The organism is Rhodovarius crocodyli (assembly GCF_004005855.1).
Taxonomy (GTDB): domain Bacteria; phylum Pseudomonadota; class Alphaproteobacteria; order Acetobacterales; family Acetobacteraceae; genus Rhodovarius; species Rhodovarius crocodyli.
On record NZ_SACL01000006.1, the window covers coordinates 107932 to 218792 of the forward strand.

Sequence of the window (110861 nt, forward strand, 5' to 3'; positions counted from 1 at the left end):
CAGGGCGCGAAGATCGCGATCAGCACCAGCAGCGTGGCGCCCGTGGCGGCCAGTGCCGTGACGGGGTTGCCGCGCAGCACCCAGGCCGCGTGTTTCAGCGTCGCACTCATTCCACATTCACCCGGGGGTCGGCGATGCCGTACAGCACGTCGATCAGCAGATTAACCACGACGAAGGCCAGCGCCATCATGAGCACGAAGCCCTGCACGGGCGCGTAGTCGGACCCCAGCAGCGCATCGAGGGCGTAGGAGCCGACGCCGGGCCAGGAGAACACCTTCTCCACCAGCACATTGGCGCCCAGCATGGTCGAGAACACGATGCCGGTGATGGTGATGACCGGCAGCAGCGCGTTGCGCAGCCCATGCACCACGATCACCTTCCACCGCGACAGGCCGATGCTGCGCGCGGTGCGGATGAAGTCGCTGCCGAGGACTGCCAGCATCGAGGCGCGCGTCATGCGCGCCAGCGGGGCGAGAACGAACAGCGCCATGGTGCAGGCAGGCAGGATGATCTGCCCGGCGGCGGCGCGCCAGCCTTCCCAATCGCCGGTGATGGCGAAGTCGAGCAGCAGGAAGCCCGTGATGTCCGGGGGGCTGGCGGCGAAGATGTCGATGCGCCCGGTGGGATCCGGCGCGATGCCCAGCACCACATAGAACACATAGATCAGCAGCAGCCCCGACACGAAGGTCGGCACGCACACGCCCATGCTGCACACGAAGCGCACGACGTGATCCAGCGGCGAATTGGGCCGCAGCGCCGCCAATATGCCCAAAGGTATCGCCGCCCCCAGCGCCAGGATCAGCGCCACCAGCGTCAGTTCCAGCGAGGCCGGCAGCCGCTCCCGCAGATCGGCCACCACCGCCTGGCCGGTCGTCATCGACCGCCCCAGCTGCCCGCGCCCGATCTCGGAGAAATAGCGGATCAGCTGCTCATGCACCGGCCGATCGAGGCCCATCTGCTCGCGGATCATCTGGATCTCCGCCTGGCCGGCATTGGGGCCGGAGGCGAAGAACACCGCGGGGTCACCGGGCAGCACGCGCATCAGCACGAAGGTGAACACCACCACACCCAGCAGAGCGGGCACCGAGGCGACGAGACGCCGCCCCACCCGCACGCCGACAGACTTCAGCGCCCGCATCAGCTGCGCTTCAGGTCACGCCAGTCGACCATGCGATGGAACCAGTAGGTGTAGCCCTCGATGTTCTTGGCCATCACCGCCTCATGGTTGCCGGACCACAGCATGACGTGCGGCATCTGCTCCAGGCTGATGTCGATCATGCGGCGGCAGATGTCGTCATAGCGCGCCTGGTCGATGGTGAAGCGGGCCTCCTGCGCCATCGCCGTCACCTCGGCATTCTGCCAGCCGGAGTAGTTCCAGCGTGTCTCGCCCGAATAATACAGGCGGAAGAAGTAGTCGGGGGACGGCAGCCAGGCGGAACCGAGGTCGGTGAAGAAGGGCAGCCGGCGCTCGACGATCAGCGTGCCGATCTGCGCGTCCGGCAGCTTCTGGATCGCGACGCGCACGCCGATGCGGCCCAGTGCCTCCTGCAACAGGGCGGCCATCGGGTCCACGAAGGCGCTCATGGACACGGCGTAGGTGAAGGTGGTCTCGAGGCCGTTCGGGAAGCCGGCCTCGGCCAGCAGCGCCTTCGCGCGGTCCAGGTCCTGGTTCACGCCCAGCGGCTGCGGGAACAGGCCGTTCGGGGCCTGGGTCCAGCTCGCGCCGTAATACTTGGAACCGCGGCTGAACAGCGCCGCCTGGAACATCGCGTCATAGGGCAGCGCGAGCGCGAAGGCGCGGCGCACCTTGGGGTTGTCGAAGGGTGCCACGCGCGTGTTGAACACGATGCACTGGAAGGTGTTGCCCTGCGGGATGGCCACCACCTTGGCGCGGTTACGCTGCTCGATGGCCGGCACGTCGCTGGCGGCCAGGTCGATGCACAGGTCGGCGTCGCCGCGCTCGACCAGGGACGCGCGGGTCGCGGCCTCGGGCACGGTCTGCATGATGATGCGGCGGAAATACGGAAGCTCGCCGTTCAGGCCGTTCTTCCAATTGTCGTTGCGGCGCAGCTGCAGCTGCTGCCCGGGGCGGTGGCTTTCGACGATGTAGGCACCGCCGCCCGCCTGGTTTTCCTTCAGGTAGTTGATCGCCCAGGGATCATCCGACGTCGCGTGCTGCTTCGCGAGCTTGGAGTTGATCATCATGGCGTAAGGCGTGGACAGGTTACCGAGTGCGAGGCGGTCCGAGCGCGGCAGCTTCACCTCGACCGTCTTCTCACCGACGATCTTGTACTGGTCGGGCGAGGTGTAGGAGGACATGGACATCTGCGGCGGCGCCAGCGAGCGCGCGGAGACGGAGCGGTCGAGCGACCACTTCACGTCCTCGGCCGTCACGGGCGTGCCGTCATGCCAGGTGGCGTTCTGGCGGATGTGGAAGGTGTAGGTCAGGCCGTCGGCGGAGCGGTCGATGCGCTCGGCCAGTTCACCCCGGATGTTGTCGAGGTCGAAGGTGAAGCCGCCCGTGGAGACCGGCTTGCGGCCCATGGAGCACAGCCGGTCATAGGTGTTCATGACCAGGCCGAAGCCCTCACGCGTGCCGCCCAGCATGGTGGCGTCCAGCGAGTTGATCACGCCGCCCATCACCTGGCGCAGCGTCTCCGCACGGGTCTGGGACATCGCCTCACGCGGGGCGGCGGTGGCGGCCACGCCGGCGGCTGCGGCGGCCTGAAAGCCCTGCCTGCGGTTGAACTTCATCGGATGCCCCCTTGGGATGCCTCGGTCGGGTGGGATGTCAGCGCAGGTGAGGCCCGGAGGGAAACCATAAATCGCCGGGAAAGAATGACGCGCCGCAGCGTGTGCACGCGGGTTGGGCAGAGAGCGGGGGCTTTGCCCCCGGAACCCCCAAGTCAGGGGCTTTGCCCCCGACACCCCCACCAGGAGATAATATCTCCTGGACCTGATAAGAGTTTGGCGCCCCATCTTGATAGGAGCGGCACCAATTTCATTATAATTTTCAATGAGAAAAACCTTGGCCGGATCATGCGCCAAGTCCCTGGGGTCCAGGGCCGCTACGGTCCTGGCGGGGATGCAAGGGGCAGCGCCCCTTGCTGGGGGTCCGGGGGCAAAGCCCCCCGGTCCTTCACACCACCGGGCTTTTACCGCCATCCACATTGATGGCCGTCCCGGTGATGTATCCGCCCATCTCGCTCGCCAGCAGCAGCGCCTGGGCGGCGAATTCCTCGGATTTGCCGATGCGGCCGAGCGGCACGGACTTGCCCTGCTCGGCCTTCCATTCCTCCCAGGACAGGCCCCGGTTGTCGGCGGCGTGGCGGCGCACCCACTGGTCGCTTTCGATGATGCCGACCAGCATGGCGTTCACCAGGATGTTGTCGGGGGCGAACTCGTTCGCGAGCGCCTTGGTCAGCGCCATGCCGGCGGCGCGGCTGACGCTGGTGGGGGTGGAGGTCGCGAGCGGCGCCTTCGCCCCGATGTTCAGCACATTGATGATGCGCCCCCACTTGCGCGCCTTCATGCCCGGGATGGCGGCGCGGCACAGCCGCACGGCGGCCATCAGCTTCAGGTTGAGGTCGTCTTCCCACAGCGCCTCGTCGATCGTCATGAACGGGCCGCGCTGGCTGGTGCCGGCGTTGTTCACCAGGATGTCGATCTGGCCCAGCGCCTTTTCGGCGGCGGCGAAGGCGGCGTTGCAGCCGTCCAGGCTGCGGATGTCGGCGGGCACCGCGGCGACCTTGGCGGCGGGGGCCACCGCGCGGATGGAGGCCGCGGCCTTCTCCAGATCCTCGGCGCCGCGTGCGACGAGCGCCACATGCCCGCCCGCCTGGGCGAAGGCCGTGGCCATGGCGAGGCCGAGCCCCTTGGAGCCGCCGGTGATGAGCGCCGCGCGGCCGTTCAACGTCAGATGCATGGATATGTCTCCTCGGGCGGCAGCCTAGGACGGCTTATCCCCATTGCCCAAGAGGGCATGGCCCTCGATTACGCGCCGTGGCACGCTATATGTCAGACAGACGACCGCACTATGTCAGGATACCAAGGAGATGATCAGTTTTTCCCTCCGCTGCGATAGCGGCCACCAGTTCGACAGCTGGTTCCGCAGCAGCGATGCCTTCGAGAGCCAGGCCAGGGCCGGGCTGGTGGAATGCCCGCATTGCGGCTCGGCCAAGGTCGAGAAGGCGCTGATGGCCCCTGCCGTGGCCAGGGTGCCCGGCGCCAAGGGCCGCCCGGATGCCGTGCCGGCACCCGCCCCGGCCGAGGCAGCCCCGGCCCCCACCAAGGCGGTGGCGCCCAAGGCCATGCCGGCCGAGCTCGTCTCACTGCTGCAGCGCATGCGCGCCGAGGTCGAGAAGAACTGCGACTACGTCGGCAACCAGTTCGCCGAGGAAGCCCGCCGCATCCACAATGGCGACGCCGATGAGCGCGGCATCTATGGCGAGGCCACCGAGGCGGAGGCCGAGGCGCTGCGCGACGAGGGCATCGAGATCGGCAACATCCCCTGGCTGCCCCGCGCGGATAGCTGATGGCTGATAGCCGATGATCAGCCATGTCTGCCTGGGCACCGCCGACCTGGACCGCGCTGTCGCGTTCCATGACGCGGTGCTGGGCCGGATCGGGCTGGTGCGGAAGTTCCGAGAGGCCGATTGGGCCGCCTGGAAGCACCCCGACCACGACCGCCCCCTGCTGTGCGTGACGCTGCCGTTCAACGGCGCGCTGGCGGCGCCGGGCAACGGCACCATGGTGGCGTTCAACGCCCCCAGCCGGGCGGCGGTGGATGCGGCCCATGCCACCGGGTTGGCCATGGGCGGCACCTGCGAGGGCCCGCCCGGCCTGCGCCCGCACTACACCCCTGATTATTATGGCGCCTATCTCCGCGACCCGGACGGCAACAAGCTGTGCTTCGTCTGCCGGGACGGCTCTTCCGCCTGAAGCCTCCCCGGGCCTATGCTGGCCGACCGATTATTGGGGAGACGCGACAATGAACGCGACTGACATCAAGGCCGCACGGGCCGCCAAGGTTTCCGCCACCGTCGAGCGCATCCGCGCCATCGAGGCCGCCGAGGGCGTGACCCCCGCCAGCCTGTCCAAGTTCCGCGAGGAGCTGATGGCGCTCGCCGCCCAGGAGCACCTGTTCCCCGCCGGCGAGTTCCCGCCCCCCGCGAACGGCGAGAAGGGCAGCAACCGCTATCTGATGCAGATGGATGAGGGCGGCACCTTCGCGCTGTACCTGAACGCCCTGAACCCCGGCAACGAGACCAAGCCGCACGACCACACCACCTGGGCCGTCGTCGTGGCCGTGGACGGGCAGGAGCTGAACAAGGTCTATCGCCGCACCGATGACGGCACCGACCCTGAGCGCTGCGCCCTGGTGGTGGACCATGAGGTGATGGTGGAGCCCGGCCGCGGCATCGCCTTCATGCCGGATGCCATCCACTCCATCCACACCACGGGCGCCGTGCCGACCCGCCACCTGCACATGTACGGCCTGTCGCTGGAGCAGCTGGACGGCCGCAAGGCCTATATGGCCGATACGGGCGAGATCGTGCCCTACAACAAGAACTTCATGAAGGCGACGCAGCAGGCCAAGGCGTGATGCAGGTCTCCCCGGCCACGCTCAAGGCGTGGATCGGGGACGGTGACGAACTCGCCATCCTCGACGCGCGCGAGGAAGGTGAGTTCGGCCGTTCCCACCTGTTCTGGGCCATCCCCTGCCCGTTGTCGCAGAAGGAGCTGCGCGCGCCCAACCTGGTGCCGCGCAAGGCCACCCGCATCGTCTGCACCGATGGCGGCGAAGGCTATGCCGCCACCCTGGCGCATTGGCTGACAGGCCAGGGCTACAGCGATGTGCATGTGCTGGAAGGCGGCGCACCGGGCTGGAAGGCCGCGGGCCATGTCCTGTTCTCCGGCGTGAACGTGCCCTCCAAGGCCTTCGGCGAATGGGCCGAGCACCATTACGGCACCGAGAGCCTGGACCCGCCCGAGCTGAAGGCGCTGATGGATTCCGGCAAGCCCATGGTGATCCTGGACAGCCGGCCGCTCGACGAATACCGCCGCATGTCGATCCCCGGCGCCATCAGCGTGCCGGGCGGCGAGCTGGTCTACCGCATCGGCGAATTCGCGCCCGATGCCGACACCACCATCGTGATCAACTGCGCCGGCCGCACCCGCAGCATCATGGGGGCCGAAAGCCTGCGCCGCGCGGGCGTGCCCAACCGCATCGTGGCGCTGCGCAACGGCACCATGGGGTGGGAGCTGGCGGGCTTCACCTGCGATCGCGGCAAGACCCGCAGCTACACGCCCGGCACGCCGCCCGGGGCGGCGCTCGCCCTGGAACGCGCCGGCAATTTCGCGCGTGAGACGGGGGTGAAGACCATCGACGCCGCCGGGCTGGCCGCCCTGCGGGCCGATGCGTCCCGCACCACCTATTGCCTGGATGTGCGCGCGCCGGCCGAATACCAGGCGGGCCATCTGCCGGGCTTCCGCCATGCGCCGGGCGGCCAGCTGGTCCAGGCGACCGACCAGTGGGTGGCGGTGCGCCGCGCCCGCATCGTGCTGACGGATCTGGGCGACGGCGCCCGCGCCCGCATGTCGGCCGCCTGGCTTCGGCTGCTGGGCGGGTGGGAGGTGTTCGTGCTGGAAGGCGCGGCCGCCCCCCTGGAAACCGGCCCCGAGCCCGCCCCCGCCGTGCCGCCCGCCCCCACCATCTCGGTGGCGGAGCTGGCGGCGCGCCCCGGCGCCCATGTGATCGACCTCGCCCGCAGCATCGACTTCCGGGACGGCCATATCCCGGGTGCCGAATGGGGTGTGCGCACGCGGCTCTCGGCCCCGCCGGCCGGCGTGCCGCTGGTCGTCGTGACCGCCCCGCGTGAGGCGCTGGCCCACCTCGCCGCCGCCGACCTGGCGGCGTTGACCTCGGCGCCGGTGCGGGTGCTGGAGGGCGGGACCGCGGCCTGGGCCGCCGCCGGCCACCGGCTGGAGGCCGATCGCCAGGTGCCGGCGGATGCCGCCTGCATCGACTTCTACCTGCGCCCCTATGACCGGAACACCGGCATCGAGGAAGCGATGCGCGAATACCTCTCCTGGGAGATCGACCTGGTGCATGAGGTGGAGCGCGACGGCGATGCAGGCTTCGGCCGGCTTTAGGCGACTGCTGGGGGGGCTGCTGAATGCGGCGCTGCCCCCCCATTGCCTCACCTGTGAGGCGCCCGTGCTCGACCAGGGCACGCAATGCGCCGATTGCTTCAGGAAACTGACCTTCGCGGCGGCGCCGCTCTGCGCGCGCTGCGGCATTCCGCTGCCTCATGCCGGGATCGGGACCTGCGAGGCCTGCGACCGGCGCCCGCCGCTGTTCGACCGCGCGCGCGCGGCGCTCGTCTATGATGACGGCGCGCGGGCGTTGCTGCTGCCGATGAAACACGGCGACCGGACCGAGCTGGCCCTGCCCCTGGCCCGCCACATGGCCCGTGCCGGGACGGATCTGCTGCGCGAGGCCGATCTGCTGCTGCCCGTGCCGCTGCATTGGCGGCGGCTGCTGGCGCGGCGCTACAACCAGTCCGCGCTGCTGGCGCGGCATCTCGCCCGCCTCTCGGGCAAGCCCTGCATCCCGGACGCCCTGCGCCGCGCGCGGCACACCCGCCCGCTCGGGGAATTGGGCGCCGTGGCGCGGCGCGCTGAGCTGGAGGGCGCGATCCGCCTGGCGCCGCGCCATGCCGCGCAGGTGGCCGGGCGGCGGGTGCTGCTGGTGGATGACGTGCTGACCTCGGGCGCGACGGCCGAGGCCTGCGCGCTGGCGCTGCGGGGCGCGGGCGCGGCGCAGGTGAATGTGCTGGCCGCGGCGCGGGTTCCCCTGCTCTAGCTTTTCGCCTTCTGCACCAGCGCCGTGGTCGAGCGCCCGGGCAGCAGTTCCAGCAGCACCGTCTCACCGCCCCAGCCTGCGACCTCGGGCGCGCCCACCACCTGGTCGATGGTGTAGTCCTGCCCCTTGAACAGGCGATCGGGCCGGAGGGCCAGGATGGCCTCCAGCGGGGTGTCCTCCGCGAAGCCGATCACGGCATCCACGGCGGACAGGGCGCCGATGACCACGGCCCGATCCTCCAGCGTGTTCAGCGGCCGGGTCGGTCCCTTGAGGCGGCTGACCGAGGCATCGTCGTTCAGCGCCACCACCAGCCGGTCGCAATGGGTGCGGGCGGCCTGCAGCATGCGGACATGGCCGGCGTGCAGCAGGTCGAAGCATCCGTTCGCGAAGCCCACCCGCAGGCCCCGCCGCTGCCATTCCTGCGTCAGCGCGCGCGCCTGGGCCCAGTTGATCAGCCCGCCGGCTGAGCCCTCCTGCCGCCGCAGCGCCAGTTCCAGCTCGGCCGCGGAGCAGGTGGCGGTGCCGAGCTTGCTGACCACGACACCGGCCGCGGCGTTCGACAGCCGCATGGCGGCCCCGAGCGGCCTGCCGGACGCCACGGCCAGCGCCAGCGTGGCGATGGCGGTATCCCCGGCGCCCGAGACGTCGAACACCTCCTGCGCCTGGGCGGGGACCGATTGCGCCGGGGCGTCGCGCGGGACCAGCATCATCCCGCGCTCACTGCGGGTGACCAGGATGGCGCCGACCCGCACCTGCGCCAGCAGGCGGCGGGCCGCGGCCTCGCACTCGGCATCCGAGGCGACCGGCATGCCCGTGGCCTCGGCCAGTTCGCGGGCATTGGGGGTCAGGGCGTCGGCCCCGGCATAATGGCTGTAGTCGCGGCCCTTGGGGTCCACCAGGCAGGGCACGCCCGCCTGGCGCGCCATGGCGATGGCATCGGCGGCGACGCCCGGCGTCAGCACGCCCTTGCCGTAATCCGACAGAACCAGCGCGCCTGCCCCGGGCAGGACCATGCCCAGCGTCCGCAGCAGGGCCGCCCGCTCCTCCTCCGTCGCGGGCGCGGTGTTCTCGTCATCCACCCGCACCACCTGCTGCTGCGCCGCGATCACACGCAGCTTGCTGCTGGTGCGGCGGGCGGACCCGACCAGATGGGCGCAACGGCCGACAAGCGCGGTGAGTTCCTGCCCCTCGGCATCCTCGCCGATCAGGCCGATGACGGCGGCCTGGCCATCCAGCGCCAGCAGGTTGCGCCCGACATTGGCGGCGCCCCCGGGCATGCTGTCGGTGCGGCGGCGGCGCACCACGGGCACCGGCGCCTCCGGCGAGAGGCGGCCCGCATCCCCGTAGAGGAAGCGGTCCAGCATCACGTCGCCCAGCACCACGACGCGCAAAGGGGAGAAATCGAGCATGGCGACGCTCTAGCAGACGGGCGAAGGCCTCAAAAGCCGCCGGTCTGACAGCATGGATGCTGCCGTGCGACTGGTCTGCCGAAGGAGAGGGAAGCGAGTGGTGCCCGGAGCCGGAATCGAACCAGCGACACTGCGATTTTCAGTCGCATGCTCTACCAACTGAGCTATCCGGGCGACGGCCCGGGAAATACGGAACCCGGGCGCGGCTGTCCAGCCCCCCTCCCCCTCTTTTCACTTCCGTGAAGGCGGCGGTCGACGCGGGCGCCGGTATAATCGGCGCCCGACATGCTCTGCGTGCTTGATGCGGGGCCGCGCAGGGGCGATGTAAGCGCGGTGCAGCAACGGGCTCCGAGACATGGGCAAGCGACGCCGCAGGGAGAGGAACCGATGGGCAGCGGCCGCCACGCCGATGCTGCCCGATGTTCCGCGTCCGCTGCGCTATTCCTTGGGTTTCGGCCTGCTGACGCTCTGCCTCTGGCTGCCCGCCTTCATTGCCATGTTCCGCCGGTGAGGCTTCGGCCATGAGCCCCTTTCTGCGCGGCTGGCGGGTCTGGACGGTGGTCGGCTTCGGCTGGCCGCTGGCGATCGACCTGCTGATCAGCCTGTTCGCGGGCCGGCCCAGCAGCCTGATCGGCAGCGCGCTCGGACTGGGCCTGCTGATGATGGCGGCGCTGACCTTCGGCCGGGGCCGCGCGGGCGATTCGCGGCGCGGCTCCATCCTGGTGGGCGCCGCCGCCGGCATCGCGGCCGGGATGGCCGCGCATCTGCACCCCATCGCCGCCGTGATGCTCGGATTCGGCGCCTTCACCGGCGCCCGCCTGCTGACCGACGACCTTCCGGAGCAGGCTGCCCCTCCGCCCCCGCCCGCACCGGCGCCAGAGCCCGTGCGCCCCATGCCCTCTGCCCTGCAGCAGACCGAGCAGCGCCTGGCCGATCTGCATCGCCGCGCCGTCGCCCTGCCGCAGGGAGAGGGGCTGGACGACGCGGTGCTGGGCCTGTCGGAGCTGCTGATGGTCATTGCACGCAGGCCCGATTCGGCCGATGAAGCCCGTCGATTCCTGAATATGCATATGGATGGGCTGGAACGCATGGCAGAGCGGCTGGAGGCCGGCGCCGAACCCCCGGAACGCATGGCCCCGCTGCTGGCCGATATCGCGGCCACCGCGCGCGACTGGCGCATCCGCCTGCGTGCGCGGGAGACGGAGGCGCTGGACATCCAGGTGAAGGTCATGAGCGACCGCCTGAAGGAAGACCGGTCATGAGCGAGATCCAGCCCGACCCCACGCGTGAGGCCGCCATCGCCGAACTCGCCGACCAGATCGACCTGGCCGAGCCCGCCACCATCCTGCGCTTCGGCGCGGCCACCCAGGCGCGCGCGCAGGACGCCGCCAATGCCATGCTGGAGGGCGCGAAGAACGCCGAGACGGGCGAGGCCGGGCAGAGCCTGAATGCCATGCTCGGCGCCCTGCGCGGCTTCGACGTGACGAAGCTGAACGACCGGCCCGGCATCTTCGCGCGGCTGTTCGGCCGCGCGCAGAATGAGGTCGCCTCCATCGTCATGCGCTATGAGACCGTGCGCGGGCAGATCGAGAGCATCGGGGACCGGCTGGACCGCCACCGCACCCGCCTGCTGGAGGATGTGGAGCGGCTGGACCGCCTCTATGGCGCGACGCTCGAATGGTTCCACGGCCTCGCGGACCACATCGCTGCCGGGGAACTGGCCCTCAAGCGCGCCGATTCGCAGACCATCCCCGCGTTGGAGGCAGCGGCCGCGGGCGCTGACCCGATGGCCCCCCAGAAGCTGCGCGATGCCCGCGCCGCGCGCGACGAGCTGGAACGCCGGGTGCATGACCTGCGCCTAACCCGGCAGGTGGCGATGCAGTCCCTGCCCTCGATCCGGCTGATCCAGGAGAACGACAAGGCGCTGTCGGCCCGGATCCAGTCGGTGCTGGCCAATACCGTGCCGCTGTGGCGCCAGCAGCTGGCCCAGGCCCTGGCCATCCATCGCATGAAGGAGGCAGGCGCCGCGGTGAAGGCCGCGACCGACCTGACCAACCAGCTGCTGACCGCCAATGCCGAGACCCTGCGCCAGGGCAATGCCGAGGCACGGGCCGAACTTGAACGCGGGGTGTTCGACATGGAAGCCGTGAAGCGCGCGAACGCCGCGCTGGTCGGCACCATCGAGGACAGCCTGCGCATCGCCGAGGAGGGCCGCACCACGCGCGGCCGGGCGGTGGAGGAACTTGCGATGTGCGAAGCCGAGATCCGCCGTGCCCTGACGGCGGCCAAGGCCCGCACGGAGCCGGGACATCAGTAACCAGCAAGGAACGTACCATGCAGCTATCGCGTCGCGCCGTCTTCGGCGCTTCCCTCGGTCTTGCCACCCCCGCCCTGGCGCAGTCCGGGCCCATCCGCCTGGTGGTCGGCTTCCCGCCGGGCGGCAGCACGGACCTTGTGGCGCGACTGCTGCAGCCATCCATCGCCCAGGCCTTCGGCGTGCCCTGCGTGGTGGAGAACCGGCCCGGCGCCTCTGCCGCGCTGGGCGCCCAGGCGGTGGCCCGCGCCCCCGGTGACGGCAACACCTGGGCGGTGGTGTTCGACACCCATGTGGTGAATCCGGTGCTGATCCCGAACATCGGCTTCGACACCAAGAAGGATTTGGCGCCGGTCATCCTGGTCGGCACCACGCCGAACCTGCTGATGGCCCACAAGTCCCGCCCCTGGCAGAACTGGCAGCAGCTGCTGGAAGCCGCCCGCGCGCGCCCGGATACGCTGACCTACGGCACCATCGGCAATGGCAGCCTGGCGCATCTGGGCATGTCCATCGCGCAGAAGGCCGGCAACTTCGTTGTCCAGCACGTGCCGTATCGCGGCGGCGGGCCGCTGGTGACGGCGGCGGCCACCGGCGAGGCCGACCTGTATGTGACCACCCCCACCGCCTTCGCGGTGCCCCTGCGTGAGGGCCAGGTGCGCCCGCTCGTCTCGCTGGGTGCCGAGCGCTTCGCCGGCGCGCCCAACGTGCCGACCTTCGCCGAGGTGGGCGTGCCGGGCGTGGATGCCCGCGCCTTCTGGGGCGTGCTGGCGCCGTCCGCGACGCCGGAGCCCATCCGCAAGCGCATGGAGGAGGTGATCCGCGCCGCCCTGCAGCAGCCGGAGCTGCGCAACCGCCTGACGGAGCAGTTCGGCGTGAAGGTCTCGGGCGCGGGCGCCGAGGAATTCGGGCGCTTCCTGGACGAGCAGATGGATACCTGGGCGCGGGTGGTGCGCGAGTACAATATCCGGCCGGACTGACGTTCTTTTTTGTAAAAAAGAACCATCGGCTTGTGTGGCGCTTGAATTCAACGGCGCCACACAAGCTCGAAAAGTCTTTTTGCTTCTTTTTCTTCAAAAAAGAAAATCACAAAAAAACCCCGGCGCCTCGCGGCACCGGGGTTTCCTTTTGCCCTGAGGCAGAGGCCGTTAGGCGCTCTGCTTCATGATTTCCTCGGCGACGTTGCGCGGCACCGGGTCGTAGTGGTGGAACTGCATGGAGAAGGACGCACGGCCCTTCGTCATGCCGCGCAGGTTGGAGATGTAGCCGAACATCTCCTTCAGCGGCACGTGGGCGCGCACGATGACCGAGGTGCCGGCCATGTCCTGGCTCTGGATCATGCCGCGGCGACGGTTCAGGTCGCCCACCACGTCACCGACGTGATCCTGCGGGGTGGTCACTTCCACGTCCATGATCGGCTCGAGGATGACCGGGCCGGCCTTCTTCATGCCTTCGCGGAAGCAGGCCTTGCCGGCGATTTCGAACGCGAGCGCGGACGAGTCGACGTCGTGGTACTTGCCGTCCACCAGGGTGTACTTGAAGTCCACCGTCGGGAAGCCGGCCAGCACGCCGGTGTCGGCCTGCACCTTGATGCCCTTTTCGACCGCGGGGATGTATTCCTTCGGCACCGCGCCGCCAACGATGGCGTTCACGAACTCGACGCCCTCGTTACGCTCCTTCGGCTCGAAGGTGATCTTCACCTCGGCGTACTGGCCCGAACCACCCGACTGCTTCTTGTGGGTGTAGACCTCGGTGTGCGGCTTGGAGATCGTCTCGCGATAGGCCACCTGCGGGGCGCCGACATTGGCGTCCACGCCGTATTCGCGCTTCAGGCGGTCGATGATGATCTCGAGGTGCAGCTCGCCCATGCCGGACAGGATGGTCTGGCCGGTTTCCTGGTCGGTCTTCAGGCGCAGCGAGGGATCCTCACCGGCGAGCTTCTGCAGGCCAAGGGTCATCTTCTCGATGCCTTCCTTGGTCTTGGGCTCGACGGAGATGTCGATCACGGGCACCGGGAAGGCCATGCGCTCGAGCACCACCGGGTCCTCGGAGGAGGCCAGCGTGTCACCCGTGCCGGTGTCCTTCAGGCCCACGAAGGCCGCGATGTCGCCCGCGAACACTTCCTTGATCTCTTCGCGCTTGTCGGCGTGCATCTGGAACATGCGGCCCACACGCTCCTTGCCCTCCTTCGTCGTGTTCATGACGGTGTCGCCGGAGCGCAGCACGCCGCGATACACGCGAACGAAGGTCAGGTTGCCGTACTTGTCGTTGATGATCTTGAAGGCGAGGCCCGCGAACGGCGCGTTCTCGTCAGCCGGGATCACGCGGCGCTCGGCCGTCTCGTCCTGGCCCTCTTCCGGGGCGACCTTGATGCCTTCGATGTCCACGGGGGAAGGCAGGTAGTCGATCACCGCGTCGAGCAGGGGCTGCACGCCCTTGTTCTTGAAGGACGAACCGCAGACCACCGGGCGGAACTCGCCGCTGATGGTGCCCTTCTTGATGGCGCGCTTCAGGATGTCCGTGGGAACGTCGCCGTCCTCCAGGTACTTCTCCATCGCCTCGTCATCGGCGGCCACCACGGCGTCGAGCATCTTCTCGCGCCATTCCTGGGCCTTTTCCTTCATGTCGGCCGGGATTTCGACGATGTCGAACTTCGCGCCGAGCTCATCGCCCTGCCACACCACGGCGTTCATCTCGACCAGGTCGACGATGCCCTTCAGGTTGTCCTCGATGCCGATCGGCAGCTGCAGGGCAACCCAGTTGATGCCGAGCTTTTCCGTCAGCGTGTCGGCGGCGCGATAGAAATCGGCGCCGGTGCGGTCCAGCTTGTTGATGTAGATCAGGCGCGGCACGTTGTAGCGGTCGGCCAGGCGCCAGTTGGTCTCGGACTGCGGCTGCACGCCGGCCACGCCCTCGATGATGAACACCGCGCCGTCGAGCACGCGCAGCGAGCGGTTCACTTCGATGTTGAAGTCGATGTGGCCCGGGGTGTCGATGACGTTGATGCGGTAGTCCTTCCACTCGGCCGTCACGGCCGCGGAAGTGATCGTGATGCCGCGCTCACGCTCCTGCGCCATGTAGTCGGTGGTGGTGTTACCGTCATGGACTTCGCCGATCTTATGCGACTTGCCCGTGTAGTAGAGGATGCGCTCCGTCGTGGTCGTCTTGCCGGCGTCGATATGCGCGGTGATGCCGATATTGCGGATACGCTCGAGAGGGGTGCGTGCCACGAGGGGCCTCCATGACCAAGAACGGGCATGCGCGTCATTCCGCACGGCCCGTGGGCTGCTACCTGTGAATCTGTAATTCGGGGCGGGGTTTGCACGTTGCGGGCTGATTTGTCCAGCCATCTTGCGGCATGCCGTCCCTTGCGCGACACATGGGGTGTATGCGCCTGTAGCTCAATGGTTAGAGCGGACCGCTCATAACGGTTTGGTTGCAGGTTCGAGTCCTGCCGGGCGCATTATGCCGGCCGCCGAAGGCCGGCCGGCATAATGCCTATATATTTGCCCTCAGGCGCCGGGCGGCGGCATCCGCCGCCTTGGCTTACGGCGCGCCGCTGGGTCGCCCGGCAACACTGCCTTATGGGCGCCGCCGGCCGCCGTGCGGCCGGAGACCCAGAACGGGGAGAAGATCGTCCCAGCCGCCCTCAGTCCGGCGGGCCTTGGGGCGGCGCTCCAGGATTTCGACCAGTAGAGCGCCCACGGCGTAGGCCAGCACCGCCCACCAGGAGAACGTGCGCCCCAGCAGGAAGCCCGCCACCGGATTCGCCCGCAGCGCGACCAGCCACGAATCCTGCACCAGCTTGAGCATTTCTCCCGCCAGCAACACCCACAGGGCGGGCCACGGAGCCCAGCGGGGGGCCACCATCCGACCGAGCAGCCCGAACATGGCGCCCCAGGCCAGGGAACCGCCGTACTTCGTCAGCTCCCAAGGCAAACCCACTGGGATCAGGCGCAGCCCGATCCCCACCGACGCCACGGCCAGCACCGCCAGCCAGCGTTTCACCGGCCCCACTCAACCCGCCGGGTCAGCGCCATCACCACCGACAGCACCGCGAACAGCGCCATGGTGCCCACCAGCAGGGACAGCGCCTCCAGGCTCAGCACCACGTACAGGAAGCCGAACAGCCCCGAGAGCACCCCGCCCATGGCGAGCCCCAGGCCGCGTCGTCGCGTCACCGACCCCACAAAGGCGCCTGACTGCAGCACCACCGCCGCGGCCGTCAGCACATAGGCCGCCGCGAAGCCCACCGCCTCACCCAGCGCCAGCAGCAGCAGGGGGAACATCACCACCGAGGCGCCGAGCAGCGCGTATTGCACGACATGCACCCGCACCCGGGCCAGCATCTCGAAGCATCCGCAGGTCATGAAGGCCAGGGCGAGAAAGAACAGGGCGTATTTCGAAGCCCGGTTCACCATCCGATAGGTCGGCACCGCCTGCAGCAATTCCACGCCCACCGCCTGGGCGGTGTCCAACTGGCAGTTGACGCTGCCCTGCACCGGCAGCACCTGCCCCGCGCCGCCACGCCATTCCGCGCTGAAGCCGTCGGGCGTGACCTCGCTGCGTTCCGGCAGGTCACCGCCGACGAAGCTGGGGGTGGGCCAGGCGGCCTGCATCGTCACATGGCTGCGCCCTGCCAGCGGCAGCACATGAAGGGCCTCGCTGCCCCGCAGCGCCATGCGCAGGTCGAAGGCGATCCGGCGCCCGGGCTCGGGCGGGCCGTCGAGGCCGGCATTCCAGCGCAGCGCGGTGCGCCGGCCGCAGGCGCCGCCCATCACGAAGGTTTCCTCCGCATCCGGCGCCGCCTCGCCCCAGCGCAGCCTCGGCGCCACGCCGCCCATCCGCATGCCGTTGCTGCCGACCATCAGGTGCGCGTCCTGCCAGCGCAGCTCGGCCTCCGGCACCTGCGCCACCCGAAGACGCTGCAGCTGGAATTGACCGGCGAATTGCAGCCGCGCGGTATAGACGGTGGCGCTGAACAGCCCGCGCCGGCGCTCCTCCGGTGCCAGCACCGCATCGGCGCGCAGCTCCTCCGGCGGCAGCACCAGCTCTCCCTCGCGCACGGGGGCGCCGGGCTGGACGGGCGGCGCCTGCCAGGGCACGACCAGCACGGGTGCGGTCACCATCTGGTCAGGGCCCCAGCTCTGCGCGATGGCGTCACTGACGGATCTCTGCCGGCCCTCGCGTTCCCGGACCAGCCCGTTGATGAGCAGCGTCGGCACCATCAGCGCCGCCAGCACGCCGCCCACGGCCATCAGCTTGCGGGCCGGGGCGGGAATGGGTTCGCGCGGCGGCTGGGTTTCGGTCTCGGCCATGGCGGCCCTCCTTCCTCGATGAAGGGCCAGACTGCCGGCGCGCCGTGCAGCCCTGACGGAGCGCGCGTGCAGCCGGGGTGGAAAGTCGGTGCAGATTCGGTGCAGAACATCGGCGATGGCCAAGATCCTGGTGGTGGACGACGACCCGCATATCCGCAGCGTGCTGTGCTTCGCGCTGGCACGGGACGGCTTCGCCACCGCCGAGGCCGCGGATGGTGCCGCGGCGCTGGCCGCCGTCACCCGCGAATCGCCGGACCTGGTGCTGCTTGACGTGACGATGCCGGAGATGAACGGCACGGATGTCTGCCGCGAGATCCGCCGCGCGGGCGATCTGCCGGTGATCTTCCTCTCCTCACGCGATGAGGAGGTGGACCGCATCCTGGGGCTGGAACTGGGCGGCGACGACTATGTGACCAAGCCGTTCAGCCCGCGTGAGGTGGTGGCCCGGGTGCGCGCCGTGCTGCGCCGCCGCCAGAGCCCGACAGCCCCTGAGGCCCCACCGCCGGCCACCTCCCCCCTGCGCCTGCTGCCGGACCGGCATGAGGCCTTCTGGCAGGACCAGCCGGTCGCCCTGACCGTCACGGAATTCGCCATTCTGCGCGCCATGGCCGCTGCCCCCGGCCGGGTCTTCACGCGGGACATGCTGATGGACATCGCCTACCCCGACCGCCGCGTGGTCAGCGACCGCACCATCGACAGCCATATCCGCCATATCCGGCAGAAATTCGCCGCCCTCGGCGGCGAGCCCATCGGAACCGTGCATGGCCTCGGCTACCGCTTCTCGGCGTAAGCCGCGCATCCGCACCGTGCTGCTGGCGGCCAACCTGGCGCTGCTGGTGGCGCCGCTGGGCGGGCTGTGGCTGCTGAAGGTCTATGAGAGCGCACTGGTGCGCCAGACCGAGACCGAGCTGATCGGCCAGGCGGCGGTGATCGCGGCGGTGTTCCGTGCGCAATGGGCCGGCCCCGACGCGCCCCTGCCGCCCGCCACCATGCTGCCGCGCCCCGTCCAGCTGGACCTGGCGCGCGACCCGGTGCTGCCGCCGCCCTTCGACGGCATTCCCGGCACGCCGCCCGACCCCCGTGCCGCCGCCATCGGCCGCGAATTGCAGCCCGTGCTGGCGGAGGCCCAGCGCGTGACGCTGGCCGCCATGCGCGTGCTGGACCGCCAGGGGGTGGTCGTGGCCAGCAGCCGCGAGGAGCTGGGCCTCTCCCTCGCCGCCCAGCCCGAGGTCGCGGCCGCCCTGCAAGGCCAGCCGATCTCCGTGCTGCGGGCCCGCGTCGTGGCGGGGGACCAGCCCAGGGGCGCTACCAGTCTCAGCCGCAGCGGCAGCATCCGGGTGTTCGTGGCCCATCCGGTGCTGGAGCAGGGAGAGGTGATCGGCGCGGTCCTGCTCTCCCGCACGCCGCCCGGCGTTGACCAGGCGCTCTATGGCAAGCGGTGGCACATCGCGGGGCTGGTGCTGGTGCTGCTGCTGGTGGCGGGCGCCCTGGCCTTCGTCATCTCCTATACCGTCAGCCGCCCGATCAGGGATGTGGCGGACCGCGCGCGGCTGGTCGCGGCCGGCGGCCGCCTGCCGCCCGGCCGCGTGCGCCGCAGCGCCGTGCGTGAGGCCGATGAGCTGTCCGCCGCCATCCAGGCCATGGCGGGCACATTGCAGCACCGCGCCGACTACATCGGCGGTTTCGCCGCCGAGGTCAGCCACGAGTTCAAGACGCCGCTCGCCGCCCTGCGCGGCGCGCTGGAACTGTTGCAGGACGAGATGCCCGAGGCCGACCGCGCCCGCTTCCTGGCCCAGGCCCAGGGCGATGTGGAGCGGCTGGACCGGCTGGTGCGCCGCCTGCTGGAACTGGCGCGCGCCGAGGCCCCGCCCCCGCGCGACGGCGGCCGGTGCAACCTGCGCGACGTGCAGGCGGACCTGCCGGATGCCGAGGTCGCGATTCCCGCCGAGACACTGCGCGCCGTGCTGGGCAATCTGCGGGACAACACCCGCCAGCATGCGGGGCCGGGTGCGGTCAGCAGCGTCACCGGCCGCATCGAGGGCGACCGTGTGATCCTGCGCGTCGCCGACAACGGCCGGGGCATTTCCGCGGCGAATGCCGCGCGTGTCTTTGAACGTTTCTTCACCACGGCCCGCGACACCGGCGGCACCGGCCTCGGCCTGCCCATCGTGCGCAGCATGCTGGAAGCCGCGGGCGGCAGCATCGCCCTGGTGCCGGCCGAAACCGGCACCTGCTTCGAGATCAGCCTGCCAGTTCCAGCACCGCATCCCCGATAGCCAGGGAGGAGGTGAGGCCCGGGCTCTCGATGCCGAACAGGTTGATCAGGCAGTTGTGCCCATGCACCTTCGGCCCCTGGATCACATAGTCCTGCTTCGCGATCTCGGGCGGCACGATCTTGGGGCGGATGCCCGAATAGCCGGGTGAGAGCGAGCCATCAGGCAGTTCCGGCCACCAGCGGCGGATCGAGGCATAGAAGCTCTCGCCGCGTGCGGGATCGACCTCGTAATCCAGCCCGTCCACCCATTCCACATCCGGGCCGAACTTGGCCTGCCCGCCGAGATCGAGCGTGAGGTGCGTGCCCAGGCCGCCGGGCACCGGCACCGGATAGATCAGCCGGGTGAAGGGGTTCTTGCCCGAGAGGGTGAAGTAGTTGCCCTTGGCGTAATAGGCGCGCGGCACCAGCGCGGGATCCAGCCCCTGCAGCGCCGAGGCCAGCTTCGGCGCATGCAGCCCGGCGCTGTTGATGAACAGCTTCGCCCGCAGCCGCATCGGCTCCGGCCCGCCGATCTCCAGCTCCGCGCCCTGTTCCGTCAGCCGCCCGCCGATGACGGGCGAGAAGAACACGCTGACGGCACCCGCATTCTCGGCATCGCCCTGCAGGCTCAACATGTAGGAATGGCTGTCGATGATGCCGGTCGAGGGGCTCAGCAGCGCGGCGGTACAGACCAGCGACGGCTCCATCGCCGCGGCCTCCCGCGCCGACAGGAAGGTCAGGTCATCGACCCCGTTCTCCGCCGCCTTGGCCTGGATCGAGGCGAGTTGCCCCGCCTCCGCCTCGCTGGTCGCCACGATCAGCTTGGTGCAGTTGGAATGCGGAATGCCGCGTTCCTTGCAGTAGGCGTAGAGTTTCTTCTTCCCCTCCACGCAGTAGCGCGCCATCAGGCTGCCCTTGGGGTAGTAGATCCCCGCGTGGATCACCTCGCTGTTGCGGGAACTCGTTTCCGTCCCGATGCCCTCATTCGCATCGAGAAGGATCACTTCGCGGCCTGCCGTTGCAAAGGCTCGCGCGATGGCGAGACCGACCACGCCGGCCCCCGCCACCACCACATCGACGTCTTCCATGGACGCACCATAGACGCGACAATGGGCGCCGCAACTGCCTGGGGCGCGCTTCAATGGGTTATATCGGCCAGTCACTCCGCCGGGTGGAGGATGCGCGTTTCCTGACGGGCCAGGGCCGCTATGTGGCCGACCTGGCGGCGCCGGGGGCGCTGCATATGGCGGTGCTGCGCAGCCCGCATGCCCATGCGCGCATCCTGTCCGTCGATATTTCGGGCGCCCAGGCCGCGCTGGTGCTGACGGCGGCCGAGTTGGCGGGCATCGGCCCCCTGCCCTGCCCGGCCAATATCGGCGTGCCGCTGGCGCTGGCCGAGCGCCCCATCCTGGCCGAGGGCATCGTGCATCATGTGGGCCAGGCCGTGGCCTTCGTCTTCGCCGAGACCCCCGAGGCCGCGCGCGACGCCGCCGAGGCGATCATCGTGGATTACGACACCCTGCCCGCCGTGACCGGGCCGCATGCCGCCCTGGCCGATGGCGCGCCGCAGCTGCACGCCGCCATTCCGGGCAATCTGGCCTTCACCTGGCAGAAGGGCGACGCGGCCGCGACCCAGGCCGCCATCGCGGGCGCCGCGCATGTGGTGCGGCTGGCCCTGGCCAACCAGCGCGTGACCTGCGCGCCGATCGAGCCGCGCGCGGCCCTCGCCACGCCGAACGGCACGCTGCACGTCAATGGCCAGGCCGTGCACGGCATGCGCCGGCAGCTGGCCCAATCCCTGGGCGTGCCCGAGGCGGAGCTGCGGCTGGTGGTGCCCGATGTCGGCGGCGGCTTCGGCGTGAAGAACGTGCCCTTCGCGGAGCATGTGGGCCTGCTGCTGGGCGCGAAGCGCCTGGGCCGGCCGGTGCGCTGGGTGGCGGAACAGGCCGAGGACTTCGCGGCCTCCGCCCATGGCCGCGCCTATCACAGCGATTCGGTGCTGGCACTGGACGCCGCGGGCCGCTTCCTGGCGCTGCAGGTGGAGGCGGTGGCCGAGCTGGGCGCTTTCGCCTCGCCCAACGGCCCCGCCTGCCCGACCAATTCGGCCGGCACCGCCTTCGGCGGCGGCTATGCGATTCCCGCCATCCATGCCCGGGTGGTCGGCGCCTATGCCAACACCGCGCCCATCGAGGCCTATCGCGGCGCCGGCAAGCCCGAGGCCAACCACATCACGGAAATGCTGATCGAGGCGGCGGGCCGCCAGACCGGCATACCGGCCGCCGAGCTGCGGGCGCGCAACCTGATCGGCAGCTATCCGCACACCACGGCGATGAGCATGACCATCGCCGACGGCCAGTTCCCCGCCAACCTCGCCGCCGCCGAATTGGCCGCCGACCGCCCGGGCTTCGCCGCCCGGCGCGCCGAGGCCGCAGCCCGCGGCAAGCTGCGGGGCCTGGGTGTGGCCTGCTTCATGGAGACCGCGCGCGGCGCCTTCGGCGAATGGGCGCGGCTGTCGGTGGCCGATGGGCGGGTGGAGCTCGCGCTCGGCACCCATTCCAACGGCCAGGGGCATGAGACGAGCATGCCGCAGATCGCGGCCGACCAGCTGGGCCTGCCGCCCGATGTGTTCGACTATGTCCAGGGCGACACCGACCGCATCGCCAAGGGTGGCGGCCACGGCGGCGCGCGCAGCCTGCACCAGGGCGGCCGCGCGCTGGTCGAGGCCGCCGCCGCGCTGATCGAGGCCGCCCGCCCCGAGGCCGCGCGCCTGCTGCAATCCCCGCCCGAGAGCCTGCAATTCGCCGAGGGCCGCTTCACCGCACCCGCCGGCGCCAGCGTGGCGCTGCTGGACATGACCGTCTCGGCTGAGGCCGAGCATGACAGCGGCCTCTGCACCTTTCCCCATGGCGGCCAGGTGGCCGAGGTGGAGATCGACCCCGACACCGGCGAGGTGACGCTGTGCCGCTACATCGCCTGCGACGACTACGGCACGCTGGTGAATCCGCTGCTGACCGAGGGGCAGCTGCAGGGCGGCCTGGCGCAGGGCATCGGGCAGGCGCTGCTGGAACGCATCGCCTATGACGCGGACGGCCAGCTGCTGTCGGCCACCTTCATGGATTACTGCCTGCCGCGCGCGATGGACCTGCCGATGATCGAGGTGCGGTTCCAGCCCGGCAGCCCGGCCAGCGTGAACCCGCTGGGGGTGAAAGGCGTGGGCCAGGCGGGGTGCATCTCGGCGCCGCAGGCGGTGATGGCGGCGGTGCTGGATGCGCTGGCGGAACGCGGGGTGAGGGAGCTGGACATGCCCGCGACGCCGGAGGCGGTGTGGAAGGCGCTGCAGACGAAGTAATGTTCTTTTTTGTAAAAAAGAACCAAAAAACTTTTGGAACTTTCTGGGCGCCCATTTTTACCAGAGCACCCAAAACTGACAAAAGTCTTTTTGCTTCTTTTTCTACAGAAAAAGAAGATTAACCTACTCTTAAACCTAGCTCTTGTACAATGACCACCGCCTGATCCAGCGAAATCCGCGCATTGCGGAACCGCCCGATGCTGCCCGCCGACAGGCCGGAAATATCCGAGCTTCGCAGGTCGGCATCATCGAAGCGGGCCTTGTCCAGGATGGCGTTGCCCAGATTGCACCGTTCCAGCGTGGCGCCCCGGAAGTCGCAATCCGTCAGGTCCGCGTCCGCCAGGTTCACCCCCACCAGCCGTGCCTTGCGAAAGGAAAAGCCGGGCAGCAGGGCAAAGGCCAGGTTGGATTCGGAGAACCGCACGTCGAAGGCGCGGCACTGGTTGAAGTCGGCCCCGGTCAGCCGGCAGGCCTCAAAGGCGCAGCCGCGCAGTTTGGCGCCCTGGAAGCCGGTGTTGGTGATGGTGCAGCCCTCGAACACCGCATCGGCCAGGTCGGCGCGGGCGAAATCCACGCCCGACAGCTTGCAGGACAGCCAGCGGCTGCCGGTCAGCCCCGCCGTGCGGAACCGCCCCTCTCGCAGGTCACACCGGTCGAACACCCAGCCCGGCAGGTCGAGCCCGCCGAAATCCGCGCCCTGCGCACTGCATTCACGCAGCGTGACAGGCTCGCCCAGGGCAGCGAGCCGGTCGATGGTGGGCTGGTCCAGGGCGGTACTCTCGATGACATCCATCGAGAGGGTCAGAACACCACGCGGCCCTCGATGCAAGTGACGGTGTTGCCGCCGACCCAGATCTGCGGCCCGTCCTTGCGAAGGGAAACGCGGCCTGCCCGGCCCAACGCCGTGCCCTGCGCCGCCACATAGGATTCGGGCGCGCGGCCGGACCCAATCAGCCATTGCGCCACGCTGGCATTCAGGCTCCCGGTCACCGGGTCCTCGTAGCCCTCGGGGCAGATGAAGGCGCGCAGTTCGAAGGCGGCGTCGGCACCCTCCCAGGGTCCGACCAGCCCGGCGCGCAGGTTCATCGGGCCCAGCACGGCATAGTCAGGCTTCGCGGCCAGCACCTCGTCGCCGGAGCGCAGCAGCAGCGCGAGCCAGCCCGGGCCATTGTCGACCCATTCGGCGGCGGTCACGGCGCCGGGCTCCAGGCCGAAGCCCTGGCGGATGCGCTCGACCATCTCGGGTTCCACCGGGCCGCTGCGGCGCAGGGGCGGGGCGGCGAAGGCCAGTTCCCCCTGGCAGCGGCGCACCGTGACCAGGCCGACGCCGCATTGCTGCACCACGTCTCGCCCGCGCGGCTGCCCGCCCGCCGCCAGCCAGGCATGGGCGCTGCCCAGCGTCGGGTGGCCGGCGAAGGGCAATTCCCGCGCCGGGGTGAAGATGCGCACACGGTAATCGGCGCCCGAGCGGCTCGGCTTCATGATGAAGGCGGTTTCGCTCAGGTTGGTCCAGTTGGCGAAACGCGCCATCTCGGCGTCGCTCAGCCCGTCGGCGCCGAGGACCACCGCCAGCGGATTGCCGCGGAAATTGCCGGAGCCGAAGACGTCGACCTGCTGGAATGCGAGTTCTGGCATGGGGATATCCTCAGGGAATGCCGTTGCGGGCGTGGGACAGGAAGCCGGGGCGGACGGCCAGCCGTTCCAGCCAGGCCTCGATGGCGGGCAGGCGGGGCCGCTCGATCGGGGTCATGAGCCAGCGATTGGTCGATACGCCGAGCAGGATGTCCGCCAGCGTGAAGCCGGGCCCGGCGACATAGGCGCCGGTGCGGTCGAGCTGGGCATCGAGCATCGCCATCCGCGCGTTCCATTCGCGCGCGCCGGCCGCGATCCGCGCGGGGTCCTGGAAGGCGGGCGCCCGGCGGACCAGCCCCATGAAGGCGTCACGCCAGGCGGGGTTCAGCTCGGTGGCCTGCCAGTCCATCCAGGTCTCGACCGCCGCGCGTTCCAGCGGCGCGCGGGGCAGCAGGTCGTCCCGGCCCGCGATGCCCGCGAGGCAGCGGCAGATCGTGTTGGATTCCCAGATCACCCTGCCCGCCACCCGCACCACGGGCATCAGGGCATTGGGGTTCAGGGCGGCCAGTTCCTCGGCCGATGCGTCCTGGCGCGTGTAGGGCAGCCCTGCCTCATCGCAGGTCCAGAGCACCTTGCGCACATTGATCGAGGAAGCGCGCCCCAGGATCAGCACATGCTCGCTCATGTCGCCTCCAGCGCGGCCAGCTTCATGCTGAGCGCGATGCCCTCGGCGGCCTGGCGCACTTCCTCCAGCGGGGGAAAGCTGGGGGCCAGGCGCAGCACGCTGTCATGCGGGTCCCGGCCATGCGGCCAGGTGGCGCCGGCGGGGGTCAGCGCGATCCCGGCCTCCCGCGCCAGCTCCACCACCCGGGCGGCGGAGCCCTTCAGCATCTCGACCGTGATGAAATAGCCGCCGGCCGGCGCCGCCCAGCGCGCGATGCCCTGGCCGCCCAGATGGCGCTCCAGCGTGGCCAGCATGGCGTCGAACTTGGGCGCCAGCAGGCGGCGATGCGCGTCCATATGGGCGGCCAGCCCCTCCGGGCTGCGCAGGAAGCGCAGGTGGCGCAGCTGGTTCAGCTTGTCCGGCCCCACGGTGCGCTTGGCGGCACGCGCCAGATACCAGCGGATATTGGCCTCGGAGCCCGCGAACAGCGCGATGCCCGCTCCCGCCAGGGTGATCTTGGAGGTGGAGGCGAAGACGAAGGCACGGTCCGCGTGCCCGGCCTCGGCGCAGAGGGTGAGGATGTCCGGGATCTCGGTGCGGTTGCCGGTCAGGTGGTGCACGCCATAGGCGTTGTCCCAGAACAGGCGGAAGTCCGGGGCGCCGGCAGGCATGGCCGCCAGACGCGCGATCACGGCATCGGAGTAGGTCTCGCCGGTCGGGTTCGAGTATTTCGGCACGCACCACATGCCCTTCACGCTGGGGTCGAGGGCCAGGGCCTCCACCGCGTCCATATCCGGGCCATCGCCCTTCAGCGGCACGGGCAGCATGCGGATGCCGAATTCCTCGCAAAGCGCGAAGTGGCGGTCATAGCCGGGGACGGGGCAGATGAAGGCGGGCGCCTCCGTGCGCGACCAGGGCTCGCCGCCCGCCACACCCTTCAGCAGCGCCCAGACGATGCAGTCATGCATGATGGCCAGGCTGGAGTTCTCGGCGATCGCGATCTGCGCGGGCGGCGCCATCATCATGGGCGCGAACAGGCGCCGCACCTCGGCCACGCCCTGGATGCCGCCATAGTTGCGGGCGTCCTCGCCGGCCTCGGTCTCGGTGTCGCCATTGCCGGGCATGGTCAGCATGGCATTCGCCAGATCGAGCTGCGCGGCGGAGGGCTTGCCCCGCGTCATGTCGAGGCGAAGGCCCAGAGAGCGGAAGTGATCGTGCGCCGCACGGGCTTGGGCGAGGTCAGACATCGGAGGCTCCGGTCGAATTCAGGCGACTGGGCGAAAATTGTCGGGCATATTGCCTCAGATCAATGACGATATTGTACTGAGATCAATATGAGCGATTTTCGCCAGATTGCGGACGCCCTGGCCGCCGAGATCGAGGACGGCCGCATGCCCCCCGGCACGCGGTTGGATCCGGTGCGGCGCTTCGCCTATGCGCGGGGCATCGCGGTCTCGACCGCCAACCGCGTCTATGCGGAGCTGGGCCGGCGGGGCCTGGTGGCGGGCGAGATCGGGCGCGGCACCTATGTGCGCTCCCGCCTGCTGGGCACGCCGCTCGCGGAGCCCGGCCGCCCCGGCCTGATCGATTTCGAGTTCAACTTCCCCACCCTGCCCGGCCAGTCCGCCCTGCTGGCCGAGGGCATCCGCGCCGTGCTGGCAGCGGAGCGGCTGGAGGACACGATGCGCCCGGTGGGTGCCCAGGGCCATGCGGCCGCGCGCGCGGCCAGCGCCCGGCATCTGGCCCGCCCCGGCTGGGCGCCCGATCCTGGGCATTTCCTGTTCACCGGCGGCGGGCGGCAGGCGATCGGCGCCGCGCTGGCCTCGGTTGCCGCCGCCGGCGAGCGCATCGGCATCGAGGCCATGACCTATCCGGCCGTGAAGGCCATGGCCGGAAGGCTGGGGCAGATCACCGTGCCGCTCGCGATGGATGATGAGGGTGTCACGCCCGACGCCGTGGAGGCCGCCTGCCGCCTCGGCCCGCTGAAGGCGCTGTACCTGCAGCCCGCGCTGCACAACCCGGGCGGTTCCACCATGGGCCTCGCCCGGCGGCAGGCGCTGGTCGCCCTGGCCCGGCGGGAGAAGCTGGTACTGATCGAGGACACCGTCTTCGGCTTCCTGGACCAGAGCGGCCTGCCGCCGCTGTCGGCGCTGCTGCCCGAACAGGCGATCCTGGTGGACGGCCTGTCCAAGCGCGCCTCACCGGGGCTCAGCGGCGGCATGCTGGTCATCCCTTCGGACATGTTGCGGCGGCGCGCCACGACGGCCATCCGCGCCGGGGCATGGCATGCGGCGCCCCTGGGCCTGGCCGCCGCCACGCATTGGATGGACAGCGGGCTGCTGGCGGATCTGGAGGCCCGCAAACGCGCCGACGCCCTGGCCCGGCAGGCCGTGCTGCGCCAGGCGCTGGCCGGCCAATCCCTGCTGGGGGACGCCCGCGCCTATCACCTGTGGCTGGAACTGCCCGAGCCCTGGCGTGCCGACTTCTTCGCCGCGGCCGCCATGCGCCAGGGGGTGGCCGTCACGCCCTCCGGCGCCTTCGCGGCCGCGCCGGGCCACGCGCCGAACGGGGTACGCATCGCCTTTTCCTCGCCGGGGCCGGACAGCGTGCGGCGCGGGGCCGCCATCCTGGCCGGGCTGCTGGCCGAGGGCCCGGAAGGGCTGGCCTTGTCCGAGTAGCGGTGACATACGCCCGGCCATGGAACCCGTGGCCCTCTACCTGCACTGGCCCTTCTGCCTGGCCAAATGCCCGTACTGCGACTTCAATTCCCATGTCCGCGCCGAAGGGCCCGACCACGCCCGCTTCACCGCCGCCCTGCGCACGGAACTGGCGCATGAGGCCGCGCGTGTGGGGCGCCGCCCATTGGCCAGCATCTTCTTCGGCGGCGGCACCCCCAGCCTGATGCGCCCCGAGGATGTCGCGGCCCTGATCGCCGACGCGACCAGCCTGTTCGACGCGACGCCCGATATCGAGATCACCCTGGAGGCCAACCCCACCAGCGTGGAGCGCGAGAAGCTGCGCGGCTTCCGGGATGCGGGCGTGAACCGCCTGTCGCTCGGCGTGCAGGCGCTGGACGGCAAGGCGCTGGGCTTTCTCGGCCGCCAGCATGACGCCGGGGAGGCCATCGCCGCGCTTGAGGTCGCCCGCGCCCTGTTCCCGCGCCTGTCCTTCGACATGATCTACTCCCGCCCCGGCCAGTCCGAGGCCGAATGGCGCGCCGAACTGCGCCGCGCGCTGGAACTGGCCGCAGACCATCTCTCGCTGTACCAGCTGACCATCGAGCCCGGCACGCGCTTCGCGACCGAGCACGCCCGCGGCGCCTTCGCCCTGCCGGAAAACGACGAGGCCGCCCGCCTCTACCACGCCACCGCCGAGGAAGCCGCGCGCTTCGGCCTCGCCTCCTATGAGGTGTCGAACTACGCCAAGCCGGGTGCCGAAAGCCGGCACAACCTCGCCTACTGGCGCTATGGCGACTACCTGGGCATCGGCGCCGGCGCCCATCAGCGCCTGCTGACCGGGGCCGGCATGCTGGCCACCCGCCGCCACCGCGCGCCCGAGGAATGGGCAAGCCGCGTGGAGACCACCGGCCATGGCGGCGTGGAGGAAACCACCCTGACCCCGCAGGAACGCGGCCGAGAGGCGATGCTGATGGGCTTGCGCCTGCGCGAAGGCGTGCTGCCCGCCCGGGTCGAAGCCCGCGCCGGCCTGCCCTGGGCCGCCATCATCGACCCGGTGATGCTGGAGGCGCTGCTGGAGGAAGACTACCTGCACTGGCAGGACGGGCACCTGGCCGCGACGGCGGAAGGGCTGCTGCGGCTGGATGCGTTGTTGCCGGTTTTGCTGCGGTGAGCGCCGGGGCCTTGCCCCGGACCCCACCAAGGGGCGCTGCCCCTTGGATCCCCGCCAGGAGATAATATCTCCTGGACCTGATATTAGTTTGACGCCTCACCAGAGCAGGCCAGGCGTTATTTCTATTAAAAATCAAAATCTTGTCAGGATCTAGCGCCAACTCCCCGGGGTCCAGGGCCGCTACGGTCCTGGCGGGGTGCAGGGGCAGCGCCCCTGCGCGGGGTCCAGGGGCAAGGCCCCTGGCCGTCTACCCTGCCACCAACACCAGCCTGCCCGTCACCTTCCCGTCCTTCAGCCGGTTCAGTGCCGCATCGGCCTGGTTCTGGGGCACGCCCGTGACCGGAATGGCCGGGATCTTGCCGCCCTGGGCCAGCTTCACCACGTCCTTCAGCTCTCCCAGGCTGCCGACATAGCTGCCCTGGATGGTCACGGCCTTGATGGGGATCAGCGGCAGGGGCACGCTCATCTCGCCGCCGAACAGGCCCACCTGCACCAGCTTGCCGCCCTTGCGCAGCGCGTCGAAGGCAAAGCGCGCGGTCTGGGTGCCGTTCACCAGGTCGATCACGCCCAGCACCGGGCCGCCCGCCGCCTCGATGATGCGCTGGGTGGTGCCGTCGGAGGAGGACAGCACCGCGTCGCTGGCGCCCTGGTCCCGCGCGGCCTTCAGCTTCTCGTCCGAGACGTCGACGGCCACGATCTTCCTGTGACCCAGCGCCTTCAGCACCGCGATGGCCTGCAGGCCGAGCCCGCCCGCGCCCACCACCACGATGGCCTCATCGGCCGGCAGCGGCATCAGCTTCTGGATGGCCGAATAGACCGTGACGCCGGAGCACGCATAGGTCGCGGCCAGCCCTGCCTCCAGCCCGTCGAAGGGGATCAGGTGCTTGTAGTGGGTGGCCAGCACATGGGTGGCATAGCCGCCGTTCTGATAGACGCCGAGCGAGCGGCCGTTGGCGCACATGTTCTCGCGCTCATCCAGGCACACCGCGCAATGGCCGCAACCGACCCAGGGAAAGACGATGCGGTGGTCGCCGGCCTTCACATGGCCCTCGGCCTCCGGGCCCCATTTCACCACGCGACCCACGATCTCATGGCCCATCGCCAGCGGCAGCGTCATGCCGCGGTCGGCCATGCGCAGCTCACCCCGGCTGCCGAGATCGTAGACGCCTTCCCAGATGTGCAGGTCGCTGTGGCAGACACCCGCATGCGTCACCTCCAGCAGCACCTGGGCGCCGGTGGGTTCGGGTGTCGGCAGCTCGATTTCCTGAAGCGGCTTGCCATGTTCCGTCACGGCCCATGCACGCATGTTGTCTCTCCCTTGATTATTGATGACGCATCGGAACACGGGGCGACGTGACGGTCCAGTACCCGACGCTTCTCATCCATTCGCGGCATCGACATCTTGCCGTGAACTGCCTTTAAGGGGCTGATTACAGAGGGAAGGATCGGCCATGTCCGGCAGCGAGACGGGACGCAACCCGCCAGATGAACAGCCAGTGCCGGGGCCCGTGCCGGGCATGGACGCGGACCGCACGTCGCCTGACGGCTATTCGCCCGACGGCCGCTTCGAACTGCCGCCGCAATACCAGCAGCCGGAGGAACCGCGCGAGGACAGCGTGACGGTCACCACCAGCCGGTCCTGGTTCCAGCGCCTGGGCTCCGCGATGATCGGGCTGGTGGTGGGCGTGGCACTGCTGCTGGGTTCCTGTTTCGGCATCTGGTGGAACGAGGCCCGCGCCATCCGCACCGCCAGTTCCCTGGCCGAGGGCGGCGCCGCCGTGCAGCAGGCTGACCCCGCGCGCGTCGACCCCGCGCTCGAAGGCGGCCTCATCCATGTCACGGGCGCGCTGAACGTGCCCGGCAGCCTGACGGACCCGGAGTTCCGCGTGACGGCCCCGGGGGCTGCCCAGCTGCGCCGCATCGTGGAGATGTACCAGTGGCGCGAGTTCAGCCAGAGCCAGACCGAGACGCGGGTGGGCGGCGGGCAGACCACCACCACGACCTACACCTATAACCGCACCTGGTCCGACCGCTCGATCGACAGCGCGCATTTCAACCAGGCCTCGACCCATCGCAACCCGGCCACCATGCGCTTCCAGCGCAACACGGAGACGGCGCGGTCGGGCACCATCGGCGCCTATACGGTGGGCCCCGCGGTGCTGGGCGAGTTGGGCGGGGCGGAGGCCCTGCGCCTGGAACCCGGCACCTTCCCCCTCGCCCCGGGCGCGCGCATCCTGGACAACCAGATCTACTACGGGCTCGACCCCTCCAACCCGCAGGTGGGCGACACGCGGGTCCGCTTCGAGGTGGTGCGCGCCGGTGAGGCCAGCGTGGTCGGCCGCCAGGCGGGCGGCGCCATCGAGGCCTACAGCGCGCGCGCCGGCGGGCAGGTGCTGCTGGTGCGGCGCGGCAACGTGCCGGCGGCCGAGATGTTCCGCGCCGCCGAAAGCGCCAGCAACGGCCTGGCCTGGGTGCTGCGCCTGGTCTTCGCGGTGGTGATGTATTTCGGCTTCGCGCTGATCCTGAACCCGCTGAAGGTCCTGGCGGACGTGGCGCCGCCGCTGGGCGCGCTGATCGGCTTCGGCACCATGGCCATCGCGGGGCTGCTGACCTTCCTGGTGGCGCCGCTGGCCATCGCCATCGCCTGGTTCGCGGTGCGGCCGGTGCTGGCGGGCATCATCCTGGCCGGCGGGCTGGCCCTGGCCTTCGGCCTGTCCCGGCTGATGCGCAAGCGGCGGGCGGCGGCTGTGACGCCTGCATGAATGCCGTGCGCCGACGGGCCATGGAAGCGCATTTGGCCCGTCGCGCGACACCGGCATGCGGGTTATAGCAAGGGTCGATGACCCGTCCCTCACGCTACCTCTGGCGCATGCTCATCTTCCTGGCCGCGGTGGTCGGCCTTTCCGTGCTGCTGCACGGGGAATTGCTGCATGCCTTCAATGCCAACCCGCTGCTGAACGGCCTGATCCTGGCGGTGCTGCTGCTGGGGGTGGGCTGGAACATCCGCCAGGTGGTGCAGCTGAACCCCGAGGTGGACTGGCTGGAGGCCTTCCAGGGCTCCCGAAAGGGGGCGCCGGCCACGCAATCCCCGCGCCTGCTCTCGCCCATGGCCAGCATGTTCGCGGCGCGGCGCAGCGACCGGCTGTCGCTGTCCACCACGGCCATGCGCACGGTGCTGGACGGCATCTCCTCGCGGCTGGACGAATCGCGTGACCTCTCGCGCTACGCGACGGGGCTGCTGATCTTCCTCGGCCTGCTGGGCACCTTCTGGGGCCTGCTGCTGACCATCAGCTCGGTCGCCAGCGTGATCGCGGACATGAATGTGGGCGGGGGCGACGTGAACGCCCTGTTCAACCAGCTGAAGGCCGGCCTGGCCCAGCCGCTGCAGGGCATGAGCACGGCCTTCTCCTCCTCCATGCTGGGCCTGGCGGGCGCGCTCGTCCTGGGCTTCCTCGACCTGACGGCGGGCCAGGCGCAGAACCGTTTCTATACGGATCTGGAGGAATGGCTCGCGTCGCTGACGCGCCTTTCCTCCGGCGTGCTGGGCAATGATGCCGAGGGCGGGTCCATCCCCGCCTATGTCCAGGCGCTGCTGGAACAGACCGCCGAAAACCTCGAAGGCCTGCAGACCATCATGAGCCGGGGCGAGGACGGGCGGGCCGCGACCTCCCACGCGATCGCCCAGCTGGCGGAACGCATGTCGGTGCTGACCGACCAGATGCGGGCCACCCAGATGCTGCTCGAACGGGTCGCAGAACAGAACGGCATGATGACCCCGGCCCTGGCCCGGCTGGCCGAGGGCGCGGGCCGGCCCATGATCGATGACGGCGCGCGCGGCCATCTGCGCAACACCGAACTGCTGCTGGCCCGCCTGCTGGAGGACACGGCCCAGGGCCGCGCCCACGCCACGGCGGAACTGCGCAACGAGATCCGCATGCTGACCCGCACCATCGCCGCCCTCAGCGAGGACGGGCGCGCCTGATGCGCTCCTCCCGGCGCGGCGATCACGGCATCAATCCCTGGCCGGGCTATGTGGACGCGCTGTCCACGCTGCTCATGGTCATCATCTTCGTGCTGCTGGTCTTCGTGCTGGCGCAGGGCTTCCTGTCGGTCGCCCTGTCCTCCCGCGATCAGGCGCTGGAGCGGCTGAACCGCCAGGTGGCGGAGCTGGCGGACCTGCTGGCGCTGGAACGCGGCCAGGGGCAGGAGCTGCGCGGGCTGCTGACCCGCAGCGAGACCCGGCTGCGTGAGGCCGAGGCCGCGCGCGACAACTTCTCCTCCCTGCTGGCGCAGACGCGGCAGGAGGCCGAGGCGGCGACCGGCGCGCGTGACGCGGCCCTGGCCGAGGCCGCGGGGCTGCGCGCGCGCATCACCGACCTCGCGGCCAGCGCCGATGCCGGCGGCCGACGGCTGGACGGGCTGGAAGCCCGGCTGAACGACGCGCTGCGCCGCGCCGAAAGCGCGACGGGCGACGCCGCCGAGCAGCTGCGCCGCCTGGCCGAATCCGGCCGCGCGCTGGCCGGTGAGCGCGACGCGCGCTCCAGCGCCGAGCGCATCGGCCGGGAGACCGCGGCCGCCCTGGCGGCCGAGCGCGGCGCCCGCACCACCGCCGAGACCCGGCTGGCCGAGGCCGGCACCGCCCTGGCGCGGGAGCGCGAGACCCGCACCGCCGCCGAGCGCGACCTGCGCGATTCCCGCGGCGCGCTGGAGACGGCGCGCCAGGAACTGGCCACCCTCCGCCGGCGCATCGAGGAAGCCAATGCGGCGCTCGCGGCGGCCCAGCAGCGGCTGGACCGCATGCGCGCCGAGATCGAGGGGCTGAACACCACCGTCCGCGCCGACCGCGCCACCATCGAGGCGCGGGTTGCGGAGCTGGCCCAGCTGTCGGCCGATGTCCGCCGCCTGTCGGCCCTGCGCGAGGAGTTGCAACGCCAGCTGGCCGAGGAGCAGAACCGGCGCGGCGGCGCGGAGACCGCCACCGCCGAACAGTCCCGCCTGTCGGAAGCCGCGCGCGCCCAGGTCGCGCTGCTGACCCGCCAGTTGAACGAGCTGCGCACGCAGATGCAGCGGCTGGCCGACGCGCTCGGTGCCTCCGAGGCGCGGGACCGCGAGCAGGAGGTGCAGATATCCACCTTGCGCAGCCAGCTGAACGCGGCGCTCGCCGCGCGTGTCGAGGAGCTGACGCGATACCGCTCCGAGTTCTTCGGCAGGCTGCGCGATGCGCTGGGCGACAGGCCGGAGCTGCGCATCGTGGGCGACCGCTTCGTCTTCCAGTCAGAGGTGCTGTTCCCACCGGCCTCGGCCGAACTCTCCCCGGCGGGCGAGGTGGAGCTGCGGCGCCTGGCCCGCGTGCTGGTGGACATCGCGAGCCGCATCCCGCCCGAGATCAACTGGGTGCTGCGCGTGGACGGCCACGCGGACCGCAACCCGATCCGTTCGCCGCGCTTCGCCTCCAACTGGGAATTGTCGGCCGCGCGCGCCATCGCGGTCGCCAACCTGCTGATCCAGGAGGGGCTGCCCGCCAACCGCGTGGCGGCCGCGGCCTTCGGTGAGCACCAGCCGCTGGACACGGCCGATACGCCCGAGGCATTTGCCCGCAACCGACGCATCGAACTGCGCCTGACCGATCGTTGAGCAACCCGACGCGGTTTCACCGCGTTTCACCCCCGACACGCAAGCCGCCGAGGCGGCCTGCGGGCGGGACAGGCAGCTGCCTTCCCGGGATTTCTGATCAGGGAAGGACCATGAACATGCAGATGAAGAAAGCCAGCCCATTCCTCGCCATCGGCGCCGTGCTGGCCCTGGCCGCCTGCGAGACCCCGCAGCAGGAGGCCCGCGTGCCGCTGGTCGACCAGACCGGCCGCACCGTCGCCACCGCCCCGGCCTCGGTGCTCAGCACCAGCCCCGTCGGCACCCAGGCCAACGTGCAGGTGCAGGGTGAGGAGCAGCAGCTGACCGTGGGCCGTGCCCGCGCGCCGGGCATCTCCGCGGGCGCCGCGGCGGCCGTGGGCACCGACCAGGGCGGCCAGGACCGCGTGGCGGTGCGCCGCACCACCCGCGGCCGCGGCACGCTGGGCGGCCAGACGGCCCCGACCGTGACCGGCACGACCACCGGCGCCGACGGCTCCGGCGGCCGCCCCGTCACGCAGTAACCGCTACAGCGAGCTGCCGCCGCAGATCACGATCTGCTGGCCGGTAATCGCGCCGGCATCAGGCCCGAGGAGGAACGCGACCGTGGCCGCGACCTCCTCGGGCTTCACGTATCTGCCGATCGGCGGCAGCTTCGGCACATGCCCGGCCCGCGCGGGGTCCTTCAGCATCGGCGTGTCGGTCGCGGCGGGTGCCACCACGTTCACGGTGATGTTGCGCGGCGCGAGTTCCATCGCCCATGAGCGCGCCATGCCGACCAGCGCGGCCTTGGTGCCCGCATACTGACTGCGGCCGGCGGCCCCCGTCGCGGTGCGGCTGCCGATCAGCACCACCCGCCCGCCCTCGGGCATGGCGGGCACCAGCGCATCCGCCAGGCTCGCGGCGGCCCCCACATGCAGGCGCCACAGCGTCTCGCCGGCGGCGGCATCAAGCGCGCCCAGCATCGCACCGCGCATCAGCCCCGCCGCATGGACCAGCGCATCCGCGCGCAACCCAGCCACGGCCGTGCGCAAGGCGGCCTCGTCCAGCAGATCGACGGCGATGTGGCTGTATGCCTCGCCCATGCTTTCGGGCGCGGAACGGCTGAGCCCGGTCACGCGCCAGCCCGCCGCCAGCAGGCGATGCGCGATCGCCGCGCCGATTCCCGAACTCGTTCCCGTCACCACCGCATGGCGCATTTCCGTCTTCCTCCCAGGCGCGGCCGGCAACCGGGGCGTGCATCCCGGGCGCGGCGCTTGACATCGAATTGCCCTCGCCAGTATCCCAATGTCGAAATACGAACAAGTGTTCGCATTCCGAACTTATATCAGACACAAGAGCAGAGGGACCGCCATCCGCATGTCCGAAGCCGAACGGACGCCGCTGAACCCGAAGAACCAGGTGCAGTCGGTCGCCAAGGCCTTCGCGGTGCTGCGCGCCTTCGACAGCGGGGCCTCCGCACTGACGGTGGCCGAGGTAGCGGGGCGCGCCGGTCTGGATCGCGGCACGGCATTCCGGCTGCTGCAGACGCTGGTCGAGATCGGCTATCTGCGCCCGCTGCCCGAGGGCCGGCGCTATCGCCTGACGCTGAAGTGCCTGGAGCTGGGCTTCGCCGCGCTGTCGGCCGACGACCTGCCCACCCACGCGACGCCCCTGCTGCGCGAATGCGTGCCCGATGTGGCCGATGCCGCCTCGCTCGGCCTGCTGGAGCGCGGAGAGGTGGTCTATCTGGCGCGCGTCGAGGCGGGACTTGATCGCCACGGCGTGGTGCGCCGGCCGGGCACCAGGGTGGGCGCCTATGCCACGGCCCTCGGCCAGGCGATCCTCGCCTTCCTGCCGCGCGCCGAGCAGGTCGCGCATCTCGAAGCCACCCCGCGCATGAAGCTCTCGGAGCGCACGCTGACGGGCATGGAGGAGCTGCTGGCGCGGCTCGACGCCGTGCGCGCCGCGGGCCACGCGGTCTCGGATGGCGAGAACGCCTATGGGCTGCGCACCGTCGCCGCCCCGCTGCTGGATGAGCGCGGCCTGCCCATCGCCGGCATCAGCCTGACCATCGCGGCCAGCCGCGCCCCGCTCGACGCCTTCACCGCCGATGCCCTGCCCGTCGCGCGCCGCATCGCCGATGAACTGGCCGAGGGCGTCCGCCTTTCCCTCGGTTCCATCCGTGTCACCGGGCACGCCGCCTGATCATCGCAAAGGTTCACTCATGACTTCGCTTCTGACGCCCATCGAGATCCTCCGGCCGCAGCGCCTCGAATTCGGCCCCGGGCTGGTCGGCACGGTGGGCGCCTGGGCGAAGGAGAAGGGCGTGACCAGCACGCTGGTCATCGCCGATGCCTTCAACGCCGCGCGCGTCGACCTGCTGGCCCTTCCGGGCAAGGTGACCGTGTTCGGCGAGGTGAAGCCCGAGCCGGACATCCCCAACCTGGACAAGGCCCTGGCGCTCGCCGAGCAGACCGGCGCGGAGCTGGTGGTGGGTTTCGGCGGCGGCTCCGCCATGGACCTGGCCAAGCTGGTGGCCGTGCTGCCCGGCAGCGGCCAGACCCTGCATGAGGTGGTGGGCCCCGAGAAGGTGCTCGGCCGCCGCGTGCTGCTGGCCCAGGTGCCGACCACCTCGGGCACCGGCAGCGAGGCCGGCACCCGCGCCCTCGTCACCGACCCCGCGACCGAGAACAAGCTCGCCGTGCAGTCGCGCTACATGCTGGCCGACCTCGCGATCGTCGACCCCGACCTGACGCTGACCGTGCCCGCCGCCGTCACGGCCGCCACCGGCGTGGACGCCATGGCCCATTGCACGGAGGCCTATACCAGCCGCAAGGCGCATCCGCTGATCGACCTCTACGCGCTGGAGGGCATCCGCCTGGTGGGCAAGTACCTCGCCCGCGCGGTGGCCGATGGCGGTGACCGCGAGGCGCGCGCCGGCCTGTCGCTGGCCTCGCTGTATGGCGGCTATTGCCTGGGCCCGGTGAACACCACGGCCGGCCACGCGGTCGCCTACCCGCTCGGCACCCGGCACCACATCCCGCACGGCCTGGCCTGCGCGGTGATCTTCCCGCACACGCTGGCCTTCAACGCGCCGGTCATGCAGGAAAAGACCGCCCAGGTGCTCGACGCGCTCGGCCTGCCGCGCAGCTTCGAGGAGAGCGTGGTCTCCGCCGCCACCACCGAGTTCTGCGCCAGGCTCGGCATCGAGATGAAGCTCGGCGCCCTCGGCGTGCCCCGTGACGATCTGCCGCGCATGGCCAAGGAAGCCCATGCCATTCGCCGCCTGCTGGACAACAACCCGCGCGACCTGCCCGAGGCCGACATCCTGCGCATCTACGAGACCGCCTTCTGATGGACGGCATGGCTAACAGCCTGGTCGATCAGCTGGCGGCCATCGTCGGCCGGAACTATGTCGTGGCCGAGGGCGAGGACCAGGAGCCCTATATCGTCGATTGGCGCGGCCGCTATCACGGCCGTTCCGTCGCGGTGGTGAAGCCCGCCTCCACGGCCGAGGTCTCGGCCGTGATGAAGCTGTGCCACGCGCAGGGCATTCCGGTGGTGCCGCAGGGCGGCAATACCGGCATGTGCGGCGCGGCCACGCCGGACGGTTCCGGCCGCGCGGTGGTGATCCGGCTCGACCGGCTCAACAAGGTGCGCGCCGTCAGCGCGCTCGCCAATTCCATGACGGTCGAGGCCGGCTGCATCCTGGCCGATGTCCAGAAGGCCGCCGAGGAGGTGGACCGCCTGTTCCCGCTCTCCCTCGGCGCCGAGGGCAGCTGCATGATCGGCGGCAACATCGCGACCAATGCCGGCGGCACCGCCGTGCTGCGCTATGGCCCGACGCGCGAGCTGGTGCTGGGCCTGGAGGTCGTGCTGCCCGACGGCACCGTGCTCGACCGCCTGCGCCGCCTGCGCAAGGACGCCTCGGGCTATGACCTGAAGCAGCTGTTCATCGGCGCGGAGGGCACGCTCGGCATCATCACCGCCGCCGCGGTGAAGATGTTCCCGCGCCCGCGCACCAGCGCGATGGCCATGGTCGCCCTGCCCGACATCGACGCGGTGCTGACGGTGCTCGGCCGGCTGCGCGGCACGGTGGGCGACCGCCTGTCGAGCCTCGAAGCCATGTCGCGCGGCCAGATCGAGGTGATCGCGGAGAATGTGCCCGATGTGGCCATCCCCTTCGCGCTCGAAAGCCCCTGGTACCTGATCATCGAGCTGACCGACACCTTCGCGGCCACCGACCTGCGCACGCCGCTGGAGGAAGTGCTGGGCGAGGCGCTGGAGGAAGGCCTGCTGACCGACGCCATCATCCCCGAGAGCGTGGCCCAGGCCGAGGCGCTGTGGCGCATCCGCCATTCGGTGTCCGAGGGCAGCAAGCGCGCGGGCCATGTCGTCTCCCACGACAGCGTCGTGCCGCTGGAGAACCAGGCCGATTTCGCCCGCAACGTGGAGGCCCGCATCGCGGAAGTCGCCCCCGCCGCGCGCATCGTGATGCACGGGCATATCGGCGACGGCAACATCCATGTCCTGGCTATCCTGGACCGCGACACGCCCGACATCCCTGCCCTCGCCGCCCGCATTAACGAGGTGGTGGACGATGTGACGGCCTCGCTCGGCGGGGTGATCAGCGCCGAGCACGGCATCGGCATCACCAATGTGGGCCGGCTGGGGCGGGTGTCCTCGGCGGCCGACCTTTCGCTGATGCGGGGCCTCAAGGCGCTGCTCGATCCGAACAACCTCATGAACCCGGGCAAGGTCCTGCCCCCCGCCTGAAAACAAGAAACAGGAATACGCCAGCATGCTTCGTCGTCATCTTCTCGGTGCCACTCTGTTCGCCCCGGCCATCGCCTCGGCCCAGGGCAACTGGCCCAGCCGCCCGGTCAAGCTGATCGTCCCCTACCCCCCCGGTGGCGCGACCGACATCATCGCCCGCATCTATGCCGACGGCATCGGCAATGCGCTCGGCCAGCCGGTCGTGATCGACAACCGCCCGGGTGCCAGCGGCAACATCGGCATCGATGCGGTCGCGAAGTCCAATGACGGCCACACGCTGGGTGCGGCCACCGTCAGCAACTTCTCGATCAACCAGTTCCTGTACCGCTCCGTGCCCTATGACATCGAGCGCGACCTGCAGGCCGTGGCGCTGGGCTGGGAGTTCCCGAACATCGCCGTGGTCGCACCCACCAAGGTGCAGGCCCGCACGCTGCGCGAGTTCATCGACTGGGCGCGCGCCAAGCCCGGCGGCGTCACCTACGGCTCCACGGGTGTCGGCACCACCACGCACCTGTCCTCGGCCATGCTGTTCAGCCGGCTGAACATCGAGGCGGTGCATGTGCCCTTCCGCGGCGCGTCGCAGATCCAGCCCGCGCTGATGTCGGGCGACATCGACTTCGCGATCGACGGCGTCGCCTCCTACCAGGCGCTGATCGAGGGCGGGCAGATGCGCGCCCTGGCCGTGACGAGCGCCGAGCGCTGGCCGACCGTGCCGCAGGTGCCGACCATGGCCGAGGCGGGGATGGACAACTTCGTCGTCACGGTGTGGGGCGGCTTCGTGGCCCCTGCCTCCATGCCGGCCGCCGCCGTCGAGCGCGTCTCGCAGGAGTTCCGCAAGGTGGCCGAGAGCGCCAACGCCACGCAGCTGTTCGGCCGCGTGGGCGCCAAGGCCATCTGGGCCTCGCCCGCCGACAGCGCGGCGCGGGCCGCGCGCGAGCGCCCGATGTGGCGCGAGACCATCGAGAAGTCCGGCGCGCGCGCCGACTGAACACGAACAGGGAGGAACACGCCATGAGCGACACAGTGCTGGACAAACCGGCCGTCCTCGCACCCGCGGCCGGCGACCCGGCGCGGGTGGAGAACTTCATTCCCACCCCCTGCGTGCAGAACCACGCGAGCTTCATCGCCGAGCTTCCGGGCGGCGACATGGGCTGCGTGTGGTTCGGCGGCACCCAGGAAGGCATCCCGGACATCTCGGTCCATTTCTCGCGCCTCACGCCCGGTGCCACGCAATGGACCCCGGCCGAGAAGCTCTCCGACGACCCGACGCGTTCCGAGCAGAACCCGCTGCTGTTCACCACGCCCCGCGGCGCGCTGTGGCTGCTCTGGACCGCCCAGCGCGGCGGCAACCAGGACACCGCGCTGATCCGCCGCCGCATCTCGAACGATGGCGGCCACAGCTGGGGGCCCATCGAGACGCTGATCGAGGAGAAGCCGGGCTTCGGCACCTTCATCCGCAGCGCCATCGTGGTGAACCGCCTGGGTGAATGGCTGCTGCCGATCTGGCGTTGCACAAAGCCGCCCGTGGGCGCCTGGACGGGCGACCTCGACACCTCCTCCGTCCTGATCTCGAAGGATGAGGGCGCGACCTGGCGCGAGGTTCCGGTGCCCGAGAGCACGGGTGCCGTGCACATGTCCATCGTGCGCCAGGGCGACCGGCTGGTGGCCTTCTATCGCTCCCGCTGGGCGGATTTCGTCTATCGCAGCTACTCCGACGACGAGGGCCACAGCTGGGCGCCGACGCAGCCCACGGTGCTGCCCAACAACAACAGCTCCGTCATGGCCATCACGCTGGCCAGCGGCGCCATCGCGCTGCTGTACAACGAAAGCAGCGAGGCCGATGCGACCGGCCGCCGTGCCTCCCTCTATGACGACATCGGCGGCGAGGAGGAGGCAGCGCCCCCCTCGGCCACCGGGCGTTCCGCCTTCTGGGGCGCGCCGCGCGCGCCCATGACGATCGCGCTTTCCGAGGATGGCGGGCTGACCTGGCCCTGGCGCCGGAACCTCGAGACCGGCGACGGGTTCTGCATGACCAACAACTCCAAGGACAAGCTGAACCGCGAGTTTTCCTACCCCTCCCTCTGCCAGACGGCGGATGGGTCCATTCACATCGCCTACACCTATTGGCGGCAGGCCATCAAATACGTCCGTGTGGACGAGGCCTGGATCCGGAGCACCCCAGCATGAGCCAGACCCTCCACCCGCGCGGCGTGTTCTCCGCCGCGCTGACCCCGCTCGACGCGGATCTGATGCCGGACAACGCGCGCTTCGTCGCGCATTGCCTTCGGCTGCTGAAGGAAGGCTGCGACGGCATCGCCATGCTGGGCACGACGGGCGAAGCGAACAGCTTCTCCCTCGATGAGCGCAAGGGCCTGCTGGAGGCCGCGATCCAGGGCGGCGTGAAGCCGGACCAGCTGCTGCCGGGCACGGGTGTCGCAGCCCTGACCGAGACCGTGGCGCTGACGAAGCACGCCCTGTCGCATGGCGTGAACACCGTCGTGATGCTGCCGCCCTTCTACTACAAGGGTGTGTCCGATGATGGGCTGTTCGCCTCCTATTCCGAGGTGATCCAGCGCGTGGGCGACGCGAAGCTGCGGGTGGTGCTGTACCACATCCCGCAGATGACCTCCCTGCCGCTGTCCTTCGCGCTGATCGCGCGGCTGCGCGCGGCCTATCCGGGCGTGTTCTGCGGCATCAAGGATTCCGCCGGCGACTTCGCGAACATGCAGGGGCTGGTGAAGGAGTTCCCGGGGCTGGCCGTGCTGGCCGGTGCCGACCCGCTGCTGCTGCCGCTGCTGCGTGAAGGCGGCGCGGGCTGCATCACCGCGACCTCCAACCTCGTGGCCGCCGACCTCGCCTTCGTGTTCCACAACTTCGACAAGCCCGAGAAGGCCGCCGAGGTGGATGCCGCCCAGGCGCGCATCGTCGCCGCCCGCAACCGCGCCTCGCGCTTCGCGCAGATGCCGTCGCTGAAGGTGATGCTGGCCGCCAAGCTGGGCGACCAGAACTGGACCCGACTGCGCCCGCCGCAACTGCCGCTGAACGCGGAAGAAACCGCGGCCTTGCTCGCCAGTTAGCCGACACCCAGAGGAGGAAACGTCAATGAAAAGAAGAACGCTGATCTTTGCCCCCATGGCCACACCCCTGGTGCTGGCCGCCCCCGCGGTCCACGCCCAGGGCAACTGGCCCTCGGGCCGCCCGCTGCGGGTCATCTGCCCCTGGCCGCCTGGTGCCGCCAACGACATGCTGGCCCGGCTGACCGCGCAGAAGCTGACGGAGAAGCTGGGCGCGACCGCCGTGGTGGAAAACCGCACCGGCGGCGCGGGGCTGGTCGGCACGCGTGAGGTGCTGGGCGCGCAGCCCGACGGCTATACGCTGCTCGCCTCGGCCTTCAACACCGCCGTGATGCCGCTGGTGCTGAAGAACGCCAATTTCGACCCGCAGACGGATCTGGAGGTCTGCGCCCGCACGGCGCAGGCGCCGCTGGTGATGGCGATCTCCGCCGCCAAGCCGCAGCGCACCCTGGCCGAGGTGATCGACGCCGTGAAGCGCAACCCGCGCGAATGGAACATCGCCATCACCTCGCTGGGCGCGGCCAGCCACCTGGCGACCATCGAGTTCAACCGCCGCACCGGGCTGGATCTGGACATGGTGGCCTATCGCGGTACCCAGCCGGCGGTGCAGGACCTGATGGCGGGCAATGTGCATCTGCTGATCGACCCGTCCTTCAACCTGCTGCCGCATGCCGATGGCGGACGGATGCGGATGCTGGGCATTGCCTCCAAGGAACGCTCCCCGCTGGCGCCCAACGTGCCGACGATGAGCGAGGCCGGGCTGGCGGGCTATGAGTTCCAGTCCTGGTACGGGGTGTGGGCGCCCAAGGGCACGCCGGCCGCGATCGTGCAGCGGGTGAACGCACTGATGAACGAGACGATGCGCGACCCCGCCATCGTGGCCCGCATGACCCAGCAGGTGCTGGAGCCGGTGACCGAAACCGTGGCGGAAAGCCGCGCCTTCATCGGGCGGGAAATCAGCCGGGCCGGTGAACTGCTGCGCAGCGTGAACTTCACGCCGGAGTAAGTCGCACCCCATTGAGGGGCTCTGCCCCTCAAACTCCCCGCCAGGAGATAATATCTCCTGGACCTGATAGGAGTTTGGCGCCATGCCTTCGCAGGTGTGGCGCCAACTCCCCGGGGTCCAGGGCCGCTACGGTCCTGGCGGGGTTGTCAGGGGCAGAGCCCCTGACTGAGGCCTGGGGCAAAGCCCCGGCCTTACTCCACCCGCGCCCCTGAAGCGCGGACCAGCGGCGCCCAATCGACGATTTCCTGCCGCACGTAATTGGCGAAGCGTTCCGGGCTCCAGCCGCGCATCGGCGGCGTGCCCATCTCATTCAGCCGCGCCGTCATCGCCGGGTCGGCCAGGGTTTCCTCGATCGCGGCATTGAGGCGCGCCGTGACGGCGGGCGGCATGCCGGCGGGGCCGAAGATGCCGTACCAGCTATAGGCCTTGTAGTCGGGCAACCCCACCTCGGCCGCCGTCGGCACATCGGGCAGCAGGGTCGAGCGCGTGTCCTGGTTCACATACAGCACCTTCATCGTGCCGGCCTCGTGATAGGGCTTCAGCAGCGAGGGGATGTCGTGGGTGAACTGCGTTTCCCCCTGCAGCAGCGCGGTGAAGCTCTGCCCCGCGCCGCGATAGGGGATGTGCTCCGCCTGGGCGCCCACATGCCGCAGGAAGTTGGCGCTGGCGATATGCCCCGTCGTGCCAATGCCCGAGGAACCGTAGGAATAGCCGTTGGGCCGTGCCTTCAGCGCGGCCACGAAGCCCTGCAGGTCCCGCACGTTCCAGCCGCGCGTGGTGATGGCCAGGCTGGTGGGGATGAACACGGTGGGTGCCACGGCCGTCAGGTCCCGCACCGGATCATAGGGCAGGTTCGCGTAGAGCGTGGCCGCGATGCCGGTCGAGGAAAGGGTGGCCAGGCACAGCGTGTAGCCGTCGGGCGCGGATTTCGCGACGAAATCGGTGCCCACCGTGCTGCCCGCCCCCGGGCGGTTCTCGACGATGATGTTCTGGCCCAGGATCTCGGCCATCTTCGGCGCCAGCAGGCGCATGGTCACATCGGTGCCGCCGCCGGTGGCAAACGGCACGATCACGCGGATCGGCCGGTTGGGATAAGGGCCGGAGGGTGCCTGGGCCAAAGCGGGGGTTGCCAGCAGGACGGCCGGCAATGCGCGGCGAGGCAGCATCAGAAGGATCCTCCGTTCACGGGCAGCACCTGGCCGGTGACGAAATCGCTCAGCGGCGAGGCGAAGAACAGCACGGCCTTGGCAATGTCCTCGGCCTCACCCATGCGGCGCAGCGCAAGGCCCTCGATCACGCGCTTCTGGCCCTCGGCGCCGTAATTCGCCCATGACTCACGCGTGCCGGGAGAGACGGCGAACAGGCCGGGGGCCACGCTGTTCACGTTGATGCCGAAGGGCCCCAGCTCCTGCGCCATCTGCCGCGTCAGGCCCACCGCGGCGTGCTTGGCGCTCGCATAGGCCTGGATGCCGGTGCGCGAGGCGCGCAGCCCGGCACCCGAGCTGATGTTGATGATCCTGCCCGTCCGGGCTGCCTTCATTGCGGGCGCGAAGGCACGGATCGTCAGGAAGGCCGCATCGAGGTTCACCGCGAAGATCGCGTGCCAATCCTCCAGGCTCGCTTCCTCGATCGGGTGGAACTTGCGCCCCAGCACGCCGCCCGCATTGTTCACCAGCACCTGGCAGGCGCCGGCCTCGGCCTCGATCTGCTTCGCCCAGGCCGCTACCGCCCCGGGGTCCGTCAGGTCCATCACATGGGTCGCGATGGTGCTGCCCGCGGCGGTTTCCGCCAGGCCCGCCGCGTCGATGTCGGTGGCGAAGACGCGCGCGCCGCGCGCCGCGAAGGCCTGTGCGGTCGCCCGGCCGAAACCGGTGGCCGCCCCCGTGATGGCCACCACCCGGCCGTTGAAGTCGAGATCCACTACTTGCTCCCTTGTTCCGTCCGCCGGCGGCGGGCGGCGAGCGCGCCCTTGGCCCGTTCCTCGATCAGGAACAGGGCCAGCTCGGCGGCACCCTGAATGTGGCGGATGCAGGCCGCGCGGGCGGCGGCTCCGTCGCGGGCCGTGATGGCCTCCGCGATATCGTTCAGCCGCGGCAGCGCCTGCTCCATGCGCCCCGGATATTTCGTGGCGCTGAAACGGAAGATCGCGAGGCGGCTCTGCAGCCCGGCGATGGACTGCCGCAGCGCGCCGTTGCCCGCTCCATCCAGCATCGCGCGGTAGAAATCGGCGGTGGCGGTCATCATCGCGCTCACCTCGCCGGCCTGCGCCGCCGAACGCAGCGCATCGAGCGCCTGCATCATGGCCGCGAAATGCTCCGACGTGCCGCGCTCGGCACACAGCCGGCCGGCCTCGCCCTCCAGGATCGCGCGCAGCTCATACAGGTCGCGCGCTTCCTCGCGGCCCAGCGTCGCGACGATGGGGCCGCGGAACGGGATGGTGGTGATCAAGCCTTCGGATTCGAGCTGGCGCACGGCCTCGCGCACGGTGCTGCGGGCAACGCCCAGCAGTTCGGTCAGCTCGCGGTCGGTCAGACGCTGGCCCGGCAGGAAGCGGCCGGTGGCGATCGCCGTGCGCAGCGCGTCCTCCGCCTGCTGGCGCAGCGTCAGTCCTTCACGCGAGGCACACGGGATCATATCCATCTGCGCGAACCTGCCTGGATTGCCTGACAATTGTCAAACCGCGGGCCAAGGACCATGGTGGATTCTTCTGGCATTGCAGCATGGTAGAGGAAGCGCACGCATGTCCCAAGCAGAGCCTGTCGTCATCTGGGGCGCGGGTGCCATCGGGGGCACCATCGGCGCGCATCTGACGCGCGCCGGCGTGCCCGTCACCTTCGTCGACGTGGTGCCTGAGCATGTGGCCGCGATCCGTGCCGGCAGGCTCACCATCGAGGGGCCGATCAGCAGCTTCACCACCGGGGGCCCGGCCTTCCTGCCCGAGGATTTCTCCGGCAGGCACAAGCTGATCATCCTGGCGGTGAAGGCGCACCATACGGAGGGCGCGACGCGCGCCCTGGCGCCCTTCCTCGCCGATGACGGCGCCGTGGTGTCCTGCCAGAACGGGCTGAATGAGCTGGTGATCGCGGATATGGTGGGCCGCGCGCGCACCATCGGCTCCTTCGTCAATTTCGGCGCGGACTACCTGGAGCCGGGCCGCATCCTGTACGGGCTGCGCGGCGCCGTGGTGGTGGGCGAGCTGGACGGTGCGACCACCCCGCGCATCCAGGCGCTGCACGCCATGCTGCGCCTGTTCGACCAGGATGCGATCCTGAGCGACAACGTGTTCGGCTTCCTGTGGGGCAAGGCCGGCTATGGGGCGATGCTGAAATCCTCGGCGCTGACCAATGATTCCATCGCCGATTTCGTGGCCGACCCGAAGCGCCGCCGCCTGATCGTGGGCATCATCCGCGAGATCCTGTCGGTCGCGGTGGCCGATGGTGTGGAGCCCATCGGCTTCGACGGCTTCGACCCCGCCCCCTTCATGGCCAATGACGCCGAGGGCATCGACGGCTGCATGGCGGTGATGGAGCGCTACAACCGGGGCTCCGCCAAGACGCATAGCGGCATCTGGCGCGACCTGGCCGTGCGCAAGCGCCAGACGGATGTGGCGGCGCAGCTGGCGCCGGTGCGGGCCGCCGCGCGGCGCCTGGGGATCGCCACGCCGATGGCCGACAAGCTGGTGGCGCTGATCACGGCGGTGGAACAGGGCCAGCGCGAACAGTCGGGCGCGCTGGCCGATGAGCTGGGCGCGCTCGCGCCCTGACTACTGCGCTGCCCGACTACTTGGCCGGGTGCACCGCCATCCAGTGCTTCGCGATGTCGGTGCGCCGGGTGATCCAGACACCCGGCTTGCCGCCGATATAGTCCAGCAGCCGCTTCACCCCCATCGCGCGGGCGGGGTGGCCCACCAGGCGCATGTGCATCCCGATCGACATCATCTTGGGGCGGCCCTTCAGCCCTTCCTCGTACAGCATGTCGAAGCCGTCGCGGATGAAGCTGAACCAGAGATCGGCATTGCCGGTCCAGCCGGTGAACTTGCCGTCGTTGTTGGTCAGCGAATACGGAACGATCAGGTGCTTCTTGCCCTCGACCTCGGTCCAGATCGGCAATTCGTCGCCGTAATAGTCGCTGTCGTAGAGGAAGCCCCCCTCCTCCACCACCAGCCGGCGCGTGTTCAGCGAGGGTCCGTAGCGGCAATACCAGCCGTCCGGCCGGTGGCCGACGGTCTTTTCCAGGCTCTCGACCGCGCGGCGGATATGCTCACGCTCCTCCGCCTCGGTCAGTTCGGAATGCTTGATCCAGCGCCAGCCATGGGAGCACACGTCATAGCCCGCGGCGCGAATGGCCGCCGCTGCCTCCGGGTTGCGCTCCAGGGCGAGCGCGCAGCCGAACACCGTCATCGGCAGGCCGCGTTCCTCGAACAGCCGGTGCAGGCGCCAGAAGCCCACGCGGCTGCCGTATTCGAACATGCTCTCGGCCGCGAGGTCGCGGCCCTTGATCCCGTGGCCCGGCCCGTTCGCCTCGGTCAGCCCCAGCTCTGATTGGGTTTCGCCATCCATGATGGAAGGCTCGGAGCCTTCCTCGTAATTCATGACGAAATTGACCGCGATCTTGGCGTCCTTCGGCCATTGCGGGTCGGGCGGGTTGGCGCCGTAGCCGATAAGATCGCGTTTCACCTGCCAGACCATGGCCGCCTCCGTCCTGAACGGGCGAAGGCTAGACCGGGCCGGTTCAGGCGGGAACGCGCCCGGGCCGGGAAAGCCCCAGCAGATCGCGCAGCGTGCTGCCTTCATAGGCAGTGCGGAACAGCCCGCGCGCCTGCAGGATGGGCACGACCAGTTCCACGAAATCGCGGAAGCCGTCGAGGAACCAGGGCGGCATGATGTTGAAGCCGTCCGCCGCGCCGGTTTCGAACCACAGCTGCAGCGTGTCCGCCACCTGCTCGGCCGAACCGCACAGCACCCAATGCCCGCGCGCGGCGGCCGTCAGGTTGTACAGGTCCCGCAGGGACATGTTCTCGCGCCGCGCCTTGTTCAGCAGGGCGGCGGCGAAGCTCTGGTAGGTGTCGGGGATGTCGAGCTCCGGGATCGGGCCGTCGAGGTCATAGCGGCTCATATCCGTGCCGAAGCGGTCGGACAGGATCTGCAGCGCGTTGGAGGAATCCACGAAGGATTGCAGCTGCGCCAGCTTGTCCAGCGCCTCGCGCTCCGTGCGGCCCACCACGGGCATCACGCCGGGCAGGAACACCACCTCCTCGGGCCTGCGGCCATGGGCGGGCAGGCGGGATTTGAGCGCGGCGTATTGCGCCCGCGCCTCGGTGATTTCCTGGACCACGGCGAAGACCAGATCGGCGGTGCGGGCCGCGAGATCCTGCCCGGCCTCGGAACCGCCCGCCTGTGAGATCAGCGGCCTGCCCTGCGGTGAGCGGCCGATATTCACCGGCCCCTTCACCGAGAAATGCGTCCCCTCATGGTTCAGCGGGCGCAGCTTCGCGGGGTCGATGTAGCGCCCGGTCTCCCGGTTCGCCTCGATCGCGTCATCCGCCCAGCAATCCCACAAGCCGCGCACCACATCGACATATTCGGCAGCGACGGCGTAACGCTCGGCGTGCTTGGGGTGCTGGCGGCCGAAATTGGCGCCGGCCTGGGGCGCGGAGCCCGTCACGGCATTCCACACCGCCCGTCCCTTGCTGATGTGGTCCAGCGAGGCAAAGGCGCGCGCGGTGGTCCAGGGGTCGGAATAGGTGGTGGCGACCGTGCCGCCGAGGCCTATATGGCTGGTGCTGGAGGCGAGCGCGGCCAGCATCGTCAGCGGTTCCAGCCGCAGCGTGTAGGAAGGATGGGCGGCGGGATCGGCGTAGAGGTTGTCGCCCATGAAGATCAGGTCGAACAGGCCCTGTTCGGCCAGCGCGCCGATCTCGCGCACCGCGTCCATGTCCTGGAAGCTGTCCACGGCGCCCGGCATGCGCCAGCCCGCGATGTGGCTGCCCGTTCCCAGCAGGAACAGGCCCAGATGCATTGTCCTCGTCATCGCCAGAAGATCACCCTGCGCTCGATGGCGCCCACCAACCCGAAGAAGGCCAGGCTGATGCAGGACGCGACGAGGATCGCCGACCACACCTGCACGAAGTCGATCTGCACGACCGCCTGGTAGATGATCCAACCGAGGCCCCCATAGGCACCCAGCATCTCGGTCACGATCGCGACGATCAGGCTGCGCACGGTCGAAACCCGCATGCCGGTCGCGATCAGCGGCAGCGCGGCGGGCAGGCGCAGCCGCCACAGAATGGCGGCTCGGCCCGCGCCGAAGCTGCGCATCAGGTCCACGCTGCGGCGATCGACCCGGTCGAACCCCGCGAGCGCGGAGAGGAACACGGTGAACCCCACCGCGAGTGCGACCATCACCACCTTGGACGCGACGCCGATGCCGAACCACAGAAGCACCAGCGGCGAATAGGCCGCGACGGGCACGGAGTTGATCGCCATCAGCACCGGCAGCAACGGCCCACGCAGCGGCGTGACCACGGCCATCAGCACCGCGAAGCCGATGCCGAGCAGCGACCCCACGGCATAGCCAGACAGGGCCTCCAGCATCGTCAGCCAGCCGGCCGGGATCAGCGCGGCACGCGTGCGCCAGGCGGCGGCCAGAATGTCGGAGACGGCAGGCAGGGTATAGGCCGGCAGCTGGAAGCCGCGCGCGGCGCCTTCCCAGGCCGCCAGCACCAGAAGCGTGCCGATGATGCCGCGCCAGGTCGAGCGGCTCATTGTTCTGCCCCCCAGAAGACGAGGCGGCGCTCCACCCAGGCGACCAGCGCATAGAAGCCGGTGCCGAGGATCGCGCAGCAGAAGATGGCGGCCCAGAGCGCCACCACATTCTCATTGTACATCGCCTGCAGCAGCATCACGCCGAGGCCCGTGGTGTCACCGAACCACTCACCCACGATGGCGCCCACCAGGCTGAGCGACGCGGCAAGGCGCAGCGCCACGAAGATCTGCGGCAGGGCCATGGGCAATTGCAGCCGGAACAGGATCTGCGGGCCCTTCGCGCCGAAGCTGCGCAGCAAATCCACCTGGCGCGGGTCCACGGAGTTCAACCCCAGCAGCGTGTTCACCGTGACGGGGAAGAAGGTGAGGTAGAAGGCGATGATGGCCTTGGCCATCAGCGTGTTGCCGAACCACAGCACCACCAGCGCGCCGAAGGCGATGACGGGAATGGTCTGCGACACGACGAAGATCGGCAGCAGCATGTCCCGCAGGGCAGGCAGGCGGAAGAACACCACCCCGTTCAGCACGCCGATAAAGGCCCCCATGGCGAAGCCGATCAGGGTTTCGATCAGCGTGCGCAGGAAGCCCTGCCAATAGGCATGAGGCGCCTGCAGCACCGCACCCCAGATCATCTCAAGCCGGGGCAGGATATGCGGACGGATCCCGAAGGCCAGCACCGCGCCCTGCCAGACGGCGGCGGCGATGAGCAGGCCGAGGACGAGGCGAAGAACAGCCTTCACGGCAGGCCGTCAGGGGCTTGGCCCCCGGAACCCAAGAATTGCACGGGAAACACCTTCACTGGGGCTGCTCCACACTCTCATCACCAGGCCCGAGGGGGCAGCGCCCCCTCGACGCGCGTCACACGCCCCGTTCGGCCGCCGTCAGGCTTTCCATGAAGCTGTTGTTGTAGGCGGCCGGCAGGTTCACCGCCGACTTGATCACCTCGTAGCGCAGCAGGAAGTCATGGGCCGCCTTCACCGCATCCTGGTTGATCCAGAACATGCCGTTCTGCGCCGCGGCACCCGCCACCATCAGCTTGCCGGCTTCTTCCAGCATGAATTCCTGGTGCTCGCGGTTCAGGGTGGGGGCCACGGCCATCACCGCATCCACGCCGGCCTTCTTGTCGGCCAGCGCCTCACGCCAGCCACGGATGGAGGCACGCAGGAAGCCCTTCACCATCTCGGGCTTGTCGCGGGCCGTCTGCTCCGAGACGATCAGCGTGTCGCGCGGGAAGGTGATGCCGAAATCGTCCGGCACGAACACGCGCAGGTTGTCGCGGCCCATGCGGGTCATCAGCGTGTAGAACTCGTTGTAGCGCGTGGCGGTGACCACATCGATCTGCCCGTCCACGAAGGGCGTCACGCTCACCTGCTGCGGCTGCATCGTGAACTCACCCTGGCGCAGGCCGGCCTGGGCCAGCATGCCCAGCAGCACGTAGTTCGCGCCGGTGAACCAGGTGGTGATGGTCTTGCCGCGGAAATCCTGCAGCGTGCGGATCGGGCTGTTGTTGCGCACCACGAAGACGAAGGGCGTCTGCTGATGGGCGATGCCGACGCACTGGATCGGCAGGTTGCGCTCACGCGCGGCGAACACGCTGTCGGTGCCGCCCGACAGGCCGAAGGTATCGGCGCCCGTGGCCACCAGGTTTTCCGTCAGCAGGTTGGGGCCGCCGGGGTTGATGGTCAGGTCGATGCCGGCCTCGCGGTAGTAGCCGCGCTGGAGTGCCAGGTAGAAGCCCGCGAACTGGGTTTGCGCCAGCCACTTCAGCCGCAGCGTCGCGCGCTGCAGCCCCTGCGCACCCGCCGGGCGGATGGCGGGGAAAAGACCAGTGGCACCGAGGGTGCCGAGCAGTGCGCGCCTTTGCATCGTCATCTCTCCTTCAGGAACGGTAGGACGGGTCTTCGCGGTCGAGCTGGCGCAGGAAGGCAGGCCATTCGCGCTCACCGGGGATCAGGATGTCGCCCTTCAGTTCCCAGAACTGACGGGCCGCGTGCTCGCACACCTCATGCGACGGGGTCACGATCTCGGCCCCGCCGGCGACGGAGGCCTGGAGCTGCAGCTGGATGCGGGCCGCGCGCTCGAAGTAATACAGCAGCATGAAGGCCTCGCCGGGCGTGCGCCCCACGGTCAGCACGCCGTGGTTGCGCAGCAGCATCACCGGGTGGGTGCCGAAATCGCTGATCAGCCGGGTCTGCTCATCGAGGTCGATGGCCACGCCCTCGTAGTCGTGGAAGGCCTGGCGCTGATAGAAGCGCATGGCGAACTGGCTGAGCGGCAGCAGACCGGCCTTCTGCGCGGAGACGGCGGTGGCCGCGTCCGAATGGGTGTGCAGCACGCAGGCCGCATCGTGGCGCGACATGTGGATCGCGCCATGGATGACGAAGGCCGCCGCGTTCACCGGGTTCGGGTTGTCATCCAGCTTGCGGCCGTGGATGTCGATCTTGACCAGGGATGACGCCGTGATCTCCTCGAACAGCATGCCGTAGGGGTTGAGGAGGAAGGCGCCTTCCTCACCGGGCACGCGCAGCGAGATGTGGTTGTAGATCACGTCATCCATGCCGAGGCGCGCCACAAGGCGATAGCAGGCGGCAAGGGCCACGCGGGCTTCCTGTTCGGCCGGGCTCATCAATGCGCGCCCGTGCTGAGGGTAAAGGATTTCATGGCTTCCTCCTCGATCGCGTCCAGCACCTGGCGCTTGAGGGCGATGAATTCGGGCGCGGTCACGAGGTCCGCATGGCGCGGGCGCGGCAGGGGCACCGGGCAGTTCATCTTCACCCGGCCGGGGCGCGCGCTCATGACCAGCACGCGGTCGCCCAGGAACAGCGCCTCATCCACGTCATGGGTGATGAACAGGATGGTGCGGCGGTGGCGCTGCCACACATCCAGCAGCCAGCGCTGCATCATGGTGCGCGTCAGCGCGTCCAGCGCGCCGAAGGGCTCGTCGAGCAGCATCAGCTCGCGCTCGAACATGAAGGTGCGCATCAGCGCCACGCGCTGGCGCATGCCGCCCGACAGCTGGTGGGGATACTGCTTCTCGAAGCCGGCCAGGCCGAATTCCGGCAGCATGGCCAGCGCCTTGGCGCGGGCCTCCTTGCGGTTCGCGCCCTCGATCTCATTGGCCAGGATCGCGTTGTCGACCACGTTGCGCCAGGGCAGCAGCAGGTCGCGCTGCGGCATGAAGGACACCCGGCCCAGCAGCTCCGCCGCGTGGCAGGACTGGCCCTTGAAGCGCAGGATGCCGCCGTCGTCGGGTTCTTCGAGGCCGGCGACGATGTTGAACAGCGTCGACTTGCCGCAGCCCGAGGGCCCGACCACGGTCACGAACTCACCCGCATTCACGGAGAATTCCAGCCCGTTCAGCGCCTGGACGGGGCCGAAGGTCTTGGAGACGCGGCTCATCTCCAGCAGAGGGGTATCAGCAAGTTCGGCCAAGGCGGGTCGGGGCCTCTCTGGTGGTCTCGGTTTCCCCTTGATCGCGCGATGCGGCCCTGCTTGGAATACAAAGCGTGGTGGTTTTGCACACAAAGGATAGGCGTTTGTCGACACATGCGTAGCAAACAGGCAGCGAAGCAGGCAGAAAGTCCACAAAAGGGGCGCATCCCCGTCTCGGACGAGACATTGGCCAATACCCTGCACCGCAAGCTGGAAGCCGAGATCGCCGCCGGGCGAATCCCCCCGGGCAGCCGCCTGGACGAGCAGGAAATCGCCGATCTCTACGGCTGTTCCCGCACCCCCGTGCGTGAGGCATTCCGCCTGCTGGCGGCCGACCGGCTGGTCGAACTGCGGGGCCGCCAGGGTGCGATGGTGCGCGCCATCCGCGCGCAGACGCTGATCGAGATGTTCCAGGTGATGGGGGAGCTGGAGGGCCTGTGCGCGCGCCTCGCGGCGCGACGCATCACTCCCCCGCAGATCGAGGTTTTGCGCGCCATACACGCGCGGCTGCTCATCACGGCCGGCTCCGGCGTCGAGGCCTTCTATGACGTGAACCAGGAGTTCCACGAGGCGATCTATGAGGCCGCCAGCAACGAGTTCCTGGCTGAGGAAACCCGCCGGCTGCGCAACCGCGTGGCCGTCTATCGCCGCCGCGTGACGGATATGCCGAGCCGCATCGCCGACACCATCGCCGAGCATGAAAGCATCATGGCGGCCATCATCGCGCGCGATCCGGAGGCAGCGCACCGGCACATGCGCGCCCACCTGACATTGCTGGGCGAGAACCTGCTGGATTTGATCGCCGCGCTGGATTGACGATCTTGGTATGCAAATTGCAGGGTCTTTGCATACCGAAACCCGCAGGAGCGACTCGTGAAGCTCGACCTCGCCAACAAGACCGTTCTCATCACCGGTGCCTCCAAGGGCATCGGCCTCGCCTGCGCCGAGGTCTTTGCCGAGGAGGGCTGCCACCTGCACCTGGCCGCGCGCAACGGCGCCGCCATGGAGGAAGCCGCAACCCGCCTGCGTGCCGAACATGGCGTGAAGGTGACGGTGCATGAGGCCGACCTGGGCAGCACCGCCGCCATGGAAAAGCTGGCGGCCGCCGCACCCGACATCGACATCCTGGTGAACAACGCGGGCGACATCCCCGCGGGCTCGCTCGACGTCGTGACCGATGAAGCCATCCGCAAGGGCTTCGACCTGAAGGTGTTCGGCTACATCACCCTCACGCGCCTCTACTACCCGCGCATGAAGGGCAAAGACGGCGTGATCGTGAACATCATCGGCAATTCCGGCGAGAACTGGGATGCCAGCTATTTCGCGGGCTCCACCGGCAACGCGGCCCTGATGTCCTTCACCAAGGCGATCGGCGGGCGCAGCATGGATGACGGCATCCGCGTGGTGGGCATCAACCCCGGCCCCGTCGCCACCGACCGCATGATCAAAATCATGCGCCGCAAGGCGATCGACATGCTGGGCGACGAGAGCCGCTGGCAGGAGTTGAACGACAAGTATCCCGGCAAGCGCCCCGCCACGGCGCGTGAGACCGCCGACCTGACGGCGTTCCTCGCCTCTCCGCGCGCGGGCTACATCTGCGGCACGATCGTGACCATCGACGGCGGCATCGCCGCACGCGGGAGCGTGATCTGATGTCGGGTGCTCCCGTTTCTAATGCCTTGATCCGCAATCGCTATTTCGATGAACTGACTGCCACGCCCGATCTGGCCTGGATGGGCCAGAACACCAACCACATCCCGGCGCATCCGGCGGTGAAGGCCGCCATGATCGCGGCCATCGAGGCCGGCGAGTTCAATGCCTATGCCCCGCCGCTGGGCTTCGAGGCGCTGCGCGCGGCCATCGTGGCCGATCTCGGCCTGACCGGGGCCGAGGCCATCGTGACCGAGGGCGGGGTGAACGCGCTGGCGCTCGTCTGCCGCGCCCGCTGCAAGCCCGGCACCACCTTCGTCACCACCGACCCGACCTGGAAGTGGCCCTGCCTGTTCGCCCGCCAGGCGGGGGCGGAGGTGATCGAGATCCCGATCTACGACGCCGCCTGCGACTACCGCCTGACGCCGGCCGCGCTGGAGGCCGCCTGCGACGAGCGCACCACCGTGATCTACCTGGTGGACCCGAACAACCCGCTCGGCATCCGCTACACCGAGGAAGAGATCCGCGCCTTCGCGGCCATCGCGCAGAAGTTCAACGCGCTGCTGGTGCATGACTGCACCTACCGCGACTTCGCCGACGGGCACTTCCCCGCGCTGAAGGCCGCCCCCGACAATGCCGTGGTGTCGGTCAGCTTCTCGAAGTGGCTGGGGCTTGCGGGGCTTCGCATCGGCGCCCTGGTGGTGCCGCCCGCCCTGTTCGAGGAATTCGCGGCCCAGGGCACTTCGGTGCTCGGCGCGTCGGTCATCGCGCAGCGCGCGGCTATGGCGGGTCTGTCGGTGAAGGCCGAATGGATGGCCGAGGTCCGCCGCATCGACACGGCGAACAAGGCCCTGATCCGTGATGCCTTCCTGAAGCTGCCCGGCTTCTCGTTGCCGGTGTACCCCAGCCACGGCAACTTCCTGGTCATCGAGACCACGGAAATCCGCCCCGAGGCGCTGGTGGAGGCCGCTCGCCGCCACGGCATCATGATCCGCCAGGGCACCTACCACACCGCCCGCTTCGGCGACCGCTTCATCAAGATCAGCACCTCGGTCCCCGCCGAATGGGCGGAAAAGCTGGTGCGCCTGCTGCCGCAGCTGGTCGAGGAAGCCCGCAGCCTGAATGATGTGCCGGCCCAGTTCTGAGGAAGACGCCCATGCCCAAGATCACGACGCCCGACGGCATCCAGCTGCATTACGAGGAAGCGGGCGAAGGCACGCCGATCCTGTTCATCCATGAGTTCGGCGGCAACCACGAAAGCTGGGAACCGCAGATGCGCTATTTCGCGCGCCGGCACCGCTGCATCACCTACGCCGCGCGCGGCTATCCGCCCAGCGACGTCCCGGCGGATGTGAACCAGTACAGCCAGCTGATCGCGGTGGCCGATGCGGTGGCGATCCTCGATGGGCTCGGCATCGCCAAGGCGCATATCGTGGGGCTTTCCATGGGCGGCTTCGCCACCGTGCATTTCGGCCTGCACGCGGCCGACCGCGCGCTGTCGCTGACGGTGGCCGGTGCCGGCTACGGCGCGGAGAAGCAGTTCGAGGAATACTTCCGCGGCGTGTCGCTGGAAGTGGCCGAAAGGTTCGAGGCAGGGGCCGCCGAATTCGCCCCCGTCTATGCCGAAGGTGCCTCGCGCGTGCAGTTCCAGAACAAGGACCCGCGCGGCTGGCGCGAATTCGCCGACCGGCTGGCCACCCATTCCAGCCAGGGTGCCGCCAACACCATGCGCGGCGTGCAGGCGCGCCGGCCCTCGCTGTATGACCTTGAGGCCGAGCTGGCGGTGATGGAAGTGCCGACCCTGGTGGTGGTGGGCGATGAGGACGACCATTGCCTGCAGCCCGGCATCTTCCTGAAGAAGACGCTGCCGGCCTGCGGCCTGTCGGTCTTTCCCAAGACCGGCCACACGCTGAACCTGGAAGAACCCGCCATGTTCAACGCGATCCTGGCGGAGTTCATCGCCCAGGTCGAAGCCGGTGCGTGGAAGAAGCGCGACCCACGCGCGCTGCCCGGGCAGATCATGCGGACGAAGTAACCCCGCATGAGCATCTCCACCTGGGACCGTCTCATGTCCCTCGCCGCCATCGGCGATACGCAGGATGGCGGCGTGAACCGGCAGGCCCTGACGCCTGGCGAGGCTGAAGCCTGGCGCCTGCTGCTGCGCTGGGCCGCAGAGGCCGGGATGGAAGCCGCGACCGATGACGCGGCCAACCTGTTCCTCACCAAGCCTGGCCGCGATCGCTCCCTGCCGCCCATCATGCTCGGCAGCCATATCGATACCCAGCCGACGGGCGGCAAGTTCGACGGCGCCTTCGGCGTGATCTCCGCCTTCAACGCCGTCGCTGCCTTGGCGGCGCCGCCGCGCGACGTGACGGTGGTGGCCTGGATGAACGAGGAAGGCAGCCGCTTCGCCCCGGGGATGATGGGCAGCGAGGCGTTCAGCGGTTACCGCCCCATCGAGGCCATCCGCGCCTGCCGCGACGCCGGCGGGGTTACGGCCGGTGAGGCGATCGACGCGCATCTGGCGCAGTTCCCGGACCTGCCGCGCCGCCCCTTCGGCTTCGAGGTCGCGGCCTATATCGAACCGCACATCGAACAAGGGCCTGAGCTTGAGGCCGCCGCCACCCCCATCGGCATCGTCACCGGCATCCAGGGCAAGATCACCTGGGAGATCGTGCTGACCGGCGCCGAGGGCCATGCCGGCACGCTGGCCATGGCCGATCGACGCGACGCGGTCGTGGCCTTCGCCCGGATGGCCGCCGAGATGCAGCGCCTGGTTGGTGAGGCCGACCCGATCGTGAAATTCACCATCGGCATGGTGAAGGTGGAACCGAACGCACCTTCCGTGGTGCCGGGCCGCGTGACCTTCCGCATCGACCTGCGCCACCCCGATAACGCCGCGCTGCAGGCCGCCGGTTCGCTGCTGGAGGCCACCGCCGAGCGTCTGGCCGCGCCCTGCGCCGTGCAGGTCACCCGGCTGGTGGACGCGCCGAGCAACGAGTTCGACCCCGAGCTGCGCGCGCGCATCGCCCGCGCGGCCGAGACGCTCGGCATCAGGGCCATGCCGATCCTGTCTGCGGCCGGGCATGATGCGCGCCACATGGCGCCGCGCTGTCCCTCCGCGATGATCTTCATTCCCTGCCGGGACGGCATCAGCCACTCGCCGCTGGAATGGTCCACGCCCGAGGATGTCGAGGCTGGGGCCGCCGTGCTGGCCGAAACCCTGCGTAGCCTGCTGGATGAGGATGCCTGAGATGGACATGGCCGAGCTGCCCGTGCAGTTGCCGAGAGAGCCCGCGAGCCCCGCCGCGGCCCGCGCGCGCTTCTTCAACTCGGGCAACGCCTTCAACATCAAGCTGCCCGCCGTGCCCGCCGCCGAGTTCAGCGGCGTGGCCGAGGCGGCCCTGGCGCCGGACGCACCGACCGGCCTGCTGGCCTGCGACCAGTCGGGCGCCATCGGCTGCGGCTTTCCCGCCACCAGCCCGCTGATGCTCGCACGCTATGCCACCGTGGCGGCCGGCGAGGCGCTGGAGCTGGCCTTCGCCAGCACCGGTCTGATCGCCTATGTCATCCAGGGCGCGGGCGAGGTGACGGCCGGCGGCGAGACCTTCCTCTACGGCGCGGGCGATGTGTTCCTGCTGCCCGGCACCGCACAGCTGGCGGCCACCGCGCGCAGCGTGCTGTGGCTCGTCACCAATGAGCCCATGCTGGCCTTCGAGGCCCTGGCCCCCGCCCCTGCCATGCTGGCCCCGGTGCACTACCCCGCCGCCGAGATCGAGCGCCAGCTGGCGTTGATCACCGGCATGGGCAGCAACGACACGACCTCAGGCCACGCGCTGATCTTCTCCTCCGACGGGCTGGAGGCATGGCGCAACATCACGCCCACGCTCACGCTGTCGCTCAACACCCTGCCGCCCGGCCAGGCGCAGCGCGCGCACCGGCACAACTCGGCGGCCATCACGCTGGTGGTTCAGGGCGAGGATTGCCATTCGATGATCGCCGGCGAACGGCACTGCTGGTCGCAGTGGAACACGCTGGTGACGCCGGCGGGCGACGCGCATTCCCATCACAATGGCGGCGGGGTGCAGGCGCGCTTCCTGATCGTGCAGGATGGCGGGCTGCACTATCATGCGCGGAGCATGGGGTTTCAGTTTCTGGAAGAGTGACTGTTCTTTTTTGGAAAAAAGAACCAAAAAACTTTCGTCAGTTTAGGGCGCACCTGATGGCCAGTCGCACCCTAAACTCGAAAAGTCTTTTTGCTTCTTTTTCTTCAGAAAAAGAAGATCACCCCTCAATACCGCCGCCGCGACTGCCCTGGATCATCGACAGGAATTCCTTGCGCGTCGACAGGTTCTCGCGAAACGCGCCCAGCATGCGGCTGGTCACCATGGTCACGCCCGGCTTGTGGATGCCGCGCGTGGTCATGCACTGGTGCGCCGCCTCGATCACCACGGCCACGCCCTTGGGTTGCAGCACGCTCTCGATCGTGTTGGCGATCTGCGCCGTCAGCTTCTCCTGGATCTGCAGGCGCTTGGCATAGGTCTCGACCACCCGCGCCAGCTTGGAGATGCCGACCACGCGCCCGTTCGGCAGATAGGCCACATGCGCCTTGCCGATGATGGGCACCATGTGGTGCTCGCAATGGGATTCGAGGCGGATGTCGCGCAGCACCACCATCTCGTCGTAGCCGTCCGTCTCCTCGAAGGAACGGGCGAGCATCTCGACGGGGTCGTCGGCATAGCCCTGGAAGAATTCCTCATAGGCACGCGCGACGCGGGCGGGGGTGTCCACCAGCCCCTCGCGGTCCGGGTCGTCACCGGCCCAGAGCAACAGCGTGCGCACGGCGGCCTCGGCCTCGGCGCGGCTGGGGCGCTGGATGGGGTTCTGCGACAGGCGGTGCGGAGGCGTGACTTCGTTCATGGGCGTATCAGAATCCCGATTGACCCGCCCTGCAAGGGCAGACCGGAGCGGGGCGCGCCGACGGGCACCCTGCCACGCCGTATCATCCCGTTCCGCAGTAACAGATGGGGGCGGATCGCGTCGCCGCAACCCGCCCCCATCAGTGTCCGAGCGCAAGGCTCAGATTAGTCGCGGGCAGCGGCACCCAGCTCGGCGGCCAGCTCGGCCTCGAGGGTGGGCTCCTCCTCACGCACGGGCTCCTCGCCACGCGCCTGACGGTCGGCCTCTTCGTAGCTGCGCGCCACGTTCACGATCACGGGGATATGCACCTCGGGGTGCAGTTCCACGCGCACGGTGAACAGGCCGAGCGTCTTGATCGGGTCGACCAGCAGGACCTGCTGGCGGCCGATGGTCAGGCCCGCTTCCTTCGCCGCTTCGGCGATGTCGCGCGCGGAGACGGAGCCGTACAGGCTGCCGCTCTCACCGGCCTGACGGATCAGGACCACGCCCAGGTTCTCGACGCGCTCGGCCAGGCGCTCGGCCTCGTCGCGACGCTTGATGTTCTGGGCCTCGAGCTGGGCGCGCTGGGCGGAGAAGCGCTCCAGATTGTCCTTGCTCGCACGGATGGCCTTGCCCGAGGGCAGGAGGAAGTTGCGGGCGTAGCCAGGCTTAACCTTAACCACCTCACCCATCTGGCCGAGCTTGTCGACCCGCTGCATCAGGATCAGTTCGATCATTGTTGTATCTCCTAGGTCTGCGGCGGCGGCGAAGCGCGCCGCGCCCATTGTTCGTAAAGGCCCAGGCCCACCATCAGGGGCGCCAAGAATTGCAGGAACAGCACCATCGCCACGTAGAAGGCCGCCAGCCAGACGCCGCGCCCCGCCAGCTTCCGATGCACCGCTGCGACACCCATCATGAAGAAGGGCAGCAGCAGCAGGATCAGCAGCGACAGGGCGACCGCCCCACCCAGCACCACCGTGGCGGCAGCAGCCGCCAGCACCAGCACCAGGTACCAGCCCGGCATCCGCGCCTGCGCCGGTGAGGGCGCGGGCAGGATGGCCAGGCCGCGCTTGGCCAGGAAGCGCTGGGCGATGCCGGCATTCACCGACAGCGTCAGCGCCATCCAGAAGCCCACGGCCGCCGCCATCACCCGCGTCACGGCCTGGATCACCGTCTCCGGCAGATCCTGGCCCATGCGGCGCGAGCCCTGTTCCACCACCGCGCGCATCAGCGGCTCAATGCCGCCGGAGGACGCGAACCAGCCCGCCAGTGCCAGCAGCAGCGCGGCCGGGTAGAGACCCAGCAGCGCCAAGGGCAGCGAGAGGTCCTGCCCACCGGGCCTGAGGGCCAGGCTGACGAGCAGGGCGGCCGGCACCGCGAAGATGCCGAGGAAGATGGCCATGGCGGCGGTGTTGACCGAAACGGCCACCACCGCGGCGCCCACCGCCACCGCAAGCCAGGCCGGCAGGATGCCGAAGCCCAGGCCCGCGGCCAGGATGGGCAATGGTGCGAACCACATCGCGACGCTGCCCAAGGGCAGCCCGCGCGTGGCCCACATCAGCAACAGGGCCGCGACGAGGCCCGCGGCGGAACCCGCCAGCGCTGCCGGATTGTCGAAGCCCTTGGTCATGATGGTGTTACCCGGACCCTGCCTGCTCAGTCGGCGATCACGTAGGGCAGCAGGGCCAGGAAGCGGGCGCGCTTGATGGCCTGGGCCAGCTCACGCTGCTTCTTGGCGCTGACCGCGGTGATGCGGCTCGGCACGATCTTCCCGCGCTCGGAGAGGAAGCGGGAGAGCAGGCGCACGTCCTTGTAGTCGATCTTCGGCGCGTTGGGGCCGGAGAACGGGCAGGACTTCTTGCGGCGGTAGAACGGCCGGCGGGCGCCCACGGCGGGGCGGCGGGCGGCGGGAACGAGCTGCACGTCGTCGCTCATGGGGATTACTCCTCGATCTCGGAAACGTCGAGCTCATCGCGCGAACGGGCGCGGAACTCTTCGCGGTCGTCGCCACGGCCACGGCCGGAGGCGAAGCGGCCGGTGGGCTTGGGCCCACGGAAGCCGCGCTCACGGTCATCACCGCGCTTGGCGAGAATGGCCGAGGGCTCCTCGGAGATTTCTTCGATGCGGATCGTCAGCGTGCGCAGCACGTCCTCATGCAGGCCGAGCTGGCGCTCGACTTCGAGGATGGTGGGGGCATCGGCTTCGATACCGAGCAGCGTGTAGTGGCCCTTGCGGTTCTTCTTCACGCGATAGGCCAGGGACCGCAGCCCCCAGTACTCGCGCTTGCGGACCGCACCGCCATGCTCGGAGATCAGGGTCTCCAGCGTGTCGGTGGTGGTATCCACCTGCTGTTGCGAAACGTCGTTGCGCGCGATGAACACGCACTCGTACAGCGGCATGTGTGCTCCCTTCGGATGAGCTCAGCCCGGCGTGGCCAACCATTGGACACAAATGGGCATAGCCGCGGCGCGCCAACGCCACGGCAGGGACGGTGGGGCGTAGACAACGGCTGGGCGCGGAAGTCAAGGCCGTATCGCGCCCGGCGGCACCATGCTTCACTGCCCCCGCATACAGGAGGCCGGCATGGCAGGCTCGTTCCTCGGCAGGCTGAAGTCGCTCCTGGGCCGCGGCGCGCCGGCGACACCCCCGGCCCCTGCCCCGTTCCGCCCGCCTGTGCCCGCCTGGCGGCCCGGCTTCGAGCAGCCGCTGGACCGGGTGGTCGACCGTATATCCTATTACGCCAACGGCGCGCGGGACTTCTGCGTGTTCCGCCACGGCACCTGCGTGCTGCTGCCGCCGGGGCTGGACGACGCGGCCGCGCGCGAGCACGCGCTGGGCGTGCTGCACGCCATCCTCCATCAGCACCCGGACATGTCGCCCAACCCGATGGACGACGGCAATATCATGGTCGGCTACAACCACCCGGCCGTGAATGTCGTGCTCAAGGACGTGGCCGAGGCCCATTGGGACGAGATCGAGGCGCGCCACATGGATGGCCTCGCGACGCATGAGGTGCTGTTCACCCCGCTCGGCCGCAACGTGTTCGACGATTTCGGCAAGCAGGCGCTGCTCGGCCGGGCCTGGATGTTCATGGATGCCCAGGCGCCGCAGGTGGTGCGGATCAGTCGTTCGCCCCGCGCTCCAGCGTGACGCTGGCGGCGGCACCGCCCAGCACGCTCAGCAGCCGCGCGATCGGCAGGCCTGTCTCGGCCGCCTCCTCCAGCAGCTGATCCATCCGGGCGGCCAGTGCCAGGGCATGGGCCTGGCCCATGCCGGCCACGATCAGCCCTGCATGCCATTGCGAGAGGAAGCGCATCTGGGCCTCGGCCTGGAAATCACTGTCCTCGAACACGCACGCCCTCCCGTCCTGTGGCGGGGCACCATGACATGGCCTGCTTGCGCTTTCGTGAACGGCGCCGGCAATCGCCGCTTAACCATGCGGGGGAACTATCGCCCGGTGACCACACTAGCACCCCAGCGATTCGACCCCGTCTTCTTCCCGGGCCTGGAAGCCGAGGAGGCCTGGCCGCCGCCGCGCTTCGACTTCGCGGCCTCCTGGCTCAACGACCCGGACCTGGCCTTCGAGCGCGGCACCTCAGGCGAGATCATCTTCGTGCGCCGCTGCGATTCGCTGCGCCTCATCCTCGACATCGAGACGGCGCACACGGCGCTCGACATCAAGCCGCGCAGCCGGGACTTCCTGCTGCTGCGCCTGATGCCCTCGGCCCTGCGCTTCACCCAGGCGATCAGGCCGGGCGCCCCCATGCCGCCGCCCCTGCTGGGCGGGCCCATGGTGCCGGCGGCCGAACACCACCTCTATGCCGCGACCACCACGCTGGTGGGCGCGCTGGAACGCAGCGGCGGCGCAACCGGCGTGGCGCTGCTGGAGGCCCTGCGCCGCACCGACCCCGGCCCCGCCATGTTCGAGATGGCCGCCGCCCGCTGCGTGGCCGAGAACGGCTTCGGCCTGGAGCAGGTGGGGGTGCTGGCCCGCAGCCTGCAGCGCCTGGCCCAGGCCCATGCCGAGGTGCTGGCCGCCCACGCCATCCAGCCCGACTATGAAGGGATGGAGCGCATGGTGGCCTCCGCCGCGCGGGTGCAGCTGCTGGGCGGGCGCTGGACACGGGACCTGCTGGCCCATGCGCTGCAGCAGCTGGAAGCCGTGATCGCCACCCCGCGCACCACCGCCGAGACGCTGATCCGCACCGCGACCGAGGCCATGGAGAAGCAGTTCTACATCGGACAGTCGACGGAACTGGTCGAGCAGCAGGCCCGCCTGCGCGACCGGCTGATGGACCTGGCGATGTTCTGGCAGCGCACCGCCGCCGCCTGGGCAAGCGTGCATCCCGAAACCGCGGACCGGCGGGACCTGGATGCCCTGGCGCGCAATGCGCTCAGGCGCCTGCAGCTGGCATCATTGTACCGGCAATAGGAACGGGCGGGGGTCTGCCCCCGCCCGCCGGGATCAGCCGCGCGCGACCTTCACCGCGTTGCGCGCCGCGACCATCATCAGCCCCACCTCGTTGGAGACGGTGGCCAGCTTGAAGCCCATCTTCAGCATGCGGGCAGAGTATTCCGGCGTGCCGTTGTGGATGCCGGCCGCGATGCCCCGCTTGGACGTCTCCTTCAGGATCTTCTCATAGAGGCCCAGGATGAAGGGGTCCTCCACGTCCAGCTTCGGCGTCAGCCCGTAGGAGAAGGAGAGGTCGGACGGGCCGATATAGACGCCGTCGATGCCGGGCACGTCCAGGATGGCCTCCAGATTCTCGATCGCATCCTTGGTCTCGATCATCGGGATGACGAGGATCTCGTCATTGGCGGTCATCTGGTAGCTGCCGCTGCCGCCATAGACGCCGGCGCGGATCGGGCCGTTGCTGCGCGTGCCGTGCGGCGGATACTTGGAATACTGCACCAGGGCGGCCGCCTGCTCGGCCGTGTTGATCATGGGGCAGATCACGCCATAGGCGCCGGCGTCCAGCACCTTGCCGATGATCCCGGGCTCGAGCCAGGGCACGCGCACCATGGGGGTCACTCCATGCGGCTGCATGCCCTGGAAGCACGCGACGCATGAGAGGTAGTCCTGCACGCCGTGCTGCATGTCCACCGTCACGCTGTCCCAGCCGCACTGGCTGAACATCTCGGCGGAGAAGGCGTTGGGGATGGCGAGCCACCCGTTCACCACGCCCTTGCCCTGCTTCCATGCCTCTTTGACTTTATTGGCCATGCGCGCTTCCTCCGCTGTGCTGCCTGGATCGCGACGCTAGGCGGGGCCGGTGGCGCGATCAAGCGGGGGCCGGCCATCCATGCATGCTGCATCGCACTTGCATGCATCACCGCCCATTTGCGCCGCCCACTCGCGCCCCGCCGCGCGCGGGTCTAGCGTGGCGGCATGTGGCAAGTCTCCTCAGAAACCGGCCGGCTCACGGATGTGCTGCTCTGCCCGCCCTCCCACTATCGCTGGGTGCCCACCAACAGCATCGTGCGGCGCACGCTGGCGGCGGGTGGCGCCATGCCGAACCAGGCGGAGCTGGCCCTGCAGCACGGCGAGCTGCGCGACGCCCTGCGCGAAGCGGGCGTGCGCGTGCACCTGCTGCCGCCCGAACCCCACCTGCCCTACATGGCCTATACGCGCGATCCCGCGATCGTGACGCCCTGGGGCCCGGTGCTGGGCCAGCTGGAACGCCCGCAGCGGCGGGGCGAATACGCCTCCTATGTCCGCTTCTTCGAGGGGCATCTGTGGCACATGTCCTCCGCCGGCACGGTCGAGGGCGGGGATGTGCAGATCATCCGCGACGGGCTCGCGGTCATCGGCTGCTCGGGCGGGCGCACGAATGAGGCGGGCGCCGAGCAATTGGCCGGCTGGCTGCGGGACCAGGGTTGGGAAGTCCGCGTCGAGCATTTCGACGAGCATTTCCTGCATCTGGACGTGCTGTTCTGCATGGCGGCCCCGGGGCTGGCCCTGGCCGCGCGGGAGATACTGGGGCCGGATTTCCTGGCCTGGCTGGCGCGCCACAACATCCGCACTATCGACGTCACCTATGACGAGGTGATGCATCTGGGCGCCAATATCGTCTCCCTGGGCAATGACAGGGTGATCTCGGCGCTGGAATCGGTGCGCATCAACCAGGCGCTGCGGGCCGAGGGGCTGACGGTGCTGGACCCCGCGCTGTCCTTCTTCACCATGGGCGGCGGCGGGCCGCATTGCCTGACCTGCCCGCTGATCCGCGAAGGCTGATCCCGCAGCCGCGAGGGGGCTGACTTCCTGCGCCCGGCGCCTGGGTGTATCGCTGGGCGCAAGGAGTCCCTCGCCATGAACACCCTCGCCCCCCGCCCCGTGGATGCCGTGATCGCCGCCGCCGCCGAATTCCTGGGCGAGCGCATCACCCGCAACGACGCGCTGCGCCAGCAGCACGCGCGCGGCGAGGACACCAGCACGCCGACCATGCCGGACGCCGTCGCCTTCGTGGAAACCACCGAGGAAGTCAGCCGCGTGCTGAAGCTGTGCCATGAGCACGGCGTGGCGGTGACGCCCTTCGGCGCGGGCACCAGCCTGGAAGGCCATGTGAACCCGGTGCGCGGCGGCATCTCGCTGGACCTGAGCAAGATGACCGCGATCCTGGACGTGTCGGGGCCAGACATGGATTGCCTGATCGAGCCCGGCGTGACCCGCAACCAGCTGAATGACTACCTGCGCGCGGAGGGGCTGTTCTTCCCCGTCGACCCCGGCAGCCACTGCACCATCGGCGGCATGTGCGCCACGCGCGCCAGCGGCACCAACGCCGTGCGCTACGGCACCATCAAGGAAAACGTGCTGGCGCTGGAAGTGGTGCTGGCCGACGGCACCGTCATCAACACCGGCAGCCGCGCCCGCAAGGCCAGCAACGGCTATGACCTGACCCGCCTCATGATCGGCTCCGAGGGCACGCTCGGCGTCATCACCAAGATCCGCCTGCGCCTGCACGGCATCCCCGAGGCCACCTCCGCCGCCGTCTGCCAGTTCCCGGACCTGGCGAGTGCCGTGAACAGCGTGATCGAGGTGCTGCAGATGGGCATCCCCGTCGCGCGGATCGAGCTGCTGGACGAGGTGCAGATGGCCGCCTGCATCGCCTTCTCGAAGCTGGAGGGCTATCAGCCCGTCCCCACCCTGTTCCTGGAATTCCACGGCAGCGAGGCGGGCGTCCAGGAACAGGCCGAGCTGGTCGAGGGCATCACCGCCGGCCACGGCGCCGCGGGCTTCGCCTGGGCCACGGACGCCGAGCAGCGCAACAAGCTGTGGAAGGCCCGCCATGATGGCTATTGGGCCGCCATCGCCAGCAAGCCCGGCAGCCGCGGCATCGCGACTGATGTGTGCGTGCCGATCTCCCGCCTTGCGGAGGCGCTGCTGGGCGCGAAGGAGGACATCGTGGCCTCCGGCTTCTCCGCCCCCATCGTGGGCCATGTGGGCGACGGCAATTTCCACACCGTGATCCTGCTGGAGGACGACAGCCAGGCCACGCTGGAAGCGGCGTGGGAGCTGGACCGCAAGATCGTGCACCGGGCCCTGGCCCTCGGCGGCACCTGCTCGGGCGAACATGGCGTGGGGCTGGGCAAGCGCGAGTTCCTGGAAAAGGAGCACGGCCCCGAGGCGCTGGCGGTGATGCGCTCCATCAAGGTGGCGCTGGACCCCAAGGGCATCCTGAACCCAGGCAAGATCTTCCGGAACTGATGCTTCCCGTATGGGCCCAGCTTGTCGCGCTGACGCTGGGCCATGTGTTCAGCAATGCGGTGCGGACCATCCCGGCGATCGCCGCCGATGTGATGTCGCTCGACCTCGGCATCGGCACGGATGGGCTGGCCGCGATCACCGGCGGCTATTCCCTGGCCTTTACCCTGGCCATGGTGCCGGTGGGCGTGGCGCTGGACCGGCACGGATCGCGCATGGTCATGCTATGGCTGCTGGGCATCTGCGCGGCGGGGCTGCTGCTGGCCTTCACCGCGCGGAACGGCGCCATGATGCTGCTGGCCCAGGCCGTTCTGGGTGTCGGCTGCTCCGGCATGATGATGGCGCCCATCACCTTCGCCGCGCGCAATGTGCCGCCCGTCAGCTTCGGCATGTGGTCGGGCGTGGTCCAGGCCACGGGCAATTCGGGCATGCTGATCTCGGCCAGCCCCATCGCCTGGCTGGTGGAACAGGCGGGCTGGCGGGCGGGCTATGCCTCCACCGGGTTGATCCTGGCGGTCGCCATCCTGGCCGTGGCGCTGCTAGTGCGTGAGGACCGGCCGGCCGCCTCCGGGCGCTCGCTGATGCAGGATGCGCGCACGGTGCTGGGCTTCGCCGCCGCCCCCCGGCTGCTGCCGCTGATGTCGCTGGCCTCGGTCAGCCTGGGGGCGATGCTGTGCCTGCGCGGGCTGTGGGGCGGGCCCTGGCTGATGGAGGTGAAAGGCCTGACCCGGCTTGAAACCGGCAACATGCTGCTGGCCGCCGCCACGGCGATGGTCATCGGCCCCTTCATCGCCGGGATGGTCGACCGCGCGCTGGGCCGGCCGAGGCTGGAACTGGTGGTGGCCCATATCGTGGCCATCGGCAGCCTGCTGGGGCTGCTGGCGCTGTCGGGCACGGCCTCACCCTGCTGGGATGCGGTGATGCTGGTCGGCTTCGGGCTCGCGCTGACCTATCACATCCTGCTGTTCGCGCTGGTGCGGGCGCGCGTGACGCCGGATGTGGCGGGGCGCGCGCTGTCGGCCATGAACCTCTATTTCTTCGGCGGCACGGCGGCCATGCAGGCGCTGTCGGGGCTGGCGGCGGCCTGGGGCGGCATCGCGGGCGCGCTGTGGTGCATCGTGGTGCTGCTGGCGCTGGGCACGGCGGTGTTCGCCTGGGGTGAGGCGCGGCAGCGCAGCTGATCTATTCATCCGGATGTCACGCCCGGCAGTGAGGGCCCATGCGAAGCTGCGCCCATGCAGCACCCCGACACCGCCGGCAAGACGCTCGGCCTGGAACCCTTCATCCACCCCACCGCCCGCGTGCGCGACAGCACGCTCGGCCGCTATACCGAGGTCGGCGAGCGCACCAAAGTCGCCGAGACCACGATGGGCGACTACTCCTATGTCGTGAACGACAGCGACATCATGGGCGCCACCATCGGCAAGTTCTGCTCGATCGCGGCCCATGTGCGGATCAACCCGGGCAACCACCCGCTGGACCGCGTGGCGCTGAGCCATTTCACCTATCGCGCCTCGGCCTATGGGCTGGGCCATGACGACGACGCGGTGTTCGAATGGCGCCGCGCGGCCCATGTCACGCTGGGCCATGACGTGTGGGTGGGCCACGGCGCCATCATCCTGCCCGGCCGGCGCATCGGCACCGGGGCCGCGATCGGCGCCGGTGCGGTGGTGACGAAGGACGTGCCGGACTTCGCCATTGTGGTGGGCAACCCGGGGCGGGTGCTGCGCTATCGCTTCACGCCGGAAATCCAGGCCGCGCTGCACCGCATCGCCTGGTGGGACTGGCCGCATGAGAAGCTGGCCGAGGCGATGGAGGATTTCCGGCAGCTGGGCGCCGAGGCGTTCTGCGCGATGCATGGGTGAGGAGGGCTGGGGCTTTGCCCCAGGCCCCATTGAGGGGCTCTGCACCTCAAGCGCCCCGCCAGGACCGTAGCGGCCCTGGACCCCGGGGAGTTGGTACGACACCCTGATATCTTTGATTTTAATAATAAAAATGGCGCCCCGCTTCCCCAGCGAAGGCGCCAACTGATATCAGGTCCAGGAGATATTATCTCCTGGCGGGGAGTTTGAGGGGCAGCGCCCCTCAACGGGGGCCAAGCCCCCGCCTCTCACCCCTTCGCCAGCTTATACGCCCGCGCCTCTTCCAGGCTCTTCACGCCACCGCGCACCGCACTCCAGGCCACCGGGTTTTCCAGGAACTTGCGCACTTCCTTCAGCGCGCTTTCCTCGAAATACGGGCGTTCCTTGCAGACTTCCAGCACGTCCCACCAGGTGCACAGCGCGTGCAGGCGCAGGCCCATTTCGTCCAGCTGTTCGAAGCTGCCCGGGAACACGCCGTAGAAGAACACCACGAAGGTGTGTTCGCAGATGGCGCCGGCCTCACGCAGGGCGTTGGCGAAGGCGATCTTGCTGCCGCCGTCGGTGGTCAGGTCCTCGACCAGCAGGGTGCGCTTGCCGACCGGCACTTCGCCCTCGATCTGGGCGTTGCGGCCGAAGCCCTTGGGCTTCTTCCGCACATAGGTCATGGGCGCCATCATGCGGTCGGCCATCCAGGCCGCGAAGGGGATGCCGGCCGTCTCGCCGCCCGCCACGGCCTCGATGCTCTCGAAACCCACATGGCGGTGGATCTTCTCGGCGCCCAGGTCGCAGATGCGGGCGCGGGCGCGCGGGAAGGAAATGATCTTGCGCACGTCGATGTAGACGGGGCTCTTCCAGCCGGCCGTGAAGGTGTAGGGTTCCTCCGGCCGGAAGTTGATGGCCTTGATTTCCAGCAGGATGCGGGCCGTGGTCAGCGCCGCGTCGCGGTCCCAGTCGGAAGCGTGGTGCGTGGTCATGGGGATCTCCGTCTGGTTTTCTCCGTCTGGCGCGGTCTAACGCGGGCGGGGCGCGCCGTCCATGCGGGGATGTTACAGGGGGCATATGCCGGAAACGAAGGTCTGGGTGCTGCAGGACCCGCGGGCGGGCACGGCGGCGCAGGCGCTGGGCATTGCCGAGGCGCTGGCAGAGCCGTTCCGCGCCATCCCCCTGGGCTGGAGCGGCCTGGCCGCCCTGCCCCTGCCCTGGCCCAGCCTGTGGGGGCTGGATGCGGCCACGCGTGCGCAGTTCGCGCCCCCCTGGCCGCGCCTCGTCATCTCCGCGGGGCGGCGCGCGGCGCCGGCGGCCCGCTGGCTGCGGGCGCGGGGCGCGCGCACGGTGCACTGCATGCGGCCGGGCCCGGGGGCCGCCGATTTCGACCTTCTGGTGCTGCCCCGGCACGACGATCCGGCCCCGGCCGGCAATCTCCTGCCCATATTGGGTGCCACGCATCGCCTGACGGCCGGGAAGCTGGCCGAGGCGCGTGGCGCCTTCCCCGCCCTCGGCGCCCTGCCCGGCCCGCGCATCGCGCTGCTGCTGGGCGCCCTGCCGGCCGAGGCAGCGACCCGCATCGGGCAGCAGGCCCGGGCGCTCGGCGGTTCGGTACTCGCCACCACCTCCCGCCGGACCTCGCCGGAGGCAGCTTCTGCCCTGGCCGCGGCCCTGGAGGGCCACCCGCACAGCCTGTTCCGCTGGGGCGACGCCGGGCCCAACCCGTTCCTCGGCCTGCTGGCCCATGCCGATGCCATCATCGTCAGCGCCGACAGCATCTCCATGGCCAGTGAGGCGTTGGTGACGGGGGCGGCCGTCTTCCTGGCCGACCCGGGTGGGCTCGGCCCCCGCCATCGCGCCTTCGCCGACAGCCTGGTCACCGCCGGAGAGGCGCGCTGGCTGGGCCCGGAGGCGGCGCTTTTCACCCGGGCCGGGCGTAACGAAACCACCCGTGTCGCCGAAGCCATCCGGGAAAGGGGCCTGGTGTGACTCAACTCTGGCAGGATCGGGCGGGGCGTAACTCCGCCCTGCGCATCGCGGCGCTGTTCGGCATGCTGGCGCCGCTGGCCTGGCTGACGGCCCAGCCCTGGCTCGCCTCCGACCCGCTGGACGAGGTGATCTCCATCTCGGGCACCGTCACGCTGCGGCTGCTGGTCATCACCCTGGCCGTGACGCCCTTCGGCCGGATCTCCGGGCGCGGGCGGGTGTTTGATGTGCGGCGCATGCTGGGTGTGGGATCCGCGCTGTGGGGCGGGCTGCACCTGTCCTTCTACTGCGCGGACCAGGCCTGGGACGTGCCGACCATCCTGGATGAGATCTGGCGGCGCTTCTACCTGACGATCGGCATCGTGGCCCTGCTGGGCATGACGGTGCTGGCCGTGACCTCCACCGATGGTTGGGTGAAGCGGCTGAAGCGCGGCTGGTACCGGCTGCACTGGCTGATGTACCCCATCGTGCCGCTCGGCCTGTGGCATGCGGCGCTGCAGGGCAAGGCGACACCGGATGAGGCCATCCTGCTGACCGGCATCACGCTGTTCCTGTTCATCTGGCGCCTGCTGCCGGACGCACCCCGCCGGCGCCTGGTGTTCATGCTGCCGCTGGCGCTGCTGATGTGGCCGATCTCGACCGGCATCGAATACCTGTGGTTCGCCAACGCCACCCGCCTGCCGGCCGCCCGCATCTTCGCCGCCAACTGGGACTGGATGCTGGCGCCCCGCCCTGCCCTGCAGGTCGCGCTGGTGCTGATCGCGGGACTTGCGGTGGCGGGCCTTGCCAGGGGGGGCCTTGCCAGGGCGGGCCTTGCCAGGGCGGGCCTTGTGCGCGGGCGTCGCGGGCGGTAACCCAAATCCCACGCCTTTTGGGAAGGACCGTCCATGGCCGCCGCACGCAAGCACCGCATCGCCGTCATCCCTGGGGATGGCATCGGCAAGGAAACCACCCCCGAAGGCATCCGCGTGCTGGAGGCCGCCGGCCGCCGCTTCGGCTTCGAGCTGCAGCTGACCGAGTATGACTGGTCCTGCGACGTCTATGCCAAGACCGGCAAGATGATGCCCGATGACGGGCTGGACCAGCTGAAGGACAGCGACAGCATCTTCCTGGGCGCCGTGGGCTGGCCCGGCGTGCCCGACCACGTTTCGCTGTGGGGCCTGCTGATCCCGATCCGCCGCGGCTTCGACCAGTATGCCAATGTGCGCCCCTGCAAGCTGATGCCCGGCGCGCGCACCCCGCTGGCCAACCGCACCCCGGCCGAGATCGATTTCTACGTGGTCCGCGAGAACACCGAGGGTGAGTACAGCTCGGTCGGCGGGCGCATGTTCCCGGGCACGGACCGCGAATTCGTCTCCCAGCAGTCGATCCTGACGCGCACGGGCACCGACCGCATCATGAAGTATGCCTTCGAGCTGGCGATGACCCGCCCGCGCAAGAAGGTGACCAGCGCGACCAAGTCCAACGGCATCACCTTCACCATGCCCTATTGGGATGAGCGCTTCGAGGAGATGGCGAAGCAGTATCCGGGCGTGACGACGGACGTGTTCCACATCGACATCCTGTGCGCCCATTTCGTGCAGCACCCCGACTGGTTCGACGTGGTGGTCGGCTCCAACCTGTTCGGCGATATCCTGTCCGACCTCGGCCCCGCCGTCGCGGGCTCCATCGGCATCGCGCCCAGCGCGAACATCAACCCCGAGAAGATCTTCCCCTCGATGTTCGAGCCGGTGCACGGCTCGGCCCCCGACATCGCGGGCAAGTGGGTGTGCAACCCGATCGGCCAGATCTGGTCGGGCGCCATGATGCTGGAGCATCTGGGCGAGAAGGAAGCCGCAGACGCCATCGTGAAGACCATCGAGGTGATGCTGGCCGAAGGCGGCCCGCGCACGCGCGACATGGGCGGCAATGCCGGCACGGTGGATGTGGGCAAGGCGCTGGCCGAGGCCGTGGCCAAGTTCTGAGAAGGCGGGGGCTTTCGCCCCCGAACCCCCACCGAGGGGCTCTGCCCCTCGGCTCCCCGCCAGGAGATGATATCTCCTGGTCCTGATATCAGCTGGCGCCTTCGCTGGGTAAGCGGGGCGCCAAATTCATTATAATTTTCAATAAGAAACAGCTTGGCAGGATCAGCGCCAAGTGCCCGGGGTCCAGGGCCGCTACGGTCCTGGCGGGGGTGCCGGGGGCAGAGCCCCCTGGTGGGGTCCTGGGGCAGAGCCCCTGGCCTTACTCCGCCCTGATATTCCCCGCCCTTACCACGCGCTTCCAGCGTTCGATCTCCGCCATCTGGAAGCTCGCGAATTCCTCGGGGCTGCTGGCGACCACGTCGAAGCCCAGCTCCGTCAGGCGCGGCTCCACCGCCGGGCTGCGCAGGGCGCCCACCGCGGCCTCATGCACCCGGCCCAGCAGCGCCGGCGCCATGCCGGGCGGCCCGCCGAAGCCCTGCCAGGAATAGACGACGAAATCGTTCAGTCCCGCCTCACGCGCGGTCGGCACATCGGGCAGGTTCGCGGCGCGGCGGTCGCCCGTGATCAGGATGGGGCGCAGCCGCCCCTCGCGCAGATGCGGGATCACGGCGCCCAGGTTCTGGAAGGACAGCTGCGTGTCGCCCGCGATGATGCTCGTCATGGCCGGGCCGCCGCCGGTGTAGGGCACATGGGCCATCTCGGTGCCGGTCGCGATCTTGAACATCTCGCCGGTCAGATGGTCCGAGGAGCCGACGCCGCTGGAGGGATAGGCAGCGGTGGAACCGTTGCGCTTCAGCCAGTCGACCAGCCCGGCCAGGTCGGTCACGGGCACCTTCTGCGGGTTCACCACCAGCACATTGGGCGTGCGCACGGTCTGGGTGATGCGCGTCAGCTGGTTGACGGGGTCGTAGCCCAGGTTGGGGCGCAGGGCGACGTTGATGGCCCAGGTGCTGATGGGGGCATGCATCAGCGTGTGGCCGTCGGGGGCGGAGCGGATCACCTGGCGCGCGCCCAGCTCACCGGTCGCGCCCGGGCGGTTCTCCACCACGAAGGACCGGCCCATGGCCTGCTGCATCTGCTGGGCCATGGCCCGGCCGATGATGTCGGAGGAACTGCCGGCGGCGAAGGGCACGATGATGGTGGTGGGCGCACTCGGCCAGGCTTGCTGCGCGCGCACGGCGGGTGCCGCGAGGGTGGCCGCGCCCGCGGCCGACAGCAGGGTCCTGCGTTTCATTCCACGTTTCCTCCTTGATGCCCGCGCGGCCTTCATGCCGGGCCGCGTCGGGCGTGGGTGAAGCCTACACCGGGTCCAGGGCCTCCCGGCCCGAAAGAACGGCGGCGATGTTGTCCAGCGCGCAGAAACCCATGGCGTCGCGCGTTTCCACCGTCGCGCTGGCGCAGTGGGGCGTCATGAAAAGGTTCGGCAGATCATTGAAGCGCAGGTCGAAGGCGGGCTCGTTGCGGAACACGTCGAGGCCCGCGGCGAACAGATGGCCGGAGCGCAGCGCATCGATCAGCGCGTCCTCATCCACCAGCGACCCGCGGGCGGTGTTGATGAAGACGCCCCCGGGCGGCAGCATCGCGAAGGCCTGACGCGTCATCAGCGTGCCGGCCTCGCCGCCCGGCAGATGCAGGGACAGCACCTGGGCGCGCGGCAGCAGGGCCTCCAGGCTCTCGACGAATTCGGCGCCCTGCTCCAGCTCCGGGGCCAGGCGGCGGCGGTTGTGATACAGCACCCGCATGCCGAAGCCCTGGGCGCGGCGGGCCATGGCGCGGCCGATGCGGCCCATGCCCACGATGCCGAGCGTGCGGCCGGAGACCTTGAGGCCCAGATTCGCCGCGAAGCCGAAATTCTCCCGCCAGCCGGCCCGCATGATGGCCGCCGATTCGGAGGCGCGGCGGCAGGCATTCAGCAGCAGCATCATCGCCAGGTCCGCCGTGCAGTCCGTCAGCGCGTCGGGGGCATTGGTCACGACCACGCCGGCGGCCTTCGTGGCCGCGACGTCCATGTGGTCGTAGCCCGCGGTGGGGTTGGCGATGACGCGCAGGCTGGGTGGGAAGGCCGCGGCATGGGCCGCCGTGATCCGCACGCGCGGGCCGGTCAGGATGCCCTGGATGCCATGGGCCGCGACCAGGGCCAGGGCTTCCTCGGCGCTCAGGTCCAGGTCGGGAACCAGCGCGTCGAACTCGGCCTCGGCGCGGGCCACCACGGCGGGCGGCACGCGGCGTGCGATCAGGATGGGGTGCTTGGTGCTCATGGAACGGGGTATGCGCCTCCGCGCCGGTCGTGTCGCCGGGCCGCTCTTTTATCTGATATATGAGTTTCCCTCGTCAATCGGCAAACGCCATGGCTGGCGCGCCTTGCCCGCTTGCGCTAACCCGCGCGCCATGGACCACATCCCCCAGGTAGCGGCCGAGGCGGCGCGCCGGCGCAGCTTCGCCATCATCGCGCACCCCGACGCGGGCAAGACGACGCTGACCGAGAAGCTGCTGCTGAAAGGCGGCGCCATCCAGCTGGCGGGCGCCGTGCGCGCCAAGGGCAACGCGCGCCGCACCCGGTCGGACTGGATGAAGATCGAGCAGGAGCGCGGCATCTCGGTCGCCACCTCGGTCATGACCTTCGAGAAGGACAACACGGTCTTCAACCTGCTCGACACGCCGGGCCACGAGGACTTCTCCGAGGACACCTACCGCACGCTGACGGCCGTGGACGCCGCGGTGATGGTGCTGGACGCCGCCAAGGGCATCGAGAGCCAGACCCGCAAGCTGTTCGAGGTCTGCCGCCTGCGCGATATCCCCATCCTGACCTTCGTGAACAAGATGGACCGCGAGGCGCGCGACCCGTTCGAACTCATCGACGAGATCGAGGGCACGCTGGCGCTGGATGCCGCCCCGGTGAACTGGCCGGTGGGCCGGGCCTCTGAATTCGCGGGCGTGTACGACATCGCGCGCAACCGCTTCCTGCCGGTCGACAAGGACGACAGCGAGGCCATCCAGCTGACCGGCCCCGAGGACCCGAAGCTGGTGGAGCTGGTGGGCCAGGAACGCGCCACCAACCTGGCCGAGGAACTGCTGCTGGCCGAGGCCGGCCTCAAGACCTTCGACCTGGAGGCCTTCCGCGAGGGCACGCTGACGCCGGTGTATTTCGGCTCCGCCCTGCGGGATTTCGGTGTCTCCGCGCTGCTGCGCGGCCTCGATGAATTCGCCCCGCCCCCGGGCGCGCGCGCGGCCGACATCCGCGATGTCGAGCCCGACGAGGCCGCGCTGACCGGCTTCGTGTTCAAGATCCAGGCCAACATGGACCCCAACCACCGGGACCGTGTGGCCTTCGTGCGGCTGTGCAGCGGCAAGCTGCTGAAGGGCATGCGCCTGAAGCAGGTGCGCACCGGCAAGCAGGTGCCCGTCAACGCGCCGCTGTTCTTCTTCGCCAAGGACCGCCAGGTGGCCGAGGAGGCATGGCCGGGCGATGTGGTGGGCATCGTCAACCACGGCACGCTGCGCATCGGCGACACGCTGACCGAGGGCGAGGCCATCAATTTCCGGGGCGTGCCGAGCTTCGCGCCCGAGATTCTGCGCAATGTCCGCCTGGACGACCCCATGCTGGCCAAGAAGCTGCGCACGGCGCTGGACCAGCTGGCCGAGGAAGGTGTCGTGCAGCTGTTCCGCCCGCTGGACGGCAGCCCCGCCGTGGTGGGCGTGGTGGGCCAGCTGCAGCTGGACGTGCTCGCGAGCCGGCTGAAGATCGAATACAGCGTGCCGGCGGGTTTCGACGCCACCATGTGGAACGAGGTGCGCTGGATCACCGGCGACAAGGCCGAGATGGCGCGCTTCGCCGAGGTGCATCGCCGCGACGCGGCCGAGGACCATGACGGCGCGCTGGTGGGCTTCTTCGCCAGCGCCTGGCGCCTGGGCAAGGCCGGCGAGGATTTCCCGAAACTGACCTTCCACAAGGTGCGCGAGCAGCACGCCGTGGGCGCCGCCGCCTGAACCAAGTTTCATGCTGCACTGCAACTTGGTGCTTGCCGTTCCCGTTCTAAGGACGCATGGCTGAGCTTTGAGAGAGTACCGTTCCATGACCGAGTTGACGATCAGCGAAGACGACTACCCCGAAATGGCCGCCGTGGAAGGCATCCAGCGCGGCCTGCACGGGTTCAACCAGGAAATGGGCGGCCCCTATGACCGCGAGCCCGTCACGGTGCTGGCCCGCGACGAGAAGGGCGAGGTACAGGGCGGCCTGCTTGGCCTGACCTACTGGAACTGGCTGTTCATCGACTGGCTGTGGCTGCACCGCGACCAGCGCGGCAAGGGCACCGGTAGCCGGCTGCTGGAACGCGCCGAAACCATCGCGCGCGGCCGCAAGTGCACCGATGCCTATACCGATACCTTCAGCTTCCAGGCGCCGCATTTCTGGGTGCGCAACGGGTGGGAGGAAGCCGGGCGGCTGGATGGGATGCCGCCGGGGCATGCCAGGATCTGGTTTAAGAAGAAGCTTTAAACGTTCTTTTTTGGAAAAAAGAACCAAAAAACTTTTGAGAGTTTAAGGGCGCACGTTCACCGTCAGGCGCGCCCCAAATTCGAAAAGTCTTTTTGCTTCTTTTTCTTCAGAAAAAGAAGATCACCCTTTTGCTTTCCCAACCACCAGAAACGCGATCTGCGAGATCAACCCGGCACCGGCCAGCACAACCGCCGCCGCCATCGCCGGATTGCCGCCCACCCCGGCCAGCGCCGCGCACAGCGCGCCGATCGCCATCTGCGCGCAGCCATACAGGCCGGAGGACGAGCCCGCCATCGCCGGGTTCACCGCCATCGCCTCGGCCAGCGCCATGGGCGAGGCGATGCCGGCGCCGAAGCTCACCATCATCATCGGGATCACCACCGCCGGCACGCTCAGGCTTCCGGTCAGCACCACGCCCAGAAAGACCAGCGCCCCGGCCCAGGTCACGAGGTTGCTGCCGACCATCAGCAGCCGCGTTTCCATCCGGCCCGCCAGGCGGCTGGTCGCCAGGCTGCCGAACCAGGTGCCCAGGAAGTTGATGGCGAGATACACCCCCACCTCCTGCGTCGGCCGGCCCAGCTGCTCGATGTAGATGAAGGGCGCCGCGCTGACGAAGGCGTACATGGAAGTGGAGGCGAAGCTGCCTCCCACCACCAGCCCCAGGAAGCGCGGCGAACGCAGCATGCGCAGATAGCCGTGCAGGATGGCCCAGCCGGATTGGCCCGAGGACGGCGAGGACGCCGGCAGATAGCGCGTGACGAGCCACAGGTTCAGCAGGCCGAGGCAGCCCAGCGCGAGGAAGATGGCCCGCCAGCCCGCGAACTCTGCGATGAATGCCCCCAGCATGGGCGACAGGCCCGGCCCCGCCATCACCATCAGGTTCATCAGCGACAGCCGCCGCGCGGCCTCGGGGCCCGCGCTGCCGTCACGGATGATGGCGCGGCCCAGCACCAGCCCGGCGCCGCCGCCTAGCGCCTCGAAGAAGCGCATGACGATCAGCATCTCCATGCTGACGGAGGTGAGCGCGACGAGGCCCGCGACGGTGTAGATGAGCAGCCCCACGACCAGGACCGGGCGCCTGCCATAGCGGTCGGAAACCGGCCCATAGGCGATCTGGGCCGCGGCCAGGCCGATGACATAGGCGCTGAGCGTCATCTGCGCGGCCGCCCCGCTGGCCCCGAAGTGCCGCGCCACCATCGGCAGCGTCGGCACGAAGATGTGCATGGCCAGCGTGCCGGTCAGGGTGATCAGCGCCAGGAACCACAGGGGCGGAAGCGGGCGCGGCGTGTCGCTCATTCACGCAGCGCACCACGCCGTGCAAACGAGTGCAATACTCAGGCGGGGACGACGGCCCCGTCGCGAAGGGTCACCACACGGTCCATCCGCGCCGCCAGTTCCGGGTTGTGGGTGGCGATCAGCGCCGCCAGCCCCTCGGCCCGTGTCTGGGCCAGCAGCTCGTCGAAGACGAGGCCGCTGGTGCCGACATCGAGATTGCCCGTGGGCTCATCCGCCAGCAGCAGCCGCGGCTTGTTGGCAAGCGCGCGGGAGATGGCGACGCGCTGCTGCTCACCGCCCGACAGCTTGCCGGGCTGGTGGTCCGCGCGGGCCTGCAGGCCGAAGCGGCCCAGCAGGTCGCGCGCGCGGGCCTCGGCATCACGCTTCGACGCGCCGGCGGCCATCTGCGGCAGCACCACATTCTCCAGCGCCGTGAATTCCGGCAGCAGGTGATGGAACTGGTAGACGAAGCCGATGGTGTCGCGGCGCAGCCGGGTGCGGGCCTCATCCCCCTGGGTGCCGGCGGGCGTGCCGTTGATGAACACCTCCCCGGCATCCGGTCGCTCCAGCAGGCCGGCCAGGTGCAGCAGGGTGGACTTGCCGGTGCCCGAAGGCGCCACCAGGGCCACGATCTCACCCGGGAACAGGGTCAGGTTCGCATCCTTCAGCACCGTCAGCGTGGCGCCGCCGGCGGCATAGCGGCGGGCGACGCCGCGCAGTTCCAGGACAGGGCTACTCATTGCGCAGCATCACCACGGGATCGGTGCGGGCGGCCCGCCAGCTGGGATAGAGGGTGGCGAGCAGCGAGGTGACGAGCCCCATGCCCACCGCCTGCACGACGTCCATCGGGTCCACCACGGCGGGTAGCTGGGCCAGGAAGTAGACCTCGGGGCTGAACAGCTCCGTGCCCGACAGGTATTGGACGAACTGGCGGATGCGCTCGATGTTGACGCAGAACACCATGCCCAGGCCGAAGCCGATCAGCGTGCCCGTCACGCCGACCGAGGCGCCGGCCAGCAGGAAGATGCGCATCACGGCCCCCTGGGTGGCGCCCACGGTGCGCAGGATGGCGATGTCGCGCCCCTTGTCCTTCACCAGCATGATCAGGCTGCTGATGATGTTGAAGGCCGCCACGATGATGATCAGCGTCAGGATCAGGAACATCACGTTGCGCTGCACCTGCACGGCGCCGAAGAAGCTGCTGTTCAGGCTCTGCCAGTCCAGGATGCGGTAGTTGTTCGCCCCCAGCGCCTGGCGGATGGCGTTGGTGGTCGCCGAGACCCGGCTGGGGTCGGAGACGAACACCTCGATCTGGCTGGCCGCATCCGGCACCTGGAAATAGGTCTGCGCGGAGGAGAGCGGCATGAACACGAAGGTGCTGTCGTATTCGTGCATCCCGATCTCGAACAGCGCCACCACGCGATAGCTGCGCGTGCGCGGAATGGTGCCGAGCACGGTGGCGCGGCCCTGGGGCGAGACGAGGGTGATGCGGTCACCCACCGTCAGCCCCATGCGGGCCGCGAGCCGCGTGCCGATGACGATGCTGTCGTCGGGTCCGAAATCGTCGAGGCGGCCGGCGCGGATGTTGCTGGCCACGATGGCGCGCGCGCGCAGGTCGTCGGGCTTGATGCCGCGCGCGAGCCCGCCGCCCGCGCCGCCGCGGTCTCCGGTGACCAGCACCTGCCCCTCGATGATGGGGGCGGCCTGCACCACGCCGGGCACGGCGCGGATGCGCGCCGTCAGCGCGTCATAGTCGGGGATGGGCCCGCCCTGCATGCTGTGCACGCCCAGATGCCCGTTCAGGCCCAGGATGCGGGTCAGCAGCTCCTGCCGGAAGCCGTTCATCACCGACATGACGATGATGAGGGTGGCCACCCCGAGCGCGATGCCCACCAGCGAGAAAATGGCGATGACGGAGACGAACCGCTCACCCTTCCTGGCGCGCAGGTAGCGGAAGGCCACCATGCGCTCGAAGGCGCCGAACATGTATTACCCTTTGATTTTGGTGAGAGCTTCCTCGACGGAAAGCTCCAGCCGCTCACCGGTTGCACGGCGCTTCAATTCGACCTTGCCGGCGGCAGCCCCGCGCGGGCCGATGATGGCCTGCCAGGGCATCCCCATCAGGTCGGCGTCGGCGAACTTGGCACCCGGGCGCTCCTCGCGGTCGTCCAGCAGGGCCTGGTCGGGCAGCGCGGCATAGAGCTGGCCGCACAGCGCGTCGGTGGCTGCATCGCCGGGCTTCAGGTTCAGGATGGACACCTTCCAGGGCGCCACGGAATCGGGCCAGATGATGCCGTTCTCGTCGTGGCTCGCCTCGATCAGCGCGCCCAGCAGGCGGGAGACGCCGATGCCGTAGCTGCCCATCTCCGGGTGCACGGGCTTGCCGTCGGGGCCGGGCACGGTCAGGCCCATGGTCGCGCTGTACTTGGTGCCGAAGTAGAAGATGTGGCCCACCTCGATGCCGCGGGCGGAAACGCGCTCACCCTCGGGGATCGCGTTCCAGGCGGCCTCATCATGCATCTCGTCGGTGGCCGCGTAGCGGCTGGTCCAGAGATCCGTGATCGGCGTCAGGTCGGCGTTGAAATCCGTCTCCCCCGCCAGCGGGTCGAAGCCCAGGAAATCCTTGTGCAGGAAGACCTGGCTCTCGCCGGTCTCGGCCAGGATGATGAATTCGTGGCTCAGCTTGCCGCCGATCGGGCCGGTATCGGCCTGCATCGGAATGGCCTTCAGCCCCATCCGCGCGAAGGTGCGCAGATAGGCCACGAACATCTGGCGATAGGAGTGATGGGCGCCTTCCTTGGTCAGGTCGAAAGAATAGGCGTCCTTCATCAGGAATTCGCGGCCGCGCATCACGCCGAAGCGCGGGCGCACCTCGTCACGGAACTTCCACTGGATGTGGTAGAGGTTGCGCGGCAGGTCGCGATAGGACTTGGCGTAGGTCTTGAAGATGTCGGTGACCATTTCCTCGTTGGTCGGGCCGAACAGCATGTCCCGGTCGTGGCGGTCGGTGATGCGCAGCATCTCCTTGCCGTAATCGTCATAGCGGCCGGACTGGCGCCACAGATCCGCGGCCTGGATGGTCGGCATCAGGATTTCCTGCGCCCCTGCGCGGTCCTGCTCTTCACGCACGATCTGGCCGACATTGCGCAGCACCCTGAGCCCCGCCGGCAGCCAGGCATAGATGCCGGCCGAGGTCTGGCGGATCAGCCCCGCGCGCAGCATCAGCCGGTGCGAGACGATCTGCGCCTCGGCGGGGGTTTCTTTCAGCGTGGGCAGGAAGGCGCGGGACAGGCGCAAGGCAGTGGCTCCGGTAAAGTCGGGCGCAAACTAGAGCAAATGCCCGGCCAGGACAAAGATGGGGTGGCCGGCGCCCGTGCAACTGAAACGTCGTTGCGGCGTTTTGTCGGGAAATCGCTGCATCGCAATAGAATGCTGCGCCGCGAAATCACTTCACGCAATTTTTTTAGGTCAGATCGAGGGAAAAATAGTAAAAATTGCTTTGCCGCATGAAGGGCCATGGGATAAAAAAAAGGCCGCCCCACAAGAGGGCGGCCAAGTTTAGGGAGGAAACGCCAGTCACACGGCAGAAAGAGGACCAACCTCTCTCTGACACAAAGATTGGCAGGCGCTGCCGAGGCTCTCAACGCCAAACGGTGGCTTGATCAGGTGAAAAAGAGGGCGAAATGCCCCAGCCTGCTTGAGATATATGCGGATCGTGCCTCCAGACGGCCGATCCGCATTTTTTTTGGGCAATCGAATTTGCTCCAGATCAAAGCTACCGCGCGAATTGACGATGAATCCCGCCCGGCCGGGTGAAATGCCAGCGGGGGAGCGCCGGCGCCGGGGGATTCCCGGGGCCGGCCGTCGCCGTGCCGCTTCCGGCACGCAGAAGCCCGCCCGCCCCCGCTATTCCCTGATCGCGAAGATCCCGTCGCGGAATCCGAACCACTCGAACTGCAGCAGCCCGAAGAAGGCCAGCCAGATCACCGCCGTGACCCCGGTGGTGATCAGCATCTTGCGGCCCAGCCGCGGGTTCTGCGGCGCGCCGCGCCAGCCGCCGCTGGTGGCATCGCCGGATTCGTCCGGACGCACCCCCAGCGGCAGGACGGCGAACAGCACCGTCCACCACAGGATGAAATAGAGGACGAAGCCCGTGAACCAGTTCATGGGTCAGACCCTCAGCAGATGCACCTCGACATTGGGGCGCTTCTTCAGCCGCCGCCCCACCGCCTTGCGCAGAGCGGCCCGCACGGCCTCGCGCAGCGCATCGTCCTCCCCGCGCAGGGAATTGGGAAGCTCACGCACCAGCCGGGTCAGTTCACCGGCCAGCTGGTCGGTCTCCTCGCCATCGGCCTCATACAGGCCGGGGGCCGCGACCTTGGGCTGGCCCAGCACCTTGCCGGCGCGGTCCACCGCCAGGCTGGCCACCACGACGCCGTTGTACAGCATGCGCTTGCGCGCCCCGAGCACGCCGCCTTCCAGCGGCAGCAGGCGGTTGCCGTCGACCGCGAGACGGCCCACGGGCGCGCTGCCCACCACATCGGCCTTGCCGGGCGCGAGGCGCAGCACGTCACCATCCTCGACGATGATGGCCTCCGCCCCGCATTCCTCGGCCACGCCCGCATGCTCGGACAGATGGCGCCACTCGCCATGGGTCGGCACCGCGTATTTCGGCTTCACCAGGGAGTACAGGCGCTTCAGCTCGGCGCTCGACGGGTGGCCGGAGCAATGAACCTTGACGCCGCCCGGGGCGTCATCGGGCGTGATCACCTCGCAGCCCGCGCGCGTCAGCTCATCCTGCATGCGCAGGACCGCGCGCTCATTGCCCGGGATCATGCGGGCGGAGAAGATCACCGTATCGCCCTCGCCGAGGGCGATGTTCGGGTGGTTGTCCGCCGCGATCTTGGCCATGGCGCTGCGTTCCTCGCCCTGGCTGCCGGTGCAGATCAGCAGCAGCTCACGGTCCGAGAGGTACTGCGCCTCCTCCTCGGTGATGAAGTCATGCACCTTGGTGAGGTATCCGCACTCGCGCGCGGAAGTGACGGCATTGCGCAGCGAGCGGCCAAACAGCGCCACCTTGCGCCCGGCGGCCTGGGCCGCGAGCGCGATGCTCTCCACCCGCGCCACATTGGTGGCGAAGCAGGTCACGGCGATGCGGCCCTTGCAGGTGGACACCACATGGGCCAGCCCACGGCGCACCTCGGCCTCGCTGCCCGAGGGCTTGGGCTCGAACACGTTGGTGCTGTCGCAGATCATCGCGAGCACCCCCTCCTCGCCGACGGCGGCGAAGCCCGCCTCGTCGGTCTGGGGGCCGATCAGCGGCTCGGGGTCCATCTTCCAGTCGCCCGTGTGCACCAGCGTGCCATAGGGCGTGCGCAGCACGAGCGCCTGCGCCTCGGGGATGGAGTGGCTGACATGCAGGAACTGGCAGTCGAAATTCTCGACCTTGAAGCGCCCGCCCGGCTTCACCGTGTTCAGCTCGACATCATGGCCGAGGCCGACCTCGCCCAGCTTGCGCCGCAGCACGGAGATGACGAAGGGCGTGCCCCAGATCGGGCAGCCCAGCGACTTCCACAGATGCGCCACGGCACCGATGTGGTCCTCATGCGCATGGGTGATGACCAGCCCCGCCAGCCTCTTCTTCCGCTCCGACAGCCAGGCCGGGTCGGGCACCATCACATCGACTTCGGGGTTGTCGTTGCCGCCGAAGCCCAGGCCGCAATCGACCGCCAGGTAGGAACCGTCACAACGATAGACATTGAGGTTCATCCCGATCTCGCCGGTGCCGCCGAGAGGGATGAATGCGAGATCGTGATTTGCGTCCGTCATTTAGTCCTGTCCGTAAGCCGCGGGCATGGGGCGCGGCCCCCCTTTTGTCATTCGAGTTCCACGCGGCTGCGGGGCAGCACCGGCGCGGGGTTGCGATCGGCGAGGAGGCGAAGCCCCTCGAGCGTGATGTCGGGGTCGATCTTTTCGATGATCGTGGTCCCCTCGGCGAAAAGCGGGGCGAGGCCCCCGGTGGCGACGACCTTCAGCGGCGCGCCGTATTCGCCGCGCACCCGCGCGACGATTCCCTCGATGAGACCCACATAGCCCCAATAGATGCCCGATTGCATGGCAGCCACGGTATTCCTGCCAATCGCGGATTGCGGGCGGCCGATGCCGATGCGCGGCAGACGGGCGGCAGCACCGTGCAGCGCCTCGATGGAGAGGTTGATGCCGGGTGCGATGACGCCGCCCAGATAGGCGCCGTCTCCGTCCACCACGTCGAAGGTGGTGGCCGTGCCGAAATCCACCACCACCAGCGGCCCGCGATAATAGTGATGCGCCGCCAGCGCGTTCAGCAGGCGGTCCGCACCCACATCGCCCGGGCTGTCCACCTTGATCGGGAAACCCCAGTCGAGCGGCGCGCGCGCCACCAGCGGCTCGGTCGCGTACCAGTCGCGGCACAGGCGGCGCAGGTTATAGAGGGCGGCCGGCACCACCGTGCCGATCACGCAGCGGGTGATGTGCTCGCGCCTGATGCCCTCATACTGCATGAGCTGCAGCAGCCACACGGCGTATTCGTCCGATGTGCGGTCGGCCCGCGTGGCGATGCGCCAGCGGCCGCGCCACTCATTCCCGTCATGCACCGCGAAGACGACATTGGTATTGCCCGCGTCGATGGCCAGCAGCATCAGGCGACTTCCCCCGAATGGAGCGCATATGTGCGCGCTTCCGTGGCGAGCAAGAGCCCGCCTTCCTCCGAGATTCCCTCATAGCGCCCCGTGAGGCGGCTGCCAGCCCGGGTCGCGGTCACTTCGCTGCCCAATTCGGGGCCCGCGCGCATCCAGGCCTCACGGATCGGTACGAAGCCCTCGGCCAGCCAGAGGGCGTGCCAGTGCGACACGGCATCCAGCAGGCGATGGGCGAAGGCCTCGACAGGCTGGGCGCCAAGACAGGCGACCGCCCTGCCCGGCACTTCCGGCGCATAGGCCAGGTTCACGCCGATGCCGAACATCAGCCAGGCAAGGTCGCCCGCCGCATCGGTCGCGGTTTCGGTCAGGATGCCGGCGCATTTGGCGCCGTCCAGCATCAGGTCATTGGGCCATTTCAGCCGCGTGGCCGGGCCGGCCGCCTGATGCAGCGCCACAGCGGCCACGAAGGCGGCCTGCGGCACCACGCGCAGCGGCACCGCCGGGCGCAGCAGCATGGAAATGAACAGATTGCCTTCGCGGGATTCCCAGGCGCGGCCCTGGGTGCCTCGCCCGGCCGTCTGCCGGCGGGCGAGGATGGCGAGCCCCTCGGGCTCGCCCTGGTCCGCCAACTCCCTGAGCAGGGTGGAGGTGCTGGGCAGGACCTCGTGAACCGAGAGCCGCCAGCCTACCCCGCCCCGGTGTTCAGCCGGCGCCAAGAATGGCCACGACCGCGGAACGCGCCGCGGCCAGGATCGGCGCCGGGAACAGGAACATGAAGCCCGTGAACAGGCCCGTGCCCGCCAGCACGACCGAGACGGCGGCCGGGCGCGCATCGAAGGCCCCGACCGGCGCGTCGAAGTACATCACCTTGATGACGCGCAGGTAGTAGTAGGCCGACACCACGGAGGACAGCACGCCCACCACGGCCAGCACCCAGAAGCCCTGCTCGATCGCCGGCAGCAGCACATAGAGCTTGCCGAAGAAGCCGGCCATGGGCGGCACGCCCGCCATGGAGAACATGAAGATGGCCATCGCCAACGCCATGCCCGGATCGGTGCGGCCGAGGCCCGCCAGGTCGTCGATCCCCTCCAGCGCGCGGCCGTCGCGGCGCATGGCCACCAGCACGGCGAAGGTGCCGAGGTTCATGAACAGGTAGATGGCCATGTAGACCAGCACGCCGCGCAGGCCGCTCTCGCCGCCCACCGCCAGGCCCATCAGCGTGAAGCCGATATGGCCGATGGAGGAATAGGCCATCAGGCGCTTGATGTTGCGCTGACCGAGCGCCGCGAAGGCACCCATCACCATGGAGAGCAGGGAGACCAGCACGATCACCTGCTGCCACTGGGCCACCGTGTCCCCGAAGGGGCCGGCCAGCACGCGGGTCAGCAGCGCCACCGCCGCCACCTTGGGCGCCGAGGCGAAGAAGGCCGTCACCGGGGTCGGCGCGCCCTCATACACGTCGGGCGTCCACATGTGGAACGGCACGGCGGAGATCTTGAAGCAGAGGGCCGCGATGATGAACACGATGCCCACCACGACGCCGGCGGAAATGCCCTGCTGCGCGGAGAAGGCATCGGCCAGGCGGTCGAAGTTGGTGGTGCCCGCGAAGCCATAGACCAGCGAGGCGCCGTAGAGCAGCAGGCCCGAGGCCAGCGAGCCCAGGATGAAGTACTTGAGGCCCGCCTCGGTCGCCCGGCCGCTGTCGCGGTGGAAGGCGGCCAGCACGTACAGCGGCAGGGAGAGCAGCTCCAGGCCCATGTACAGCGCCATCAGGTCGTTGGCCGAGATCATCACCATCATGCCGATGGTGGCGAGCAGGACCAGGATCGGGAACTCGAAGCGGGCGATGCCCTGCTTGGTGTTCCAGTCCAGCGCCAGCATCAGGCCGAGCGCCGCACCCGCGATGGCCAGCAGCTTCATGAAGGTGGAGAAGCTGTCGGCGACATACTGGCCGCCGAAGGCCGAGCCTTCGCCCTGGGCGAGCGTGAGCCCGCCCGCCAGCAGCAGCGCGCCGAGGCTGGCCATGGTGACGCCGAAGCTGGTGTCACGCTTCGGGATGACCCCGGCCACGAGGATGATCAGCGCCGAGATGGCCAGCGCGATCTCGGGAAGTGCGAGCTTCCATTCCATCTCAGTTGATCCCCGCGAGACGCGCGACGCTCAGCGCCGCCTCATGCTGCTGCAGCAGCGCAGCGACCGAGGCGGAGAAGAACGAGGTAAAGGAGGAGGGGTAGATGCCCATCCAGAGGGTCAGCACGATCAGCGGCGCGAAGATCACCACCTCACGCGCGGTCAGGTCCTTCAGGCCGCGCAGATGCTCATGCGTGATCTTGCCGAAGGCGATGCGCTTGTACAGGTACAGCATGTAGGCCGCGCCCAGCACCATGCCGGTGCTGGCACCCAGCGCCACCCAGGGGCTGGACGCCCAGGCGCCGACGATCACCAGGAACTCACCCGGGAAGCCCGCGGTGCCCGGCAGCGCGACGGAAGCCATGGTGAACAGCATGAACACGATGGCATAGGCCGGCAGGATCTTGGCGACACCGCCGTAGCGCGCGATCTCACGCGTGTGCTCGCGGTCGTAGAGGACGCCCACGCAGAGGAACAGCGCGCCGGAGACGACGCCGTGGGACAGCATCTGGAACAGCGCGCCTTCGAGGCCCTGCTGGTTGAAGGTGAAGGTGCCGATCGTGACGATGCCCATATGGGCGACGGACGAATAGGCGATCAGCTTCTTCATGTCCTGCTGCGCGAGGGCCACCAGCGAGGTGTAGACCACGGCGATGACCGACAGGGCGAAGATGAAGGGCGCGAAATCGGCGCTCGCCTGCGGCAGCAGCGGCAGGCTGAAGCGCAGGAAGCCGTAGCCGCCCATCTTCAGCAGCACGCCGGCCAGGATGACGGAGCCCGCAGTCGGTGCCTCGACGTGGGCGTCCGGCAGCCAGGTGTGCACCGGCCACATCGGCACCTTCACCGCGAAGGACGCGAAGAAGGCGAAGAAGATGATCGGCTGCCAGGCCACCGGCACCTGGAACTGCATCAGCGCCGGGATGTCCGTGGTGCCGGCCGCATACCACAGGGCGATGATCGCCAGCAGCATCAGCACGGAACCCAGGAAGGTGTAGAGGAAGAACTTGTAGGCCGCGTAGACGCGCCGCGCCCCGCCCCAGATGCCGATGATCAGGAACATCGGGATCAGGACGCCCTCGAAGAAGATGTAGAACATGATCATGTCCAGGGACACGAACATGCCGATCATCATCGTCTCAAGGATGAGGAAGGCGATCATGTATTCGCGCACGCGGCTGGTCACGCTCTCCCAGGAGGCGAGGATGCACAGCGGCGTCAGGGCGGTCGCCAGCAGCACGAACAGCACCGAGATGCCGTCCACGCCCAGGTGATAGCCGATGCCGAAATCCGGCAGCCAGTCGAGCTTTTCCTCGAACTGGAAGGCGGCGGTGGTCTTGTCGAAGCTGATCCAGAGGATGAGCGACAGCACGAAGACGATCAGGCTGGTCCAGAGCGCGGTCCAGCGAGCGTTGCTCGCGACCGTCTCCTCCTCACCACGCACCAGCATGATGATGAGGGCGCCGGCCAGCGGCAGGAAGGTCAGCAGCGAGAGAAGCGGAAAGCCCGCGGCGTTCATGGCTCAGCGCCCCAGCAGAAAGAGCGAAACGAAGACGACGAGGCCGATGATCATGGCGAAGGCATAGCTCGCCACCCTCCCCGTCTGCAGCCGCATGGCGCTGCGCCCCACGCCGGCCGTCAGTGCCGCCATGCCGTTCGGCATGCCGTCGATGATGCGGGCATCGCCCGTCTGCCACAGCCCGCGCGCCAGGCGCTGGGCGGGGCGAACGAACAGGAAGTCGTACAGCTCGTCGAAGTACCACTTGTTCAGCAGGAAGCGGTACACGCCGCCGAAGGTGGAGGCGAGCTTGCCCGGCACGCCGGGCGCGACGACATACAGCAGCACCGCCAGGATGATGCCCGACACCGCGACGGTGGTGGCCATCAGCGGCACCCAATGCGGCGCATGGTGCATCGCCTCGATCATGTGCTTGGCCGGCAGGTTGAAGATCGCGCCGTTCCAGAACTCGGCCTGATGATGGCCGATGAAGTGGGGCGCGAAGACGATACCCGTCAGGATCGCGCCGGCGGACAGCACCAGCAGCGGCACCAGCATGACCGCCGGGCTCTCATGCACGTGCTCCATCGTGTGATGGTCCGCGCGCGGCTTGCCGTGGAAGGTCATGATGATCAGGCGCCAGGAGTAGAAGGCGGTCAGGAAGGCGGCCAGCACCAGGCAGATGAAGGCATAGGTGCCCGACGCCGTATGGGCGGCGATGGTGCCCTCCAGGATCGCGTCCTTGGAGTAGTAGCCCGCGAAGATCGGGATGCCGGCCAGCGCCAGGCTGCCGATCCAGAACATCGCGTAGGTCACCGGGATCTTCTTCCAGATGCCGCCCATCTTGCGGATATCCTGCTCGTCCGACATCGCGTGGATCACGGAGCCGGCGGAGAGGAACAGCAGCGCCTTGAAGAAGGCGTGGGTGAACAGGTGAAAGACCGAGGCCTGATAGAGGCCGACGCCCGCGGCCGCGAACATGTAGCCCAGCTGCGAGCAGGTGGAGTAGGCGATCACGCGCTTGATGTCGTTCTGCACGCAGCCGATGGTCGCCGCGAACAGCGCCGTCGAAGCACCGACCACGGTGACGAAGCCGAGCGCATAGGGCGCGTGCTCCATGACGGGCGACATGCGCGCCATCAGGAACACGCCCGCGGTCACCAGGGTGGCCGCATGGATCAGCGCGGAAACAGGCGTCGGGCCCTCCATCGCGTCCGGCAGCCAGGTGTGCAGGCCGAGCTGCGCGGACTTGCCGCAGGCGCCCAGGAACAGCAGCACGCCGATCACTTCCATGGAGCGGAAGCCCAGGATCTGGTCGTCCAGGTGCTGCGGGATGGCGGCGAAGATGGTGCCGAATTCCAGCGAACCGAAGGTCCAGAAGGTCAGCGCCATGCCCAGCATGAAGAACAGGTCGCCCACGCGGTTCACGATGAAGGCCTTCATCGCGGCCTTGCAGGCGCTTTCCTTCTCATACCAGTAGCCGATGAGCAGGTAGCTCGCGAGGCCGATGCCTTCCCAGCCGAAGAACAGCTGCACCAGGTTATCGGCCGTCACCAGCATGAGCATCATGAAGGTGAACAGCGACAGGTAGGCGAAGAAGCGCGGCGTCGTCTCGTCATGCGACATGTACCCGACCGAGTACATGTGGATGAAGGTCGAGATGAAGGTGACCATGGCCACCATCACCGCGCTCAGCGTGTCGAAGCGCAGCGACCAGGAGAAGCTCATGTCGCCGACATCGAGCCAAGTCAGCAGCAGCTCGGTGCGCGGGGATTCATGGAAGGCGACGTCGATAAAGGCGGTCACGCCGCAGGCAGCGGCCAGCACCATGAAGAACACGGTGGTCCACTGCGCGGCCTTGTCGCCGATGAAACGGCCCAGGAACCCGCTGATGAGACAGCCCAGCAGCGGGAAGAAAACGGCTCCGACGAACATCGATCAGCCTTTCAGCGTCGAGATGTCCTCGACCTCGATGGAACCGCGATTGCGGAAGTAGATGACGAGAATGGCGAGGCCGATGGCGGCTTCTGCAGCCGCGACCGTCAGGATCAGCATGGCGAAGACCTGGCCGGCCAGATCGTCCAGCCGGGAGGAGAAGGCCACCAGGTTCAGGTTCACCGAGAGCAGGATGAGCTCGATGCTCATCATGATGACGATGACGTTCTTGCGGTTCAGGAAGATGCCGAACACGCCGAGCACGAAGAGGATGGCACTGACCGTGAGGTAGTGCCCGAGACCGATCTCCAGCATCAGTGATGCCCCCCATGACCGTGATCGTCGTGACCATGGCCGTGGCCATGGGAAACCTGCTTAGGCGCGGGTTCGGGCTTGGGCAGCGGGCGATAGATGCCCAGCTCCCGGATGCCCTTGCCGCTCGGCACGGAGAGGATCTCGACCTTGCCCTCGCGCGCCAGCTGGTCCTCGATGACCTGGCGGCGGGTGCCCGGGCGCTCACGCAGGGTCAGCACGATGGCGCCCATCATGGCGACCAGCAGGATCAGCCCCGCGATCTGGAACAGGAAGACATAGTCCGTGTAGAGCACGCGGCCGAGGGCCACCGTGTTGGACACCCCGCCCGGCACCGGAGACAGGCGCAGCTCAGCCGCGTCGCCGCTGAACTGCCAGGTGCCCATCACCATCAGCAGCTCCAGGAACAGGATGCCGCCGACCACGGCCCCGAAGGGCGCGTAGCGCTGGAAGCCCTCACGCATCTTCGCGAAGTCGATGTCGAGCATCATGACCACGAAGAGGAACAGCACGGCGACCGCGCCGACATAGACGATGACCAGGATCATCGCCAGGAACTCGGCCCCCGCCAGCAGGAACAGGCCCGCCGCGTTGAAGAAGCCGAGGATGAGGTAGAGCACCGAATGCACAGGATTGCGCGAGGTGACCACCATGGTCGCACACGCGATCAGGATCGCGGCGAACAGGTAGAAGGCGAGACCGGCAATCATCGATAGGGTGCGTCCAGTTCGAGCCGCTTGGCGATCTCGGCTTCCCAACGGTCGCCGTTCGCCAGCAGGCGGTCCTTGTCGTACATGAGCTCCTCGCGGGTCTCGGTCGCGAACTCGAAGTTCGGACCCTCCACGATGGCGTCCACCGGGCAGGCTTCCTCGCACATGCCGCAGTAGATGCACTTGGTCATGTCGATGTCGTAGCGCGTGGTGCGGCGGCTGCCGTCCTCACGCGGTTCGGCCTCGATCGTGATGGCCTGCGCGGGGCACACGGCCTCGCACAGCTTGCACGCGATGCAGCGTTCCTCGCCGTTGGCGTAGCGGCGCAGCGCGTGCTCCCCCTTGAAGCGCGGCGACAGCGGCAGCTTCTCATAGGGGTACATGATGGTGGCCTTCTTGCCGAAGAAGTACTTCAGCGTCAGCCCCAGACCGGAGACCAGCTCGGCGAGCAGGAAACTCCGCGCGAAACGATCGAGCCTCATGCCGGCAGCCACCCCATCAGTTTCAGCGTCAATGCCGTGATGATCAGCCACACCAGGCTGAACGGCAGGAAGACCTTCCAGCCCAGACGCATAAGCTGGTCATAGCGGTAGCGCGGGAAGGTCGCGCGCACCCACACGAAGCAGAAGAACAGCAGCCCGGCCTTCAGCGCGAACCACAGCGGGCCCGGCACCCAGGTGAAGGGCTCGATCGCCATCGGCGGCAGCCACCCACCCAGGAACAGGATGGTGGTCAGCGAGCACATCAGCAGGATGTTCGCGTATTCGCCGAGGAAGAACAGCGCGAAGGACATCGAGGAGTATTCGACGAAGAAGCCCGCCACCAGCTCGCTCTCGCCCTCGGGAAGGTCGAAGGGCGCGCGGTTGGTTTCCGCCAGCGTGCTGATGAAGAAGATGATCGCCATCGGGAACAGCGGGATCACGTACCAGACGGTGGTCTGGGCCCGCACGATCTCGGTCAGGTTCAGCGAGCCCGCGCAGAGCAGCACGCAGACGATGACGAAGCCCATCGAGACTTCGTAGGACACCATCTGCGCGGCAGAGCGCAGCGCGCCGAGGAAGGCGTATTTCGAGTTGGACGCCCAGCCCGCGATGATGACGCCGTAGACGCCGAGCGAGCTGACCGCGAACAGGTACAGGATGCCGACATTGATGTCGGCGATGGCCCAGCCATCATTCACCGGGATGACCGACCAGGCGATCATCGCGAGCAGGAAGGTCAGCATCGGCGCCGCGAGGAAGAGGTACCGGCTCGCGCCCGTGGGCACGATGGTTTCCTTCATCAGCATCTTCAGCGCGTCGGCGAAGGGCTGCAGCATGCCGAAGGGGCCGACCACGTTCGGCCCCTTGCGCAGCTGCATCGCGGCCATGATCCGGCGCTCGGCCCAGGTCATGTAGGCCACCGCGATCAGCACCGGCACCAGAAGGGCCAGCGCCTGCGCGACCGTCAGCACCAGGTGGCCGACGGGGGTGGCCAGGAAGTCTTGTAGAGCCTGCATGGGTTACTCCGCCGCCAGCAGCGGGGTGGAGCCCATATAGACCTTGGCGCATTCGGCCATGGTCGGGCTCGCCCGGCCGATCGGCTCAGCCTGCCAGTAATTGCGCGAGGATGCCGCGAAGGCCGCCGTGCCGGCAGGACCGGCAACGGGGGCGGCACCGGGTTCGGCCCGCACCAGACCCTGCGCCGAGAACAGCGGATGCGCGGCGCGCAGCTGCTCCAGCGTGTCGAAGGGCACGGTCACGTCGAGGGCCGCGGCCGCCGCGCGCAGGATGCGCCAGTCGGGCTTGGCCTCGCCGGGCGGCTGCACCGCGGCATAGGCGCGCTGCACCCGGCCCTCGGTGTTCACCCAGGTGCCTTCCTTCTCGGTATAGGCGGCGCCCGGCAGGATCACATCCGCCCGCGCAGCGCCGGCATCGCCATGGTGGCCCTGATAGACCACAAAGGTGCCGGCCGGGATGGCCGATGCGTCGAAGCCGTCGGCACCCAGCAGCCACAGCGCGTCCACGGCACCCGGGGCCATCATGCCCGCGAGGTCGAGACCGCCCTGCCCCGGCAGGAAGCCGAGATCCAGCGCGCCGACCTGGCCGCCAAAATGATGCAGCAGGCTGAAGCCGTTCCAGTCGGGCGTGGGGTTCGCCAGCGCCCAGGCCTGGGCCAGCAGCGCCTTGGCATCGGGGCGGGTCAGCGCCTCGCGGCTCAGGATCACGACCGGCTTCTGCGCACCGGCCAGGAAGTCGGTCGCCAGTGCGGCCGGATCCTCACCCAGATGCGTGTAGCGGTAGGTCAGGTCGAGGCCCTTCGCACCGACGAAACCCACCTTCAGCCCGGCCAGATAGGCCTTGCGGATGCGCGCGTTGATCACGGGCGCCTCGGTGCGCGGGTTGCCGCCGATGATCAGCAGCGCGTCCGCTTCCTCGATGCCCGCGATGGTCGCGTTGAACAGGTAATGCGCGCGGTTGGCGCCGTCGATGGCGGCACCGTCCTGGCGGCAATCCATGTTGGCCGAGCCCATGCCGGCCAGCAGCGACTTCAGCGCTAAGATCGCCTCGGCGTCCACCGTGTCACCCACGATGCCGCCGACGCGGCCCTTGAAGCCTTCGGCGACGGCCACCATCGCCTCTTCCCAGGTCGCGGGCTTCAGCTTGCCGTCGCGCTTCACCCAGGGGCGGTCCAGGCGCTTGCGCTTCAGCCCGTCGAAGGAGAAGCGGCCGCGGTCGCCCATCCACTCCTCGTTCACGTCATCGTCCTGGCGCGGCATGATGCGCAGCACCTCGGCGCCGCGCGTGTCGATGCGGATGGGGGTGCCCGTCGCGTCCAGCACGTCGATGCTGTCGGTCTTGGTCAGCTCCCAAGGGCGCGCCACGAAGGCGTAGGGGCGGCTGGTCAGCGCGCCCACCGGGCAGATGTCGATCAGGTTGCCGGAAAGCTCGCTGGTCAGCGCCTTTTCGACATAGGTCCCGATTTCCATGTTCTCGCCGCGGTTGGTCGCACCGAGTTCGGGCACGCCCGCGACTTCGGCGGCGAAGCGGACGCAGCGCGTGCACTGGATGCAGCGCGTCATCACCGTCTTCACCAGCGGGCCGACATACTTGTCCTTCACCGCGCGCTTGGGTTCGTGGAAGCGGCTGATGCCGTTGCCATAGCCCACGGCCTGGTCCTGCAGGTCGCACTCACCGCCCTGGTCGCAGATCGGGCAATCCAGCGGGTGGTTGATCAGCAGGAATTCCATCACGCCCCGGCGCGCGTTGCGCACCACCGGCGTGTCGGTGAACACCTTCATCCCGTCCATGACGGGGTATGCGCAGGAGGCGACGGGCTTGGGCGCCCGTTCCACCTCGACCAGGCACATGCGGCAGTTACCCGCCACCGACAGGCGCTCATGATAACAGAAGCGCGGGATTTCCTTGCCCGCCGCCTCGCAGGCCTGGAGGACGGAGGAGCCGTTGGGCACCTCCACCTCGATCCCGTCGACCGTGACTTTCGCCATGCGTCTTACTCCGCCGCCATCGGCATCGGGATACCCTTGCGGGCGTAGATGCGCCGTTCCATCTCGGGCCGGAAATGCCGGATCAGGCCCTGCACGGGCCAGACGCCGCCATCGGCCAGCGCGCAGATGGTATGACCCTCGATCTGGCGCGTGACCTGTTCGAGCACGTCGATCTCCTCGATCTCGGCGTCGCCCTCGACCATGCGCAGCATCATGCGGTTCACCCAGCCCATGCCTTCGCGGCAGGGGGTGCACTGGCCGCAGCTCTCATGCTTGTAGAACTGCGACAGGCGCTGGATGGCCTTCACGATGTCGGTGGACTTGTCCATCACGATCAGGCCCGCGGTGCCCAGGCCCGACTTGTGCTCGCGCAGCGCGTCGAAATCCATCAGCACGTCGTCGCAGATGTGCTTGGGCAGCAGCGGCGTCGAGGACCCGCCCGGGATCACGCAGAGCAGGTTGTCCCACCCGCCGCGCACGCCGCCGGCGTAACGCTCGATCAGCTCGCGCATCGGGATGCTCATCTCGGCTTCCACGTTGCACGGCTTGTTCACGTGGCCGGAGATGCAGAACACCTTGGTGCCCTGGTTCTTGGGGCGGCCGAAGCTGGCGAACCAGGACGGGCCACGGCGCATGATGGTCGGCACCACCGCGATGGTCTCGACGTTGTTCACCGTGGTCGGGCGGCCATACAGGCCCATCGCCGCCGGGAAGGGCGGCTTCAGGCGGGGCGTGCCCTTCTTGCCTTCCAGGCTCTCGATCAGCGCGGTCTCTTCGCCGCAGATGTAGGCGCCGGCGCCGCGATGCACATACAGGTCGTAGTCATAGCCCGACCCGCAGGCGTTCTTGCCGAGCAGCCCCGCGTCATAGGCCTCGCGGATCGCGGCTTCGAGAACCGCGATCTCGTTGAAATACTCGCCGCGCACATAGATGTAGCCGGCGGTGGCGCCCATCGCGAAACCCGCGATCAGGCAGCCTTCGATCAGCTTGTGCGGATCGTGGCGGATGATGTCGCGGTCCTTGCAGGTGCCGGGCTCGGACTCGTCGCCGTTCACCACCAGGTACACCGGCTTGCCGTCCGACTGCTTGGGCATGAAGGACCACTTCATGCCGGTCGGGAAGCCCGCGCCGCCGCGGCCGCGAAGGCCGGAGTTCTTGATGTCCTCGACGATCGCGTCACGGCCCTTGGCCAGGATCGCCGCCGTGCCGTCCCAGTCGCCGCGCATCTGCGCGGCGGCCAGGTTCCACGGCTTCAGGCCGTAGAGGTTCGTGAAGATGCGGTCCTTGTCGGAAAGCGCCATGGATCAGCCCTCCTCACCGGTCAGGACCATGGGACCACCCTCGGGCGCGCTGGTCTGGCGGCCGATGACGCTGCCCGGGGTCGGCCGCTCGCCGCGCTTCAGCGCCTCGATCAGCTTCACCGTGCTGTCGTAGTCCATGTCCTCGTAATAGTCGTCGTCGACCTGCAGGATCGGCGCGTTCACGCAGGCGCCGAGGCACTCGACCTCGCTCATGGTGAACAGCCCGTCGGGGCTGGTCGCGCCATAGCCGCTGACGTGGCCGGCATCCTTGCAGGCGCGCAGCACGTCATCGGACCCGCGCAGCATGCACGGCGTGGTGCCGCAGACCTGCAGGTGATAGCGGCCCATCTTCTTCGTGTTGAACATGAAGTAGAAGGTCGCGACCTCATACACGCGGATCGGCGCGATCTCGAGGCGTTCCGCGATCGCGTCCATCGCCACGCGCGGCACCCAGGCGCTGCCGGTCTGGCGGCCCATCTGCTTCTGCACGACATACAGCAGCGGGATGGTGCCGCTGGCCTTCTTCGGCTCAGGGTAACGAGCGAGGATCTCGGCGATCTTCTTCTCGCTCTCCTCGTCGAACGCGAAAGATTGGGGTTCTTCGCTCACCGGTCGATCTCCCCGAACACGACATCAAGGCTGCCGATGATCGCCACCGCGTCAGCCAGCATATGACCCTTGGAGAGCTTCTCCGTGGCCTGAAGATGGGCGTAGCCCGGCGAGCGGATCTTGCAGCGGTACGGCTTGTTGCCGCCGTCGGCCACCAGATACACACCGAACTCGCCCTTGGGCGCCTCAACCACCGAATAGGTGGCGCCAGCGGGGACGTGGTAGCCCTCGCTGTACAGCTTGAAGTGATGGATCAGCGCCTCCATCGAGCGCTTCATCTCGGCGCGCTTCGGCGGGGCGATCTTGTTGTCCGCGATCTTGATCGGGCCCGGGCGCATCTGCGCCAGGCACTGGCGGACGATCTTCAGCGACTCGCGCATCTCGATCACGCGGACCAGGTAGCGGTCATAGCAGTCGCCATGACGGCCGACCGGGACGTCGAACTCCATGCGGTCATACAGCTCATACGGCTGCTGGCGGCGCAGGTCCCACGGCACGCCGGAGGCGCGCAGGCAGGGGCCGGAGAAGCCCCACGCGATCGCGTCCTCGGCGCTGATGACGCCGATGTTCACGGTGCGCTGCTTGAAGATGCGGTTGTTGGTGACCAGCCGCTCCATGTCGTCGATGAAGGCCGGGAAGGCATCCGCCCAGCTCTCGATCTTGGACTGCAGGTTGGCGGGGATGTCCTTGGCCACGCCGCCCGGACGGAAATAGTTGGCGTGGTAATGGCTGCCCGAGACCATCTCGTACATCTCAAGGAGATGCTCTCGCTGCTCGAAGCCCCACAGCGCCGGCGTGATGCCGCCGCAGTCCATGACATAGGTCGTCAGGTTCAGCAGGTGGTTCAGGATGCGCGTGATCTCGGAGAGCATCACGCGGATGTAGCGCGCGCGTTCCGGCACATCGCCGTCGATGCCCAGCAGCCGCTCCGTGCCGAGCGCGAAGGCATGCTCCATCGCCATCGGGCTGACGTAGTCCAGGCGGTCGAAATACGGCAGCGCCTGGAGGTAGGTCTTGTACTCGATCAGCTTCTCGGTGCCGCGGTGCAGCAGGCCGATATGCGGGTCGGCACGCTCCACCACCTCGCCCTTCAGCTCCATCACCAGGCGCAGCACGCCATGGGCGGCCGGATGCTGGGGGCCAAAGTTGATGTGGTGGCTGTCCACCTCGACGACGCGCGTCTCCTCGACGGGCGTCTCGCCGGTTCCGGTCGTGAGGCTCACGGCTTCACCTCCTCAGCAGGCGGCGGGGGCGGCGGCAGGCGGTTCAGATGCACCTTCTCGTCGCCCGGCAGGGTCGTCATCGCCTCCCAGGGGGAGGTGAAGTCGAAGCTGCGGAAATCCTGGGTCAGCTTCACCGGCTCATAGACCACGTCCTTGAGGGTGGCGTCGTAGCGCACCTCGACATGGCCGGTCAGCGGGAAGTCCTTGCGCAGCGGATGCCCCTCGAAGCCGTAATCCGTGAGGATGCGGCGCTGGTCGGAGAGCCCCTCGAAGGAGACGCCGTACATGTCCCAGGTCTCGCGCTCGAACCAGGTGGCGCTGGGCCACAGGCCGGTCACGCTCGGCACCGGGGTCATCTCGGTGGCCGTCACGATCACCCGCAGGCGATGGTTCAGCGCGACCGAGAGCAGGTTGTAGACCACCTCGAAACGCTCCGGCCGCTCGGGCCAGTCCATGCCGCAGATGTCCATGCACTGGTCGAAGGCCAGGGAGGGGTGATCGCGCAGGATGCCCATGATGGGCAGCAGCCTCTCACGCGGGGCATGCAGCACCAGCTCGGCGCCATAGCGGTCACGCGTCAGCACCGCGTCGGGCAGGGTGGCGCGCAGCGCCTCTTCCAGCATCTCAACCACGAAGGATGGTCCCCGTCCGGCGGATCTTCTTCTGCAGCTGCATGATGCCGTAGACGAGGCCCTCGGCCGTCGGCGGGCAGCCGGGCACATAGACATCGACGGGCACGATGCGGTCGCAGCCGCGCACCACGCTGTAGGAGTAGTGGTAGTAGCCGCCGCCATTGGCGCAGCTGCCCATGCTGATCACCCAGCGCGGCTCGCTCATCTGGTCGTAGACCTTGCGCAGCGCGGGGGCCATCTTGTTGGTCAGCGTGCCGGCCACGATCATCACATCCGACTGGCGCGGCGAACCGCGCGGGATGATGCCGAAGCGGTCGAGATCGTAGCGCGCCATATAGGCGTGGATCATGGGCACCGCGCAGCAGGCCAGGCCGAAGGTCATCGGCCACAGGCTGCCCGTGCGCGCCCAGTTCACGATCTTGTCGAGATTGGCGACGACAAAGCCCTTGTCGTCGATCTCACCGGTGATCCCCTTGATCACCGCATCCTGTTCGGCGCCGGGGGGCAGCGCCTCACGGTTCCAGGCGAGCTCGCTCATCGGGTCACTCCCAGTCCAGGGCGCCCTTGCGCCACTCATAGATGAAACCCACCGTCAGCACGCCCAGGAACGCCATCATGCTGCCGAAGCCCAGCCAGCCGATTTCACCGAGCGTGATGGCCCAGGGGAACAGGAAGGCGACTTCCAGGTCGAAGATGATGAACAGGATGGCCACCAGATAGAACCGCACATCGAAGCGGTGGCGCGTGTCCTCGAAGGGCTCGAAGCCGCACTCATAGGTGGAGAGCTTCTCGGCGTCCGGCTTCTGACGGGCCACGAGAAGCGCACCGCCGACCATGGCAATGGCGATTCCCGCCGCGATCCCGATGAAGACCAGGATGGGGAAATACTCCCCGAGAAGGCTGGCGCTCATGCTGGCCCTACCTTGGTTACGCGTTACCCGTGGGGCCCGCGGCCGCCCCGTGGGGAGGGCAACGGGATCCAGCCACACATGCATTCGCGGGGCAGAGACCCGGAGTGCAGCGCAGCGTGAGCGGACCATACTCCCGCCGCCCAGCTTTCGCCATAGTCGCCGAAGGCAAAAAAACGCAACGGTTTTCCCCTGGGCTGCTTGGTAGCAGCCCAGTCAACAATCTGAATTGTATGGGGAAAACTGGCGCGAGTGACGGGGCTCGAACCCGCGACCTCCGGCGTGACAGGCCGGCGCTCTAACCGACTGAGCTACACCCGCGTTCTGTGAGGCGGCTTTTGAAGGTTACGGCCCGAAGTGTCAACCGAGGGGGGCGGAGAAAAATCGCCCGCATGTGACAGGGCTGTGGATCATGCACTGGAATAGGAAAATGGGGCGGTCGGGGAATGGGCGCTGAGGGATTCGAACCCCCGGCATCCTCGGTGTAAACGAGGCGCTCTACCGCTGAGCTAAGCGCCCGCCCTGCCCCGGCTATAGCCGCCCTGGAGCGCCTTGCCCAGGGACCGCACCCCCTGCCTCCCCCCCTGCCCCAGCGACCCGCCCATGAACGCCCCGCACAACGAAAAAGGGCCGACCCCTGCGGGCCGGCCCTTCGTCATCCCCCCATGACGGGAAGAATCAGTTCACGGCGTCCTTCAGGCCCTTGCCGGGCTTGAAGCGGACGGTCGTGGAAGCGGGAATCTTGATTTCCTCGCCGGTGCGCGGGTTGCGGCCCTTGCCGGCCTTGCGCTTGCTGGTGCTGAAGGTGCCGAAGCCGACCAGGCGCACTTCCTGCTTCTTCTTCAGCGACTTGGTGATCGCCTCGAACAGTGCGTCCAGCACCTCGCCGGCCTTCGCCTTCGAGAGCTCGCCAGATTCGGCCACAACGGCCACCAGATCCTGCTTGTTCATCCTGCCCCCTGCGGGAGTGCCGTGGCCGGCCGATTCCAGCCACGAAAATCAGGCCGCACACTAGTTTCGCGCCTCAAAGCCCGTCAACCGCGACGGCCCGCTTATCCCCGGAAATCCGCCATTTTCTGCAACGCACAATAAAAAAGGGGCGCCTTTCGGCACCCCTTTTCGATTCGCTGCACTGCGTTGTTTCAGTGCGGACGCACCGCCGCCGATTCGCCCGCCGGCGGCACCGCCGGCAGTTCCTCGGGCTCCACCCAGTCGATGGGCTCCGGCGCGCGGACCAGCGCCTTGGCCAGCACCTGGTCGACGTGATCGACGGGCAGAATCTTCAGCCCCTTCTTCACGTTGTCCGGGATCTCGGCCAGGTCCTTCTCGTTGTCCTTCGGGATGAAGACGGTCTTGATGCCCGCGCGCAGCGCGGCCAGCAGCTTCTCCTTCAGGCCCCCGATCGGCAGCACCCTGCCCCGCAGCGTGATCTCGCCGGTCATCGCCACGTCGCGGCGCACCGGGATGCCGGTCAGCACGCTGACGATGGAGGTGGCCATGGCGATACCCGCACTCGGGCCATCCTTGGGCGTCGCACCTTCCGGCACATGCACATGGATGTCGCGCTTCTCGAACAGGGTCGGCTTGATGCCGAACACCGTCGAGCGGCTGCGGACATAGGACAGCGCCGCGGAGACGCTTTCCTTCATCACGTCGCCCAGCTGGCCCGTCGGCTTGATGTTGCCCTTGCCGGGCACCACCACGCTTTCGATCGAGAGGATGTCGCCACCCACCTCGGTCCAGGCGAGGCCCGTGACGACGCCGACCAGATCCTCGGTTTCCGCGACGCCGAAGCGGAACTTCGGCACGCCCGCGTACTTCTCGAGGTTCTTCTTCGTCATCGCGACCTTCTTGGCCTTGCCGGTCACGATCTCCTTCACCGCCTTGCGCGCCAGGCCGCCGATCTCGCGCTCCAGGCTGCGCACCCCCGCCTCACGGGTATAGGTGCGCACCATCTCGCGAATCGCGTCCTCGGCCAGCGACCACTCGCCCGCCTTCAGGCCGTTCGCCTCGCTGACCTTGGGGATCAGGTGGCGCTTGGTGATCTCGACCTTCTCATCCTCGGTGTAGCCACCGACGCGGATGATCTCCATGCGGTCCAGCAGCGGCTGGGGCATGCGCAGGGAGTTGGCGGTCGTGACGAACATCACGTCCGACAGGTCGTAGTCGACCTCCAGGTAGTGGTCCTGGAAGGTGCTGTTCTGCTCGGGGTCCAGCACCTCCAGCAGGGCGGAGGACGGGTCACCGCGCCAATCGGCGCCCAGCTTGTCGATCTCATCCAGCAGGAACAGCGGGTTGCTGGTCTTGGCCTTCTTCATGCCCTGGATGATCTTGCCGGGCATGGAGCCGATATAGGTCCGGCGGTGGCCGCGAATCTCGGCCTCGTCGCGCACGCCGCCCAGCGAGATGCGCACGAAGCTGCGCCCCGTGGCCTTCGCGATGGACTTGCCCAGCGAGGTCTTACCGACGCCCGGGGGGCCGACCAGGCACAGGATGGGGCCACGGATCTTCTGGCTGCGGCTCTGCACCGCCAGGTATTCCGTGATGCGCTCCTTCACCTTCTCCAGGCCGTAGTGGTCGGCGTCCAGCACCTTCTCGGCTTCCGGAACGTCGTTCTTGACCTTGGACTTCTTCTTCCAGGGGATCGACAGGATCCAGTCGAGGTAGTTGCGCACCACCGTCGCCTCGGCGGACATCGGCGACATGCTGCGCAGCTTCTTCAGCTCCGCCATCGCCTTCTCGCGGGCTTCCTTCGACAGCTTGGTCTTGTTGATGCGGGCTTCGAGCTCGGCGCTTTCGTCCTTGCCTTCCTCGCCCTCACCCAGCTCCTTCTGGATCGCCTTCAGCTGTTCGTTCAGGTAGTACTCGCGCTGCGTCTTCTCCATCTGCCGCTTCACGCGGTTGCGGATGCGCTTCTCCACCTGCAGAACGCCGATCTCGCCTTCCATATGGGCGAAGACGCGCTCCAGCCGCCCGTTGACGGACGGGATCTCCAGCAGCTCCTGCTTCTCGGCGATCTTGATCGACAGGTGGCTGGCCACCGTGTCCGCCAGCTTGGCGGGGTCGTCGATCTGGTTGATCGAGACCAGCACCTCGGGCGCGATCTTCTTGTTGAGCTTGATGTAGTTCTCGAACTGGCCGACCACGGTGCGGGCCAGCGCCTCGACTTCCTTGGGGGAAGCGGTGCCGGGCTCGTCGATCAGCTCGGCCGTCGCCTCGAAATGGCTATCGGTGTTCTGGAACTCGGTCACGCGGGCGCGCTTGCTGCCCTCGACCAGCACCTTCACCGTGCCGTCAGGCAGCTTCAGCAGCTGCAGCACCGTGGAGACGGTGCCCGTGCGGTACAGGTCGGCCTCGCCCGGATCGTCCTGGGCGGCGTTCTTCTGGGTGACCAGCAGGATCTGCTTGTCGTCGCGCATCACCGCCTCGAGGGCGTGCACGGACTTCTCACGCCCCACGAAGAGCGGGACGATCATGTGGGGGAACACCACGATATCCCGCAGCGGCAGGACGGGGATCTGATCGCCGCTCTTGAATTCAGTCATCGGACCTCACTTCGGACAGTCGGGCCGGCCACCACCCTCAAGCGGCATGGTGGGCGGTGTCGGGAAACTGCAACACAGATGGTAAAGCGGGGCGGCCCGAACAAGCCGCCCCGGAAAATGGTCAGGCGGAGGCCGCCTGCTCGGGCTTGCGCTCGCTGTAGATGTAGAGCGGCTGGGCGCGGCCGTCGGCCACTTCCCCGTTCACCACCACCTCGGCGATGTCCTCCATGCCCGGCAGGTCGAACATGGTGTGCAGCAGGATGCCTTCCATGATCGAGCGCAGGCCGCGCGCGCCGGTCTTGCGCTGGATGGCGCGGTGGCTGATCGCCTTCAGCGCGTCCTCGGTGAAGGTCAGCTTGCTGCCCTCCATCTCGAACAGCTTCTGGTACTGCTTGACCAGCGCGTTCTTCGGCTTGGTCAGGATCTCGATCAGCGCCTTCTCGTCCAGGTCCTCCAGCGTGGCGACGACCGGCAGGCGGCCGATGAATTCGGGGATCAGGCCGAACTTCATCAGGTCCTCGGGCTCGCACTCACGCAGGATGGCACCGGTGCGGCGCTCGTCGTTTTCCTTGACCTCGGCGCCGAAGCCGATGCCCGAGCCCTTGCCGCGCGCGCCGATGATCTTCTCCAGCCCCGCGAAGGCGCCACCGCAGATGAACAGGATGTTCGAGGTGTCGACCTGCAGGAATTCCTGCTGCGGATGCTTGCGCCCGCCCTGCGGCGGCACGGAGGCGACGGTGCCTTCCATGATCTTCAGCAGGGCCTGCTGCACGCCCTCACCGGACACGTCGCGCGTGATGGACGGGTTGTCGGACTTGCGGCTGATCTTGTCGATCTCATCGATGTAGACGATGCCGCGCTGCGCGCGCTCGACGTTGTAGTCGGCCGCCTGCAGCAGCTTGAGGATGATGTTCTCCACATCCTCACCGACATAGCCGGCTTCCGTCAGCGTCGTGGCGTCCGCCATGGTGAAGGGCACGTCCAGGATGCGGGCCAGCGTCTGCGCGAGCAGCGTCTTGCCCGAGCCGGTGGGCCCGATCAGCATGATGTTGGACTTCGCGATCTCCACCTCGCTCTTGGACTGGCCGCCCAGGCGCTTGTAGTGGTTGTGCACCGCGACCGAGAGCACCTTCTTCGCGTGGTCCTGGCCGATCACGTAATCGTCCAGCACCTTGCATATCTCGCGCGGGGTCGGCACGCCATCGCGGCTCTTCACCAGCGTGGTCTTGTGCTCCTCACGGATGATATCCATGCAGAGCTCGACGCACTCATCGCAGATGAACACGGTCGGGCCCGCAATCAGCTTGCGGACCTCGTGCTGCGACTTGCCGCAGAACGAGCAATACAGGGTGTTCTTCGAATCGCCCGAAGACTTGCTCATGCGTGCTCCTTGTCCGGCCTCGCGGCCCCATGCTGGATGGGGCCGGCAGGGCCGGTCCCGGAAAAATAAACGTTGAGACTAGCCCCTTCGCTGCTGCGCGAAAAGCGTGCCGGGATTTCGGGGCGATCTCGTAACAAACCGTCCCTCGTCAGGCCTTGGGGGCTTCGGGGGCCGGGGCCGCCGCGCGCTTGGTCACCACCTCGTCGATCAGGCCCCATTCCTTGGCCTCGATCGCGCTCATGTAGCTGTCGCGCTCCAGCTTGGACTCGATCGCGTCCATGCTCTGGCCCGTGTGCTCCACGTAGATGGCGTTCAGCCGCTTGCGCAGCGTCAGGATCTCGCGCGCCTGGATCTCGATGTCCGTCGCCTGGCCGCGCGCGCCGCCCGAGGGCTGGTGCACCATCACGCGGGCGTTCGGCAGGGCGAAGCGCTTGCCCTTCTCGCCGGCGGTCAGCAGCAGGCTGCCCATGGAGGCGGCCATGCCCATGCACACCGTGCTGACGGGGCAGCGGATGTACTGCATCGTGTCGTAGATCGCGAGGCCGGAGGAGACCACGCCGCCCGGGCTGTTGATGTAGAACGAGATTTCCTTGGTGGGGTTCTCGCTCTCCAGGAACAGCAGCTGGGCGCAGATCAGGCTGGCGACGCCGTCATGCACCTCACCGGTCAGGAAGATGATGCGCTCACGCAGCAGGCGGGAGAAGATGTCGAACGCCCGCTCCCCGCGCGCGCTCTGCTCGACCACCATGGGCACGAGGCTGTTGTTGTAGACTTCGACCGGATCCCGGTCCCTGAAAATGGACATGCCTGATCGCATCCTGTTCGCGCGGCCCCCTTGGAAACTCAGTCAAACACTCATGGGCAACCGCTGTTGACGCAGGCTGCCGGAGATTCGGCCAGCCCGACTATACAAGCAACATGTGGGCAGAAGGTGAACCGGGGGAAGAGGTAATTAAGCCCCCGCCTCCGGGCTTGCCGCCAATGCCGCGACCCGGTCCTGCACCCTGATGCGGGCCGCGGGCAGCGGTCTGTGGAGGTTCCCGAAAGCGTCACGTTCCAGGAAATGGGCCGTCAGGCGCAGCCCTTCAAGCCATGCGGAGGGCCCATCCGCCGCCCCTTCGCCGCGCAGGAAGGCCGGCAGCGGCAGCAGGCGCCCGGCATAGGGCTCTCCGGCGGCGCGCCCCACCGCCCGGCCGGTGCGCGGCGACACCCAGGGCAGGTCCTCGCGCTCACCGGTCGCGGCGCAGGCCTCCAGGTCCAGGCCGTAGCCCAGTTCGCGCAGCAGGATCATTTCCCACCGCACCAGCGCCTCGGGCGCGCGGGCCGGCTCCCGCGCCAGGGAGACGACCAGCCGCACCAGCCCGTGGAAGGTCTCGGGCTGGGGCACGCGCTCGGGCAGCGCGCCGTCCGCGACCGCGCAGGCGGCCGAAAGCACCGCGAGGGTCAGCGGGTCCTCCATCGCCAGCGCCGCGGCCGGGTGCACCATCTCGGCCGAGACCGCGCCCAGCTGCTCGGAAAGGCGTGCCACCCAGCGTGCCTCCACCAGGTTGCCCGGCTGCCACAGGGGCGCCTGCGCCCTGCTCTGCCCGCCCTTGGCCAGGCCGGGATGCCGGCCCATCGCCTCCGTCAGCAAGCCGATGACAGCCCCCGCCTCGCCATGCGGGCGGGCCGACAGGACGACGGCCGGGCCTTCCCAACTCGTGCTCATGCGTGCGATCCTGGCTGTGCCGCGGCGCAACACGGCAGCCTCCATCGCCATTCTTCCAGGGTCCGATGCCTCACGACATGCCGACAGCAGGCTCCGCGCCGCGTCATCCCGGCAGCAGCGATGAGGCACTGAGCCTTGCCATCGCGCATGGCGGCCATCGGAACATCCTCGTTCTCGCGCATGATTTCCCGCCCGCCTGCAACCAGCCCGGCCTGCATGTCACCTATCTGGGTCCGATCGGCCGGCTTCCAGCCCTTCGCTGCGCTTCCGCCGCCCTCTACGACTGTCCGGACCCGGCACAGGCGCCGGAGCTGATGCGCAGGCTAGCCGGGGAGACGACGCGCCGCCACAGCCTGGCCTTCATCGATTCCGACCACCGCGCCGCCGCGCTGGTCGCCCAGATCGCGGCGATGGCGCCTCTCTGCGAGGAAGATGCCTGGTGGGCCTTCGACGACGCGGTGCCCCCGCGCCCGGAGATGGCGACCGCCGAGCCCCGCGCGGGCTGGTGGGTCGGCCAGGTCTATGCCCTGCCGAAACTGATGGATCCGGTGGCCGGGGACGCTGCGGCCGCCGTCATGCCCCTGCCGCCCACCGGCATCTCCTTCTTTCGCGGCTGGCGCCTGCCGGAAGCCGATGTGCTGGCCGCCCGCCTGGCCGATCTGCCCGAGGAGCCGGGGCTGGAGGCGATCTCGCGCCTCTCTGCGCTGCCCGGCGCCTCGGCGCTCGACCTTTTCCTGGGCATGCCGGGCACGGCCCTGCCCCAGAACGGCCCGCTGGATGTGCTGGGCGAGGCCGGGCGCATGGTGATCGAGGAGCTGGAGCCGGAAACACCCGCGGCCGAACCGATCGCCCCGCTCGGGATCGTCCAGGCCGGCGGGACGGCCGACACCTCCGCCTGCGAGGCCCCGCCCGGCCCCCGCCACGGGTCGGCCCTGGTGGAATACCGCGATGTCGTGGTCTCGGGCTTCGACGCGCTGTTCTTCGGCAACACGCTGACGGGGCGCTACCGGGATCCGGCGCAGCGCCTGGACCATGCGGGGCGCCTGGCCGCCACGGGCGCCTGGGGCTACGACCGCAGCTGGCCCGTGCTGCGTGACGCGGCAGGCGGGCTGCACGTCAATCCGGCCGCCCTGACACCGGCGGGCGACATCACGGAATCCGTCCTCTGGGGCACGCCCGACAAGGGCGCGGACTGGGGGATCTGGCTGCTGACCGCCTTCGCGTCGGTCGAGCTGTTCCACAACCATCGGGACCGTTTCGCCAAGTTCTTCTGCTGGTGCCCCATGCCCTGGCAGAAGGACTTCCTGGCCGCTGCCGGCCTGGCCGCCGAGGACGTGCTGTTCCATCAGGCCGAGAAGCCCTGGCTGCTGCGCCATGTCGGGCTGCTGGAACAGAGCAGGCGCGACCTGGCGCTAACCCCCTTTCTGCGGGGCGCGCTCGACCGTTTCCTGGAGCGGCAGGGGCTGTTCGACCTGCCGGCCGGTGACAGGCGGCTTTTCGTCTCGCGACTCTCGGTCGGCCGGCGCGGCGCCTATCGCGCGCTGGAGGATGAGGAGGCGCTGCAGGAGGCCATGCGGCAGCGCGGCTTCGAGATCCTGTATCCCGAATCGCTCTCATTGCCGGAACAGGCCCGGCATTTCCGGGAGGCCTCGGTGGTGGTGGGACCGGGGGGCGGGGGGCTGTTCAACGCCGTGTTCTGCCGCCCGGGCACCAGTGTCATCCTGCTGGAAGGCAAGCCCGGCCGCGCGGCGGGGCCGCTCAACCTGTTCGCCTCGGCCGGGTTGCCGGCCGGGCTGGTGCTGGGCGAGGAACTGCCCGGGGCCGAGCGCCGCTGGCGGCTCGACCTGGACAAGGCCCTCGCCGGGCTGGACGCCATGCTGCGGGGGTGATGCCCCCGCCGCCTCAGCGCGGCGCCATGCGGATGGCGCCGTCCATGCGGATCGTCTCGCCGTTCAGATAGCCGTTCTCGACGATCTGCATCGCGAGCTTGGCATATTCCTCGGGCAGGCCCAGGCGCGGCGGGTTGGGAACGGAGGCCGCGAGCGAGGCCTTCACGTCATCCCGCAGCCGCGCCAGCATCGGGGTGTCCATGATGCCGGGCGCGATGGTGCAGACGCGGATGTGCTTGCTGGCCAGGTCGCGCGCGGCGCAGATGGTCATGCCGATCACGCCCGCCTTGGACGCCGCATAGCCCATCTGGCCGATCTGCCCCTCATAGCCGGCGACGGAGGCCGTCATGACCACCACGCCGCGCTCGCCGTCGGGCAGCGTCTCGGTCTTGGCCATGGCGGCGGCGGCCAGGCGCAGCACATTGAAGCTGCCAGTCAGGTTGACCTTCACGATGGCCTCATAGGTCTCGAGCGAGCCCGGCGCGCCGTCGCGGTCCAGCACGCGCACCGGCCCGCCCCGGCCCGCGCAATGCACGACCACGCGCAAGGGGCCGAGCGAGGCCGCCTTGTCCACCGCGGCCTGGAAGCTGTCGGTGTCCGTCACGTCGGCGGCCACGAAATGCGCGCCGATCTCGGCGGCCACCGCGACACCGGGGCTGTTCGCCAGGTCAGCCAGCACCACGGTCGCACCGGCCGCGATCAGCCGCTGCGCCGTCGCCAGGCCCAAACCCGAGGCGCCGCCCGTGACGATCGCCACCGCACCCTGAACGTCCATCCCATTCTTCTCCTGTTTCGACAGGCGAAATGGGCCATGAAGCGCCGGACCGTGCAAGGGGGCCCGCCCCATAGACCACCCCTACCGCCGCAAGAGGGGGCATCGGCTTGCAAATGGGCCTGTTTCGACCTCAGATCGGCACACGACATCGTGAGGAAACGCCCTTGGCCAAGGTCTGGGTCTACAACTGGAACCATGTGCGCGGCGGCGAGGGCGCTGCCTGGGGCCACTCCGCGCTGCAGATCGAGGCCGGCGCCTACATCTCCTGGTGGCCGTCGCGGGACGACGAGCGCCACTATGCGGTGGACCGGAACAAGAGCCCCTTCATGGCGCGGATGATGAACAGGATCATCGGCACCACCAACGTCTACAAGGTGAAGCACCGCTGCAACCCGAGCTATCAGCACGACATCACCGATGAGGGGCGCGCGGCGGATGTGGTCGTCGAAATCGCGGCCGATGTGCTGAATACGGGTGCTATCGAACGCTGGTGGGCCGGCTATGCCTATGAGGCGGCCTCCTATCACAGCATCAAGAAGAACTGCTCCACCACCGTCATCCGCGCGCTTCGCGCCGGCGGCTCCGACAGCCACGTCTCCGTCACCAAGCTGGGCCTGAGCGGCAAGCTGCCCAGCATCGACTTCTTCTCGAAGCGGACCGGCTGGGAACCGACGGACGTCATGGCCTATCTGCGGTTGATGAACCGCAGCCTGGGCGATGCGAAGGTCAATCTCAACGCGAACAACGTGGCACCCCGCAACGTGCCGGTGGAAGGCACGGGGGTGCAGATGTGCGAGGCGCATGGCCAGCCATTGCTGACCTGCTCCAACTGCTGAAGCCGCGGGGCGGCCCGCGCCTCAGCGGGTCTCGGCCTCGCGGATCAGTTGACGAACGCGCTCCGCGGCGGCCCCGCCCTTCAGCGCATCCCGCCAGACCGATTCGGCCACGCGCTGGTGCATGCCGATCGCGTCATCCGCGCTGGTGATGCTGGTCACGCCGGTGCTGACCCAGGGCAGGCAATCGATCGGGAAGGGGCTGGTGGCGACATGCGCGCGTTCCCGCCCGCGCATG

Annotated in this window: 109 protein-coding genes and 4 tRNA genes (2 of these 113 only partly in view); 46 read left to right on the top strand and 67 right to left on the bottom strand. The window is 68.8% G+C overall.

Annotated elements, in window-relative coordinates:
- The 4 genes from EOD42_RS17260 to EOD42_RS17275 form a co-directional block, all read right to left on the bottom strand.
- Window positions 1-110, bottom strand: the 5' portion of a protein-coding gene (locus EOD42_RS17260) for an ABC transporter permease (protein WP_127788818.1). Its footprint begins 736 nt before the window's first position; 110 of the gene's 846 nt are visible here — the first part of the coding sequence; its start codon is at window positions 108-110; its stop codon lies beyond the left edge, outside the window.
- Window positions 107-1138 (bottom strand): ABC transporter permease, encoded by a 1032-nt coding sequence (locus EOD42_RS17265; protein ID WP_127788819.1) that lies wholly within the window; start codon window positions 1136-1138, stop codon window positions 107-109. Before EOD42_RS17265 ends, EOD42_RS17260 begins: the two co-directional genes overlap by 4 nt.
- Window positions 1138-2754, bottom strand: coding sequence for an ABC transporter substrate-binding protein (locus EOD42_RS17270; protein WP_127788820.1), 1617 nt, complete (start codon window positions 2752-2754; stop codon window positions 1138-1140). The genes EOD42_RS17265 and EOD42_RS17270 overlap by 1 nt, the downstream gene beginning before the upstream one ends.
- A gap of 385 nt (window positions 2755-3139) precedes the next feature.
- Window positions 3140-3925, bottom strand: a complete 786-nt coding sequence (locus tag EOD42_RS17275) for an SDR family NAD(P)-dependent oxidoreductase (RefSeq protein ID WP_127788821.1) — start codon at window positions 3923-3925, stop codon at window positions 3140-3142.
- A gap of 130 nt (window positions 3926-4055) precedes the next feature.
- Here EOD42_RS17275 and EOD42_RS17280 point away from each other — a divergent pair, with 130 nt between their 5' ends.
- The 5 genes from EOD42_RS17280 to EOD42_RS17300 are packed head-to-tail and all read left to right on the top strand — an operon-like array spanning window position 4056 to window position 7867.
- Window positions 4056-4535 carry a DUF1178 family protein gene (locus tag EOD42_RS17280; protein ID WP_127788822.1) on the top strand — a complete coding sequence of 160 codons (480 nt, stop codon included), beginning with the start codon at window positions 4056-4058 and terminating at the stop codon, window positions 4533-4535.
- 13 nt (window positions 4536-4548) lie between these two features.
- On the top strand, window positions 4549-4941 hold the full coding sequence (locus tag EOD42_RS17285; protein ID WP_127788823.1) for a VOC family protein: 393 nt from the start codon (window positions 4549-4551) through the stop codon (window positions 4939-4941).
- Window positions 4942-4990: 49 nt separating this feature from the next.
- On the top strand, window positions 4991-5605 hold the full coding sequence (locus EOD42_RS17290; RefSeq protein WP_127788824.1) for a cysteine dioxygenase family protein: 615 nt from the start codon (window positions 4991-4993) through the stop codon (window positions 5603-5605).
- Window positions 5605-7155 carry a rhodanese-like domain-containing protein gene (locus EOD42_RS17295; RefSeq protein WP_127788963.1) on the top strand — a complete coding sequence of 517 codons (1551 nt, stop codon included), beginning with the start codon at window positions 5605-5607 and terminating at the stop codon, window positions 7153-7155. The genes EOD42_RS17290 and EOD42_RS17295 overlap by 1 nt, the downstream gene beginning before the upstream one ends.
- Window positions 7133-7867 (top strand): ComF family protein, encoded by a 735-nt coding sequence (locus EOD42_RS17300; protein ID WP_164867991.1) that lies wholly within the window; start codon window positions 7133-7135, stop codon window positions 7865-7867. Before EOD42_RS17295 ends, EOD42_RS17300 begins: the two co-directional genes overlap by 23 nt.
- Here the strand turns inward: EOD42_RS17300 and rfaE1 are convergent.
- Together rfaE1 and EOD42_RS17310 are read right to left on the bottom strand one after the other, a co-directional pair.
- Window positions 7864-9276: a D-glycero-beta-D-manno-heptose-7-phosphate kinase gene (rfaE1, locus tag EOD42_RS17305; protein ID WP_127788826.1), complete on the bottom strand. Its 1413-nt coding sequence runs from the start codon at window positions 9274-9276 to the stop codon at window positions 7864-7866. The two genes, EOD42_RS17300 and rfaE1, sit on opposite strands and share 4 nt — an antisense overlap.
- A 98-nt stretch (window positions 9277-9374) precedes the next feature.
- A tRNA-Phe gene (locus EOD42_RS17310) sits at window positions 9375-9450 on the bottom strand.
- Between the two features lie 347 nt (window positions 9451-9797).
- Here EOD42_RS17310 and EOD42_RS17315 point away from each other — a divergent pair.
- The 3 genes from EOD42_RS17315 to EOD42_RS17325 are packed head-to-tail and all read left to right on the top strand — an operon-like array spanning window position 9798 to window position 12567.
- On the top strand, window positions 9798-10538 hold the full coding sequence (locus tag EOD42_RS17315) for a hypothetical protein (protein ID WP_127788827.1): 741 nt from the start codon (window positions 9798-9800) through the stop codon (window positions 10536-10538).
- Window positions 10535-11593, top strand: a complete 1059-nt coding sequence (locus EOD42_RS17320) for a toxic anion resistance protein (protein WP_127788828.1) — start codon at window positions 10535-10537, stop codon at window positions 11591-11593. Before EOD42_RS17315 ends, EOD42_RS17320 begins: the two co-directional genes overlap by 4 nt.
- A gap of 17 nt (window positions 11594-11610) precedes the next feature.
- On the top strand, window positions 11611-12567 hold the full coding sequence (locus EOD42_RS17325) for a Bug family tripartite tricarboxylate transporter substrate binding protein (protein ID WP_127788829.1): 957 nt from the start codon (window positions 11611-11613) through the stop codon (window positions 12565-12567).
- A 168-nt stretch (window positions 12568-12735) separates the two neighbouring features.
- On the opposite strand, the gene fusA is transcribed toward EOD42_RS17325, so the two are convergent.
- Window positions 12736-14817 (bottom strand): elongation factor G, encoded by a 2082-nt coding sequence (fusA, locus tag EOD42_RS17330; protein ID WP_127788830.1) that lies wholly within the window; start codon window positions 14815-14817, stop codon window positions 12736-12738.
- Window positions 14818-14977: 160 nt separating this feature from the next.
- Between fusA and EOD42_RS17335 the strand changes: the two genes are divergently transcribed.
- A tRNA-Ile gene (locus tag EOD42_RS17335) sits at window positions 14978-15050 on the top strand.
- 119 nt (window positions 15051-15169) lie between these two features.
- Here EOD42_RS17335 and EOD42_RS17340 read toward each other — a convergent pair.
- Entirely contained in the window at window positions 15170-15595 is a 426-nt protein-coding gene (locus EOD42_RS17340) for a ribosomal maturation YjgA family protein (RefSeq protein ID WP_127788831.1), read from the bottom strand.
- Window positions 15592-16905: a cell envelope integrity protein CreD gene (gene creD / locus EOD42_RS17345; protein WP_127788832.1), complete on the bottom strand. Its 1314-nt coding sequence runs from the start codon at window positions 16903-16905 to the stop codon at window positions 15592-15594. The genes EOD42_RS17340 and creD overlap by 4 nt, the downstream gene beginning before the upstream one ends.
- A 115-nt stretch (window positions 16906-17020) precedes the next feature.
- Here creD and EOD42_RS17350 point away from each other — a divergent pair, with 115 nt between their 5' ends.
- Together EOD42_RS17350 and EOD42_RS17355 are read left to right on the top strand one after the other, a co-directional pair.
- Window positions 17021-17695 (top strand): response regulator transcription factor, encoded by a 675-nt coding sequence (locus tag EOD42_RS17350; RefSeq protein WP_127788833.1) that lies wholly within the window; start codon window positions 17021-17023, stop codon window positions 17693-17695.
- Window positions 17667-19181, top strand: a complete 1515-nt coding sequence (locus tag EOD42_RS17355) for a sensor histidine kinase (protein ID WP_127788834.1) — start codon at window positions 17667-17669, stop codon at window positions 19179-19181. The genes EOD42_RS17350 and EOD42_RS17355 overlap by 29 nt, the downstream gene beginning before the upstream one ends.
- On the opposite strand, the gene EOD42_RS17360 is transcribed toward EOD42_RS17355, so the two are convergent.
- Window positions 19147-20247 (bottom strand): NAD(P)/FAD-dependent oxidoreductase, encoded by a 1101-nt coding sequence (locus tag EOD42_RS17360; protein WP_127788835.1) that lies wholly within the window; start codon window positions 20245-20247, stop codon window positions 19147-19149. The two genes, EOD42_RS17355 and EOD42_RS17360, sit on opposite strands and share 35 nt — an antisense overlap.
- Window positions 20248-20300: 53 nt before the next feature.
- On the opposite strand from EOD42_RS17360, the gene EOD42_RS17365 reads away from it, so the two are divergent.
- Window positions 20301-22508: a xanthine dehydrogenase family protein molybdopterin-binding subunit gene (locus tag EOD42_RS17365; protein WP_127788836.1), complete on the top strand. Its 2208-nt coding sequence runs from the start codon at window positions 20301-20303 to the stop codon at window positions 22506-22508.
- A gap of 118 nt (window positions 22509-22626) precedes the next feature.
- On the opposite strand, the gene EOD42_RS17370 is transcribed toward EOD42_RS17365, so the two are convergent.
- From EOD42_RS17370 to EOD42_RS17385, 4 genes are read right to left on the bottom strand one after another with little or no spacing between them, the layout of a single operon-like run.
- Complete coding sequence (locus EOD42_RS17370) at window positions 22627-23301, bottom strand: pentapeptide repeat-containing protein (RefSeq protein ID WP_127788837.1); 675 nt, start codon at window positions 23299-23301, stop codon at window positions 22627-22629.
- 8 nt (window positions 23302-23309) lie between these two features.
- Complete coding sequence (locus EOD42_RS17375) at window positions 23310-24143, bottom strand: PhzF family phenazine biosynthesis protein (protein WP_127788838.1); 834 nt, start codon at window positions 24141-24143, stop codon at window positions 23310-23312.
- A gap of 10 nt (window positions 24144-24153) precedes the next feature.
- Window positions 24154-24765 carry a glutathione S-transferase N-terminal domain-containing protein gene (locus tag EOD42_RS17380; RefSeq protein ID WP_127788839.1) on the bottom strand — a complete coding sequence of 204 codons (612 nt, stop codon included), beginning with the start codon at window positions 24763-24765 and terminating at the stop codon, window positions 24154-24156.
- Entirely contained in the window at window positions 24762-25991 is a 1230-nt protein-coding gene (locus tag EOD42_RS17385) for a PLP-dependent aminotransferase family protein (protein WP_127788840.1), read from the bottom strand. The genes EOD42_RS17380 and EOD42_RS17385 overlap by 4 nt, the downstream gene beginning before the upstream one ends.
- Before the next feature lie 87 nt (window positions 25992-26078).
- On the opposite strand from EOD42_RS17385, the gene EOD42_RS17390 reads away from it, so the two are divergent.
- Both EOD42_RS17390 and hemW read left to right on the top strand, forming a co-directional pair.
- Window positions 26079-27422 carry an aminotransferase-like domain-containing protein gene (locus EOD42_RS17390; RefSeq protein ID WP_127788841.1) on the top strand — a complete coding sequence of 448 codons (1344 nt, stop codon included), beginning with the start codon at window positions 26079-26081 and terminating at the stop codon, window positions 27420-27422.
- 19 nt (window positions 27423-27441) lie between these two features.
- Window positions 27442-28593, top strand: coding sequence for a radical SAM family heme chaperone HemW (hemW, locus tag EOD42_RS17395; protein WP_127788842.1), 1152 nt, complete (start codon window positions 27442-27444; stop codon window positions 28591-28593).
- Between the two features lie 247 nt (window positions 28594-28840).
- Here the strand turns inward: hemW and EOD42_RS17400 are convergent, their stop codons facing one another.
- Window positions 28841-29899 (bottom strand): alcohol dehydrogenase, encoded by a 1059-nt coding sequence (locus EOD42_RS17400; protein WP_127788843.1) that lies wholly within the window; start codon window positions 29897-29899, stop codon window positions 28841-28843.
- Between the two features lie 145 nt (window positions 29900-30044).
- Here EOD42_RS17400 and EOD42_RS17405 point away from each other — a divergent pair, with 145 nt between their 5' ends.
- From EOD42_RS17405 to EOD42_RS17420, 4 genes are all read left to right on the top strand, one after another.
- Complete coding sequence (locus tag EOD42_RS17405) at window positions 30045-31355, top strand: TMEM43 family protein (protein WP_127788844.1); 1311 nt, start codon at window positions 30045-30047, stop codon at window positions 31353-31355.
- A 77-nt stretch (window positions 31356-31432) separates the two neighbouring features.
- The gene (locus EOD42_RS17410) at window positions 31433-32575 is read left to right on the top strand and encodes an FUSC family protein (protein WP_127788845.1); all 1143 of its coding nucleotides are present in this window, start codon (window positions 31433-31435) and stop codon (window positions 32573-32575) included.
- Window positions 32575-34227 (top strand): peptidoglycan -binding protein, encoded by a 1653-nt coding sequence (locus EOD42_RS17415; RefSeq protein WP_127788846.1) that lies wholly within the window; start codon window positions 32575-32577, stop codon window positions 34225-34227. Before EOD42_RS17410 ends, EOD42_RS17415 begins: the two co-directional genes overlap by 1 nt.
- 122 nt (window positions 34228-34349) lie before the next feature.
- On the top strand, window positions 34350-34745 hold the full coding sequence (locus EOD42_RS17420; protein WP_127788847.1) for a hypothetical protein: 396 nt from the start codon (window positions 34350-34352) through the stop codon (window positions 34743-34745).
- 3 nt (window positions 34746-34748) lie between these two features.
- Here the strand turns inward: EOD42_RS17420 and EOD42_RS17425 are convergent, their stop codons facing one another.
- Window positions 34749-35420, bottom strand: coding sequence for an SDR family NAD(P)-dependent oxidoreductase (locus EOD42_RS17425; RefSeq protein WP_127788848.1), 672 nt, complete (start codon window positions 35418-35420; stop codon window positions 34749-34751).
- A gap of 160 nt (window positions 35421-35580) precedes the next feature.
- On the opposite strand from EOD42_RS17425, the gene EOD42_RS17430 reads away from it, so the two are divergent.
- From EOD42_RS17430 to EOD42_RS17460, 7 genes are read left to right on the top strand one after another with little or no spacing between them, the layout of a single operon-like run.
- Entirely contained in the window at window positions 35581-36408 is an 828-nt protein-coding gene (locus EOD42_RS17430; protein ID WP_127788849.1) for an IclR family transcriptional regulator, read from the top strand.
- Window positions 36409-36427: 19 nt separating this feature from the next.
- Window positions 36428-37558, top strand: a complete 1131-nt coding sequence (locus tag EOD42_RS17435; protein ID WP_127788850.1) for an iron-containing alcohol dehydrogenase — start codon at window positions 36428-36430, stop codon at window positions 37556-37558.
- An 8-nt stretch (window positions 37559-37566) separates the two neighbouring features.
- Window positions 37567-38979 carry an FAD-binding oxidoreductase gene (locus EOD42_RS17440; RefSeq protein ID WP_127788964.1) on the top strand — a complete coding sequence of 471 codons (1413 nt, stop codon included), beginning with the start codon at window positions 37567-37569 and terminating at the stop codon, window positions 38977-38979.
- Window positions 38980-39004: 25 nt separating this feature from the next.
- Window positions 39005-39967 (top strand): Bug family tripartite tricarboxylate transporter substrate binding protein, encoded by a 963-nt coding sequence (locus tag EOD42_RS17445; RefSeq protein WP_127788851.1) that lies wholly within the window; start codon window positions 39005-39007, stop codon window positions 39965-39967.
- 23 nt (window positions 39968-39990) lie between these two features.
- Window positions 39991-41166 (top strand): sialidase family protein, encoded by a 1176-nt coding sequence (locus EOD42_RS17450; RefSeq protein ID WP_127788852.1) that lies wholly within the window; start codon window positions 39991-39993, stop codon window positions 41164-41166.
- Window positions 41163-42056, top strand: a complete 894-nt coding sequence (locus tag EOD42_RS17455; RefSeq protein WP_127788853.1) for a dihydrodipicolinate synthase family protein — start codon at window positions 41163-41165, stop codon at window positions 42054-42056. The genes EOD42_RS17450 and EOD42_RS17455 overlap by 4 nt, the downstream gene beginning before the upstream one ends.
- Before the next feature lie 55 nt (window positions 42057-42111).
- Window positions 42112-43059 (top strand): Bug family tripartite tricarboxylate transporter substrate binding protein, encoded by a 948-nt coding sequence (locus tag EOD42_RS17460; RefSeq protein WP_240655197.1) that lies wholly within the window; start codon window positions 42112-42114, stop codon window positions 43057-43059.
- Window positions 43060-43250: 191 nt separating this feature from the next.
- On the opposite strand, the gene EOD42_RS17465 is transcribed toward EOD42_RS17460, so the two are convergent.
- From EOD42_RS17465 to EOD42_RS17475, 3 genes are read right to left on the bottom strand one after another with little or no spacing between them, the layout of a single operon-like run.
- Window positions 43251-44225, bottom strand: coding sequence for a Bug family tripartite tricarboxylate transporter substrate binding protein (locus EOD42_RS17465; RefSeq protein ID WP_127788855.1), 975 nt, complete (start codon window positions 44223-44225; stop codon window positions 43251-43253).
- Window positions 44225-44980 carry an SDR family NAD(P)-dependent oxidoreductase gene (locus tag EOD42_RS17470; protein ID WP_127788856.1) on the bottom strand — a complete coding sequence of 252 codons (756 nt, stop codon included), beginning with the start codon at window positions 44978-44980 and terminating at the stop codon, window positions 44225-44227. Before EOD42_RS17470 ends, EOD42_RS17465 begins: the two co-directional genes overlap by 1 nt.
- Entirely contained in the window at window positions 44980-45699 is a 720-nt protein-coding gene (locus EOD42_RS17475) for a GntR family transcriptional regulator (RefSeq protein WP_127788857.1), read from the bottom strand. The genes EOD42_RS17470 and EOD42_RS17475 overlap by 1 nt, the downstream gene beginning before the upstream one ends.
- 100 nt (window positions 45700-45799) lie before the next feature.
- Here EOD42_RS17475 and EOD42_RS17480 point away from each other — a divergent pair, with 100 nt between their 5' ends.
- Window positions 45800-46822 carry a ketopantoate reductase family protein gene (locus tag EOD42_RS17480; protein WP_127788858.1) on the top strand — a complete coding sequence of 341 codons (1023 nt, stop codon included), beginning with the start codon at window positions 45800-45802 and terminating at the stop codon, window positions 46820-46822.
- Between the two features lie 16 nt (window positions 46823-46838).
- On the opposite strand, the gene EOD42_RS17485 is transcribed toward EOD42_RS17480, so the two are convergent.
- The 7 genes from EOD42_RS17485 to EOD42_RS17515 form a co-directional block, all read right to left on the bottom strand.
- Window positions 46839-47735: a polysaccharide deacetylase family protein gene (locus tag EOD42_RS17485; protein ID WP_240655198.1), complete on the bottom strand. Its 897-nt coding sequence runs from the start codon at window positions 47733-47735 to the stop codon at window positions 46839-46841.
- 55 nt (window positions 47736-47790) lie between these two features.
- Window positions 47791-49089 carry an LLM class flavin-dependent oxidoreductase gene (locus EOD42_RS17490; RefSeq protein ID WP_127788860.1) on the bottom strand — a complete coding sequence of 433 codons (1299 nt, stop codon included), beginning with the start codon at window positions 49087-49089 and terminating at the stop codon, window positions 47791-47793.
- The gene (locus EOD42_RS17495; RefSeq protein WP_127788861.1) at window positions 49086-49823 is read right to left on the bottom strand and encodes an ABC transporter permease; all 738 of its coding nucleotides are present in this window, start codon (window positions 49821-49823) and stop codon (window positions 49086-49088) included. Before EOD42_RS17495 ends, EOD42_RS17490 begins: the two co-directional genes overlap by 4 nt.
- Window positions 49820-50563, bottom strand: coding sequence for an ABC transporter permease (locus EOD42_RS17500; RefSeq protein WP_127788862.1), 744 nt, complete (start codon window positions 50561-50563; stop codon window positions 49820-49822). The genes EOD42_RS17495 and EOD42_RS17500 overlap by 4 nt, the downstream gene beginning before the upstream one ends.
- A gap of 118 nt (window positions 50564-50681) precedes the next feature.
- Window positions 50682-51689 (bottom strand): ABC transporter substrate-binding protein, encoded by a 1008-nt coding sequence (locus tag EOD42_RS17505; RefSeq protein WP_206020389.1) that lies wholly within the window; start codon window positions 51687-51689, stop codon window positions 50682-50684.
- Between the two features lie 13 nt (window positions 51690-51702).
- Entirely contained in the window at window positions 51703-52449 is a 747-nt protein-coding gene (locus EOD42_RS17510; RefSeq protein ID WP_127788864.1) for a class II aldolase/adducin family protein, read from the bottom strand.
- Window positions 52449-53222 carry an ABC transporter ATP-binding protein gene (locus EOD42_RS17515; RefSeq protein ID WP_127788965.1) on the bottom strand — a complete coding sequence of 258 codons (774 nt, stop codon included), beginning with the start codon at window positions 53220-53222 and terminating at the stop codon, window positions 52449-52451. Before EOD42_RS17515 ends, EOD42_RS17510 begins: the two co-directional genes overlap by 1 nt.
- 147 nt (window positions 53223-53369) lie before the next feature.
- Between EOD42_RS17515 and EOD42_RS17520 the strand changes: the two genes are divergently transcribed.
- The 6 genes from EOD42_RS17520 to EOD42_RS17545 are packed head-to-tail and all read left to right on the top strand — an operon-like array spanning window position 53370 to window position 59071.
- A complete protein-coding gene (locus EOD42_RS17520; RefSeq protein ID WP_164867992.1) occupies window positions 53370-54071 on the top strand; it encodes a GntR family transcriptional regulator in 702 nt (233 codons plus the stop codon).
- A gap of 57 nt (window positions 54072-54128) precedes the next feature.
- The gene (locus tag EOD42_RS17525; RefSeq protein WP_127788866.1) at window positions 54129-54908 is read left to right on the top strand and encodes an SDR family oxidoreductase; all 780 of its coding nucleotides are present in this window, start codon (window positions 54129-54131) and stop codon (window positions 54906-54908) included.
- Window positions 54908-56050 carry a pyridoxal phosphate-dependent aminotransferase gene (locus EOD42_RS17530; RefSeq protein WP_127788867.1) on the top strand — a complete coding sequence of 381 codons (1143 nt, stop codon included), beginning with the start codon at window positions 54908-54910 and terminating at the stop codon, window positions 56048-56050. Before EOD42_RS17525 ends, EOD42_RS17530 begins: the two co-directional genes overlap by 1 nt.
- 11 nt (window positions 56051-56061) lie before the next feature.
- Entirely contained in the window at window positions 56062-56940 is an 879-nt protein-coding gene (locus tag EOD42_RS17535; RefSeq protein WP_127788868.1) for an alpha/beta fold hydrolase, read from the top strand.
- Window positions 56941-56946: 6 nt separating this feature from the next.
- Entirely contained in the window at window positions 56947-58158 is a 1212-nt protein-coding gene (locus EOD42_RS17540; RefSeq protein WP_127788869.1) for a M20 family metallo-hydrolase, read from the top strand.
- A gap of 1 nt (window position 58159) precedes the next feature.
- The gene (locus EOD42_RS17545; RefSeq protein ID WP_164867993.1) at window positions 58160-59071 is read left to right on the top strand and encodes a cupin domain-containing protein; all 912 of its coding nucleotides are present in this window, start codon (window positions 58160-58162) and stop codon (window positions 59069-59071) included.
- Between the two features lie 118 nt (window positions 59072-59189).
- Here the strand turns inward: EOD42_RS17545 and folE are convergent, their stop codons facing one another.
- The 5 genes from folE to rpsF form a co-directional block, all read right to left on the bottom strand.
- Complete coding sequence (gene folE, locus EOD42_RS17550; RefSeq protein WP_127788871.1) at window positions 59190-59825, bottom strand: GTP cyclohydrolase I FolE; 636 nt, start codon at window positions 59823-59825, stop codon at window positions 59190-59192.
- 164 nt (window positions 59826-59989) lie between these two features.
- Window positions 59990-60541, bottom strand: a complete 552-nt coding sequence (gene rplI, locus EOD42_RS17555; protein WP_127788872.1) for a 50S ribosomal protein L9 — start codon at window positions 60539-60541, stop codon at window positions 59990-59992.
- An 11-nt stretch (window positions 60542-60552) separates the two neighbouring features.
- A complete protein-coding gene (locus EOD42_RS17560; protein WP_127788873.1) occupies window positions 60553-61434 on the bottom strand; it encodes a hypothetical protein in 882 nt (293 codons plus the stop codon).
- A gap of 26 nt (window positions 61435-61460) precedes the next feature.
- Complete coding sequence (gene rpsR, locus EOD42_RS17565; protein ID WP_127788874.1) at window positions 61461-61739, bottom strand: 30S ribosomal protein S18; 279 nt, start codon at window positions 61737-61739, stop codon at window positions 61461-61463.
- A gap of 5 nt (window positions 61740-61744) precedes the next feature.
- Window positions 61745-62203, bottom strand: coding sequence for a 30S ribosomal protein S6 (rpsF, locus tag EOD42_RS17570; protein WP_127788875.1), 459 nt, complete (start codon window positions 62201-62203; stop codon window positions 61745-61747).
- Between the two features lie 184 nt (window positions 62204-62387).
- On the opposite strand from rpsF, the gene EOD42_RS17575 reads away from it, so the two are divergent.
- The gene (locus EOD42_RS17575; protein ID WP_127788876.1) at window positions 62388-62954 is read left to right on the top strand and encodes a hypothetical protein; all 567 of its coding nucleotides are present in this window, start codon (window positions 62388-62390) and stop codon (window positions 62952-62954) included.
- Here the strand turns inward: EOD42_RS17575 and EOD42_RS17580 are convergent.
- Entirely contained in the window at window positions 62926-63156 is a 231-nt protein-coding gene (locus EOD42_RS17580) for a hypothetical protein (RefSeq protein ID WP_127788877.1), read from the bottom strand. The two genes, EOD42_RS17575 and EOD42_RS17580, sit on opposite strands and share 29 nt — an antisense overlap.
- A gap of 105 nt (window positions 63157-63261) precedes the next feature.
- Here EOD42_RS17580 and EOD42_RS17585 point away from each other — a divergent pair, with 105 nt between their 5' ends.
- The gene (locus EOD42_RS17585; protein WP_127788878.1) at window positions 63262-64236 is read left to right on the top strand and encodes a hypothetical protein; all 975 of its coding nucleotides are present in this window, start codon (window positions 63262-63264) and stop codon (window positions 64234-64236) included.
- A gap of 33 nt (window positions 64237-64269) precedes the next feature.
- Here the strand turns inward: EOD42_RS17585 and EOD42_RS17590 are convergent, their stop codons facing one another.
- Window positions 64270-65028 carry an HpcH/HpaI aldolase family protein gene (locus EOD42_RS17590; RefSeq protein ID WP_127788879.1) on the bottom strand — a complete coding sequence of 253 codons (759 nt, stop codon included), beginning with the start codon at window positions 65026-65028 and terminating at the stop codon, window positions 64270-64272.
- Window positions 65029-65193: 165 nt separating this feature from the next.
- Here EOD42_RS17590 and EOD42_RS17595 point away from each other — a divergent pair, with 165 nt between their 5' ends.
- The 4 genes from EOD42_RS17595 (at window position 65194) to EOD42_RS17610 (ending at window position 69371) form a co-directional block, all read left to right on the top strand.
- Window positions 65194-66039 carry a dimethylarginine dimethylaminohydrolase family protein gene (locus EOD42_RS17595; RefSeq protein WP_127788880.1) on the top strand — a complete coding sequence of 282 codons (846 nt, stop codon included), beginning with the start codon at window positions 65194-65196 and terminating at the stop codon, window positions 66037-66039.
- A gap of 75 nt (window positions 66040-66114) precedes the next feature.
- The gene (locus tag EOD42_RS17600) at window positions 66115-67509 is read left to right on the top strand and encodes an FAD-binding oxidoreductase (protein WP_127788881.1); all 1395 of its coding nucleotides are present in this window, start codon (window positions 66115-66117) and stop codon (window positions 67507-67509) included.
- Window positions 67509-68687 (top strand): MFS transporter, encoded by a 1179-nt coding sequence (locus EOD42_RS17605; RefSeq protein ID WP_127788882.1) that lies wholly within the window; start codon window positions 67509-67511, stop codon window positions 68685-68687. The genes EOD42_RS17600 and EOD42_RS17605 overlap by 1 nt, the downstream gene beginning before the upstream one ends.
- Before the next feature lie 54 nt (window positions 68688-68741).
- Window positions 68742-69371, top strand: coding sequence for an LbetaH domain-containing protein (locus tag EOD42_RS17610; protein ID WP_127788883.1), 630 nt, complete (start codon window positions 68742-68744; stop codon window positions 69369-69371).
- Between the two features lie 245 nt (window positions 69372-69616).
- Here the strand turns inward: EOD42_RS17610 and EOD42_RS17615 are convergent, their stop codons facing one another.
- The gene (locus EOD42_RS17615) at window positions 69617-70342 is read right to left on the bottom strand and encodes an orotate phosphoribosyltransferase (RefSeq protein WP_127788884.1); all 726 of its coding nucleotides are present in this window, start codon (window positions 70340-70342) and stop codon (window positions 69617-69619) included.
- A gap of 85 nt (window positions 70343-70427) precedes the next feature.
- Here EOD42_RS17615 and EOD42_RS17620 point away from each other — a divergent pair, with 85 nt between their 5' ends.
- From EOD42_RS17620 to EOD42_RS17630, 3 genes are read left to right on the top strand one after another with little or no spacing between them, the layout of a single operon-like run.
- A complete protein-coding gene (locus EOD42_RS17620; RefSeq protein WP_127788885.1) occupies window positions 70428-71342 on the top strand; it encodes a mitochondrial fission ELM1 family protein in 915 nt (304 codons plus the stop codon).
- The gene (locus tag EOD42_RS17625) at window positions 71339-72193 is read left to right on the top strand and encodes a protein-methionine-sulfoxide reductase heme-binding subunit MsrQ (RefSeq protein ID WP_127788886.1); all 855 of its coding nucleotides are present in this window, start codon (window positions 71339-71341) and stop codon (window positions 72191-72193) included. The genes EOD42_RS17620 and EOD42_RS17625 overlap by 4 nt, the downstream gene beginning before the upstream one ends.
- Window positions 72194-72226: 33 nt before the next feature.
- Complete coding sequence (locus EOD42_RS17630; RefSeq protein WP_127788887.1) at window positions 72227-73303, top strand: tartrate dehydrogenase; 1077 nt, start codon at window positions 72227-72229, stop codon at window positions 73301-73303.
- Window positions 73304-73562: 259 nt separating this feature from the next.
- Here the strand turns inward: EOD42_RS17630 and EOD42_RS17635 are convergent, their stop codons facing one another.
- A complete protein-coding gene (locus tag EOD42_RS17635; RefSeq protein ID WP_127788888.1) occupies window positions 73563-74537 on the bottom strand; it encodes a Bug family tripartite tricarboxylate transporter substrate binding protein in 975 nt (324 codons plus the stop codon).
- A gap of 64 nt (window positions 74538-74601) precedes the next feature.
- The gene (locus tag EOD42_RS17640) at window positions 74602-75561 is read right to left on the bottom strand and encodes a 2-hydroxyacid dehydrogenase (RefSeq protein ID WP_127788889.1); all 960 of its coding nucleotides are present in this window, start codon (window positions 75559-75561) and stop codon (window positions 74602-74604) included.
- Between the two features lie 130 nt (window positions 75562-75691).
- Here EOD42_RS17640 and EOD42_RS17645 point away from each other — a divergent pair, with 130 nt between their 5' ends.
- Together EOD42_RS17645 and EOD42_RS17650 are read left to right on the top strand one after the other, a co-directional pair.
- Window positions 75692-77290, top strand: a complete 1599-nt coding sequence (locus EOD42_RS17645; RefSeq protein ID WP_127788890.1) for a peptide chain release factor 3 — start codon at window positions 75692-75694, stop codon at window positions 77288-77290.
- 85 nt (window positions 77291-77375) lie between these two features.
- Window positions 77376-77798 carry a GNAT family N-acetyltransferase gene (locus tag EOD42_RS17650; RefSeq protein ID WP_127788891.1) on the top strand — a complete coding sequence of 141 codons (423 nt, stop codon included), beginning with the start codon at window positions 77376-77378 and terminating at the stop codon, window positions 77796-77798.
- Window positions 77799-77918: 120 nt separating this feature from the next.
- Here the strand turns inward: EOD42_RS17650 and EOD42_RS17655 are convergent, their stop codons facing one another.
- The 4 genes from EOD42_RS17655 to proS are packed head-to-tail and all read right to left on the bottom strand — an operon-like array spanning window position 77919 to window position 82370.
- Entirely contained in the window at window positions 77919-79094 is a 1176-nt protein-coding gene (locus EOD42_RS17655) for a multidrug effflux MFS transporter (RefSeq protein ID WP_127788892.1), read from the bottom strand.
- Window positions 79095-79132: 38 nt separating this feature from the next.
- The gene (locus EOD42_RS17660; protein ID WP_127788893.1) at window positions 79133-79813 is read right to left on the bottom strand and encodes an ABC transporter ATP-binding protein; all 681 of its coding nucleotides are present in this window, start codon (window positions 79811-79813) and stop codon (window positions 79133-79135) included.
- Window positions 79806-81059: a lipoprotein-releasing ABC transporter permease subunit gene (locus EOD42_RS17665; RefSeq protein WP_127788894.1), complete on the bottom strand. Its 1254-nt coding sequence runs from the start codon at window positions 81057-81059 to the stop codon at window positions 79806-79808. Before EOD42_RS17665 ends, EOD42_RS17660 begins: the two co-directional genes overlap by 8 nt.
- Before the next feature lie 3 nt (window positions 81060-81062).
- Window positions 81063-82370 (bottom strand): proline--tRNA ligase, encoded by a 1308-nt coding sequence (proS, locus tag EOD42_RS17670; RefSeq protein WP_127788895.1) that lies wholly within the window; start codon window positions 82368-82370, stop codon window positions 81063-81065.
- Window positions 82371-82409: 39 nt separating this feature from the next.
- On the opposite strand from proS, the gene EOD42_RS26035 reads away from it, so the two are divergent.
- Window positions 82410-82583 (top strand): hypothetical protein, encoded by a 174-nt coding sequence (locus tag EOD42_RS26035; protein WP_164867994.1) that lies wholly within the window; start codon window positions 82410-82412, stop codon window positions 82581-82583.
- Between the two features lie 396 nt (window positions 82584-82979).
- Here EOD42_RS26035 and EOD42_RS17675 read toward each other — a convergent pair whose 3' ends face one another.
- The 25 genes from EOD42_RS17675 to recO form a co-directional block, all read right to left on the bottom strand.
- Window positions 82980-83240: a DUF1467 family protein gene (locus EOD42_RS17675; RefSeq protein WP_127788896.1), complete on the bottom strand. Its 261-nt coding sequence runs from the start codon at window positions 83238-83240 to the stop codon at window positions 82980-82982.
- Between the two features lie 3 nt (window positions 83241-83243).
- Window positions 83244-84902 (bottom strand): ribonuclease J, encoded by a 1659-nt coding sequence (locus EOD42_RS17680; RefSeq protein ID WP_127788897.1) that lies wholly within the window; start codon window positions 84900-84902, stop codon window positions 83244-83246.
- Between the two features lie 47 nt (window positions 84903-84949).
- Entirely contained in the window at window positions 84950-85750 is an 801-nt protein-coding gene (locus tag EOD42_RS17685) for a type III pantothenate kinase (RefSeq protein ID WP_127788898.1), read from the bottom strand.
- Complete coding sequence (locus EOD42_RS17690) at window positions 85750-86466, bottom strand: biotin--[acetyl-CoA-carboxylase] ligase (protein WP_127788899.1); 717 nt, start codon at window positions 86464-86466, stop codon at window positions 85750-85752. The genes EOD42_RS17685 and EOD42_RS17690 overlap by 1 nt, the downstream gene beginning before the upstream one ends.
- Window positions 86453-87880: an NADH-quinone oxidoreductase subunit NuoN gene (gene nuoN / locus EOD42_RS17695; protein WP_127788900.1), complete on the bottom strand. Its 1428-nt coding sequence runs from the start codon at window positions 87878-87880 to the stop codon at window positions 86453-86455. The genes EOD42_RS17690 and nuoN overlap by 14 nt, the downstream gene beginning before the upstream one ends.
- Window position 87881: 1 nt before the next feature.
- Window positions 87882-89396 carry an NADH-quinone oxidoreductase subunit M gene (locus EOD42_RS17700; RefSeq protein WP_127788901.1) on the bottom strand — a complete coding sequence of 505 codons (1515 nt, stop codon included), beginning with the start codon at window positions 89394-89396 and terminating at the stop codon, window positions 87882-87884.
- Between the two features lie 3 nt (window positions 89397-89399).
- Complete coding sequence (gene nuoL, locus EOD42_RS17705) at window positions 89400-91310, bottom strand: NADH-quinone oxidoreductase subunit L (protein ID WP_127788902.1); 1911 nt, start codon at window positions 91308-91310, stop codon at window positions 89400-89402.
- 3 nt (window positions 91311-91313) lie between these two features.
- Window positions 91314-91625, bottom strand: coding sequence for an NADH-quinone oxidoreductase subunit NuoK (nuoK, locus tag EOD42_RS17710; protein ID WP_164867995.1), 312 nt, complete (start codon window positions 91623-91625; stop codon window positions 91314-91316).
- Window positions 91625-92332, bottom strand: coding sequence for an NADH-quinone oxidoreductase subunit J (locus tag EOD42_RS17715; RefSeq protein ID WP_127788903.1), 708 nt, complete (start codon window positions 92330-92332; stop codon window positions 91625-91627). The genes nuoK and EOD42_RS17715 overlap by 1 nt, the downstream gene beginning before the upstream one ends.
- The gene (gene nuoI, locus EOD42_RS17720; RefSeq protein ID WP_127788904.1) at window positions 92329-92814 is read right to left on the bottom strand and encodes an NADH-quinone oxidoreductase subunit NuoI; all 486 of its coding nucleotides are present in this window, start codon (window positions 92812-92814) and stop codon (window positions 92329-92331) included. The genes EOD42_RS17715 and nuoI overlap by 4 nt, the downstream gene beginning before the upstream one ends.
- Window positions 92811-93830 carry an NADH-quinone oxidoreductase subunit NuoH gene (nuoH, locus tag EOD42_RS17725; protein ID WP_127788905.1) on the bottom strand — a complete coding sequence of 340 codons (1020 nt, stop codon included), beginning with the start codon at window positions 93828-93830 and terminating at the stop codon, window positions 92811-92813. Before nuoH ends, nuoI begins: the two co-directional genes overlap by 4 nt.
- Before the next feature lie 3 nt (window positions 93831-93833).
- Complete coding sequence (gene nuoG / locus EOD42_RS17730) at window positions 93834-95819, bottom strand: NADH-quinone oxidoreductase subunit NuoG (RefSeq protein WP_127788906.1); 1986 nt, start codon at window positions 95817-95819, stop codon at window positions 93834-93836.
- Between the two features lie 5 nt (window positions 95820-95824).
- Window positions 95825-97120 (bottom strand): NADH-quinone oxidoreductase subunit NuoF, encoded by a 1296-nt coding sequence (gene nuoF / locus EOD42_RS17735; RefSeq protein WP_127788907.1) that lies wholly within the window; start codon window positions 97118-97120, stop codon window positions 95825-95827.
- A 3-nt stretch (window positions 97121-97123) separates the two neighbouring features.
- Entirely contained in the window at window positions 97124-97729 is a 606-nt protein-coding gene (locus EOD42_RS17740; protein ID WP_127788908.1) for a complex I 24 kDa subunit family protein, read from the bottom strand.
- On the bottom strand, window positions 97726-98952 hold the full coding sequence (locus EOD42_RS17745) for an NADH-quinone oxidoreductase subunit D (protein ID WP_127788909.1): 1227 nt from the start codon (window positions 98950-98952) through the stop codon (window positions 97726-97728). Before EOD42_RS17745 ends, EOD42_RS17740 begins: the two co-directional genes overlap by 4 nt.
- Window positions 98949-99575 carry an NADH-quinone oxidoreductase subunit C gene (locus EOD42_RS17750; RefSeq protein WP_127788967.1) on the bottom strand — a complete coding sequence of 209 codons (627 nt, stop codon included), beginning with the start codon at window positions 99573-99575 and terminating at the stop codon, window positions 98949-98951. The genes EOD42_RS17745 and EOD42_RS17750 overlap by 4 nt, the downstream gene beginning before the upstream one ends.
- Window position 99576: 1 nt before the next feature.
- Window positions 99577-100122 (bottom strand): NuoB/complex I 20 kDa subunit family protein, encoded by a 546-nt coding sequence (locus EOD42_RS17755; RefSeq protein ID WP_127788910.1) that lies wholly within the window; start codon window positions 100120-100122, stop codon window positions 99577-99579.
- 4 nt (window positions 100123-100126) lie between these two features.
- Window positions 100127-100495, bottom strand: coding sequence for an NADH-quinone oxidoreductase subunit A (locus tag EOD42_RS17760; RefSeq protein ID WP_127788911.1), 369 nt, complete (start codon window positions 100493-100495; stop codon window positions 100127-100129).
- Between the two features lie 241 nt (window positions 100496-100736).
- Window positions 100737-100813 (bottom strand) — tRNA-Asp (locus EOD42_RS17765).
- A 126-nt stretch (window positions 100814-100939) separates the two neighbouring features.
- A tRNA-Val gene (locus EOD42_RS17770) sits at window positions 100940-101011 on the bottom strand.
- A 159-nt stretch (window positions 101012-101170) separates the two neighbouring features.
- Complete coding sequence (locus EOD42_RS17775; RefSeq protein ID WP_127788912.1) at window positions 101171-101443, bottom strand: HU family DNA-binding protein; 273 nt, start codon at window positions 101441-101443, stop codon at window positions 101171-101173.
- A gap of 191 nt (window positions 101444-101634) precedes the next feature.
- Window positions 101635-104037 carry an endopeptidase La gene (gene lon / locus EOD42_RS17780; protein WP_127788913.1) on the bottom strand — a complete coding sequence of 801 codons (2403 nt, stop codon included), beginning with the start codon at window positions 104035-104037 and terminating at the stop codon, window positions 101635-101637.
- A 121-nt stretch (window positions 104038-104158) separates the two neighbouring features.
- Window positions 104159-105418, bottom strand: coding sequence for an ATP-dependent Clp protease ATP-binding subunit ClpX (clpX, locus tag EOD42_RS17785; protein ID WP_127788914.1), 1260 nt, complete (start codon window positions 105416-105418; stop codon window positions 104159-104161).
- Window positions 105419-105566: 148 nt separating this feature from the next.
- Window positions 105567-106223: an ATP-dependent Clp endopeptidase proteolytic subunit ClpP gene (clpP, locus tag EOD42_RS17790; RefSeq protein ID WP_127788915.1), complete on the bottom strand. Its 657-nt coding sequence runs from the start codon at window positions 106221-106223 to the stop codon at window positions 105567-105569.
- A gap of 147 nt (window positions 106224-106370) precedes the next feature.
- Window positions 106371-107126 carry a DNA repair protein RecO gene (recO, locus tag EOD42_RS17795; RefSeq protein WP_127788916.1) on the bottom strand — a complete coding sequence of 252 codons (756 nt, stop codon included), beginning with the start codon at window positions 107124-107126 and terminating at the stop codon, window positions 106371-106373.
- Window positions 107127-107203: 77 nt separating this feature from the next.
- Here recO and EOD42_RS17800 point away from each other — a divergent pair, with 77 nt between their 5' ends.
- Window positions 107204-109015 (top strand): glycosyltransferase family 61 protein, encoded by a 1812-nt coding sequence (locus EOD42_RS17800; protein WP_164867996.1) that lies wholly within the window; start codon window positions 107204-107206, stop codon window positions 109013-109015.
- Between the two features lie 13 nt (window positions 109016-109028).
- Here the strand turns inward: EOD42_RS17800 and EOD42_RS17805 are convergent, their stop codons facing one another.
- Complete coding sequence (locus EOD42_RS17805; protein ID WP_127788918.1) at window positions 109029-109790, bottom strand: SDR family NAD(P)-dependent oxidoreductase; 762 nt, start codon at window positions 109788-109790, stop codon at window positions 109029-109031.
- A gap of 164 nt (window positions 109791-109954) precedes the next feature.
- Here EOD42_RS17805 and EOD42_RS17810 point away from each other — a divergent pair, with 164 nt between their 5' ends.
- Window positions 109955-110626 carry a hypothetical protein gene (locus EOD42_RS17810; RefSeq protein ID WP_127788919.1) on the top strand — a complete coding sequence of 224 codons (672 nt, stop codon included), beginning with the start codon at window positions 109955-109957 and terminating at the stop codon, window positions 110624-110626.
- 21 nt (window positions 110627-110647) lie between these two features.
- Here EOD42_RS17810 and EOD42_RS17815 read toward each other — a convergent pair whose 3' ends face one another.
- Window positions 110648-110861, bottom strand: partial view of a helix-turn-helix domain-containing protein gene (locus EOD42_RS17815; protein WP_127788920.1) — the final stretch only. Its footprint extends 665 nt past the window's final position; 214 of the gene's 879 nt are visible here — the last part of the coding sequence; the start codon falls outside the window, past its right edge; the stop codon is at window positions 110648-110650.

Coding starts and splice junctions, on each gene's coding strand:
- EOD42_RS17265 (WP_127788819.1), bottom strand. CDS start 1,138: ATGCGGGCGCTGAAGTCTGTCGGCGTGCGGGTGGGGCGGCGTCTCGTC.
- EOD42_RS17270 (WP_127788820.1), bottom strand. CDS start 2,754: ATGAAGTTCAACCGCAGGCAGGGCTTTCAGGCCGCCGCAGCCGCCGGC.
- EOD42_RS17275 (WP_127788821.1), bottom strand. CDS start 3,925: ATGCATCTGACGTTGAACGGCCGCGCGGCGCTCATCACCGGCGGCTCC.
- EOD42_RS17280 (WP_127788822.1), top strand. CDS start 4,056: ATGATCAGTTTTTCCCTCCGCTGCGATAGCGGCCACCAGTTCGACAGC.
- EOD42_RS17285 (WP_127788823.1), top strand. CDS start 4,549: ATGATCAGCCATGTCTGCCTGGGCACCGCCGACCTGGACCGCGCTGTC.
- EOD42_RS17290 (WP_127788824.1), top strand. CDS start 4,991: ATGAACGCGACTGACATCAAGGCCGCACGGGCCGCCAAGGTTTCCGCC.
- EOD42_RS17295 (WP_127788963.1), top strand. CDS start 5,605: ATGCAGGTCTCCCCGGCCACGCTCAAGGCGTGGATCGGGGACGGTGAC.
- EOD42_RS17300 (WP_164867991.1), top strand. CDS start 7,133: ATGCAGGCTTCGGCCGGCTTTAGGCGACTGCTGGGGGGGCTGCTGAAT.
- rfaE1 (WP_127788826.1), bottom strand. CDS start 9,276: ATGCTCGATTTCTCCCCTTTGCGCGTCGTGGTGCTGGGCGACGTGATG.
- EOD42_RS17315 (WP_127788827.1), top strand. CDS start 9,798: ATGAGCCCCTTTCTGCGCGGCTGGCGGGTCTGGACGGTGGTCGGCTTC.
- EOD42_RS17320 (WP_127788828.1), top strand. CDS start 10,535: ATGAGCGAGATCCAGCCCGACCCCACGCGTGAGGCCGCCATCGCCGAA.
- EOD42_RS17325 (WP_127788829.1), top strand. CDS start 11,611: ATGCAGCTATCGCGTCGCGCCGTCTTCGGCGCTTCCCTCGGTCTTGCC.
- creD (WP_127788832.1), bottom strand. CDS start 16,905: ATGGCCGAGACCGAAACCCAGCCGCCGCGCGAACCCATTCCCGCCCCG.
- EOD42_RS17350 (WP_127788833.1), top strand. CDS start 17,021: ATGGCCAAGATCCTGGTGGTGGACGACGACCCGCATATCCGCAGCGTG.
- EOD42_RS17355 (WP_127788834.1), top strand. CDS start 17,667: ATGGCCTCGGCTACCGCTTCTCGGCGTAAGCCGCGCATCCGCACCGTG.
- EOD42_RS17360 (WP_127788835.1), bottom strand. CDS start 20,247: ATGGAAGACGTCGATGTGGTGGTGGCGGGGGCCGGCGTGGTCGGTCTC.
- EOD42_RS17365 (WP_127788836.1), top strand. CDS start 20,301: ATGGGTTATATCGGCCAGTCACTCCGCCGGGTGGAGGATGCGCGTTTC.
- EOD42_RS17370 (WP_127788837.1), bottom strand. CDS start 23,301: ATGGATGTCATCGAGAGTACCGCCCTGGACCAGCCCACCATCGACCGG.
- EOD42_RS17375 (WP_127788838.1), bottom strand. CDS start 24,143: ATGCCAGAACTCGCATTCCAGCAGGTCGACGTCTTCGGCTCCGGCAAT.
- EOD42_RS17380 (WP_127788839.1), bottom strand. CDS start 24,765: ATGAGCGAGCATGTGCTGATCCTGGGGCGCGCTTCCTCGATCAATGTG.
- EOD42_RS17385 (WP_127788840.1), bottom strand. CDS start 25,991: ATGTCTGACCTCGCCCAAGCCCGTGCGGCGCACGATCACTTCCGCTCT.
- EOD42_RS17390 (WP_127788841.1), top strand. CDS start 26,079: ATGAGCGATTTTCGCCAGATTGCGGACGCCCTGGCCGCCGAGATCGAG.
- hemW (WP_127788842.1), top strand. CDS start 27,442: ATGGAACCCGTGGCCCTCTACCTGCACTGGCCCTTCTGCCTGGCCAAA.
- EOD42_RS17400 (WP_127788843.1), bottom strand. CDS start 29,899: ATGCGTGCATGGGCCGTGACGGAACATGGCAAGCCGCTTCAGGAAATC.
- EOD42_RS17405 (WP_127788844.1), top strand. CDS start 30,045: ATGTCCGGCAGCGAGACGGGACGCAACCCGCCAGATGAACAGCCAGTG.
- EOD42_RS17410 (WP_127788845.1), top strand. CDS start 31,433: ATGACCCGTCCCTCACGCTACCTCTGGCGCATGCTCATCTTCCTGGCC.
- EOD42_RS17415 (WP_127788846.1), top strand. CDS start 32,575: ATGCGCTCCTCCCGGCGCGGCGATCACGGCATCAATCCCTGGCCGGGC.
- EOD42_RS17420 (WP_127788847.1), top strand. CDS start 34,350: ATGAAGAAAGCCAGCCCATTCCTCGCCATCGGCGCCGTGCTGGCCCTG.
- EOD42_RS17425 (WP_127788848.1), bottom strand. CDS start 35,420: ATGCGCCATGCGGTGGTGACGGGAACGAGTTCGGGAATCGGCGCGGCG.
- EOD42_RS17430 (WP_127788849.1), top strand. CDS start 35,581: ATGTCCGAAGCCGAACGGACGCCGCTGAACCCGAAGAACCAGGTGCAG.
- EOD42_RS17435 (WP_127788850.1), top strand. CDS start 36,428: ATGACTTCGCTTCTGACGCCCATCGAGATCCTCCGGCCGCAGCGCCTC.
- EOD42_RS17440 (WP_127788964.1), top strand. CDS start 37,567: ATGGCTAACAGCCTGGTCGATCAGCTGGCGGCCATCGTCGGCCGGAAC.
- EOD42_RS17445 (WP_127788851.1), top strand. CDS start 39,005: ATGCTTCGTCGTCATCTTCTCGGTGCCACTCTGTTCGCCCCGGCCATC.
- EOD42_RS17450 (WP_127788852.1), top strand. CDS start 39,991: ATGAGCGACACAGTGCTGGACAAACCGGCCGTCCTCGCACCCGCGGCC.
- EOD42_RS17455 (WP_127788853.1), top strand. CDS start 41,163: ATGAGCCAGACCCTCCACCCGCGCGGCGTGTTCTCCGCCGCGCTGACC.
- EOD42_RS17460 (WP_240655197.1), top strand. CDS start 42,112: ATGGCCACACCCCTGGTGCTGGCCGCCCCCGCGGTCCACGCCCAGGGC.
- EOD42_RS17465 (WP_127788855.1), bottom strand. CDS start 44,225: ATGCTGCCTCGCCGCGCATTGCCGGCCGTCCTGCTGGCAACCCCCGCT.
- EOD42_RS17475 (WP_127788857.1), bottom strand. CDS start 45,699: ATGGATATGATCCCGTGTGCCTCGCGTGAAGGACTGACGCTGCGCCAG.
- EOD42_RS17480 (WP_127788858.1), top strand. CDS start 45,800: ATGTCCCAAGCAGAGCCTGTCGTCATCTGGGGCGCGGGTGCCATCGGG.
- EOD42_RS17490 (WP_127788860.1), bottom strand. CDS start 49,089: ATGACGAGGACAATGCATCTGGGCCTGTTCCTGCTGGGAACGGGCAGC.
- EOD42_RS17495 (WP_127788861.1), bottom strand. CDS start 49,823: ATGAGCCGCTCGACCTGGCGCGGCATCATCGGCACGCTTCTGGTGCTG.
- EOD42_RS17505 (WP_206020389.1), bottom strand. CDS start 51,689: ATGCAAAGGCGCGCACTGCTCGGCACCCTCGGTGCCACTGGTCTTTTC.
- EOD42_RS17510 (WP_127788864.1), bottom strand. CDS start 52,449: ATGAGCCCGGCCGAACAGGAAGCCCGCGTGGCCCTTGCCGCCTGCTAT.
- EOD42_RS17515 (WP_127788965.1), bottom strand. CDS start 53,222: ATGAGCCGCGTCTCCAAGACCTTCGGCCCCGTCCAGGCGCTGAACGGG.
- EOD42_RS17520 (WP_164867992.1), top strand. CDS start 53,370: ATGCGTAGCAAACAGGCAGCGAAGCAGGCAGAAAGTCCACAAAAGGGG.
- EOD42_RS17530 (WP_127788867.1), top strand. CDS start 54,908: ATGTCGGGTGCTCCCGTTTCTAATGCCTTGATCCGCAATCGCTATTTC.
- EOD42_RS17535 (WP_127788868.1), top strand. CDS start 56,062: ATGCCCAAGATCACGACGCCCGACGGCATCCAGCTGCATTACGAGGAA.
- EOD42_RS17540 (WP_127788869.1), top strand. CDS start 56,947: ATGAGCATCTCCACCTGGGACCGTCTCATGTCCCTCGCCGCCATCGGC.
- EOD42_RS17545 (WP_164867993.1), top strand. CDS start 58,160: ATGGACATGGCCGAGCTGCCCGTGCAGTTGCCGAGAGAGCCCGCGAGC.
- folE (WP_127788871.1), bottom strand. CDS start 59,825: ATGAACGAAGTCACGCCTCCGCACCGCCTGTCGCAGAACCCCATCCAG.
- rplI (WP_127788872.1), bottom strand. CDS start 60,541: ATGATCGAACTGATCCTGATGCAGCGGGTCGACAAGCTCGGCCAGATG.
- EOD42_RS17560 (WP_127788873.1), bottom strand. CDS start 61,434: ATGACCAAGGGCTTCGACAATCCGGCAGCGCTGGCGGGTTCCGCCGCG.
- rpsR (WP_127788874.1), bottom strand. CDS start 61,739: ATGAGCGACGACGTGCAGCTCGTTCCCGCCGCCCGCCGCCCCGCCGTG.
- rpsF (WP_127788875.1), bottom strand. CDS start 62,203: ATGCCGCTGTACGAGTGCGTGTTCATCGCGCGCAACGACGTTTCGCAA.
- EOD42_RS17575 (WP_127788876.1), top strand. CDS start 62,388: ATGGCAGGCTCGTTCCTCGGCAGGCTGAAGTCGCTCCTGGGCCGCGGC.
- EOD42_RS17590 (WP_127788879.1), bottom strand. CDS start 65,028: ATGGCCAATAAAGTCAAAGAGGCATGGAAGCAGGGCAAGGGCGTGGTG.
- EOD42_RS17595 (WP_127788880.1), top strand. CDS start 65,194: ATGTGGCAAGTCTCCTCAGAAACCGGCCGGCTCACGGATGTGCTGCTC.
- EOD42_RS17600 (WP_127788881.1), top strand. CDS start 66,115: ATGAACACCCTCGCCCCCCGCCCCGTGGATGCCGTGATCGCCGCCGCC.
- EOD42_RS17605 (WP_127788882.1), top strand. CDS start 67,509: ATGCTTCCCGTATGGGCCCAGCTTGTCGCGCTGACGCTGGGCCATGTG.
- EOD42_RS17610 (WP_127788883.1), top strand. CDS start 68,742: ATGCAGCACCCCGACACCGCCGGCAAGACGCTCGGCCTGGAACCCTTC.
- EOD42_RS17615 (WP_127788884.1), bottom strand. CDS start 70,342: ATGACCACGCACCACGCTTCCGACTGGGACCGCGACGCGGCGCTGACC.
- EOD42_RS17620 (WP_127788885.1), top strand. CDS start 70,428: ATGCCGGAAACGAAGGTCTGGGTGCTGCAGGACCCGCGGGCGGGCACG.
- EOD42_RS17630 (WP_127788887.1), top strand. CDS start 72,227: ATGGCCGCCGCACGCAAGCACCGCATCGCCGTCATCCCTGGGGATGGC.
- EOD42_RS17635 (WP_127788888.1), bottom strand. CDS start 74,537: ATGAAACGCAGGACCCTGCTGTCGGCCGCGGGCGCGGCCACCCTCGCG.
- EOD42_RS17640 (WP_127788889.1), bottom strand. CDS start 75,561: ATGAGCACCAAGCACCCCATCCTGATCGCACGCCGCGTGCCGCCCGCC.
- EOD42_RS17645 (WP_127788890.1), top strand. CDS start 75,692: ATGGACCACATCCCCCAGGTAGCGGCCGAGGCGGCGCGCCGGCGCAGC.
- EOD42_RS17650 (WP_127788891.1), top strand. CDS start 77,376: ATGACCGAGTTGACGATCAGCGAAGACGACTACCCCGAAATGGCCGCC.
- EOD42_RS17655 (WP_127788892.1), bottom strand. CDS start 79,094: ATGAGCGACACGCCGCGCCCGCTTCCGCCCCTGTGGTTCCTGGCGCTG.
- EOD42_RS17660 (WP_127788893.1), bottom strand. CDS start 79,813: ATGAGTAGCCCTGTCCTGGAACTGCGCGGCGTCGCCCGCCGCTATGCC.
- EOD42_RS17665 (WP_127788894.1), bottom strand. CDS start 81,059: ATGTTCGGCGCCTTCGAGCGCATGGTGGCCTTCCGCTACCTGCGCGCC.
- EOD42_RS26035 (WP_164867994.1), top strand. CDS start 82,410: ATGCCCGGCCAGGACAAAGATGGGGTGGCCGGCGCCCGTGCAACTGAA.
- EOD42_RS17675 (WP_127788896.1), bottom strand. CDS start 83,240: ATGAACTGGTTCACGGGCTTCGTCCTCTATTTCATCCTGTGGTGGACG.
- EOD42_RS17680 (WP_127788897.1), bottom strand. CDS start 84,902: ATGACGGACGCAAATCACGATCTCGCATTCATCCCTCTCGGCGGCACC.
- EOD42_RS17685 (WP_127788898.1), bottom strand. CDS start 85,750: ATGCTGCTGGCCATCGACGCGGGCAATACCAATGTCGTCTTCGCGGTG.
- nuoN (WP_127788900.1), bottom strand. CDS start 87,880: ATGGAATGGAAGCTCGCACTTCCCGAGATCGCGCTGGCCATCTCGGCG.
- EOD42_RS17700 (WP_127788901.1), bottom strand. CDS start 89,396: ATGAACGCCGCGGGCTTTCCGCTTCTCTCGCTGCTGACCTTCCTGCCG.
- nuoL (WP_127788902.1), bottom strand. CDS start 91,310: ATGTTCGTCGGAGCCGTTTTCTTCCCGCTGCTGGGCTGTCTCATCAGC.
- nuoK (WP_164867995.1), bottom strand. CDS start 91,625: ATGCTGGAGATCGGTCTCGGGCACTACCTCACGGTCAGTGCCATCCTC.
- EOD42_RS17715 (WP_127788903.1), bottom strand. CDS start 92,332: ATGATTGCCGGTCTCGCCTTCTACCTGTTCGCCGCGATCCTGATCGCG.
- nuoI (WP_127788904.1), bottom strand. CDS start 92,814: ATGAGGCTCGATCGTTTCGCGCGGAGTTTCCTGCTCGCCGAGCTGGTC.
- nuoH (WP_127788905.1), bottom strand. CDS start 93,830: ATGCAGGCTCTACAAGACTTCCTGGCCACCCCCGTCGGCCACCTGGTG.
- nuoG (WP_127788906.1), bottom strand. CDS start 95,819: ATGGCGAAAGTCACGGTCGACGGGATCGAGGTGGAGGTGCCCAACGGC.
- nuoF (WP_127788907.1), bottom strand. CDS start 97,120: ATGGCGCTTTCCGACAAGGACCGCATCTTCACGAACCTCTACGGCCTG.
- EOD42_RS17750 (WP_127788967.1), bottom strand. CDS start 99,575: ATGCTGGAAGAGGCGCTGCGCGCCACCCTGCCCGACGCGGTGCTGACG.
- EOD42_RS17755 (WP_127788910.1), bottom strand. CDS start 100,122: ATGAGCGAGCTCGCCTGGAACCGTGAGGCGCTGCCCCCCGGCGCCGAA.
- EOD42_RS17760 (WP_127788911.1), bottom strand. CDS start 100,495: ATGAGCGCCAGCCTTCTCGGGGAGTATTTCCCCATCCTGGTCTTCATC.
- EOD42_RS17775 (WP_127788912.1), bottom strand. CDS start 101,443: ATGAACAAGCAGGATCTGGTGGCCGTTGTGGCCGAATCTGGCGAGCTC.
- lon (WP_127788913.1), bottom strand. CDS start 104,037: ATGACTGAATTCAAGAGCGGCGATCAGATCCCCGTCCTGCCGCTGCGG.
- clpX (WP_127788914.1), bottom strand. CDS start 105,418: ATGAGCAAGTCTTCGGGCGATTCGAAGAACACCCTGTATTGCTCGTTC.
- clpP (WP_127788915.1), bottom strand. CDS start 106,223: ATGTCCATTTTCAGGGACCGGGATCCGGTCGAAGTCTACAACAACAGC.
- recO (WP_127788916.1), bottom strand. CDS start 107,126: ATGAGCACGAGTTGGGAAGGCCCGGCCGTCGTCCTGTCGGCCCGCCCG.
- EOD42_RS17800 (WP_164867996.1), top strand. CDS start 107,204: ATGCCGACAGCAGGCTCCGCGCCGCGTCATCCCGGCAGCAGCGATGAG.
- EOD42_RS17805 (WP_127788918.1), bottom strand. CDS start 109,790: ATGGACGTTCAGGGTGCGGTGGCGATCGTCACGGGCGGCGCCTCGGGT.